Raw genomic sequence first — 115067 nt, forward strand, 5'->3', positions numbered from 1 at the left:
AGCTGGTTCGATGGCGAAACCTCGGCCAGTTCGGGCGAAGCGATCGACATCGACGGCAAGGGATGGACCGCCTCGATCGAAGCGGGCTATCCGCTTGCCCTCTCGGCCAACTGGACGCTCGAACCGCAGGCGCAGCTCTTGTGGCAGCAGGTGAAGCTCGACGACCGGGCGGACAGCTTTTCGACGATCGACTTCGCGACCGGCGATGTGCTGACCGGGCGGGCCGGACTGCGGCTGCAGGGCGGGTATGGCGGCTTCCAGCCCTATCTCCACGCCAGCCTGTGGCACGGCTTCTCGGGCGACCAGACGACGCGCTTCGGCACCGACCCGATCATCACCGATCTCGGCCGTACCGAGGCCGAGTTCGGCGCTGGCCTGATCGCGCGCCTTGGCGAAAACGTCGCGGTGCATGTGAAAGGCGATTACGGCTTCGACGCCGACGGACCGCGCAGCCGGCGCTATGGCGGCACGGTGGGGCTGACGATCCGCTGGTAAGCCTCAGACTGGCAGCAACGCCTTGAGCGGCGTTTCGGTGTCGGCGAGCTGCTCCGCCGTGGCGCGAAGTCCCGCAGTGACGATCATGCGGCCCTGGACATAGTCCTTGGTCGCGTTGACGCAGTCGATCGCGATCACCTTGCCCGCTTTGAGGTAAACGACCGAGAAGCTGCGGTTTGCGGGATCGCCGCGAAGCATCGCCTGATCGTGCCCGGTCGAGAGGCCCGCGGTCTGGAGCTTCAGGTCATACTGGTTCGACCAGAACCAGGGGATCGCATGATAGGGAGCCTCGTCGCCCACTATGCCCTTGGCGACGACATTCGCCTGATCGTTCGCGTTCTGCACCGATTCGAGCCGGATCTCGGCGCCTTCGGCAAAGTCGTTCACATGCGCGGCGCAATCGCCGATCGCATAAATATCGGGCAGGCTCGTCTTGCAGAGCCGGTCGACGCGCACCCCGTTGGCGCAATCGGCGCCCGCAGCGACCAACGGCTCGATGGCGGGCACGATGCCGATGCCGACGATGACCAGATCGGCGGGGACGATCTCGCCATCCGAAAGGCGCACGCCGGTGACATGACTCTCGCCCTCGATCGCATCGACGCAGACGCCGAGCCGCAGGTCGACGCCATGATCCCGATGCTCCTTCTCGTAGAAGCGCGACAGCTCTTCGCCCGCAACGCGTGCGAGAACGCGGTCGAGCGCTTCCAATAGCACGACCTTCTTACCCGCCTTGTTCAGTACCGCCGCCGCTTCGAGCCCAATATAGCCGCCACCGATGACCACGATCTGGCGCGCGGTTTCCGACGCCGCCTTCATCGCATCGGCGTCGGCGCGGGTGCGCACCCCCTGCACACCGGGAAGGTCGCCGCCGGGGATCGGCAGCATGCGCGGATGGCCGCCGGTCGCCCATACGAGCTTGCCATATCCGATCGTCCCGCCGTCGTCGGTCGTGACGCTATGCGCGGCGGGATCGACCGCGACGACCCGCTTGCCGAGCAGCATCGTCACCGCGCGCTCGTCCCAATATTTGGCGGGGCGCAGCTGGATACGCTCGAACTCTTTCTCGCCCGCGAAATATTCCTTCGACAGCGGGGGGCGCTCATAGGGAAGCTCGGGCTCCTCGCCGACGATCGCAATGCTGCCTTCGAACTTCTGCGTCCGCAGCATCATCGCGACCTGCGCGCCGCCATGCCCCGCACCAACTATCACCACGTCGAACCGCATCGCCTCTTTCTCCCGCTGCTCGTCGGCGCGGCTCTTGCACGCGCGGCGAAGCGAAGCAAGCCACGCCAGCCTCGCCATCGCGAAAGAAGAAGTTGAAGCTCAGCCCACTACGGCCAAGGTCGGCTGCCTGCGGTCCGCGCCGTAAATCGCCGTTACGGACTCTTCGACTTCGGATCGCAGGACAGCAACAACTTCGCCCAGCTTGGCCGCGATGATCGCAGCCTGCGCCGCCTCCAGCCCCGCAACCGCGACCTCGATTTGCATGTGCGACGGCAGGACGCGCATCGTCACACCGGTCGGCACGATCGCGCGCTGCGCAAAGAAATTGGCGACGCGCGGCAGCGATTGCGGATCAAGGATCGCGTCGACGCGAAAACGGTGCATCAGGCCGCCTCGCGCTGCGCGCCGGCGATGACCTCCTCGGCCATTTCGTCGGCGACGACTGCGGGCGAGCGGCCTTCGCGCGCCGCGCGATCGAGCAGATCCCCGACTCGCGGCGCGATTTGGGCGACACGCAGTTCGACGTCGCTTTCGTCCTCGCCAATATATTCGGCCGATACGTTGATGATGCCGCCCGCATTGACGACATAGTCGGGCGCATAGGCGATCCCGCGCTCCAGCAGCAGCCCTGCGATGTCAGGGGTCGCGAGCTGGTTGTTGGCAGCGCCGCAGACGAGCTTTGCCTTCAGCTTCGCGACGGTGTCGCGGTCGAGCGCGCCGCCGAGCGCGCAGGGCGCGAATATGTCGGCATCGACCGATGCGATCTCCGATACGTCGACCACCTTGGCGCCATGCACCGCCGCGAGCCGGTCGCGGCGCGCCGGGCTGACGTCGGCGATCACGAGCCGCGCGCCCGCCGCGGCAAGGCGGCGGCACAGGTCGGCGCCGACATTGCCGGTGCCCTGGACGGCGACGGTCAGCCCGTCGAGTTCCCGGCCCAGCGCGAACTCGGCCGCGACCTGCATCGATTCGAAAACACCTTTCGCGGTCCAGGGCGACGGATCGCCGCCCGCGCGCCCTGCCACCGAGGGCAAGCCCGCGACATGGCGCGAGACGGAGGCAACCTCCTGCATGTCCTCGACCGACGTCCCGACGTCTTCGGCGGTGACATAGAGTCCCCCCAGCGCCTCGACCGCGCGGCCGAAGGCGCGGAACAAGGCGACGCGGTCCCAGTCGCCCTCGGGCCGCCGCAGCACCGCCTTCGCCCCGCCCAGCGGCAAGCCGGCGAGCGCATTCTTGTAACTCATGCCCTCGGCCAGGCGCACCGCATCGGCGAGCGCGTGGCTCGTGTCGGGATAGGACCACAGCCGGCACCCCCCCGCGCCGGGCCCCAGTGCGGTCGAGTGAATCGCGATGAAGCCGTCGAGACCCGCTTCGAGATCATAAAGCCGCACGCATTCGAGCGGCGGGGCCAGGCGGGCAAGACGGACGACCATGAAACATACTCCTTGGATTGACGGTAGCTTGTCGCATTTTCACGCCGGGAAAACTTGATCGATTATCGGCCACCCTGAATGATTTTCGGATTTTCTTGCCGTCCAAATTGGGTTATTCGGTTGGAATGACCGATTTGGACCCGTTCGAGATAAAGATTCTCCGCGAACTGCAGCGCGACGCGAATCAAACGACGGCACAGATCGCCGAACGCGTGGGACTGTCGGTTTCGCCCTGCTGGCGCCGCATCGACCGCCTCGAACGCGACGGCTTCATCAGGAAGCGTGTCGCGATCGTCGACCGGCGCAAAGTGGGGCTCAACGCGCATGTCTTCGCGCAGGTGAAGCTCAATGCCCACGGCCGCGCCAATCTCGATGAATTCAGCGCGGCGATCCAGGGTTTTCCCGAGGTGCTCGACGCCTATGTGCTGATGGGCACGACCGATTTCATGCTGCGCATCGTCGCGCGCGACATCGACGCCTATGAGCGTTTCTTCTTCGACCAGCTTAGCAAATTGCCGGGAGTGCAGGAAATCAACTCGACAGTGGCGCTGTCCGAAATCAAGGCGACGACCGAACTGCCGTTGGGCCGGGATTGACCCCGGCCCGGCGGACGCGCAAAACCCTTATCCGCCACTTGTGCAAGGACGCTTGTTTTCATCCGAAGGCGCTGCTAGTGGCGCCCCTCGTTGCCGCTTTAGCTCAGTTGGTAGAGCACATCATTCGTAATGATGGGGTCAGGTGTTCGAGTCACCAAGCGGCACCACTACCTTCCCTAGGAAATCGCGAGACACACGGCCGAAAGGCATTTGAGCTGGGCGCCCGAATGGGTCCTGCTTGGGTGACTTTGCCCTACGAGAAGGCTGCTGATCTGCACAGGCATCCGATCAAGATACGAATCGGATTGAACTGCCCTAGACAGCGATTGGGCTTCAATGCGAAGTATGCCGGTATCAAATACGGGGGGTAGAAAAAATTGCAGGCTAATCCACGCACGATTGACGATCTGTTTAACGCGCAATCCCGCTATATCGTGCCGATGTTCCAGCGATTGTATGTCTGGAACGAGGACCCTCAGTGGAAAACCTTGTGGGAGGACATTGCCGAAAAGGCGTGCCTTCAGCTCAATGGCACGAAAACCAACGCTCACTACTTAGGTGCTCTCATCATCGAAGGCGTCAAACCGACGTCATCTAGAGAGGTAAAGCGCCTCCTCGTCATTGACGGCCAGCAGCGCCTCACCACCATCCAACTCCTGCTGTGTGCCTTCCGAGACTTCGCCCGCTCTAATGATTGGAAAACGCTCGATCGGACGACCAATCGTTACCTGGAGAACGCCGACGCAGATGTTATGGAGAAGCCTGAGGAAGAAGTCTTCAAGCTTTGGCCCACTCAGCTGAATCGTGAGATCTTTTCCGGCATCGTCACAGCTGGCAGCCGCGACGCGGTGGTCAAAAAATATCCTCTAGTGCGCCTTCCCCGGAAACGAAAACCTGAGCCGAGATCAAATCTCGTTGAGGGATATTTGTATTTCTACCAAGAGGTTACAAGTTGGATCGCCGAGGAGAAGACTAACCGCGAAGGCAAGTCCGGCGAAGACTGCGCCTTTGCGCTCCTCCAAGCCATCAAGCAGGACTTCTGCGTCGTGGAGATTTCGCTGTCAGACGGCGATGACAGTCAAGAAATCTTCTATTCGTTGAACTCGCAGGGACGTCCTCTTTCCCAGTCGGACCTTCTCCGTAGTCTAATTTTCATGCGGGCGGAAAAAGAGCACGCAGACCGCGACAAGTTGTTTGACGACTATTGGGGTAAGTTTGAAACCGCCTTCTGGAGCTTTGAAGTCAAGCGGGGCGGCCGGGCCTACTCGCGCTTGGACTTAGCGTTGCGGCACTTCCTGTCTGTGAAAAAGGCGGAGTTAATCGATGCCCGGCGCGTGAACGAAGAGTACAAGCGCTGGATTGGAGTCAGTCCGCGCCGATACGCTTCGGTAAGAGATGAACTCGAGGATTTCAGCCGATACGCAGACGTGTTCGAACAATGTGAAAGTGCCGTCGGTCAAAAGCTGAAGTGCAACGATATCTTTCGGGTTATACGAGATTTTGAAGTCTCAACCGCAATCCCCTTGCTCTTGTTCCTTCGCTTGGAAGCGGAACTGACGCCGGAGCAGTTGTCGGAATGCCTAGACGTAATGCAGTCGTACATAATTCGGCGCGCCTTCCTTGGGGAAGAAAACAAAGAATACAACAAGATGTTCTTGGAGGTAATTGGCGAAATATCCTCTCATCGGGGTGACGCGGTCCTGCCTGCGCTTCAACGAAAGCTGCTGCACGGCCGGGGAACTACGCGTGCATGGCCTTCCGACAAGCGGATAATTGAAGCGGCGCTGCGGAAACCGATATATAAAGACTTGAAGCAACCTGCCCTTCGCCTGATTTTCGAACGCCTTGAACTCGGCTTGCGCGGCAAGAAGAGCGAGGACGAGGAGATGGCCGATGGACTGCAGATCGAACACGTCATGCCGCAAACTTGGTGGACGAATTGGTTACTGAACGGTCAGGCAGTGAAACGAGACATCTCCAACTGGTGGCATACCCCCACGGAAGAGGAAAAGCCGCTGGTCGAACTGGCACGGGCGCGGTCTGCTGCAGTGCAGACATTTGGGAATCTGTCACTCCTAAACAAATACGCAAACCCGGCAGCCAGTAACGGCTCGTTCGATCTCAAACTTGCGGAGTATGGTCACTCGGTCCTGCGCCTCAACCGTTATTTCGATAAAGCTCAGCGATGGGACGAGGAGGCTATTAGGAAGCGTGGGCAGGAACTCGCCGAGCTATTTTGCAAGGTCTATCCTAGGCCCGCGACCGAGGGCGACGAAGTTAGTATTATCTGACTTGGCGTGGTCGCGTGAGTAAGAACATCGAAATATTGGGTCACGATCTGACATTGGCTTGCCACCGCCGCCGCGTCGGCTATGAAGTGCCAACAATTAACGAAAGATAACAGAAATGGAATCAATCGAAAGCAAAGAGATTCGTACAGAAGCGGTAGACTTTTCGTTTGGCGAACTGCTTAACCTTCATCGAGACGGAGAGATCGTGATCCAGCCTGAGTACCAACGCTTGTTCCGTTGGTCCAACGAGCAAAGGTCTCGTCTCATTGAATCGATTCTACTCCGGCTTCCGATCCCTCCAATTTTCCTCATCGAAAATGAAAATGGCGTTCTTGAGCTCATCGACGGCCTTCAAAGGACCAGCTCTGTTCTTCAATTTTTAGATCACGAGGTCATCAACGAACCGGAACTCGTGTTAGAGGGTTGCGACATACTCTCCGACATAAATGGAATGAAGTACGAAGAATTCAGCACTTCTGTTCGTTTAGGCTTAAAAAGGACCCCAATTCGCGCCGTAATTATTAAGAAGAGCGGCGATGAGTATGTAAAATATGAAATGTTCAAACGATTGAATACCGGTGGGTCGCTCCTTTCTCCACAGGAAATTCGCAACTGCTCCTCTAGAATGATCGCGGGAGGTGGCGATTTCTACGCGAAACTTCAGGCTCTAGCTAGCAGTGAAGATTTCAAGATGGCCACTTCTCGGGTTCCCGATCCCGATATCGAACAGCGGGCCGACGAAGAGCTCGTATTGAGATATTTTGCCGTCAGGCACTATCGGGATGCGTTTCGAGGAAATGTTCGAGAGTGGCTAGACAGCTTCATGGAAGACATTCTCTTTAAGCGCACCGACGCAATGGAAGATGCTGCTGACTTTGAGCAGTTTTTCAAGTTCATTGCCGAAAAACTAGGCGACACCGCATTTTCGCGCTCCAGAGAAGGCCAAGCATTCGGCCGACTAGCGCCAGCATACTTTGAGGCAGTCGTGGGTGCACTCGCTGGAAGCACCGCAAGCCTCGAAAAGATGCCTTCCGAAGATCTTAAGCAGCGCCTGAGCGACACCTTTGAAACCGCTGAATTCAAAGCTGCTAGCGGCCCAGGAGCAAATTCAAAGGGCAAGATGGAGACCCGCATCGACTTAGTAAAGCAAGCCTTGGTGGACGAATGACGCCCACCGCAGAGATAGAGCGGGATCTTGATTGGCGCGAAGCGGAACTTGCGGTTTTAAGACTCCTGATCACGAACAACGAAATCGGCGAGCGCGAAAAGTTCGTTCTATTCAGAGCCGCTTGGGCGCTTCTTTACGCGCATTATGAAGGTTTTTGCAAGTTTGCGCTAACGGTATACTATGATGCAATTAAAGTAGCCGGCAAATGTCACGGAGATCTTCCTTCAAAGATGCAAGCCCTCGCACTAGATAAAAAAGTGAAAGACCTTCGAAGTCTGCCGACAATAGACTTAATATCTAAAATGCGTTCTTTTGAAGTCGATCTAATGAAAGCTCCTGCCGACTTTCCAGACGTTAATACGGAATCAAATTTATGGCCAAAGACTTTAGAATCTCTTATTGAAGATGCTGATTTAATTGTTCCCACTCTTCAGCTCTACAATCGATCTTTGGCGACGCTGGTCAGCAGGAGAAACAAAATCGCTCATGGTGAGCGGGATATTATTCCAGAGCTTTCTTACTATATCGGTTTTGAAAATTCTGTTCTAAATTTGATGTACGATCTTGCACTCTCTATAGATGAAAAGTTAGGATCTATTTGATTTTGGAAACAGAATTATTATTGAAATTTACTGCAAAAACTTTTTCATTTTGTTTAGCAAATGCGCTCTCTGCTTTAATTCACACTCCCAAACAACCAAAACGCCCCAACCCTCTTCTAATAGCCGCTTTTGATTTTCTTCATCGCGAAAAACGTTTCTTTCTAATTTCTCAAACCAGTAACTTGTGTTGGATTTCGGCTTACGGCCGTCCAAACAAGTAGGCTCATCATGCTGATGCCAGAAGCATCCATGCACGAAGATCACCTTGCGCCTCCGGCGAAACACGAGGTCGGGCTTTCCCGGCAGGTCACGGGCATGCAATCGATACCGATACCCGTCGGCGTGCAGTAGCCGTCTGACGAGCATCTCGGGTTTCGTGTTTCGAGATTTGATGCGACTCATATTGACCGAGCGCCTAACCGCTGTCAGCTTATCAGCCATGGCGGAAAAACCGATCAATAAGGAGGGAACCGCCGCTGGCCGCAAGGTACTGGAACTTCTCAGGAAGTACCCTGACGGGCTCACCGCCGCCGAAATTCGGGCGCAGATTGGTGGCGACGTTGGCAACCAAGAGCAGTTGATGCGGCGGCTTAGGCATCTTCGGAAGCATTACGACATACCTTTCTCCATCGAAGGAGGCCGCAAAGCCTATCGCTACAAAGGCGAAAAGCAAAACGTTCACACGGATTCTGGCGCGATCTCGGGTAAGCAGCGCGCTCGAATCCTAAATCTTGCTAAGGGAAAATGTCAGATGTGCGGCCGGACGGTCGATGGCGACGACATCAAGCTTCAAGTTGACCATAGGATCCCGCAGACATGGGGCGGGCTGACCGTTGATGAGAATCTTTGGGCGATTTGCGTCCAATGCAACCACGGTAAACGAGACTTCTTCAAATCGTTCGATCCCGCCGAAATGGCCGAGCTGATTGCAATTGAATCTGTCCACGAGAGGATCGCTCGCTTCCTTAAAATGCACGAAGGCGAGTGGGTCGATTCCGACAAGATCGAAGACATCGCAAACGTTCGTGAACGGCAGGAAGATTGGCAGAAACGTCTTCGAGAACTCCGATATCCTGTCGTTGGCCTCGATATTGAGACCACTCGTTACACGACAGAACAGGGCTTTGTGCGAAGCAGATATAAGCTGGTAAAATGGGCAGACTTGCCTTCCAACCACCAGCAGTTAATCCGGGCGTGGGACAACAAAAAGAAGCGGCCCGAGATCAAGCTACAGCTAGGGATCGCCTGACGCTCACGGCCTCACGAAGCTGACTCGCAACGGCGGCCGCTACCGGCGGTGGAAAAGCATTGCCAACTTGCCGATAGGCGTTTGTTTTCTTCCCCGCGATCTTCCACTCTTTCGGGAAACCCTGGATAAGTGCGACCATTTCCACTGTTAAGCGTGGCATCCCTACGAAGTCATGGCCGGGAGCCTCCTCAGCGATAGTCCTCCCTTCAACGCCAAGCTTCGCCCAAGCTGCTCGCGCTCGCGTAGGCCCTAGATCGGGACCGCCATGCTTTTTGGAACCGCCCACCACCGTCGGTGCTATCTCGTCCGCTCGATCGCGCCAATCGGCAGCCCCGCGCCACCCGTTAGCAGCCATCAAGGGAAATAACGTCTGCCCGACAGTTTTTGGATTGTAGCGCTCCGTGCAAGGCCACTCGAAGTTACCCCAGAATTCTCGCTTCGTAGCTACGATGACGACGCGAGGTCGAAGTTGCGGGACGCCAAAATCGGACGCATTCAAGAGACGCCAATCGGCCTCGTAGCCGAGCTTGCGTAGCTGACTTTTCAAATGCGCCCGGTAATCTTCGAAGACTGCGTCTAAGAAGCCCCTGACGTTTTCAATCATGACTGCCTTTGGTTGGACAGCATCAATGATATCGAGCGCGTCGGGAAACAGGTTGCGCTCGTCTAACGCCCCAAGCTGCTTACCTGCGACGGAAAATGGAGGGCATGGCAACCCTCCTGCCACCAATTCCACACCTTTGAAATCGGTGGCGCGGTCCTTGAAAACCCGAAGATCGTCCTCGATTACTCGCCAATTGGGGCGATTTAAACGGAGTGTCTCACAGCAGTGCCGGTCAATTTCGACGAGCGCTTCATGCTCAAACCCTGCATTTTCGAGGCCAATGGCCTGGCCACCTGCGCCCGCGCAAAGCTCAAGTGAGTGCATCTGTGTTCCCCTAGAATGCAAGATTTGTTCTCGCTATGTTCTTAACGAATGCGAGTGCGTTTCGCAAGGCGTTAAATACCACCTCGATGGTTTCGTAAAGGGCCAACCCCCCGTGGTCGAGCCCGTTTTTCTACATTCGTTCATTTGCCGAGAACGCACAAAGCTTGAAGGCCTCGCCCCCCAGGGGCCGATTTCTAATAAGCTCTAGAGCCCCACCGCTCACGCGCAATTAGTAGTATCTTATATGAAGGCGCGAGATCTAAGTTCGTCTGTCTTTCAGCAGCAGGAGATGCGGCTCAATCCCGAGCGCATCAGCGATCCTGCCGAGCGCAGCCACAGACGGGTTCCGCGTACCTCTTTCGAGGTCGCTGACATAGCTGCGTTCCATCTCCGCCGCCGCCGCTAGCTGTTCCTGGGTCATGCCCTTCAGCTTGCGTTGGTGCCGGACATTGACGCCGAGAAGCCGAACCACATCCATGCGTCGATGTGGACGCTGAGCGCTTCTCGCGTCTGTATACCAAACGTGTCATTTTTAATAGCAACGGCCGGACTTCCAGCTAAAGCTGTGTCGTGCTGGCCCGATCCGCTTTGTCGATCGGCAACGGATCAATCATCGAAAGGCTAGATATGTCTGAACTTGAACTTCCTACGGTTCCGGCGCCCTCGTTGGCGTCCAAAGCTCTACGCCCTCTGCAATGGATCGTTTTCTCGTTGGTGCTCGTTCTGGCGCTGACAATCCTTTTGCTTCTAGAATATCGAAGCCTGCCGGGATTTCCCGAGACGGCGTTTTGGCTGTTGCTCGCCGCAGGGTTTTTGCTGGTGCTCTGGCACCTACCGAAGATCTTTTTCGGGCTGTCCCGAGGGTGGCGGATAGCCGCTTATGTTTGCATCATCCCCTTCCTGGCCTTTTGGGGGCAGGTCGGGTCGCAAGGCTATGCGGCCTATCACCGCACCCCAGAGGGCGCGAAGGTAAAGGCAAAACAAGTGGCTGAAGATGCGCGGTTGGCAAAGGACGAGGCTGAACGTGCCGAGAGCAAGCGCATCTTGGATGCGGCGGCGGTCACGCAGGCCAAGCTACAAAACTACAACGATCGTCTGGAAGACTGCTTTTCTAGCTTTGGTCATCGGCTCGCCGCGCTGGAAACCGAAGTGAAAGAGACGCTGCACAATCCCGGCGCCTTCGAACATATCGAAACCATTGCCATCGTCCCTGACGAACAAGGTAACAACGTAGGTATGCGATTTCGCGCTCAAAATGGATTTGGGGCGCTGCGAGCCGCCACCGTCAAAGCGCGCATCGACGCCAACGATTGCAGCGTCAAAGGTATCGGCGAGACCGTAGTAGCAGACTGACGCGGGTACTGTTGCCCCGCCGAACTAAATCAGAATCATCATAACCAAGGGCCTCGGAGGAATCCGGGGCCTTTTTCATATGGAGAACCCTACATGCTTATCATCACTGACCCGTCCGATGTGGACGACCCTTCCCTTCAACGTATCCTGCGGCAACGGTTCGAGCAGTTGGCTCAATACGGATGCCCGATCAGCGAGCTCGCCCACTTCCATGTTGTTCGGCCGGGTGACGACGTAGCCGAACTTCTGACCAATCCCGTCGATGGCAGCAATGATCCACCTTGGGAGTGGGTGGAGGCCCACGGCGGATGGTTCGAAGTCCCGGTCATCATGTCCGATGACGGCTTCGGCCACGTGTATTTTGTTCCGGACCTCGACGACATTGATCCCCGGTTGCTGATGCTGTGCCGCCGCGACGCCACAAAGAGGAATGATCTAAATCCGGAATAAATCACCCCGCTGCCTCTACCTCTAGAACCACAAAACGATGCGCGTCCTGGGATTTCCCATGGGCGCATTTTTTATGCCCAGAAGGAATTCACCCATGATCGATATGCCCGACCTTGACGCAATACTCGTCGCCCTCCGCGCACCGCTCGCGCCTGATCTCCACGATCTCATCGCCAGCCGTCTACATGACGCATTCGCCTGCGGGCTCGCCGACCTAACGCACATACTGGTAATCCAGCCGGAGGACACCGAAGCCCAAATTCTCGACGCGATTGGCTTTTCGCCCTTGGTGTCGAGGATGGACGGCAACCGGCTTCAACCAGACTGGGACTACATCGAACGTCACCCCGGATGGCATGAGCTCATTTACACCGTGGGTGACTCGGGGTTCGCCTTCCTTGTCTTCGTCGAGCGCGCTGACGGCGTTCTGCCAGAGCTGCTCGCGTTATGTGACGGGGCAAGCAGGTAATGCGCGCGATCGGAACGCTGCTCATACTCTGTGTCGCGCTGGCCGTCGTGAAGATGGCGGTAGTAGGACTACTAATGATAGGCATTAGTATATTGGTTTGGGCAGCCTGTCAGCACCCCCGCGAGACTTTCGGCCTCCTAGCTTACGTCGCGCTCATGGGGCTTGTCAGCGCGCAACCGTGGGTTTGGGTCGCAATCGTAGGCTTGGTGGCTGTCACAGCTCAATTCGCTGAGAAAGCCGATTGACGCCTAATGCGATGGGAGTACTAGCGGCTCTCTGACATCGGCAAACAGGTCATTTCGATTCGAAGACCTTCACCGTGTCGCCAACACTATCGCAATCAGCCTGAGACTTTCTCGGGCTTGGAGACTTGCGTGTGGGGCGACAGACTGGTTTGCCTCCCGCGTAAGTCGTCAATCTTCGGGCCACCATTGGCCTCCAAAGGACGATTTATGATAAATCTTTTTCCTAACGACGAAGACTTCGCTGTCGCAGAACGCGCGCTTGACGACGGCGAAGACAGCTACATCAGTAGCAACTATTTCCAACATTATGTGGCCCTTGTCGCAGTTTGCGTGCGGCGTGGGCACCGTCAGGTTGCGGACATTGTTGCGCGACTCTCGCCAATCGTGGGAGCGAAAAATGCCGTGCATATCCCATGGCTCATTGAAATCCTCTCCGGACCGGCATGCGACGTTCATCTATGGGACTGGGATGGCGATGAACCGGGCGGCCGCTTCTACGGCCCAAGCCTTGACCTAAAGGATGAGCTTCACAGTCCGCAGCCAATCAACGCATAGTCCGAGGTGGTCGCCGTGGTGCAGATAGCCCATGGCGGCTGCGCGCCGTTTAACCTCTACCTCGCCGCCGTTGCTTCAAGGAGTGTGACGGCGGCACTGGCAGCGCACCGCATCGGTCACGCGACTCGAAATTCGCGGCAATAACATTACGTGAAATAGCGTATTTGAGTAATAATAGACCTCATCTAACGCGGCTAGTAAGCCTTTGAAAATAGGCGTTTTTCAAACCCGTTGGATTCTCCCTATTATCACTCTCATAAGCGAAGGAAATTTTCCCTGACTTATACATCTTTGGACTCGGCCGGGACGGAGGCTCCCGCGCCGTCGCTACCGGCCGTTCGACTGCGGTTTCGTGTCACGCGCTTCTGCCCCGCGCAGATCGCCGTGACCTGGACGGAGCTCGTGGCCTATCTAAATGCCCTCTCAAGTGACGACGATGACGACTACCAAATACACGAACGCCAACCAGCGGACGGCGTGGGTGCGGAGGGCGGCGAATGAGTGCAGCCGATTTTCCGGACCAGCCCCCACTTGGTCATAACAAACTGCCCGCGACGATAGAAAATGTGGATCATCTGCTTCGGAGCGCCGACATCTCGGTCCGCTATAACGTCATCAAGAAGAAGGACGAGTTGTCGATCCCGGAACATCAAGGGACGTCCGACAATCTCGACAATGTGACGCTGACGAAAATCGTGAGCCTCGCTTCGAAGAACGGGATGCCAACCGGCTTGATCTCCGACTTGGTCCAGGCAATCGCTGACCGTAACGCCTACAACCCTGTCGCGGATTGGATCAAGTCGCAGCCGTGGGACGGCATCGATCGATTGCCCGCCATATTCGACACCGTGGTTGCAACCGACGACTACCCGGTCACGCTGAAGACCGTCTTGATGCGGAAGTGGCTGCTCAGCGCAGCCGCTGCCGTGCTCGTCCCGACGGGGTTCAAATGTCGGGGCGTGCTCACGCTTCAGGGAGCGCAAGGCATCGGCAAGACGTCATGGGTCAAATCGCTCGTGACGGATGCCAACCTTCGCGATGACGTGGTGAAACTCGATCATCACCTCGACGCTGGCAACAAGGACACCATCCTTGGCGCGATCACGAACTGGATCGTGGAAATAGGGGAGCTGGAAAGCTCCTTCCGAAAGGACATCGCGAGGCTGAAGGGGTTTTTGACCACCGACGCCGATCGGGTCCGGCGGCCTTATGGAAGGCGGGAATCGGAATACCCGCGCCGCACCGTATTCCTCGCTACCGTCAACGACGCCAACTTTCTGACGGACACCACCGGCAATAGTCGATGGTGGGTGATCCCGGTCCGTGAACTCAATTATGAGCACGGCGTCGATATGCAGCAGCTCTTCGCACAGCTTGCGATCGATCTCGACGCGGGCGCGCAATGGTGGCTGACAGAAGACGAAGAGATAATGCTCGAATCTCTGAACCGTCGCCATCAAACGGTCAGCGCGATTGCCGAAAAGCTGGCCGAGTATGTCGATCAGGACGACATAAGCGAGAAGCGGGTCGCAAATGTCACCACGACAGAGATGCTGGAGCTTATGGGCTACAAACAGCCCACAAATCCCCAGATGAAGGAATGCGCTGCCGCGCTGAGGGATCTTATCGGTGAATCGAAACGGATCAATGGGTTCAATCGATGGAGGGTGCCTCTGAAGGAACCTACGGCAGACGTGTGGCAACCGATCGACAAGCGCCAGATCACCGAAGAAAAATACTGACCTGACCCTCCCGAGGGGGTGGGAGGGGTAGCAAAAATGGGGAAAATGGACCGCAGACCAGCAATATAGCTGCACCAACAATCCCTATCTCTGCTGCCCCTGCTGCCCCCTCTAGGCAACCCCATGAAATCAAACACCGACTGCCGACCACCGAGGGTGGCGGGGACTGCACCTGTGACTCCCGCCTCCCCCAACTCTGCTGCTGTAGCCCCGCTGGCGACCGAAACGCGGTCCGCCGACCTCCAGCCCTGCGCTCGGCACGCGCCGCTCTTGCGGCTCCAGCCCGAACAACCAAAATCAAAGGAAATCATTATGCCAAAAACAAATCTGAGCGCCGCATTCGTGCGCGAGGCCACCTGTCCGGCCGGGAAGCGCAAGATCGACTACTACGACCAATCCATCACCGGCTTTGTTGCAGAGATTCGATCCTCTGGGGGCAAGACCTACTATCTCCGGTACCAAGACCCCCACGAACGCCAACGACAGCTTCGCATCGGGTCCGCCGCTGACATCACTTTCGATCAGGCCCGAAAGAAAGCGATCCAGCTTCGATCCCAAGTCGTCCTGGAAGGCGATCCCGCTGCCGAGAAAGAAGCCCGACGCGCCATTCCAACCTACGGTGAACTCGCCGTGCAACATCTCGCCTACGCGAAGAGCTACCAGAAGAGTTACAGCTCAACCGAGATCAACCTTCGCGTTCATATCCTGCCGCGCTGGTCGAAACTGAAGCTGACCGAAATCCACCAGAAGGATGTCGCGATCTGGCTGGCTCAAAAGGGCGGCGAGGGATTGGCACCCGCGACCGTAGAAAAGATCAGGGTGCTGTTTCATCGATCGTTCGAGCTGGCGCGACGGTGGAATGTCGTCGGCAGCGTAACCAACCCGGTGAAGGGTATTCCCCGGATGCGGATCGAAAATGCGCGCGAGCGGTATCTTTCCCGCGATGAAATTAGGCGCCTGTTGCGGGTCTGCGAAGCGTCAATCAACCCGCAGCTAAAATACATCGTGGCGTTGCTAATTTTGAGCGGTGCCCGAAAGTCGGAGCTGCTCTTCGCCAAGTGGGACCATATCGACGTCGAACGGCAGCTGTGGCTCATCCCGACATCGAAGAACGGGAAGCATCGTTATGTCCCGCTCTCGCAAGCCGCGTTGACCATCATCGACCAGTTGCCGAAGTTCGACAACTGCCCCTGGCTAATCCCGAACCCGGAAACCCGTCAGCCTTTCGTGTCCTTCAAGCATAGCTGGGAGACGGCACGTGACGCAGCGGGCCTCAAGGGGCTGCATGTCCATGACCTGCGCCACACAGCCGCCTCGTTGATGGCCGCTGCCTCTATTGACCTGTACACCATCGGAAAGGTGCTCGGTCATCAGAATATCGGCAGCTCGCAGAGGTACAGCCACTTGGCCAACGATAAACTGCTGGCAGCCGTCGAAGCGGGCGCAGCCAAAATGAAAGGCGTCCTTCTCCCGGCATTCTAACGGTCAGTCGCAAGGCGCGACAACGGTCCCACCCCTGCGGATCGCTTCATCGAACCCTCTCCCCCGTCCATGCCTAGCCCCAGCGGCCGCGCATGGACGGGGACTTTTCTCCTATATTTTTTTTTTGGATCAAGACCATGAATTCCGCCATAGACATCGCTATCCCTGATCTACCTATCACGCTCTCCCGAGACACACCGGCCGCTGAGGTCGACGAAATCTTTCAACGACTGCGGGAGCTAAAATCGAACCTTGGCAAGCCGACGAATGCCGACAATCGGCTGACAGCTATGATAGCCGCCTGCATCGACGAAGGCATCAACACCAGCCCGCGAATTTTCGGCACAGCCCGACAGCTTGGGTTCGATCTCGGTCACACCCGCCGCGTGCTTCGTTCCGGTATTGGCCATACCTGGAACCGCGCAGCGGACGATCGTTTCAGCAACCTGATATAGAGGCCGTCGTCCCGTCCCCCTTCGCGGCAGGCAAAATATCACAGGAATTCAGCCCAAATCGTCGGCAAAGCGTTGGCCGACCTGCCCCGAAACCACGCGCTACGACGAAAAGACTTGAAAACAAACTTTGGAAGGAACAAAAACGAATCACAAAGAACGATAACCAGAGGACGAAATGACAAATATTTTCGCAACTCCTGATAAGGTTTCAACCAAAACCAAGCTCTTTAATTGTGGGGTAGCCGCGCTGGAGCAGGACGGGTGGAAGGTGGAGCGGATACCCAAGGTCGGGAAGTCCAGCGTTCGCCGCATAGTGAGGCAGAACGAAAGCAAGGTCGTCACCATTCGGACGACGCAGGATACCTATATCGCCTTCCCTCGTAATGATGACGACACCGAATGGGTCACACTTTCGATGGTCGATATGGTCGTGGCCGTTTCGGTAGATGATGCCGAGAACCCGCGTTTCGCGAAGGTGCATTTCATTGACGGCGACGAAATGCGTGACAGGTTCAACCGCAGCTATGACGCACGGATAACGGCGGGACATACAATCGGAACCGGCCGGGGGATGTGGCTTGGGCTCTATGATCCCGAACAGCAAGATTTACCCAGCCATGTGGGCGCGGGCGCTGGCTTGGCCCATCCTGCTATCGCCACCTTCCCGTTGGACGAGGCAAGTGAAATACGAACCACACCGGCGGCAATCGAAACCAGCGTCTCCCCCGTCAATGGACCGCTTTCAATTTCTGAGGCGCGACGGCTGCTGGCAGAGACATTCGGGGTTGATCCGAGCAACGTCGAAATTACGATCAGGGTGTAGGCACCTCGAAATGCGGTTGATTGGCGGACTGGTTGAGGACGGTTTCGGCAAATCCGTCCGACCAAAGATCTTTCAGTGGGGGCCTAATTGGGGGCTCTATGACAGCGCATTTGGGAACCAAGTGGGTCGATTGAAAAGTGAGGCGGAAACAGGCAGCATAAGCCAAGGTTTACGGGCATTTTCGCCGACCCGTCATTAGCCTTCGTAATGATGGGGTCACAGGTTCGAGTCCTGTAAGCGCACCACTTCCATGGAAATGCGAAGACGGACGCCGCGCGACGCTCGCGGCGAACCGCCGGCTCGCGCGGCCGCTCAGCCGAAGCAAATATTCGCCAGATTCTCTTGAATTTCGCTCGAAGGGTGGCGGGCAACGCCCGCCACGCCGGTTACCGTCAAAAGCCGAATTCAGATTACTGCGGCGGAGGGTGCGCAACATCTGGCGGCGGCGGGTTCAGTGCCCAAGGTTTCGAGCGCGGGGCTGTCGCCATAGGTCGTCGCCTCGCCATCGGTGTAAAAGGCTTCCCACACCACCCCGTCGGGATCGGATATCCAGCTCTTTTCCGACTTGGCGTAGCAACAGGTCGTGCGGCCCTCTTCGAGCACGGGTCGTTCGGCTGCCTTGATCCGCCCATAGACTTCGCCGAGTTCACAGGGGCTTTCGACCTGGACGCCGAGATGCTGGATGCCGTTGCGCGCATGATTGCCCATCGAGATCGCGAAGTTCACGCGCGGATCGTCGAGCAGCCATTTGGCATAGTCGGGCTTCGTCACGGTCGGCTCGGCGCCGAACATAGAGCTGTAGAAGCGGATCGAAGTCGCAAGGTCCTGGACCCCGACATGGACATGCAGTGTTTTCATACGCTTTTCCTTTCGTCTGCCGTGGGTGCGCAGCCCTCGCCCTCGCACGCCGAGGCGGCGCAGCAATTTTCCATGAGGTAGGCGACCAGCGCATTCATCGCCGGATAGTTGGCGCGGTAGATGATCGTCCGATGCTGGCGCTCCTGCTCGATCAGCCCCGCGCCGCGCAATTGAGCGAGGTGGAAGGAGAGCGAACTATTGGGGACGCCGAGCGCCCCGGCGATCGCGCCCGCCGCCATCCCGTCCCCGCCGGCCTGCACGAGCAGCCGGAACAGCGCGAGCCGATACTCCTGCGCAAGAGCGCCCAAAGCGTCGATGACCGACCTCGAATCCATGGTCATTTCTTCATTTCCATATTTGCAGAAATGAAACGCAATGCGTGCCCTGTCAAGATCAATTCCATATTTCTCGAAATGAAACTCGTTCGGCCATCGCGGGCGATCAGCGAGGGTGGCAGGCGATGGATGTTGACGATTGTTAACGTATCGGATAATCCCGATGGATGAATAACGATTCGGCACTGTCGGCTCTGGCCGCGCTCGCCCATCCCACGCGCCTCAACGCGTTCCGCCTGCTTGTCCAGCACGAGCCGGACGGCCTTTCCACCGGCGAACTCGTCGATGCATCCGGCCTGTCGCAAAGCACCTTCTCGACGCATTTGGCGGTGCTCGCGAAAGCTGGGCTGGTGGCATCGGAGAAGCGCGGCCGACAGATCAACCAGCGTGCCAACATCGATACGCTGCGCGATCTGATGCTCTTCCTTGCCAAGGATTGCTGTCAGGGACGCGCCGAGCTTTGCGAGCCGCTGCTCGCCGAACTGGCATGCTGTTGAGCGGGTCGGAACGCGGAAACCCCTTTGATTACCCCAACTAATGTCAGCGCGCGCGGCGCAACCGCGATGAGGAGACGGTGATGGCCGACCAGACCTATAATGTGTTGTTCCTTTGCACCGGCAACAGTGCGCGCTCGATTCTTGCCGAGGCGCTGCTGAACCGAATGGGAGACGGACGCTTTCGCGCCTATAGCGCGGGCAGCTTCCCGAAAGGCGAAGTTCACTCGCAGGCGCGCTCGCTCCTCGCCGAACTCGGCTTCGATACGGTTGGCCTTCGCTCGAAAAGCCGGGACGAGTTCTCGGCACCTGGGGCGCCCACCTTCGATTTCATCTTCACCGTCTGCGACAATGCCGCCGGCGAGACCTGCCCTATCTGGCCGGGCAAACCGATGAGCGCGCACTGGGGGATCGAGGACCCTGCCGCGGTCGAAGGACCCGGCCAGCGCGAAGCCTTCGAACGGGCGCTCCATTATCTGTCAAACCGCATCTCGCTGTTCCTGGCGCTGCCGCACGACAGCATCGACGAAATGGCGATGGAGCGAAAGCTCAGGGAAATCGGCCGCACCGAAGGGTCGAGCGCGCTGGCGGAGTCCGCCGAATGACCACCGACATCACCATCTACCACAATCCCGAATGCGGAACGTCGCGCAACACGCTCGCGCTGATCCGCAACGCCGGCATCGAGCCGCATGTCGTCGAATATCTGAAAACGCCGCCGTCGCGCGCATTGCTTGAACAGCTTATCGGGCGCGCCGGCATCGCCCCGCGTGCGCTGCTGCGCGAAAAGGGAACGCCTTTCGCGGACCTCGGCCTCGGCGACGAGAGCCTCGACGACGACGCGCTCATCGACGCGATGATGGCGCATCCGATCCTGATCAACCGGCCGCTCGTCGTCTCGCTTCTCGGCGTGAAGCTCTGCCGCCCGTCCGAGGAGGTACTCGATCTTCTTCCGGAGCCGCAGCGCGGCGCCTTCGTCAAGGAAGACGGCGAACAGGTGATCGACGACGCCGGCAATCGCGTCGGCGCCCGAGGAGAGCATCGATGACGCAATCCAAGCGCGATCACCTGTCGTTCCTCGACCGCTATCTGACTCTGTGGATCTTCCTCGCGATGGCGCTGGGCGTGTTGCTCGGCTCGACCTTCGCCGGGCTTCCCGCCGCGATCGACAGCCTCTCGTGGGGCCCGACCAACATCCCGATCGCGATCGGCCTCGTCCTGATGATGTATCCGCCGCTGGCGCGCGTTCGCTATGATGAACTCCCGCGGGTGTTCGAGGACAAGAAGGTGCTCGCGATCTCGTTGATCCAGAACTGGGTCATCGGCCCCGTGCTGATGTTCGCGCTTGCCGTCATCTTTCTCTCGGACAAGCCCGAATATATGACGGGCCTGATCCTCATCGGTCTCGCGCGCTGCATTGCGATGGTGATCGTCTGGAACCAGCTCGCGAAGGGCGACAATCAATATGTCGCGGCGCTTGTCGCGTTCAACTCGATCTTCCAGATCCTGTTTTTCAGCGTCTATGCCTGGTTCTTCCTGGCCGTGCTGCCGCCGCTGTTCGGACTCGAAGGCAGCGTCATCGACGTGAGTTTCCGGACGGTTGCCGAGGCGGTGCTCATCTATCTCGGCATCCCGTTCCTCGCCGGCTTCCTGACCCGCAAGTGGCTCGCTGGCGCCAGGGGCAATGAGTGGTACGAGACGCGCTTCCTTCCGAAGATCGCGCCGATCACGCTTGTCGCACTGCTCTTTACGATCGTCGCGATGTTCAGCCTCAAGGGCGGCGAGATTGTCACCATTCCAGGCGATGTCGTGCGGATCGCGATACCGCTGACCATCTATTTTGTCGTCCAGTTCGTCGTCAGCTTCTGGATGGGGAAGCTGGCCGAAGCCGATTATCCGCGCACGACCGCGGTCGCCTTCACCGCTGCCGGCAACAACTTCGAACTCGCGATAGCGGTCGCGATCGCCGCCTTCGGACTCGCCTCGCCAGTGGCCTTTGCCGCTGTCATCGGGCCGCTCGTCGAGGTGCCCGTGCTCATCTTGCTGGTCAACGTCGCCTTCTGGTTCGGGCGGCGCTGGTTCCCCGCGACGACCCCAACGAAAGCCTGATCATGTCCTCTTCCCCATATTCCCGCCTGCGCACGCTTGCCGACCCCGACCACTTGCCGGCGCTGCGTCCCGAATATCTCCGGCCGCAGCCCGGCCTCGGGCTGGGCGCGCTCGATCCGCCGCCCCGCATCCTGCTGCTTTACGGGTCCTTGCGCGAACGCTCCTACTCCCGGCTCGTCACCGAGGAGACAGCACGCTTGCTCCAGCTTTTCGGCTGCGAAACGCGCATCTTCGATCCCTCGGACCTGCCGCTTCCCGACCAGATCGCCGACGACGACCATCCCGCGGTCGAGGAATTGCGCCAGCATTCGATATGGTCCGAAGGCCAGGTCTGGTGTAGCCCCGAGCGCCACGGCCAGATCACCGGCATCATGAAAGCGCAGGTCGATCACCTGCCGCTCGCCTATAAGGGCCTCCGCCCGACGCAGGGGCGCACGCTCGCGGTGATGCAGGTGTCGGCGGGCTCGCAATCGTTCAACAGCGTCAACACACTGCGTATTCTGGGTCGCTGGATGCGGATGATCACCATCCCCAACCAGTCAAGCGTGGCGAAGGCCTATGCCGAATTTGACGAAGCCGGCCGCATGCTGCCGTCGAGTTATTACGACCGGATCGTCGATGTCGCCGAGGAGCTGGTGCGCTTCACCGTGCTGACGCGCGGTCATGCCGACCAGTTGGTCGATCGCTATTCCGAGCGCAAGGATCGCGACGAACCCGTGATGACGTCGGCGGATTTGCTGGTCGCAGGGAACGCCTGAGTTCTTTTGCGCCACCCTCGAACGACCCGCCGGTGTTGGATTTTGCCGCACCAGCGGGCGCAATTAAACGCCGGCTGGCTGTTCCTTGTCGCCAAGTCCGGCCTCATCGGCTGTCAGCCGATCCACTCCGCCCTGCTGCGCTGAACTTCGATTATTTTGCACTTGCCCCTGTTGTCGTCCTGCACAGTCCAAGCGCTGCGTCTTTGCCCCGCCGGCCTCGAAGGCCGGGCCTGCGCAAAGCGTATCGTCGCCCGAGTGGGAGACCGCAAAACAGCCGTTGGAGAAGCGCAACCAACAAGGAAATGGCAGAATTCTGCCGCTATTCAAGGGTTCTTGGATATTATGAGAAGGGGAAAATGGTGCCCAGAAGAGGAAACTAAGAATACTCCTATGATTTTGATAAGAAAAATCAAAATATTACGAAAATACATGATGGCCCGTGTAATGACATCATAATTTCAGAGATGCAGTGATAAGATTACCTATTAACAACACGGCATCTCACTTAATCTTATATCTTCCACAGACGTTCCATACAATGCTTTTTTGAAAAACTGACCTGGTGACAATCTAGTATCTCTTCCGACAATGCCGTCGGAATCGGCGAGGCGCGAGCACGCGTGTCGACCGCGTTGATCTCCGGTCCACTCGGAGACGAACTGATCATGTCGAAGACGAAGTCGTGTCCGTTCCAAACCGGCGAAGAGTTGCTTGGGCTCACTTGGTTTCGCAACAGAGAGCGCGGCAGAGGCCTCGCACCAAAGCGCTGTGACAATGTTGAGCTCGAAAGCTATGCGTCGTTCCATCAACCAACGATGTGGTCGCAAGAGTTGACCAATAGCTCTCCGGAAGACCTGTACGGCACCATGATGAACGAAGCGCGTCTCTCGGCACCTTGGTCCCGGGTAGATCGTTTGACGACAGAAAGAGGATAGTCCGACATGCCGACCTGGACCGAAGAGCGATTGAACAGCGCGATCGATGAAAAGGAAATCGGATTCATCACGCTCGATACGAACATCTTCGATCAATATGGCTGCAATCTCGATTATTCGGTCTTCAGCGGGCTGGACCAATTCAGGGATACGCATGTGTCGGTCGTGTTTTCCGACATTATCGCGGGCGAGGTGCAGGCGCATATCGCAAAGGACGCGAGCGAGAAGGCAGCCGCGCTCCAGATCGCGCTCAATCAATATCGCAAGGCTTGGCGTCGCCCGGAGGACGGCCCAGCTCTCGCGCCGCTTGTCGATCTCGAGCAAAGCTCCACAGACTTTGCGAAGGGACAATGGGACGCGTTCATCGATGCCATCGGCGCCGAGATCCTCGAGGCCGAAGGCCGCGTGTCGTTCAACGAGTTGCTTGAGTGCTATTTTGCACCGCACGCCCCCTTTGCTGGGAAGGGCGACAAGAAGTCGGAGTTCCCCGACGCAATCGCACTGCTCGCGCTTGAAGATCGTGCCCGAAGGGCGAAGCGGACGCTACTCGCGGTCAGCGCCGACGGCGATTGGCAGCGCTTCGCCGAGACGTCCGACCATATCGTTGTCGTCGGCAACCTCCCAAAGGCGCTCAAGCAGTTCAATCCAGGTGGTAGATTGCACGTGCAGCGACTTGTCGCGCAATTGCTGCGCGGCAAGGCACCCGAGCTGAGCGCGCTGATCGACAGCGAAATCGACAGTTGGCTCGACGAGTGCGATTTCACGCCCGACGGCGAGTCAGAATTTCTGTTGGACGCGATGCCGAACAGCGCGGTGCGCGAAGGCTGGGAGGTGGTCGGGGAACCGGCTACGCTGTGGTTCGACAAAGATGAGCTCGTCTTTTCGCTCGATATCGACTGCAGCATAACCTTCAGCGCCGATTTCGACCTGCAGATACTAGACAGCGTCGACAAGGATTATGTGTCAATGGGCTCAACCGCGGCAAGCGTGACCGAGACGCGACGCATTAACCTCACCATCCTCTGTGCCGCCACCGAGGAGGAGCGCTACGAACCCTATGACAGCGAAGTGGCGCGGCGCCATATCCATGTCGATTTCGGACGTATCGAGCCCGACTGGTGGGACGATTGATCACCCGACTCACCCCGTCTTGGCATCCAGCACGGCGGCACAGCCATTCGATTTCTGTCCGACGCATGTAGTGGTCTTGCAGATTTTGCATTGAAGGGGTTATGATGGAAGCTTCGTATTTGGCCCCACTTTTGAGGTGATTGAGGCAAAAGCGGCCCTTTCCTACCTCTCAAAGCTTCCTCGCTAAGGGGAAGTCAGCTAGATTCAGACCCACCGCCGTACAAGTCGTCACGGACAAAAGCCGTCATAGGGCGGCGTCGGATAGAGCATTCGATTTCCGCGATCGATGTGACATGGCGCTGTCGGAAGGACACGCCAGCGCGCCGCACGGTGGGCCGTCATTTGAGCCATGTTCGGATGGCGATAATGGTTAGGCAATCCGTAGGATACGACTGCGTGACGCGCGCCCGCCGCCTGCGGTGGCGCAGATCCCTTTCCACCATGATGCGGCAACAGAAGGTGCGTCGTACCTGCTAACATCGCAGGATCGATAAAATCGTAGTCTGCGTCGCCGGTCAGAAGCACCGCATCGCCTTGGTGATCGTAACGGAGTTGGTAGCCGCTGTTGTTGCGATCTAAGGGGTCCGATGCGGTACCGCGTCGAAAGCAGAATCCACCGATCGCCAATGACCCGTCGACAAAGGTCAGCCTCGCGCCCAATTTTTTTTGAAAGAACGCCGTATTGGGCGAAACAGGCTGGTCAGGAGCAAACCAGTCATGTGCATGATAGGGACTGTGCCGGCGTCCCATGTCGAAATGATCAAAGTCCCAATGGGACAGAAAGATGAACCCGTCGCCGAGCGCAGGAGGCGTCATGCCGAGCGCGACGGAGCCTTTGTTGAACCAAAGGGGGGCGCCGACATCAAAAAGTGCAATTGGACGCTGCCCGCGCCGGATTAATACGGCCCCCGCTTGTCCAACGTCGAGTACGACGATGTTAATCTGCTCGCGCGGGTCTCCATCGATACGGCCAGAGATATCCGTAAGTTGAATCCGCTGATGCCGGCCTCGCTCCGAATTACTCGCTTCATGCAGAGATTTGACCAGAAAATCGTCCCTGTCGGGTCGGTAAGTCGATCCTGCGCGGCCGACCCGCCGGATAGTGCGTAACGATCGCTTGGGTCCGCGCCGATAATCTTCGGCCGCAATCATCTCCCAAGCAAGCGGTGCTTCACCTTCATCATCTAACTGGAACTCGACCCAGTCACCTTTCATTACATTGCCAGCGTTCAGGCGATCACTCCAAACATGGTCAGTGGTCATCGCGCGAACGAGAGCAAGCGCGGAAGGATCATCAATAGCTCGCGCGCTCGTTTCAAAGCGGTCCGCATCAACGCAATCGATCAGCAGCGATGAGCGGAGTCCGCCGCTTCCTTCTGCTTCGATCTTGTCCTCGATGATCCCGTAATAGCGCCGCGGATCGCGGCCCTTTTTTCCATCCATCTTTGTCATTAGCCATATTCATCATTGCAGACGCATCTCGATCTGAAGGCGATCTAGCGAATAGTCAGATGGAAGGCCATCGGTGCCATTTGGACCCAGGCAGCAATTGCGGCGTCAGGGCCGGCTTACCCGCCTCACCCGTCAGTCCAAGCTCAAAAGTAAGGAATCGCCCTTCGACTCTTCCGCGGCCGTCCTTGAAAACCGGTCGCGGCCATCTACATTCAGCTTGCTTCGCATGACGGCCCTTTGGCTGTCAGCCCCTGAAAAGGGGTCCCGCGCTCCACTGTGAGTTAGCCGGCGCGGCCCCTCGATGGGGCGCGCTGCCGCTCCTTCGAGGGTTTTCCAACCCGAAGGAGCTGTCATGAAAAAGAAGAAACCGTATTCGGCAGAGGAACGGGCACTTGCTCGCGAGATGTTTGAAGCCGCAAAGGCCGCGGGAACGCTGAAAGCACCGCCGGGTCTGTTCGCAATTGCATTGAGCAATGGACGCACAGATTCCGGAAGCTGCACCGTGACTGAAAATGACTATCTGCGGGACGCGCGTCGTCACCTCGCAGGGCCCGATACTTAAGAAAGAGCCGATGTTGCCTAACTGAAGGTGCGGACAGTGGCCGGGGTTGTACGTCAACCAGCGTCCGGCCCCGGCCACTGCCGCACCTCACATCCCGACAGTAAAACAAGCCCGCCAGACCGGCGCGAGACCTAGCAAGCGTGGACGAAGATGAAATTGCTCCACCGGTAGGACGTACGCCCCAGCGCGTCGTCGATCTCGATCCGATCGTGGCAGACTAGGTCTGCGGCTCCTGCAGCCGCCATGATAGCGGCGTCCGAATGGGCAGTGAATAGGTTTGACGGCTCGCTTGGCATTGGACGGCGAACATTGACCGCCAGACGCCCGCCCGGTGCCAGCAGCCGTGCCATCGTGCCGAAGCTAGGTCCAAGATCGCTCGGGGCGACAAGCATCAGGACAGCTGAGCAGAGGATCACATCATACTTGTCCGCCGCCTTGGCAAAACTGGTCAGGAACGGAAGTCGGTCGTCGACCCAGCGAATAGCCGGATCGCGCTTTTGCCCGATGTCTCGCAGACCCGACGATGGCTCCACAGCCGTGACATGCAGCCCGTGCGCCGCCAGTGCGCGCGCGTCACGGCCGCTACCAGCGCCGATATCGAGCGCTTGCCCCCCTGCCGGAAGATAGCGCGAGAGTAGCGGATGAACGGCGTCGAATGTCACAGAATCGTAGCGCGCAGCGAAGCCTGCGGCATCGCGATCATAATAATCCATCGCGTCGAGAGGATCGGACAAGACCATCTGTCAATCGCCGGTTTTCGCGTTGGGTGACTTGGTGAAATAGGCAGCGGGGTTGCAGGCTGCTACGAGCGATCCTGCGGCTGTCATGAAGAGAAGCGCAGAAAAGATCCCGACGATGATGTAGTTTCCGCCAACGAAGCGCTTCCCATCGTAACTACGAATATCTCGAAGCACACTTTGCATGATCCATCGCAGACGGATCAGCGCGCCGATCATCAGCAAATTTGCCAAGCAGGAGAATATGAGGAGCATGGACCGCGCTGAATTGCTGAGCGCGAAGCTCGCAACTGCGAACCACAAGCCACCGGTCAAACTCATGATAATAAGCGGCGACTGCCAAAGAAATCCGTTGAGCGAGCGGAAGTCTTCGCACCGCTGCTCATAAATCGCTTTTTGATCTCGGTCTTTCGCCGCTACATCCTCGGTCATGGATCATTCACTCCTCTTATATTTCTATAGCATGGCTCATCCGGCCATGCGCAGGGGGGCATCGCATTGACCCCCATTTATCTCGACGGCTTCGCTACGTTACCGCTCGCCCCGGAAGCCCGGTCCGCAATTCTGGAAGTCTGGGAAGCGCCAGGCAACGCCGGGTCTCCCAATCTTGCCGGCGAACGGGCGGCCCATATCATCGATACGGGTCGGGCCGATGTCGCCGCCCTCATCGGCGCGGCGCCCTCCGAGATCATCTTTACCTCGGGGGCGACCGAGGCCAATAATCTCGCACTTCTCGGGATTGCGCAGAAGGCAGTAACTTTCAGCCCGACCCGGCGGCGGATCATTGTTTCCGCCATCGAGCATAAAGCGGTGATCGAGCCTGCCCGCGCGCTTGCTGACCAAGGTTTTTCGGTGACTGTCGCGCCTGTCGACAAGTATGGCCGGCTCGATCTCCCCGCGTTTGAAGCGCTGCTCGACGACGATCTGCTTATCGCGTCGGTCATGTTGGTCAATAATGAGACCGGAGTGATCCAGCCCGTCGCGCAGGCTGCGGCGCTCGTCCATGCCGTCGGCGGGCTTATGCACAGCGACGCGGCGCAGGCCGCCGGCAAAGTCCCGATCGACGTGCTCGACCTCGATGTCGATTATCTCAGCCTGTCTGCCCATAAATGCTATGGGCCGATGGGGATTGGTGCTCTCTATGTTGCTGCCCCGGTGCCCAAGCCTTTGCCTTTGCTCCATGGCGGCGGACAGCAGGATGCCGTTCGGCCCGGCACCGAACCCGTCGCACTGATTGCTGGCTTTGGCGCCGCGGCGAAGGTCGCGCGCGAGCAGATCGATCACGATCACAGCCATGGCCAATCGCTCATCGCGTCCCTGATCGATGGGCTCGCCTCGCGCCAACTCCGCTTTCGTCGGATCACCGGCGACGCCGCCGTCGTGCCCGGTAGCGCGGCCCTCCAGCTTACGGATGTCGATGCCGACCAATTGTGTGCCACCGCCGCCGGCAACGTGTCGCTGTCGACCGGGTCGGCCTGCACGTCGGGGCAGATAAGACGTTCTCATGTCCTTGATGCAATTGACCTTTCTGAAAAAGACGCCGCTCAAGTCATCCGGATTTATTGCCACCGCTACCAAACCATTGACGAGATGGAACGCGCTGCCGAGCTCATTGCCGCCGCTGCGGAGCGATCTCGGCTTGCCGCTGGAGACGTTCGCCAGTAGCGTTCGAATATGCGGGGAAAGATAAGATTTGATTCGAGAGGGCAGTTTGCGGGTCATGAGACGTTTCCGCTCCGCCTCCTTTGGCTGAAAAAGGCATATGACGCCGTTGGCGATGGCGCCGATGCCAGAACATTTCAAGAACAAGACGCTATTGCACGTTTTGGTGTCGGCCGCAATATGGCGGCCTCGATGCGCTATTGGGCTCTAGCGACGGGCTTTTTCAGCGAAGAGGACCGGGTGATTGCGCCAACCCCGCTAGGCCGTTCCATTCTCGCCGATAACGGCTTTGATCCCTATCTCGAACAGGCTGCGACGATCTGGCTAGCTCACTGGCGAGTCGCGAGCACACCCGAGATGACGACGACCGCTTATTATGCCTTCAACCTGTTGAGCGCGATCGAATTCGACCCTGCGATGCTCGTCGAGGAATTGTTCGCACTTGTGGAGACCAATGGCTGGCGTGCGACGCGCGGGACGCTCAAGCGCGACGTTGAAGTATTTCTGCGCAGCTATGTCCGGCGCGGCGACAGCCTCAACGAGGACGCGGCCGAGCCATTGCTTGCCGAGCTTTCGCTCATTCGCGAAGCGCGACTGGGCGGCTGGTATGAATTTGTCCGCGGGCCAAAGCCGAGCCTTCACGACGCGATTTTCGCTTATGCCCTTGGCGATTATTGGGATCGCTCAGGCGGGGCAACGACCCTCACCGCCGAGCAGATCTGCTACGCTCCCGGATCGCCGGGACGGGCGTTCAAACTCGACGAAGACAATGTCGTCACGCGGTTAATGCGCCTCGATGATATGACGAATGGTGCTTGGCAATGGGTTGATACCGCGGGATTGCGACAAGTGCAGCGGATCGGCGATTTCGAGGCCATGTCGCTTCTCGCTCTCGCCTATCCTCGCGCCCATTTAGAAGCCGCGGCATGAAAAAGCTCGCCACAGCAGTTACGATCGACCGGCGGTTCGCGCGCTCTGCGAGGCTCGACGCCGACCTCAACGGCACGCCGCCGCTGGTCGGCTATGTTTTGCAGGCCAGCGTCGCCAAGGCGCTGAAGTTGCTCGGCGACAGCCAGTGCGACAGTCACCAGGGCGCCTACACCTGGACGGGCCCCTATGGCGGCGGCAAATCGAGCGCGGCTCTGCTTGTCGCCAATTTAGTTGCCGGCACAAAGGGCAATCGCAAGATCGCGCGGGATATTGCCGGCGACGCGCTGACGCGGCTTTATGTCGAAGCCTTTCCCGAGGCTGATGGGCGACGGAAGGTCGTAGCTGTCACCGGCAGCCGCACTCGTCTCCGCGAGGCGATCGTCGAAGCGGCGACGATTGCGCTCGACTGGAGTTCATCTCAGGCTGCCGAATATAGTGCGAGCGATGAGACGCTGATCAAGGCGTTGATCGCAGGCGGATCGCCTCCATCGAGCGGGACGCTGTTGATCCTCGACGAACTGGGCAAATTGCTCGAGCATGAAGCGCTTGAAGGCGGCGACGTGCATCTGCTTCAGGACCTTGCTGAGCATGCAACGCGCAGCAAGGGGCGTTTGGTCGTCATTGGCATTCTCCATCAATCGTTCGAACAATATGCCGCACGCGCGGCCCGCGACGCCCGACAGGAGTGGGCCAAAGTCCAAGGCCGCTTCCAGGATATCGCTTTCTTCTCGGGCCCCGACGAGACGGTGGCGCTCCTCGGTCGGGCTATTTCTGCCGACCATCCGCCTAGTGCCGCCGAACGCGCCGAACTCGTCGCCGAGGCTGTTGCCAAGCGCCGCCCGACCGAAATCGGCGCGTTGACGAAGGCCCTTGCCGACACCTGGCCGCTCAACCCGGTGAGCGCCCTGCTGCTTGGACCGATCTCGCGGGCGCGCTTCGCCCAGAATGAACGCAGTGTGTTCGGTTTTCTGAGCTCGGCCGAACCGTCGGGCTTTCAGGAATTTCTCGAGCACGCCGACGAAGGTAGCGGCACCTATGACCCGGCGATGCTATGGGATTATATGGCTGCCAATTTCGGCATGTCGCTCGCGGCGGGGAGCGACGGCAGCCGGTTCAGCCTAGCCTATGAGGCGATTGAACGCGCAAGCGCCAAAGGCCAGGGTCTGCATGTTGCGCTGACCAAGTCCGCCGCGATCATCGAATTCTTCCGCAACGGTTCGGGTCTGGCGCTTGCCGATGATTTCCTCCTGGCCTCGGTCCCCGAAGCATCGCCCAAGGCAGTTCGGGCCGCTATCAAAGATCTGATCGATTGGGCCATTCTCATCAACCAACCGCGCCTCGGCGGTTACGCGCTGTTTGCCGGCAGCGATTTCGACCTCGAAGAGGCGATCGGCCGAGCGGTGACGCCGGTTGATTCGCTCCAGCTGGAAGGCATACCGCAGCGCGTCGGCTATGGTTTCGCCACGGCAAAACGCCATTACTTTATCACCGGGGCGCTCCGCACCTTTGAGATCGCTTTGCAGGTCATTACACCTGACGACAATGCCGAGGGGCTCGCAGCACGCATTCTGGGCCGCGCGCCGCGCGGCAGCGGACTGATGCTGTTGTTGCTGGGTGACGGCAGCTTGTCCCGCCAAGCGATCGACGGCCTGACCAAAGCGACCGCGAAGGCGCTCAAAGACAGCGGCCGGGTCATTGCGCTCGGCAGTGCAAATGAAAGTTTCGCGCTTCGCACGGCTGCTTCCGAATTGATGGCCGTCGAGCGCGTGTTTCGCGATCATCCGCAACTCGAAGGAGATCGGATCGCTCGGCGCGAGATCGCCGCGCGGCAGTCGCGCTGTATCGACGAGCTCCATCGCAAACTCGAGTCAGCGCTCGAAGGCGCCAAATGGTTTCTCTCGCCCGCACCTAGCAAAGCGCATAGCGAGCCGCTCGCGGTCATTGCGAGCTTGCTCGCGGATGTCGGCTATTCAAAATCGCCGATGCTTAAGAGCGAATTGCTCCAGCGCGACAAGCCTTCGTCTAACGCCATGGCGGCACTGCGCGAACTGGCTCATGCGATGGTTGGCCGTCATGCCGAGCCGCAGCTTGGCATGACGCAATATCCTGCGGAACTCGGCCTCTATCTTACCGTTCTCAAACCGTTCGGCTTGCACCGCGAGATCGCGCCTGGGAAGTTCGACTTTGCCGGGCCCGATGACAGCCGCGAAGGGCAATCGCTGCGCGCCGCATGGGATTTGCTCGACCAGGCTGGTGATGAGCCGCTCGATGCGATTTATGCGCTTTGGGCCGCCCCGCCTTATGGCATCAAGGGCGGCGTCATGCCGGCTTTGGCGCTCGCGTACATGTTGGCGAACCGGGAGACGGTCGCCATATACATCGACGGCATCTATCAGACTGCGATAGACGATGTGGTCGTCGATCGGCTGCTTCAGAAGCCCGGCAGCTTCCGTCTGCGCCACATCGACCGGTCTGTGCGTGAAATGGCCTTTGTGAGCGGCCTCGCCAAACTGCTTACCGTCGGAGAGAGCAACGCGTCACTGCCCGTCGCCGCGGCGCTGTTCCGCCGTTTCGAAGCGCTGCCCAATTTTGCGAAACGCACCTTGCGGATCGAAGCCGATGCGCGCGCCGTACGCACCGTGGTCATGAAGTCTGACGATCCCGAGCGGCTGTTGTTCGACGATCTCCCAGCCGCATTGGGCGAACGCCTCTCTCCTGACACGGTATTCAGCGCCATATTGGCGGCCGAAGCCAGTTACCCCGCCTTGCTCGATGAGCTGCGCGTTGCGCTTGGCCGAGCGCTCGGTATCGACCCCCGCGATTTCGGTGGCATTGCCGATCGCGCCCAAGCGATCCGCGGGTTGACCAACGACTATAATTTCGATGCCTTTGCCGACCGCGCGGCCGCGATCGAGCAGGATACGGGCGACATCGAGAGCCTGGTCAGCGTTCTGCTGCATCGGCCCGCTCGCAATTGGTCCGATCGTGACCGCGAGGAGGCATTGACCGAGATTGCGCGCTACGGGCGGCGCTTCCGCGAGCTCGAAGCGCTGGCGGTGGTGCGAGACCGTCGTACGCGCAGCGAGGCCCTCGCACTGGTTGTCGGCCTGGACCCGCTGGCACCGCCTTTGATGCGCAGCTTCATTCTCAGTGACCAGGAGAAGGAGGCCGCGGCCGGCATGGCCGAAAAGCTCGTCGCAACGCTGCGCGCAGACAAAATGGGCGGCCGGCTTCAGCTGGCGGCGCTCGCGCGGGCGGTGGCGACGCTCGCCGCCGAAATTGACGAGGATGCGGAGGCAGCATGAAGAAGGAGCGCCATATTCTCGGTTTGTCGGGCGGCCGCGACAGCGCCGCGCTCGCCGTCTTTATGCGGCAGAACCGGCCGGAACTTCCGCTTGAGTATTTCTTCACCGATACCGGGAAAGAACTTCCCGAAGTCTATAGCTTCCTCGACAAGCTCGAAGGCTTCCTCGGCCGCCCGATCCAGCGCCTGAACCCCGATCGCGATTTTGATTTCTGGCTCGACGAATATGGAAATTTCCTGCCGTCGCCGCGCACGCGCTGGTGCACGCGCCAGCTAAAACTGCGACCGCTCGAACATTGGCTGCGAGGCGACCTCGATACGGGAACCACGGTCCACAGCTATGTCGCGATACGCGCCGACGAGCCGAGCCGGGAGGGCTATCAGGCAACCCATCCTAATATGCTTGTCCATTTTCCACTGCGCGAAGCCGGCATTGACCGGGCCGGCGTGTTGGAGATCCTAGATCTGAGCGATGTCGGCGAGCCGGAATATTATAAGTGGCGATCGCGCTCCGGATGTACATTCTGCTTCTATCAGCAGAAGATCGAATGGGTGCGGCTCTTTGAGCATCATCCCGAGCGGTTCGCAGAAGCCGTCGACTATGAGAAAACGGCATTGAAAGACGGCTCGCCGTTCACCTGGAGCCAGGGCGAAAGCCTCACCGAACTCATCGCACCCGCCCGCGTGGGGCAGATCAAGGCTGATTATGAGAAGCGGCGCGAGCGCTTGCGGCGGAACCGCCGGATCAATCCGCTATCTGCGAACAATGCTGAGACGGTCGACGACATCTATGGCATCGACGAGGCATCGAGCAGCTGTGTGATTTGCCACAAGTGATAACTATTCCATGTAGCAGGCGGCCAGAAAGGGTGGCTAATGATGCGGCAGGAACACGCTGACTGGCACGAGTTAACCCGCTCGATTCATCAAAATCGAGCGGCTAACGCACTTTATTACAAGCCAGTTTGTGTGATCGCGGCCATTGATTTGGCCGACGGTGGCGGCCTAGTTACCGACATGCTCCACTCTGAGCTGATTATTCGGCAATTCGAGCAGTATGTCAGGATCGTTTTCCCAAAACGGGCTTCGAAAGGTTGGTGGCCTCTTTGGTTCCTTGCGAACGATGGGCTCTGGAACTTCGCCAAGAAAGGGAAACCGCTATCTAAAGCCAATCTGGCTGTTCGCCCGACGACTAGAAATAAGACGCTAGAACGCTTTGATCGACAAGTGATTGCGCCGGAATATCGCGCTTTATGGGACACCGCTGATCATCGGAAAGTTCTGCGCGATCATATGCTTGCCATCATGAACCGTTACTCAGAGTGCAAGCCGTTAGTTCGGGCGCTCTTCGATCCAAATGTTATAGACGAGCCTGAAAAGTGGCCAGGCCAAGATGAGGTCGATGGATATATTCGCAGCCTCGACGGCCAGGGTGATCTTTTCGACAAAGACGAGCCCGACAGCAAGAAGAGCAAGGGACGTAGCGCCGCCGCGGTCCGGAAGGCGCTGACGGAGTTTGAAGTTTCGTCGCTACCCCCCGCCAGTGCAGTCGGACCGATCTTAGAGGTCACCGGGGTAGCGCCGATAGCGGCGAGCGCCCTTCCGCACCGCGAGGTGACGAAGTTGCAAGTGGCGCTATACATGGCGCTCCACCAAAAATGCTTACTACTCAATCAATTGGCGTCGAACTCGAACAGAGCCGCACATCTCTATCCAGCGCTGGGACAGATGATCGCCGCAACGCAAGTCGCCCCGGAAAATTCGAACGGCTACTTAATTTGGTCTCCTGGAAATAGCCTCCGTCGGCTGCTTGCTGCCGAACTGCGCGGTCGCGACGAGGCCGATCCGGATGACCCTTTGCTTACAGACCGCATGCAAGAGCTGTTGGCGGATGTGGTTGAGCAGTTCAACGTTTACGCGACGACCGACGGTCTTATTGCCCTGCTCGATCAAGCGAAGACCGGACCTGCCATTCGCTCTAATTTTTCGGGTCCGCTCGATGCCGGCAATGATTTGGTCGGTGCATTGCGCAAGGCTCCCGATATATTGACGGAGGAGACGACGCGGATACTCGAAGCGGCTACACAGAACGCGCAAAATGCCAAAGCAGTGTCGGGCTTTGACGCAGATCAAGCGGTTGCAAATGCTGTTGAAATCCAGCGCAACAGCGCCGGCAGCATTCTCCGTAACGCGGTGCTCGAACTTAAAAATTATGTCGGACGGGCGAAAGGCGCCACGAAGCTTGCGATCGATGGTGCGGTTAAGCAGCTGGGCGCAGAAATCATCAAGGCGCTTCCAATCGCCTCTTTCGTACATTCCACGAGAGACGCTTTCATCGCCTTATGGCAGGGAACGACGAGCTTCGATTCCGTCAACCATTTTGTGACGCTCGTTCGCGAGTTTTTCGCGCATTATCGTGGCTAGTTAATAGGGTATTTTGGCGACTGCAAACGACCGCACGGTCATTCGAGCTAGGGCCAGAGATAATCCCAAGTCAGGCTTGCGATATTTCGGTTGCGTTTGCTGATGATGTTCCGGGGCCACGCATCGACATCGCGCTGCCGGTCGAGCAGCGGTAAGCGGCGTGCAATCGCAGCGCTCTGGGCGGGTTCGTCCGCAATAGTGTCGCCAACCCGAAATCCGATTGCGCCGTTGAAGAGCCTGACCGTTCTCGGGCTGGCCAGCTGAACGCGAAACATATCCTCGATTTTCTCATATGTGACCGTTCTCTCCGGCCGCGCGCCTATGCTGAAGTTCTGTCGCTTGCGATGATGGCATCGACGGCCGCGTCGATATCGTCGTCCGACAAGAATGGCGCCTGCGCATAGATAATCGTCGGCTCGCCGCTTAGACGCGCGGCAAGATGGCCGAGACCTAGGAGTTGCTCGGCGCCCTTAACTCCCAACGCGATCTCCGAGGTACCCACGCTTGCTACCTTTAAAATGAGTCGATTGCCGAGATTATCACGCAGCTGCATCGGCATAACATTGGCATCCGGCCGCTGTGCTGCGAAGATCAGATGCATGCCGGCGGCACGGGCTTTGACACCGAGCCGCGACACGTAGGATGTGACGGAGGCCTTATATTCTTCAGTTAGCATCCATTCGGCAAACTCGTCATGGACGAGGAAGATATAGGGCAGCGGTTCGGTGACCGCAGACTTTGTATTATAAGCCCGGATGTCTCGCGCGCCGTGCGCGCGGAAGAGTTCGTAGCGACGCTCCATTTCCGCAACGAGTCCTTCCATCACCTCGATCGCGCGGGGCTGATCGACGATCACACCGCCTTGCAAATGGGGAAGGCGCTCGACGGCGGCGTAGTCGACGCCCATTTTCGGATCGATCAGATAGATGTGTGCGAGCGCGCTGGAGTTGGTGGCGGCGATATCCAGCAACATCGCCTGGATGAGCACCGATTTGCCAGACCCGGTGGCACCCGCGACGAGCGTGTGCGGCTCATGCTGCTGACCGCCGGCAAATGGGCCCCCTAAGTTCAAATAAAGGATATCGCCGTCCAGTTCCTTCAAACCCAGGACGAATGACGTGTTCACCCCCGCAGCATTGCGGTTGATTTCACGGCGACCCCAGACATCCCAGAGCGACACCAGCTGGCGCTGGGCTCGGGCGACGCCCACGACGATCTCGCCGGGAAGCGGCGACACCGAGATCAGACGCAGGCCATGTGTCGTGAGCAGCGCCGACTGGCGCGCCTCGATATCCTCGACGCGCAGCCGATCCGATCCCATAAAGCGAATCAAGGCCGCATTGGGGGTGAGCCGCGTTCCGACGACCTTCGCCTGAAGATTGTAGCCGAGCAGCGCGGATCGCAGCTTCTGAGCGGTCGCGTCGAGCCAAGTTCGAGCTTCGGCGCTTTCTTCCTGTGCGCGTTCGGCCCGCTTCTGGATGAGCGCGTCGATGCTCATTCCGGTTGATGCGCGAATTTCGGGGCCTGTGATTATATCCGAGACAGGCTCCGCTCCAGCGGCTGTGGCCTCCGGCCTAGAATTGACTGGCGGTGCGACGTCGAACGGCGCGACCCTATCACCCTGAGATGGCGCGACCGACCGGTCCGATAGACGGACCTCGTTCCGAGGCGCCTCCACAGAGATATCTTCTGCTACCGCTGCGGGCACTTCAACCGTGTCACTCACGCCGTGAGGCGCAGGCTCTTCGATAACGATTCCGGCTTCCGGATCACCTTCATCATCATCTTCATCATAATCATGGATGATCGGTTTCGCGCCCTGCCCCATGTCGGATTCGGCGCCGATCGCCTTGCTCCATTCCACCCGAGGCGCTGGGTCGCGAAACCCCGGCTGCTGCCAGCTGCGAATCTCGCCAAGCGCGTTGCGCGTCGCGGACAGCGAGGTGCCGGCCGCATATGCTTTAATCAGCTGCCGCACGCCTTCTCGCGTGAATATTTCCTGTAGCCCACCGGCAATGTCGGAAATAGCCTCCTGATCGCCCAAGTTGCTTCCATCCCCGGCGGGTCCAGAAATGAAGATGTGCGAGTAACCGCGCAGGTCAATGGGGACTGCACCCCGCCGAATTCCATCACGCACGCGCTCGAGCAGATTGGGCTGGCCAAGTGCAGCGGTGCCGTCGAGGAGAAGATCGGCAATGCGCGAGAGCCACAGGTCGCGGTCGAGGCGACCGGGATCTCCAAACAGCGCGTCATCAATCCGTGCCACGGTCTGGCGCAGTTGGCTGCGGGATTTTCGGGTGGCTTCCGCTGCGCCGGACTGGTCGACATATTTTGCCTCGGTCACGATAGCACGCAAGCACGGCTGCCCGTCTTCGCCGACACCAAGGCTAAGCCCCAGAATGTCCGCAATGCCTTCTTCTTTCTGGCCCAACCACTCGGCATAATCGTCGAGGAGGAACCAAGCGACGGCGGCATCCCCACCCATCTCTTCGGCGACCAACGCTCGGCTGAGCACGAGACCGACAAGCTCGCCGGCCGACACGCCCCGCTTTGCGGCGCGCAAGACGATGTCGCCGGAGATAGCGCTCGCATCATCGATCATCCGCTTAGCGAGCTCGGCGAGCTGCGCATCATCGAGGCCAAGTGAGAGTTCCGACAGGCGTCGCCGGACGAGTACATGAAGGATGCGTAGCTCCGACGTCGACGAGACGACCATGTTGCGGCCGTGCGTCCGCTGCCTGCGATAGCGGATCACGTTGATACCCTGTGCGGCGAGCTGACGTTTGTTGAGCAAATCGTCATAGGTCGCGACCCATTCAGCCAGGCCATGCACCTCATCGAACATGGTCTTCAGGCCGCCGTCCTGGAAAGAGATTTGGCGCGCCGGCAGATAATGTTCGTCGGCGCCGTGCGATTGGCGCCGGATGATATTGGCGACCGCATCGACATAGGCCCAACCGGCATCGGGCTGGCGCGGGCAGGTAAGATAGGTTGTGGCTTTCAACTCGTCTTCGGCGGTGACCCGGCGGTAAGACCAACGCGCCGGAACATGATCGAGAAGGCCGGGATTGTCGCCCGTTGCAGGTACGGGAAACCATTGTTCGCGGGCTTGGCGTGAAACGACATCATGGAGGAAAGCAACATCGATCTCGCGCGTACCCTTCGCGCTGCCCGACGCCCCGGCATCGAGCATGACTCCAATGCGAAGTTTCGACATGAAGTTGCGTGACGTTTCGCTGACCACCACCGCATCGGGATCCCCCTCGGAGCGTTCGAGCAATTCGGTGTAGACCCGTGACAGACGCGTTCGATCGCGGTGGCGGACAAGGACGTTGCAATGGACCTCGTCCTGATCCTGCACCGACCCCAGTGCGTTCACCGTAGCGAGCGGCAGTCCGGCCGCATCGCAATTGTAGAGCATGATGCTGAGGTTCGAACGCTCGTGCGGCTGGAGATCGAGATACCGTTCGAGCAGCTGGCGGATTTGCCGCGCTGCTTCGGCCGGATCGACGTCGGTCGTTGCCTCCGACGGATCGCGCACCGGTCGTTCGACCAAACTATAGTCGTTGACCGTGCTCGTCTCGGCAAGCAGCACCGGTTCACCGGCTTCATAGCCCACGGCGATTTCCGGATAGAGCGGATGGGCAAGTTCGTCGCGAAGATCGGCAAAGAATAGCCGCGAATCTCCGAAGTTCACATCGACATCGGAGAGAAGGTAGGCCGACAGTCCGGCGACAGAACGCATCTTCGCGGCGCTGCCGGCAAGGCGAAGCGGATGCCAAGGCGCGACAATGGCTGACGGAGGACCGCCGACCACGGTGATCGTGCCAATGCTGAGTACGGGCTCCCACAGGTCACGACGGCTGAGATCGCCGGGGGCGTATAAATTCAAGGCGCGCAAAAGCGCACAATAAGCGTTCGCCTGTGCGACTAGGATGGAAGAGGCATAGCCAGATGACTGAAGCGCGGCGAGCGCCTCTGCATAGATAGCTGCAAAGCTGTTCCAGGCCGCCTCTAGCGCCGCGAACCCGCCCGGATCAATTCGACCGTCGTCGCGCGCCGCCTTCAGCGCTTTAGGAAAAAGCTTCCCGATATCGTCGCCGACCGTGACGCGCGGAACGAGAGTGCCCGCGTCCTGACCGAACGCCGGCTGCATCGTCGCGACGTCGGACAGCGAGACTGATTGCAACGCGCCTTTGCGGCTGACCGGCAGGCGCGCAACGCTGCTGCGCGCGAACGGGCGCTTGAGCAGGCGGCCAATATCCTTGGGAAGCTCGAGCCCGATGACCCCGGGTTGGCCGATCCAAACGAGCTGCACGGTCGCCCGGTCGCGGCCGACGCTGAGCGCAACATCGAACTTTATCTGTATAGCGCCGCGCGCGGTCGATTCATTGCGGCGGTACTTTTTCTGCCGCGCTTTGGCGCGGTCGAGCAACTCCTCATAAGCGAATAGATGCGGGACGTCCCATTCGACCGACGGCCCAATCAGGTCGGGAAGACCACGGTAGCGCATCCCGAAAGACAAACCGACATCGGCATTCAGGTCGAGCCATTGGTTGCGACTGCGCCGTGCTGCCTTGATCTCCAGTTTGCGTTGGCCCCCGACGAGGTTGACCTGACCGAAAAGCCGCTCGATTGCGCGCAGCAAACCTTCCAGGAAGTCCGTGCACTCGATCGGACGACCAAAAACGAAGCGCTCCCATTTCACGCGCAACGCGCGGTCCTGCCCGAGATCGTCGCGGTGCGCCTCGAAGAATTCACGATCGTCGTCGCGCGTTTCCTTCAGCGAACGTCCTTTGAGCGTCGTCAGATAGTCTTGATCCGAAGAACTTAAGCGATCCGGGAGGGAGAAATCGAAGAAGTGGATCGTCTCTTGTGCGAGTGATGTTTTTCTGAGCTTGATGCCCGAGAAGAGCTGTAGGACGCTTTCCGCTTCCCATTCGAAGGCCGCGAGTTGCTCGGCCGCAGGCCCCCACCCCGCTGCCGTTTCAATAAAGGCCTCGATCGTTGCATGGACCTCGGCGGGAATATCGTCGCGCACCTCCTCGAAATGACTACGCAGTTCCTCCGCTTCAATGATCTGGCGATTGGGACGCTGCTTGACGAGCAAAGGCTTGCGATCGGAAACGAGCTTTTCGTAAAGCTTCTTCCACCGACGCGGCTGTTCGCGATCCTTATCGGCAAGGCCCATAAAATAGCCGCTGTCACGGGGTAGCCGAAGGGCGGGCAGTGCCCAGCCCAATGCTGCAGCGACGGGCACAGCTTCGCTGTTGATCCGCTCACGGGTCATCGCAACATAGGCGCCGATCTGATGAAGCGTCCAGTCGTCGGCGCTGTTCAGACCGCGGAGTGCCGCCTTCCAAGCATCCAGCTGGCCGTCCGCGAGGCCAAGGCCAACGGCTGCCGCATCGACCCACGGGCCCGGCTCTTCGGTCAGCTGCTTGGCCCCAATCAACGTAACGTCGCCGAGCGAGGCGCCCTGGTCGTCGTCGGTGTTGGCGATGAGCATCGCCGGCCGGTCGCACGGCAGATTTCGGACACGGACGGTCCGCTCGTCGGTGATCACCTCGTCAGGAAGTTCGAACGACCCCACCAGTGCGCGCGGTAAAGCGATCATCAGTTTCGCTGCTGCTACGGGATCCGCGAGCAACGACTTTGTTATCGCGGCCACCTGCTCGCCGGTCAGTCGGTCGAGTAGGTAGCGAGCCAGCTCATCGTCGCTGGTGAGTGCGTCCAGGCGTAAGCGGATGGAGGTGGCGCCCGCGGCGCCGATCAGGTCAGAAGGCGTCATGCGACTTGTGCTCGCTGGAAGGGATTTTCGACATAGGCGCAGCTGTCGGAGAGGCGCTTGAGCAATCCTAGGCTGGCGAGCCGTTCCTCAAGGCGATGCGCATTGTCGGAGAAGTCTTCCTGATCTGCCGTTCCGGAGTCGATAAAAAGTCGTGCCTGTGCGTCGCCAATGACAAACCCGTAGCGATCGTGCAGCAACACAAGAAAATCCTTGAACTCTAGTCGTTCATCGACACAGGCGACGACCAACGTTTTAAGCAACCGGTCGGTTGGCGCGTAGCGGACCCGGCGGCTCGAACGCCTTGATGAAAGACCGATTGCGCGGGCCCAAGTCATATGGATCTTACCGACATGCTGCTTGTGGCGCACCGTCGCACGCTCGACTAGGCCGTCCACAAAAGCCTGCGGCTCGGTCGACAGTTCATCGTCGTCGCCGTCAGGCCAGCCAAATTCTCGCTGCAAGATGTCCGTTGCAACATGCGTCGGATCTTCGGATGCAAGCGCCTCGGCCCAAGCGTCGGTCTCGGTTACGCGCCGCACGAAGCGCTCGATGGCCTGTTGCGGCAGCATATTGTTGGCCTGGTAACTATCGGCCGAAAGGTCACGGACCACAGATTTTTTTGGAGAGACGATCTCGCACACGAGGGTAATCGGCGGTCGGCCGAGCAACTCGCGGGCGCGCTCAAGCTGATAGAGAATGAGATTGAGCCCGGTCACCGTCACGAGATGCGGGATCGCATCATGCGCCGGGATGGGCAGGTTAAGAATCGCAAGCCAGTCCGCCCCCAAACGGTCGAATATGGGGTGGCTCGCACACGGCAGATAGGCGCCGGCCCGTTCAGCCTTCGCGAGTTGGCGTTCGCCCTGCAGCGCCTGCGCCATGCTATCATAAGGCGCAGGATTTTCGAGAAACCGCGTAACCAGCAGTGCTTGAAGCGCTTCGGCATGCGCGCTGCGCGCGAGCATCATGTAGAGCAGCTCACCGGTTCGAGCGAAGAAGCGGCGATCGTTCGACACGCTGCCGCTCGGCTTCACATTGGCGTCCTCATAGAGCGCATGTGGGCCAAACGGGAAAACGAACTTTGAACTCCACCTTTTGTTGCTGCTTCCCTCGATCGCCGAGCCTTGCAAAAAGCTGAGGACGGCAGCGAAGTCTTCGAAGCTTTCGAACCGATCCCGCAGATAGGCGAAATCGGGCCGGTCGAGCCCTCCCGCGGTCTCGGCCATTTTTTCGAGCCAAAGCGTCCAGGCCTGCTCGTCGGAGCGGGCTTCGGTCCGCACCGTCATGATGTGCGGGTTGTTGAAGACGAGGTTGCGCAGCCGCAGTTGGAGCTGCGGCTTGTAGGACAAGCTATTCAGCCGGTCTTCTCGAAGAGCTCGACCTTCCCGGTGCTCGGAGAGCAGGACAGTCAGAAATTCGAGAAAGGTAAGCCAGGGCGACTGTTCGTCATGAAGACGATGTCCCCAGATTGCTTCATCGATCCAGAATGCCGGACCGGCGCGATCTTCGAATTCTGAGGGGCGGGGGAGAATTTCCATAAATCAGGCCCGCACAATGACGCGGCGGGGTTGGGCACGCCCATCCGCATTGAGTTCGATGAACCGTAGGACCAACTCGCCATCGGTGGTAGCATCGTCCCCATCGAGCTTGCGCCGGTTCTCGGTTTCGCGAAGCAATCTGGCCTTGAAGGCGAGCAGGTCCTCGTGACATTCAAGCGAGAAGCTGCTCGGGAGCGCGCCCTCGGCGACCCGGCCGAGAAATTCGAAACGCGTCGGTGAAAGCGGTAGGAAGACGGACGGAATCTCCGTGCCGCGAACCAGCTTCACCGAAACGCCGAACTCTCCCTCGACCTTATCTGGGACGATGCTGACTTCCTCGCCGCCCGAGCGCGGCACCGAGATAAGTTCGTCAAGCAGGGGGCTACGTTTCGACTGCGAGTAGCTGCCCGAAGTCGCCAGCACGAGTTCGTCTTGATTCTGAACCAGCATGCCCGTGAAGATGCGGTTGAGCCCGCGCACCACCATGTTGAGTGCGGTGCGAGGTGCAGCCTGCCCCGCGGCAATCTTCTCCGCGACCTCAAGATAGAGCCCGGCATAACGAAAAACCGTGAGATCCCACAGATCGTAGTCGGCCGCTCTGGCGTCCGGCAGAGTGAAGAACAGGCGTTGCCGCTGCGCTCGCAGCGCGCTCAAAAAGGCATTCCGATCGCTGCCATCGGCGCCCTCGAGATAGCTGCGCTGCGCGCCGACATAGGCTGGGGTTGCGCCATAGACCGGATCGCTCAAGACGAGCGCGGCATAGTCGGTGGCACAGGCGGGGTCGTCCGCGCCATAGACAAGCAGATTATCCACCCGGTTGCTGGTCTCAGCACCGATACCGAACGCGTTCAATTTGCGAAAAAGTTCGGTTTTCTCAGCCTTGCTCGGGCGCAGATTTTCGCCGAAAATATTGCGATAGATGCTCGCGCGATCGGTTTGGCCCGAGGCCAAAATGGAGCCGACATCATTGCAACTCATCAGCCCGTCGCGCGCGTCGGGATGGCCGAGAATGGCGTTGGCGGCCAAGGCGAGAAGCTGGCGGATCGGGAAATGGCTGCCATTGCGTTCGCTAAGCTCGATAAGGGCGGCCAGCCGGCGCTTGAAAGGATCTTCCTCCCCATCGCCGATCAGACGGCGACGATTCTCGAAAATAGGACATGTGCCGTCGCTTTGCGCGCTGCAACTTTCACAGCCGGTCCAGCCTTCATGATTGGTGACTTCCTCGATGATCGCCATAGCCATCGCGGCCGCCGGCGAGCGGCTCAGGTCGGTCAGTTCCAGCTTGATGTCGGCGTCGCTATGCGCGCCAGTGACGAGCAGGTCCTCAATCACCTTATTTACCCGGATCAATTCAGCCGACGCGGGGGCGGATTTGAGCTTTTCGAGCAGCTGTCCATGATTGGCCGCGAAGAGGTAGAAGGTGGTCGTCGTGGGATCGGCGACATCGCGTGCGAAGGCGGACAGGAGGTCACCGCTCTCATCGTCACGTAGCTCGCTCAAATCCTTGACGATGACGAGCGTGCGGCCTTCGAGCGGCAGGTGCTGAATCTTGTCGCCTTCGTTCCAGGCTGCGGTATCGCCGCCCAATTCGGTCCAGACCTCGCGGCAATGGTAGGTTTTTCCGTCCCCTGCCGTGCCAGTGATGATGTGCGACACGGGCGCGTCGCCCCGAAACATCGCCACAAGCTGATCGCGGAGCGGCGCCGGAAGTTTGATCGGCCGGATCCGATGCCGACGCAGCGCACGCTGAATCGACTCATCATACATATTGTCGTTAGTCGGAATGGGTCCGTAATTTCGAAGAAAACGCACCCACGCCGCATTTGATAGAATCGCCGACAAGTCCCGCCCCTAAGTTTCTGTCATGTTCCGCGCAAAGGCAGAATTGGTCAACAACCTTCGCGAGTTATAGTCGTAGGGGAGCAATCGATTATTAAAATCGCAATCTGATGGAAGCGCCACGGGTCGCCGGCGTGGTCAAAGCAAGCGCCTGCTTTCGCGGAGGAATCCGCGCATCTCGAATGACGGACATCGGGCGCATTGCCGCCGAGATGCGCTACGGCGATTTTAGCTCCAAACCGCCACGCCGATGAGCGTCAAGAACGTACCGAACAGCAATCCGCCCGTCGCCGCCCAAGTGACCCACCAGTCCTGCTCGTCGTTCGAGCGCTTCTGCTTGATCATGCCCTCGACCCGGCCGAGCGTGCGCGCCAGCGTGTCGCATGCCTCCACGAGGATCTTGCGGTCATCGGCTCGGTAGGTCATCAATCCTTCGTGCATTTCGGTGGCGATCGTCAGCGGCGTGAGCTGCATCGACGGGCGTTCGTTGATGCTTTCCACGTACTTTTCCAACTGGCCAAGCCGCGTCTCCATGTCGCGGAGCGTTGGCGAGTAATCGGGGAGTTTGTCCTTGGCCGAAGTCAGGCCTTCGATCGCGGTGCGCTGAAGAGATATCTCACGGCGCAAATCTTCAAAGGCGGTGGCGGCATCGGCGGGCTGCCGGGCGGTGCGGGCTGGTTTCTGGGTCATGGACGCAGCCTACATCCCTATCCCCATCCCGCGTCCACGGCCTAGACTTAGCTGGAGATCCTGAGACAGCGTTTTCGTACTCATAATGTCCAGCCCGAGCTGGGCGCGACGATTCTGGAGCAGCGACTCGAGCTGCGGATCGCGGTGCAGGCTCTTTGCCATGTCGGAAAGATTGGCACGCGCGGCGTCGCGCGCAGCGTAAGTGGGCGCTTCTTTCACCCGTGCGCTCTCCTTCTTCCATGTCGCAACGAACAAATCGGCCCGCTTCTCGCTATCGCTGGCAAGCCGGACGCGATCGCGCGCCGCGCGTTCGGCCGCTGTTCGCTCGGCAGCGCGCACCGCGTCTCGACCATCCATCTCCGCCATCGCGCCTGCGGTCCGACCCTCCGCCGTTTCTTTGGTCAGCTGATAGCTTTTCCCGAAAGCCTCGCGCAGATCATTCGCGCTCCCTGGGCGCAGCGCATCGAGTTCCGCCCGGGCCGTGCGATAAGCATCGAGTTCGTGCGGCAGTTCCTTACCCCCGGCTCGCCGGACATCGACGATCTGCTTCGTGATGCCGGCAAAGCGCTCGACCGCTTTGTCGAGGGGTGAACGCGACGGCCCGGCTTCGAGCGTCCGGGCGCCGATGCGGACCTCGGCAAGCTTGACCGGGCGCTGCCGTTCGGGCGTCGCGGGGTTCGGCGCCTCGCGCGAGATAGTCAGCTTCAGCCCATCGAACATGTTGCGCTTGGGCTCCACCGCCTTGGCGGACGACGGCGTCCGATAGTCGCTTGCCATATCCTTTCCGCGCTCGCGCGAGGCGGCGCGCACGAGCTTGTTCCGGGTCGCAAAATCGTCGCGGCCATAATAGACATCGACATGCTCGCGATGCCTGGACAGCGCGACGTAAGTCGAGTGGCTGTCTACCCCCGGCGTCGCGAGCACCTGTACGCGGTCGACGGTCATGCCCTGCGCCTTATGGATCGTTGCGGCATAGCCATGATCGATATGGGCATAATCCTTGAGGTCGAACGCCACGCTACGCCCGTCGTCGAGCATCACCGCCATCCGCATCCGGTCGACATTCTGGACCGTGCCGAGAGTGCCGTTCTTCACGCCGATGCTCCGCTCATTCTTTAGGAACATCACACGGTCATTCTCGGCGAACATCCGCTCGCCGCGCTCGACGGCGATAGCAACCTCGGCGCCAAGCGCCCCGCTCGCTTTCAGCCGGTCGCGTACATCCCCGTTGAGCGCTCGCACCTCGTCATTGGTATGGGTGAGAATGATCCGGCTCGCATCGGGATAGTGCTGACGATCACGATCCCAGGCATCAACCAGTTTGGCGCGCGCTCCCTCGCGGGTTTCGGCTGCATGCACAAAGCCGGCCTCGGCATAGCGCCCGATCGCCGCGCCAGTACGCCCGGTCGCGAGCTCACGCGTCGCCTCGCGCTGCCAGCCCTCCTCCTGCCGGCGGATGTCCATGATCTCGACAGCGCCATGACGCTCGGCGACAGACCGGAATGCCGCACCCGCCTCAATCGCCTGAAGCTGCTGCGGATCGCCGACCAGGACGACCTTGGCGCCCTGACGCTCCGCTTCGGACAAAACGCGTTCGAGCTGCCGCGTCCCGACCATGCCCGCCTCGTCGATGACGAGGACATGCTTGTCGGTGAGATGCTCGCGATCATTGGCCCATTGATGCTCGAGGCTGGCGAGCGTCCGCGAGCCGATTCCCGAACCCTGCTCGAGGCCTTCCGCCGCGATGCCGGACAGTGCTGCGCCCTGCACCTGATAGCCCGCCGCCTCCCACGCCTCGCGGGCAACGCCGAGCATGGCGCTCTTCCCCGTCCCGGCATAGCCGATGACGTTGCTGACGCCGCGCGCGTTGGTGACATGTTCGAGGGCGCCGCGCTGTTCGGCGGAGAGATCGAGACCGCGCTCCAGCGCGCGGGACAAGGCAAGCTCGCGATGGCGGTCGGCAACGCCATGATGACGCCGCGCGTCGAGCGTCGCCGTCGCGCGTTCGAGCCGCTGTTCGGTCTCGATCATTGCGCTCGACGTGAACCGATCCTCTCCGCGTCCGTCCCGCCCGAGGCCGACTAGTGCGGGCGATGATTTGACCGCCGACATCACCGCATCGAACTGCTCCTTCCCGTCGCTGTGGCGGTGCAAGAACATGGCGAGGTCTCGGTTCGTGAAGGTCGCCTGGCGGTGCGTAATCGCGTCGAGCGCGATGCCGGGATCGGCGATGATCTTCGCACCGTTCGAGCTGGCGATGTCGATATGCTCGGCAAGCCTGTCTGCTTCGAGCCCCTCAGCCGCCATGCGTGATGCCGCGGGGCCGATCTTGTGCTGCGGTTCGAGGTCGATGCCCTGCGCTTCGAGCGTGCGATGATCGATGCGCGCGTCGATATCGAGCGATGCCAGGCGTTCGTTCACATGATCGGCCCACGCCTCGCGCCAATGGGTCAGCAGCTCGGTACGATTCCAGTCGCGCACCTTCGCGCCGAACTCGGCCGATCCGTCTTCGCCGATGCGGATCTCGCGCATTGTCAGCATGACATGGGCGTGCGGCTTGGCCAGCCCGTCGGAGCCGATATCCCAATGCACGTTGAGGTCGGCGATCATGCCGCGGTCGACGAACTCGCGTTGGACAAAGTCCCGCGCAAGCTCAATGCCCTGCTCCTCGGTCATCTCGCGCGGGATCGCGAACTCGATCTCGCGGGCAAGCTGGGCATCCTTGCGAAGCTCGGCCGCCTCGACATCATTCCAGAGCTGCTCGCGGTTCTGCCAGCGTTCGCCCGCCCCTTCGGGGAGCAACACCTCGCTATGAACGACGCCCGCCTTGTTCGAGAAGTCGTGGCTGCGACCAAGCCGCTCGTCATGCAGCCGATCGGCCGAACGATAGGCCGCGGCGGCGACCGCGCTGCTGCCGACTGCGCGCGAAATCACTTTTGCCGAGAAATGATAGATCGCCATGAGGGCGATCCATTTACAGCAAGAAGAGCACGTCGGCACGACGTATAAGCGCGCCCTCACACGATTTCATCGCGCTCGGGATCACAAAGTCTCGGGAGATTTCAGCTGCTTGAACGACAGGCCGACACGCCATAGCTGGTTCGTCCGACCCTCACAAACGGAAGGACAGACGATGCGTAAACCCCGCGATTTCGACACCGAACTCCAGGCGCTCGCTGACAAGGCGAAGGCGCTCAAGACGAAGAAGCAAGGTCAGCTCGGAGAACTGGTGATCGCAACCGCTGCCGACGCGCTGTCGATCGAACAGCTCGCGGGCGCATTGCTCGAAGCGGTCGGCGCGGAAGCCGCGCGGAAGGAGGCGTGGCGCAAGAGCGGCGCTGCCTTCTTTCGCGGCGACGGCGCCCGCGCTCGCGGCGGCGCTGGCCGCAACGCGGGCGGCGCATCGGCGATCGGTGCAAGCCCGCAATCGGCTTCAGGCGAAGCGGGCGCGGCATGACACGCGGGCGTGGCAGGTGACGCGCCGCGAGCGCACGCGCCAGCTGATCGAGCTCGGCGGGCTCGTCGCCAAGGCCGATCTGATCGAGCTCACCGGCGACGACCGCGCGGCCATTCTGGGTCTGCTCGTCGAGGCCGCCGCGACGTTGCGGGGCGAACGCCGCGAGGAGCAATTGCTGCTCTGGCAACGGCGCGGGCAGCGCGCGTTCGCGGACGGCGCAATCAGTGCTGAGTAAAGTGGGTCAACGACCAGTCATAGCCAAGCGCACGGACACGCGCTTCGAGCTCATCCAGCATTTCGACACCCGGCATTGCATCGCGGGTGAGCACCCACAGATAGCGTCCGGACGGCTCGCCGACGATCGACCATTGATAATCGTCCGAGTGGTCGAGCACCCAGTAATTGCCGTAGAAGGGACCGAAGAAGGACACCTTCAATTTGGCGTTCGTTGCCGCGTCCGCGATCTTGGCCTTGCCCACAGACTTGCTCAGCTTGCCCGCGGGGCCGCCCTTGCGGCCCTGATTGACGACGCGGACGCTGCCGTCGCGGTTCAGCGAATAATCCGCCGTCACGGCTTCGAGCCCTTCTTCGAAGGAAGCGTCGTATCGATATTGTTCGTACCAGCGCCCCATGTAGCGGCGAAGGTCGACCGCCTTTGCGGGCTCTGGCACGGAGAAGTTACCGACCGGGCCGGGACGCGGATAATATTTCCAGAGAAGATAGCCGATCGGCGCGGCAAGAGCGGTCGCCGCACCGGCGGCAAGAACGGGTTTCTTCATGGGGACTCCGTGGAAAAATGGTCCCCTATGTTACGCGCGGCCACAAGGTTCGTTGCCGCGCCGTTGGCGCGGCAACCGACACGCTACTTCGCCTTGGCGCGTCCGCGCACTATAGGCTTGCGGCCGCCGCCGCGGCCCTTGGTACCGAGACCGATCTGCTTCGCCAGCTCCCGGCGCTTCTCGGTATAGTTCGGCGCCGTCATCGGATAGTCCTTCGGCAGGTTCCACTTCGCGCGATACTCGTCGGGTGTCATGCCGAAATTGGTCATCAGATAGCGGCGCATCATGATGAGCTTTTTGCCGTCTTCGAGGCAGACGATATAGTCGGGCTTCACCGACGCGCGCACCGACACGGCGGGTTGCTGCGGTTCGGGTTCCGGTTCAGCGTTTGAGGACAGACCGGCGAGCGCCTCGTGCACCGAGCGGATGACGAGCGGGATATCCGATATCGCCACGCTGTTATTGCTGACATGCGCGGCGACAATATCGGCGGTTAGCGTGACCAGCGTTTCGGTGTCTTCCATAATATGACTCTCCTATTCAGCAGCGCGGTCCGCGCTGCCGAGCGCCGCGATGTGATCGCGGCAAATTTTCTCGACGAGGCCTTCGAGCACGGCGACGCGCTCGCCGATCCAAGTCAGTTCCTCGGCGCTGATCTTGTAGTGCGGTGAGTAACGCGCATTCACGTAAGCGAGCCGCAGAAGCTCGAAGCAGCGACGGCTGAACTTGTCGTCGCGAGGCCACGCTTCGACCAGCGCGGGCGCGATCTGCTCGCACTGAGAGCGCAGGAAATTGAGGCGATGTGACTTTGGGCTGTAGAGCGAAAGCACGAGCAAGGCGCAGTGGTAAAAACGCTCGGTCGCCTGATGATAGTTGAACGCGGCTTCGTTGAAATTCCCGCGCTCAACCAGAAACTTCGCTGAAGCAGCAAATGCTGTCGCGCTTTCGAACCACGTGTCGAAATGCTTCTCTGCCTCAATGCGCGCTTCGTCGGGCGGAAGATTGCGCGGCTGCGCAAACTCATATCCCTCGGCTTCATAAAGGCCGATACCCTGCTCAACGATATCGACAAAGAACGGCCGTCCGCGCTCGAGCTGCGCGTTCACATCCTTCAATGAGTGCACAATGAAGCTGACCGGCGCGGTGAGAGTCTTGTTGATCGTGACCTCGCGCATCAGCCGGTCTTCTGCCGCCGACCAATGCTCGAACTCGGTCAGCCGCTCATTGTTGACGACGACGAGGATATCATAGTCCGACTGATAGCCGCCGACCGGATCGTCGACCCAATCGCCGCGCGCATAGCTTCCGTAAAGCACGATCTTGAAGATGCGGCCTTTGCGGTTCCAGTCCTGTGTCCCGCGCGCATGCGCAATCTCGAATTCCTCGAACAGGATGCGCACGACGTCGGCAAGCTCGCGCTGCTTGGATTGCGGGAGATGATCAAGGCCGGTTCGCATTGTCACATCCTTAGAAAGGCGTTGGACCGGATGGCAAGCGCCATCCGGTCCAACGCCCCTACAGCCATGGCCAGACCAGATGCGGGAAGCGCGCATGAAGGCATCGCGACCAGAGACCAAAGGCACGAACGAAGTCGGCGCTGACCTGATCGACACTGATCCCGTACCGCGTCGCGAGTTCATCATGGGTTGCATCGTCGAACCGCTTCGACATGAAGATGTCGCCCTGCCGCGCGGTCATCTTGCTTAGCGCGATCACCATGCGGCGCTCGGCGTCCTCGACGGTGACTGTCGAAAGGTCACGGCGCCTCACTGATCGTCTCCCAAAGGGGTGAGCAGATAATCGCTCGCCTTGCTCGCCTGACTGGCTGCACGGAAGATAGCCTTGTCATCGCCGCGCAGCACTGACAGCCATGACGCGATATAATCGGAATGCCGAACGGTGGGCGCGATCCCGAGCGAGGCACATGTGAAGGCTGACGCCATCTCGGCGACGAGTTCCTCCTTGGCGTAACTTTCCGATCCGAACCCGCCTTTCTGATCGCGGTCCAAGCGGCTTGCATGTCCAGTCCAGTGGCCCAGTTCGTGCAGTGCGGTACGGTACCAGTTCACTGGCTCGTGGAACGCCGCCTGCGCCGGCACCTGCATAAAATCATGGCACGGGCTGTAGAATGCTTCCGCGCCCCCGATGTTGAAGCGCGCACCAGACGCGACAATCAGCGCGTCGGCCTCGGCAATGGCGAGCACCGGATCGGGGCTGACCATCGGCGCGATATAATCCTTGGGCAGTCCTTCGCACTGGTCGACATTGAACACGACAAAGCGCTTCAGGAACGCCACCTGCCGCGCCTCGCGATCCTCGCCGCGTGCCGCCTCGGCTTCTGCCTTCGGCGTGAACCGGTCGGCATAGCAAATCACGGTGCCTTTTTCCCCGCGCCGGACATTACCGCCTGCCGCCTCGGCCTGCCGGTAGGTCAGCCAGCGCTGCGACGCATAGCCTTTGGCGATGACCTCGGCCCACAAGATCAGCACATTGATCCCGCTATATTTGCGCGCCGTTCCGGCATTCTGCGGCATCGTGCAGCCGCACGCCGCGCTGTCCCATGGCTGCACCCATGGCAGCCGCCCGTCTTCAAGCTCCGCGATAATCCGGTTCGTGACCTCGCTGTAGAGGCTCGCCCGCTCGATCCTTTCCTTGCGCATATTCCTTCTCCTTCCCGCCAATCGCACCCCGGCCCGGAAGGGGGCGGAGGTGGGCGGCAGGAAGGAGCCGGCAGACCCGCATCATCGGGCGGGCTGCATCTGAAGGACCGGAACGAAGAGGAGGACCCGCAGGGTTGCGGCCCGGCCGGGCGGGGCTAGAGGCGAGTGACGCCCACCTCCGTCCCCGCCGCGCCGGGACAGACAACGCCGCCGCGCGAGCGGCGTCCGCTCGAACCATCAACTCAAAGGATCGAACAACGCCCGCGCCGAGTCGGCGCGGCCCTTCGCGGCGCGACTGTCTCAGACAGTCTCAATTCTCCAATCGGCGGCAAAAGAACCAGATTGGGGATAATTTATTGATCGTACTCCTTCGTACTCCTGACAGCTCTTTACGGCAGGATCATAGATACTGGAAGCAGCTGAGACCGGTCGCATCCTGGCGTGACTTGAATCGACGAGATGACTGCCTGATCTCTGTCGCAGGGGCTTCATCCACCTTCACATGATGGAGTGAACAATTATGACGTCTCAGCCTTCCGATCGCTTTCTTCGCCTCAATGATGTTCTCGACCGCACCGGCCTCAGCCGGGCGACGCTCTATCGGAAAATCCAGGCGGGAACCTTCCCGCCGCAATACAAGCTCGCCGTTCGCTGCTGCGGCTGGCGCGAATCCCATCTCAACATCTGGCTGCGAAACCCGATGAGCTTCACGCTCGATGACCTGCCGCGGAACGAAAATTGAGCGCCCAGTCACTGCAAAGCCCCGCGCCGCGGATGCGGCGCGGGGTGGAAGCCCGCCTCAGTCGGCGGGATTCCAGATGAGGGCGTAACCGTCCTCGCCGTCCTGGCCGGCGGCGCGGCCGAGGTTCGCATAGAGCCGGCGCGGACCGAACTCGGGTGCGGCGAGGCTCAGCGACACATAGGGTTCGCCCGATTGCTGCCCGGTGCGGATCCAACCGGCACCGATTTCGACGCCTTCGGACCAGACCCGAAAGTCGGGCTGGACGTCGCCGTTCTTAGAGCGGTTGGTCCGGATCTCGATCGCCGCGCGGATCGAGAGGGTTTTGAGTTGGCCCACGAAACCCGTTTCGATGGTGCCGTTCACAAAGCCGATAGCTGCCATTGGTCGTCTCCTTACATGTACCGCTGGACCATCCCTGCGGCATGGGCGGACCAGGGACCGGTGCAAGAGGCGAACCGCGAACCTGCAAGGGCCGCAGCGAAGCGGAGGAGTGCGCCGGCGTGATTATTTGAAGCGGAGCGGCCGCGAGGAGCGCGTGGAACACGCACGGGGAAATAATCGCGCCGCCGCACTTTCGCGGGGCGCCGCGCCGGTTCAGGTCACATCGCCCGTCGCCGGGATGGTCCTGCAGAACAGGTGGAGCGAGCCGCGCTATTGGCCTGAACGATCAAACGCCGAAACTTGAGTGAGAAAAACGATCCTCCAGCGCTCCGTCGTTGGCAGGAGAACGGCCGAGCACGAATAGGCAGTCCGCGCTCACATCGGCTCATTCCGCATGGTAAGAAAATCATGTCGATGGCATCCGATTTGGCGTTTTCGTACAATTCAGACGGCAGAGTCGACATTATCGGCCTCCGCAACTTCCGTCCGGGCTTGGCGATTAGCGACCCCGGCAAGTCAGGATGGTGGGGCGAAGGATGCAGCATCCTCGTATCGGCGGCGCGAAGGCAACTTCGCGTCGCCACTTTCTTTTTGCCGAACCGCGGGCCGTCGCCGCTTGCGGCGCCGGCCCGCGAAAAATCATGAGCGCCGCGTCGGCCGACAAGTCCGCCGCGTCAAATTGCGCCCGCAGGAAGTGAGGCGGGCGACCGAAGCCGCCCGCCCTCGTTTCATGCTGCCAAAGGCTGTTCGTCCTCGCCCTCGGGTTCGGGAGCAGCGGGAACCGCAAGCTCGTGCGCGACCCGCCGTGCCGATTTGACGCTGCCCACGCCACCGCGATCCGTATAGGCCGAAGGCGGGAACGCCATCCATTGCGGCACCCACGGCTCGGCCTTGGTCCGACCGTTCGTGCCTGCAAGGCAATCGGCGATGATCGCTTTCAGCGCCTTGCCCTTCTCACCGGCGTTCGCCGCCGCGACCTCCGGTCCCGCGATCTCGCCGGTGATGGCGAGCAGCACTTCGCGGTCGCGAAGCTGGTCGAAGAAGGCCGCGTCCGCCGACCAGTGCTGGCGCATGTCGGTGCCGAGATGGAGGCCGATCATTTCCACCGCCGCGCTTCCGGCCTGCAGCGTCTCGCCCATGACGATCGGGACGATCTCCAGTACCACCGGATCGGGCAATTCGAGCAGCCGCGCGAACAGCGGGGCAAAAGGGGGACGATGAAGCGGCCTACCCGTGACGGTGAGCGCTTCCGCGTCGAAGCCGAGCAGGTCGAGCACAGCGCGGCGCTTGAGGTCGAACGCCGCTTCCGCCGAGCAGCCCTCGATGCTCTCGGCAATATCTTCCTTCGGCGCACGCTGGGCCTCGACATCGATGCGCCAGCGGTCCGCGCCCGCGATGACATGCGCAAGCATTGCGCGTAGCGCCACCCCGCCATGGCTCGCCAGATCGGCGCGCACCGCCGCATGGCGATGAAGGTCGATATAGGCATTGAGCGGCCCCGACACCTCGGGGCGCACCGGCTTCGCGATAACCCCATTGCCCTCGCCGTCCGCGCCGCCGCCCGAAAGCCGCTTCGCTTCCTTGGTGGTGACGAACCCCTCGTGGAAGGTCACCTCGCCGCTTTCACGAACCTCGACATAGATACGGCCACCCTTGCGCTTGCCCGCATGGGCATGATCCCACGACCGGAACCAGTCGCCGCGCGCCATGACAACGACATCGGACCATCCAGCGTCCAGATACTCGGCCTTGCGCGCCTCGATGGCCGTCGTCTGCGCTGACCAGAAGGCATCGGCGTCGGCAAAGAAGCTGTCCTCGCCAAACAGGTCGGACACGATCGCTGCCTTCGCTTCTGCGACATCGAACAGCGCGTGCTTCACCGCGATAGCCGCGCCGCCGAACAGCCACGCCTTGAGTTGATGGCCGGTCGGGCAATAAGCGCTCTCCTCGTCGAACAGCGCCAGCCATGCCTTCTGCTGACTTTTCGATGCGAGGGTAAGATGACGCACGGTGCCAGTATCGATTTCGCCGCCGCGATAGAGGGTGCGGATGCGGGGGAGCAGATTGCCGAGCGCGAGGATACGATTCACCGCGCGCGGCTCGAACCCGAAGCTTCCGGCGACCTCCTCAACACTACGTCCCGCCTTCACAAGCGCGACGAACGCCTCCCACTGGCTGACCTCGTCGGGCTGCACCCGTGCGAGATTTTCGAGCATCGACGCTTCCAAGGCATCGGCATCGTCGCCGTCGTCGAGAATGGCGCAAGGAATAGGCCGAACCGCCCCACCCTCGCGCGCGACGGCGCCCACGGCGGTGAAGCGCCGACGCCCCGCCACGATCTCGTAATGGCCTTCGGCACAATTGGGTCGAACGAGCAACGGAACCAGCACCCCACGCGCTCGGATGCTCGGCATAAGGTCTGTGACGTCGGGGTCTTTCCCCTTCCCGCGCATGTTGGCGGCGGCGATGGACAGATTGCCCAGATCGATGAAATCCAGCTTCATGATGTTCTTCCTTCTCTCTTCAACCACACCCGGCCCCGGACGGCGGGGCGGGCGGCGAGAAAAGGCGACGGGACCGCGCCAAAGGACGGCGCGCACCCGAAGGGCTGCAACGAAGTGGAGGAGCCGGAACGAAGTGCAGGCTTGCGCGACGGCCGAGCGGACCCATAGCCGTTCGCCGAACGACACGCTGTCCGTGGCCGGCCCAGAACAACGCCGCCGTGCGGTCAGCGCGGCGCCAACATCGGAAAACAGACGCGCCCTTGGCGAAGCCGCAGGCGGGGCGGCGTGCGTGCGCAGATGTGCTTAGCCGTCGCCCCGCCAAGACCAGCGAGCCCAAGAGCGCTGCGCGGCCAACCGTGTAAACGCGCGACCTCTGGCGGCAGCTTGCCGCCGCCAGTGCGCGCTCATCTGAGGCCGCGCCCCGTCCAGCCCGAATGGATTCGTCGCGCTGCGCGCCGCAGCTACGGAAGCGATTCAAAATCCGAACGACGATGCTCCGCAACCATCGCACGTAACGCTTCGGGTGCGAGAACCTCGACTTTGTCGCCCCAGGCATAGAGGTGCCAGCACATTTCTAGGAGTCCGCAAGCGCGAAAGGATATGACAAGCGAGCCGTCTGACTCGGTCTGGGTCGTCTGGTCGGGATGGAAGACGAAACGCTGCGCCCGATGCGCGGCCTCTGGGCTGAACTTCCAGACGATGTCCTCAATTTCCTCTTCGTTCACATACGAACTGAATCCGCCCCGTGCATGGTTCGCGATGTCAAAATCATCGATCCAGGCAAAATTTTCGTTGGATTCTTGGACCTCCAATATGTCCTCGACCCGGTAGTGGCGGGGCCGGTTGTCCTTACGCTCCAAATCCTGAGCGACGAGATAGCGCCTCGTCCCAAGTAGAAGGCCGTGGGGGCCGAGCTTGCGCCAGCGTGGCTCGGTATCTCTCCAGCCCTTGTAGAGGATGTCGATCGCGTGCCGCGCTTTCAGTGCTGTCGCAATCTGATGCTCGACATCGGGCTCAACCACCGGTCGCGGACCTGGTCGTGCCGCTAGTCCAAGCGCCTGAAGCAATGCTTCCTCGTCGACTTCGATCCGAGCCCGAAGGCTCCTCGGGATAGCGGCCAAGACCTTCTCTTCAAGGCGCTTGAGCGCGTCGGCCTCGTTCGCCGCACCGTCATTGCGAAGCTTGTCGATCGCGCGGGCAAGGACGGCAAGTTCTTCCGGCGTCGGCGTCAGAAAAGCCACGACGGATTCTGTAGGCAGACGCCAATGCGCGAACTGCTCGTCATCGACCCAGCGATCAGTGTTTACAAAAACGTCGGTGAGCGCGACCGTCATTCGCTGCGCGCTACGGCGGTTGCACTCGAACATCTCTTCTATGTCCGACAAGGTTACTCCGACCCGACCTGACACGGCGATCGCCAAGCGCAACAGCTTAACGGCATTGGCATAGGACATGGCTCTCTCCCGAACATCATCAACGACACTTATGGAAACCATCCATGGTGGAGGTGACAGTTTTTGACGTCCCCTCCCGTTAGCAGGCATATCCATTTCGGCGAAAGAATCACGACCGTCGGGATATGGGAGCGAAACGGAGGGGAAGTTCATGCGACTGATCGATGGCGGGCTGCGACTTTCAGCCTCCGATCTTATGCGTTTCAAGGGCTGCAGGCACGCCACAGCGCTCGACCTCAGGCGAATCGAGAAGGGCGACATCACGCCTGGAACTGACAGCGAGGAAGCGCTGCTTCTTCAGCGCCAAGGAGACGCCCACGAAGCCGCTTTTCTCGTATCGCTGCGCGACGCAGGACGTGGCGTCACGGAAATCGCCAAAGACGGGATTTCTCTCGAAACGGCAGTTGAGCACACGCGCGCGGCAATGGCGGCGGGCGCCGAAGTGATCTTCCAAGGCGCATTTCTTGGCGATGCATGGGGCGGATATTCAGATTTTCTGGAGCGCGTCGATCGACCTTCGCAGTTAGGAAACTGGTCTTACGAGGTCGTCGACACAAAGCTTAAACGGTCGCCCGACCCCAAGCATGTCCTTCAGCTGGCGCTCTACTCCGACCTTCTCGCTGAAATGCAGGTCGCTCCGCCCGAACGCGCGCATCTTGAACTCGGAAACGGCGAGCGCTTCTCGATCCGGCTCGACGATGTGTCAGCCTACGCCCGTCAGGCGCGTCGCAGTTTTGAGAACTTTATTGCCGAACGGCCGCCAACTCGGCCCGAGCCGGTTACTGCCTGCGCTCAATGTCTGTGGAGCGACCATTGCAAGGCGGAATGGGATCGAACCGACAGTCTCGCGCTCGTTTCCGGTATCAGCCGCAGTCAACGCGACAAGCTGGAAGCGGCGGGCATCGCAACACTCGGCGCCCTCGCTGCGCACGAAGGACGAGTACCTCGGCTCGCTCCGGAAACACAAGATCGACTGCAGACCCAGGCGGCGCTGCAAGCCGCGCGCCGCGCTGGCGGATCGCCCGCCTTCTCATTGCGCCCTTATGAAGCAGGCCGGGGTTTCGCGCTGCTTCCCGAAGCTGATGACGGAGATATCTTCTACGACATTGAGGGCGACCCCTATCACCCCGGCGGCCTCGAATATCTCCACGGGCTGTGGTTGCACGATGAAGGAGAATGGTGCTTTCGCGCCTTTTGGGCGCACGATCGCGCTGCCGAGGGGGGCGTGGTAGAGGAATTGCTGGCATTTCTCTCGGAACACATGCGGCGCCACCCGCATGCCCATGTCTATCATTATGCCAATTACGAGATCGCTGCGCTGCGTCGGCTGACAACAATGCATCGTGTCGGCGAAGCGGCCATGGACCAGTTGCAGCGCGAACGACGTTTCGTGGATCTCTTCAAAGTCGTCTCCGGCGCTCTGATCGCATCAGAACCCGGCTATTCGATCAAGAATCTCGAAGCCTTCTATATGGAGGCCCGTGAGGGCGATGTCGCAACCGCAGGCGCAAGCGTCGTCTATTACGAGAAATGGCGCGACGGTGGGGACGACAGCTTGCTGGCGCAGATAGAGGAATATAATCGCACGGACTGCGTCTCGACACAGTTGCTGCGTGACTGGCTGGTCGAGGCAGTGCGACCTGCCGGCCTCTCCTGGCCGCTGCTCGCGCCTGACGCCCGTCCGGACGGTGGGCAGAGAATCGATGACGATGCAGCTGCAATGGCGGCGCGTTACGATGCCTTCGGTCCGGCGCGCGAGCGACTTGGCATCGAATCCGCCGACCTGCTCTTCGATATCAATTACTTTCATGAACGCGAGGACAAGCCCAAATATTGGGCTATCTTCGACAGATTGGCACAAGACAGCGAAGTGCTGGTCGATGACCTCGATTGCGTTTTTGGCCTCGAGGCGACCGGACCAGCGATCACCGTCAAGCAGTCGACCGAGCGCGATTATTTCTTTCCACCGCAAGAGACGAAGCTTCGGGCGGGCAAGCGTCCCTGCATCAAGCCCGCGACCCTCCCCGAAAGCGTCTTGCTCGTCGCTATCGACCCCGAGGCCGGGACAGCGACGCTTCGACGTGGCAAGAAGTCGGGCGACCTCCCCGATCGGCTCGACCTTCTGCCCGAGCGCCCTCTTAAGAACAGTGTCATGCGCGACGCAATCGCTGCTGTGTCCGACGGACTGATCGCGAACGACGGTCGCCACCGTGCGATCGAGCATCTTCTCACCCGAACAACGCCGCAATTTCATGATGGCCCCCGCACCGCGATAATTCCCGAAGGTGGCGACCTCGTCATCGAAACGAGCAGAGCGATTGCGGCCATGGACGAAACGACGCTCGCCATTCAAGGCCCGCCCGGGACGGGAAAGACCTTCGTCAGCGCGTGGGCTATCGTCGACCTGATCGCCGCAGGCAAACGGATCGCAATTTCATCGCAAAGCCATAAGGCGATCGAGAATCTTCTCACGGCGATCGCCGAGCGCGCCGAAGCTCTAGGGCAACGACCACTGCTCGTGCACAAGGCAGGCGATGATGACGATGAAGGTCAGCATCATCCGCTGATCACAATCGTCTCGGACAATGATGCGCCCGAGATCGCCGCAGCCGATGTCGTCGGAGGAACGGCTTGGCACTTTGCCCGCTATGGCACGCCGGCTTACGACTATCTCTTTATCGACGAAGCTGGGCAGGTTTCGTTCGCCAACGTGGTCGCGATGTCGCGCGCCGCGCGCAACATCGTTTTGGTAGGCGATCCAATGCAGCTGCCTCAACCAATTCAAGGCGCGCATCCTGGACGGAGCGGCGAATCGGCGCTCGAATATCTTCTTGATGGGGCCCGCATCGTCCCTGCCACTCACGGCATTTTCATGCCGGAGAGCCGCCGCATGCACCCTGCCGTCTGCACCTTCATCTCGAAGGCAGTCTATGAAGATCGACTCGGAAGCCACTCGAGCACCGCTTGCCAGTCGATCAGCAGGCCAGGAGAAACACCCGTCCTGGGCGCCCGTTTCAGTCCAGTGAGACATGAGGGCTGTTCGCAGGTTTGCGCGGAAGAGATTACAGCGATAGCGACGAAAATAGAGGATCTCGTCGGCAGCAACTATGTCGACCGCGAGGGTGTCAGCCGCCCGCTTGCCAGGGAGGATTTCCTTGTCGTCGCTCCCTATAACGCGCAGGTAAATGCGCTGAAATCGGCACTACCGGACATTCGGATCGGCACCGTCGACAAGTTCCAGGGCCAAGAAGCGCCTGTATGTCTCATCTCGATGACCACATCGAGCGCCGACGAGCTGCCTCGCGACATCGCCTTCCTTTTCTCGCTCAACCGGATCAATGTCGCGGTTTCCCGCGCACAGGTTTTGGCGGTGCTCTTCGCAAGCCCGCGCCTCCTTGATGTACCTTGCCGAACGATCCGCGATATGGCCCTCGTCAACACGCTTTGTCTCCTAGCCGAGCATAGTGCCTCATTGGACGCACCTTTGCCCAAATAGGGGCGACCATTTTTGTCACCCCCCTGATCCATGGTGAACTCGTCAGGATCGAATCGGAGGATGACAGCATGAAATTTGGGAACTCTCAGGACATCGGGCGCCATATCGTCGACATCGACGGTTGCCTGAAGGCCACTGATCTCGGGTCGCTCGGCCCCAGTGACATCATTGCGCTGCACGGCGGCTTACCCGCCGATGCGTTGATTGCGCTCGAAATCTACGACGAAGTCGTCCCGCTGGGCGCAGGTGATCGGGTGGCGCTTAACGAAAGCAGTGTTGCCTTTTTCCGCAGCTTTCCCTGCGGACAGGCCATGGCTCGTCATCCGGGTCGCCTGCGCAACGACGCTGGCTTGCGGGGCGCACCCAGGCTCGCAGCCTGAGCCTGCCTGCTTCTTCCTCAATTTTGCCGATTTGGCGCCTCTCCAGAAAGTAAAGGACGATAGATGAACTTCCTCCAGTTCGACCTTGGCCAGCGCCGCGCCGGCGAGATCGTGGAAGTCACGCTGACCAGTGGCGCCAACGTGCGGCTGATGAGCAGCTCTGACTTTTCCAATTATCGCAATGGCCGACGGCACCGCTATATCGGGGGCCTCGCGCGTCAGTCACCGCTTCGGTTGCAGATTCCGAACGGTGGTCGCTGGTATGTGGCGGTGGACATGCAGGGTCTTCGGGGCAGCACGCGCGCTTCGGTCCGCACCCTGCCGGGCACTTTGCCCGAAATTCGCGAAGCCCCCCTGTCCTCGGTGCCGAGTCTCGTTCGCGAGCAACCGCCGGCGCTTGCAGATGGAGACGAAGCCTATGACGTTTTCATCTCCCACGCGTCTGAAGACAAAGACAGCATCGTTCGCGCGCTCGCCGAAGCACTGATAAGTCGCGGCCTCAAGGTTTGGTACGATGAGTTCACGCTCCGCATCGGCGATAGCCTTCGCCAGAAGATCGACAAGGGACTCTCGCGGAGCCGTGTTGGGCTCGTCGTCCTTTCTCCGGCTTTTGTAGCCAAGGGGTGGACCAATTACGAACTCGACGGAATCGTCACGCGCACAGTTTCGGGTGAACAGATTCTCCTGCCCATCTGGCACGACATCACCAAGCAAGCAGTGATCGATTTTAGCCCCTCGCTGGCCGACAAGGTTGCGCGGAGCACCGCCACGCACACCGTGGACGATATTGCGACCGAAATCGCCGAATTGCTCACAGAATCACGATGACGGCGGACGACGGCAGCGGACGCCCCACAAAATTGCGTCAGTCTTTCGGCTGAGCGCTCACCTACCCAAGGCTTCGAACCGCCCTATCGGGTTACAAAGGAGGAAATATGAGCAAGACACTCAAGCCAGGTCAGACGGCACCGCGTTCCGGCCAGTATGAGCAGGTCGGTCCGCGCGGCGGCGGCACTGGCAAGGAGCGTACCGTTACGCGCGGCGAACCCATGCCGCCGACGCCCAAGCCTGGAATGGGCTATCGTCTGGTCGACAAGACCAAGCATTAGCCCCAGCCGCGAAATCGAGGCGAACGGGGACTGGACGAGATCCTAACCGTAACCAGCGCTTGGAAACGAGGATAGCAAGCGCTGGCGAAGTTCATATCCGGCCTGATCCAGGACATTCAGACCTCGACTCGCAAGCACCCTTGGAGCGGCTCGCCGAGCCGCTCCTTTTTACTGGTCCAGAATATTTTTCGCTGAATCCTGAGGCGCCAATCTTGCCGTCAGATGTTCGCGTCAGAGCCTAAATCTCGCTAGATTTGCCAAGCCTCATTGAGCACTACCGCTGCCAAAGCCGATTTGTCGTGGGGAAAAAATCGGCCATAATGCTTCGCGACGATTTCTGGGCTATCCTGAATGGCGTAGCCCGCCTGCTCGTATGAGCCGGTCTTCTTCAGAACGTGCGTCGCCAGCACGTCACGCACATTGTGCGGGCCATGAGGGAGCAAGCCCTTTATCGCGCCTTGGCCGGTATAAGGATTAAAGATGCCATAGCGCTGGATCGCGAGGCGCCACGCATCGTAGAATCCGACCTGACTATATGCAGCATCTTTCGTGGTCAGCTTGGCCGATTTCACAAAGAAGGTCTTCGGATCGTCGGCGCCGCCGAGCAATATCTGCCGGTCGCGCCGGAGATACAGATCGATGAACTCGTAGAGCCGCCCGAGATCGGGCAAGAGCAATCGATAAGGCTTCCGGCCGAAAAAGGACGATGACGCATTTTTGAACGCGACGGCGGGAATGAAGACTTCCCAGCCGCCCGATAGATCATTCCATCGAAGCTCCCCGCATTTCAGCTTCTCGAGTTGCTTCTCGCTGCTGTGCCGCCCGCCCCGAACACAGAATCGAAGCTGGCGAAGATTCTTCTGACGAAGACCGAGATGCAAGCCAAAGCGCAGCATGAGAAAGGCGCGCGCCGCCTCGGCAGCGGCTTTTGGATGACGCCGCGCACTCGGCATCCGCACCAATATTTCCTCGGTGATCTTGCGATATTCGCCGACTGGGCTCTCAGCCTCGAGGATGGGCAATATCGGTTCGAACGGATCGCGATGGACCTTGGCTACGCGTTGAACATCCTTCTTCCGGTTCAGGGCATAGATGATGAAGCGGTCGCAGACCGCATCCCAATCCTTACAAGCTTCGTCGATCTCATCCGCCGAAATCAGGTCATCGACCGGTCGCAGCGCGTCCGCAAGGTCTGGATGCTGCCGCATCCAACCCGTCTTTTCGCGCGCAAGCGAGAGCGCGAAGTCGAGCATATTGACCTCCCAACTCGTATAGAACCCGCGGCGCTCCTCGCGCCAGTGGAGATACCAGTCCCAGACCGACGGGAAGAGCAGCATCGCGAGGCACAGGCGATCGGCGGGGACGCCAAAGCCGCGAACATCGCCATGCGGCGGCGAGCAAATAGCGCCGAACATAAGTCCGACATGTTCCAATTTCTGCGACGCCGTTTCCTCCCCCCACATACCCTGGCGAAGCAGGCCCGATGGCGCGAGCGTGGACGTTTTGAACGCAATGAGACTGTGGACTTCATCCCGAAGATGAAGTGGCGCATCACGGCAGCCAGCCATGTTCCCGTCGGTCGCGCCGGCATGGACCGAAGAATTGTCCGAGAATCGGAGCGAGAAGCGCTGCTGCGTCGCTTCCCGCTGGAAGCGGCGATACTCTGTCGCGCCCTCGATAATGACGGAACGCACCCACGCCAGTATTTCCTCACGCTCGCGTTTGGGCCGCTTGGAGAAATCGCCCGGAAGGTGCCAGGCGAGTTTCCGCCGCTCAGAAGCCGTTAGCGCCGCAATGGCGGGCCGCGCGGTGGCACGCCCAGTCCGATCGAGTTTCGCCTGAAAGTAGCCCTCGGGGAGGCGGTAGCGACGCTCTATTCTGCTCAGGACCGCGAGGCTTTCGATTGTGCCCGGCGCCTTTACGCCGGTCGCCCACGTCTGGATCGTCTTGCGATCGGTCTTGTCGCCCGGGCCGATAATGGCGCGGTGGAGATGATTGCAGCTGTCGCCGTGCCGGCGCATGTGCAACGCAAGCGCTTCGGGAAAGGAGGGTGGATCGACCCATTCTTCTCCCGATACTTCGGGGAATTCGACAATCGCCTTCGGTTTCGGGCCGCGCTTCTTTTTCGGATGGCCAGCGAGGTCCGCGCTCTCGGCTATGGGAGCGAGCAGCGGGCGTTCCGCCAAAATGGTGGGCACTTTCAATAAACTCCTGCATTGGGTGTGGGGCGGCGCCCGATGGCAGAAGCTTCCTTTCAAATGGCAAACGGCTGGATCGCTCTCACAATCGCTGCGGATTGCAGCGCCCAAACACCCTCGGCAGTTCGCCGCCGGGAAACTGCGCTACGACGCTTGTCTTCGCGCCGACACGCTGGTAGAGGCGCCCCTCGTTGCCGCTTTAGCTCAGTTGGTAGAGCACATCATTCGTAATGATGGGGTCACAGGTTCGAGTCCTGTAAGCGGCACCATCGACCCCATAATTCAATGACTTAGGCCGGATTTCTTTTTCCTGAAGCCGTTGTTTACGGTCGTTTGGCGCCGCCTGAATCAGGACTATACCCTCCTCATCTCCACATAGGAGAGTAGCTCGCGTAAGCCGCGCTCGGTCCTACCAAGATCGATCGGTCGTCCGCCCAGATCCATATTCTCGGTTTGAAGCCAGGCCATGGCGGACCGGTCATCGCCAATCAGCACAGCCAGTTCCTGAAACAGCCGCACGAGATATTGACCGGCCCGGAAGGCCGGGTCCGGTCGAGCAAGTCGGAATGTCCCGGCACGCAGGTCCGCTGCGCGACTGCCCGCGATGCCGAGCATCTCTCCAAGCAAGTCGTCATCGATGCTCCAGAGCGCAGCAACGCGCGCCACAGCCTCGGACAATACGCGGCTCTGCGCTTCCGGTGATGCCTCCATCATCTCATCTTTCCGCTCCACGGTCAGTCCTCCAGCAAGGCAGAGATCGCAGCTTCGTCATCGCTGCGCAGCGCATCCAGATAGTCGCTCCACCATTGATGCATCCGCACGCGCTCTTCCCAATAGGGCGTTCGGTTATAGATGCGGCGGATCTGATTGCCGTCGGCGTGCGCGAGTGATCGCTCGATGGCATCGGGATTCCACTTGCCGCACTGGTTGAGAAGCGAAGAGGCGGTCGCGCGAAAGCCGTGAGACGTCAAATCCCGCGGCCCATAGCCCATTCGGCGGTAGGCCGCATTCATCGTATTCTCGCTGAGCGGTCGCTTCCATGTGTGGAACGCCGGAAAGACATAATCCTCGCCGCCGACATAGGGCCGCAGCTCTTCCAACAGGGCGACCACCTGCCGCGACAGCGGGACATAGTGGGGCCGCCGCATCTTCATGCGCTCCGGCGGGACAGTCCAGACGGCCTTCTCGAAATCGAACTCGGCCCAGCGCGCGAGCCGAAGCTCGCCGGGCCTCGCCATGACGTGCGGCAATATCTTGCAGGCGAGCAAGGTGATCGGATAGCCCGAATATCCGTCCAGCGCGCGAAGGAACCCGCCGACCTCTTCCGGCTCGACGAGCGCGGCGTGGTGCTTCGGCCTCGGTGCAATCAGCGCACCGCGCAGAAGCGTTGTCGGATCGGAGTCCGCGCGCCCCGAGGCCGCAGCATAGCGGAACACACGGCTCGCAAAGGAACGGCAGCGACGCGCCGTCTCGAAGTGCCCCTGCGCCTCGATCTTCTTGAGCACGGCAAAGAGATCGACGGCCTGCAGGTCCGCGATGGGCGTGCCGGCGATCGGCCGAAGCTTTTCGAGAAGCCACTTCGTTTTCTCGATCGTTGCTTCGCTCCGGCCTTCCTTGGTGACCATCTCGATATATTCCTCGGCGAGATCGCCGAAACAATTCGAGGCCTTGAACTTGCCGACGAGCTTGTGACGCTTCCGCTCCGCGAGCGGATCGGTGCCCTCATGGATTTTCAGCTTGGCCTCGTCGCGCTTGCGCCGGGCTTCGGCGAGGCCAACATCCGGATAGGCGCCAAGCGCAATGCGCTTCTGCTTTCCATGCATCGTGTATTTGAAACGCCAAAGGCGCGCACCGGTCGGGTGCACCTCGATATAGAGGCTATGGGCATCGGAGACTTTGTAGACGCGATCCCGCGGCTTGAGGGACCTGATTTGAACATCGCTAAGAGGCACGGCTCAACTCCTTTAAAAGGGTTAGGACCGGCACCAATCACAGCGCTCGAGGCGAACGGGCCATCGAGCAAAACTCACTCCAGAAAAGACGGGCCATTATGGCTTTTTTGATGGCCCGTTTTGGGGTGAGATTGTGTGAGACACCCTCGGACAATTCGGAACAAAACCCACGGAAAACTAACATATTTCCGGGATTTTGTCGATTGCCCTGAGAAGGGTAAATGGTGCCCAGAAGAGGACTCGAACCTCCACGACCTTGCGATCGCCAGCACCTGAAGCTGGTGCGTCTACCAATTCCGCCATCTGGGCACGGGGTAGGAGCGGGCGCTTAGCGGCGCGGCCATCGGCTTGTCAACCGCGTCGCGGGGGCCGACGTGCATTTTATCGCAAAGCCGTGGGTTTTGCGTCATAATGCCGCCGTCGCCCCTTGCCCCCCTCCCCGCTTCGCGGCATGGGGAAGCCCCTCGGCGCACCCCACGCCATCCAGAGAATCGATACAGGCGGATGCAAATGCAGAAACTCGACGGGCAATTGATCACGGTGCTGGGCGGCGGCGGCTTCCTTGGCCGTTATGTCGTGCAGCGGCTGCTCGCGCGCGGTGCCCGTGTCCGCGTCGCACAGCGCGCCCCCCGCGCCGCGACCTTCCTGAAGCCGCTCGGCGGGCTCGGCCAGACGCAGTTCGTCGCATGCGACGTGCGCAACCCCGCGAGCGTCGCGCGCGCCGTGCAGGGCAGCGACGCGGTGATCAACCTCGTCGGCGCCTTCGGCGACATGCAGGCCGTGCAGGCCGACGGCGCGGGCCATGTCGCGGCGGCGGCCAAGGCGGCGGGCGCCGCTGCGCTCGTCCATATCTCGGCGATCGGCGCCGACCGCGAAAGCGCCTCGGCCTATGGCCGCAGCAAGGGCGATGGCGAAGCCGCGGTGCGCGCGGCCTTTGCCGAGGCCGCGATCCTGCGCCCCTCGATCGTCTTCGGCCGCGAGGACCATTTCATCAACCGCTTCGCAACGATGATGCGCGTGGCACCCATCGTCCCGGTGATCGCCCCGCGAGCGAAATTCCAGCCGATTTACGTCGGCGACGTCGCCGACGCGGTCGTCGCGGCGCTGAGCGGCGACGCCGCAGGCAAGACCTATGAGCTTGGCGGGCCGCAGCAGTTCACCATGGCCGAACTGCTCCGCTGGATCGCGGGTGCGACCGGCCGCTCGCCCTTGTTCGTCGATGTGCCCGACTTCGTCGCCTCGGCGCTCGCCAGCGGCCTCGGCTGGGCGCCCGGCGCACCGATCACCAAGGACCAATGGCTGATGCTCCAGCATGACAATATCGTCGCCGATGGGGCGGCCGGCCTTGCGCAGCTCGGCATCACGCCGACATCGCTGGGGTCGGTTGCCGACGGCTGGCTCGTCCAATATCGCCGCCACGGCCGCTTCGCCGAGCTCGCCTCGCGATAATGGGTATCTGGCTGACCGCAATCATCCTCGGCATCGTCGAGGGTCTGACCGAGTTTTTGCCCGTCTCCTCGACGGGGCATCTGATCCTTGCGACCGAGCTGCTCGGCTATGACGCCGCGCGCTGGGCGATTTTCAACATCGCCATCCAGCCCGGCGCGATCCTCGCGATCGTCGTGCTGTACCGCAAGCTGTTCTGGGACATGTTCACCGGTTTCTTCCGGCGCGACCCGGTCGCGATCGCCTTCGTGCGCAACCTGCTGCTCGCTTTCTTCCCGGCGGTCGTCCTCGGGCTGGCCTTCGGCGATTATATCGAGCTGCTGCTGGAAAATGCCGTGGTGGTCGCCTGGGCATTGATCATCGGCGGCTTTGCGATCCTGCTCGTCGAGCGCTTCGCCAAGACCCGCGATGTCGGCGGCGTCGCCAATCTATCCGCGCGGCAGTCGGTCCTCGTCGGGCTCGTCCAGTGCATCGCGATGATACCGGGCGTGAGCCGCTCGGGCGCAACGATCCTTGGCGCGATGTCGTTCGGCGTCGACCGCAAGACCGCGGCCGAATTCAGCTTCTTCCTCGCGCTCCCGACGCTCACCGGCGCGACCGTGCTCCAGCTGTTCAAGCATCGCGACGCGATCACCTCGAACGACCTCGGCCTGATTGCGGTCGGATCGCTCGTCTCGTTCGTCGTCGCCTGGGCGGTGATCAAGGCCTTCCTCGCCGTTGTCACGCGTTATGGCTTTGCGCCCTTCGCCTGGTACCGAATCGTCGTCGGGGTCGCGGCGCTGATCTGGCTTGGCATGAGATAGGTCCGTAACGGGACTAATTGACGAAAGATAATTGCGCAGACCTGTTGGGAAGCAAATTTGCCTCTCGATTTAGGTTGGTAATATTGTCCTATCATGCAATTCGCCCGTGACAGGGCTTTGGTAGCCATGCAAATCCCCGGCCAACGAAGGGGATATTGCATGGCTTCCGAACGCATGCTCCAGTTTGTGGGGCGTGAACAATCCTATCCGGACAAGCGCTCGCCCGAGGAACGCGCGCGCGACTTCCACGAGATCGCCGAGCGCTACGCGGCGCCCGACGCCGACGCGCAGGCGGCGCGCTGCTCGCAATGCGGCGTGCCCTATTGCTCGGTGCACTGTCCGCTCCACAATCATATTCCCGACTGGCTGCGCCTGACCGCCGAGGGGCGGCTGCGCGAGGCCTATGAGCTTTCGAACGCGACCTCGACGATGCCCGAGATCTGCGGCCGCATCTGCCCGCAGGATCGCCTTTGCGAGGGCAATTGCGTGATCGAGTTTTCGGGGCATGGCGCAGTGACGATCGGCAGCGTCGAGAAATATATCACCGACACCGCCTGGGCCGAGGGCTGGGTCGAGCCGCTGCACCCCGGCGCCGCGACCGGCCAGTCGGTCGGCGTCATCGGCGCGGGCCCGGCGGGGCTGACGGCGGCCGAATATCTGCGTGTCGCGGGGCATGAAGTGCATGTCTATGACCGCCACGACCGCGCGGGCGGCCTCCTCACCTATGGCATTCCCGGTTTCAAGCTGGAGAAGGATGTCGTGATGCGCCGCATCGAGCGGCTCGAGCAAGGCGGCATCCAGTTCCATCTGGGCTTCGCGGTCGGCGAGGATGCGACGCTCGACGCGCTGCGCCAGAAGCATGACGCGATCCTGATCGCGACCGGCGTGTACAAAGCGCGCGAGATCAACGTCCCGGGCAACGAGGCCGCAGGCGTGATCGCGGCGCTCGACTATCTGATCGCGTCGAACCGCAAGAGCTTTGGCGACGAGGTTCCGGCGTTCGACGACGGCCGCCTCGACGCCAAGGGCAAGCATGTCGTCGTCATCGGCGGCGGCGACACCGCGATGGACTGCGTCCGCACCGCGGTGCGGCAGGGGGCAAAATCGGTGAAATGCCTCTATCGCCGCGACCGCGAGAATATGCCGGGGTCGCAGCGCGAGGTGACCAACGCCGAGGAGGAAGGCGTCGACTTCGTCTGGCTCTCGGCCCCCGAAAGCTTCACCGCGGACAAGCATGTCAAGCAAGTCGCGGTCGCGGGAATGCGCCTCGGCGCGCCCGACGCGAGCGGCCGCCGCAGCCCCGAGGCCGATCCGGGCCGCAAGTTCGACGTTCCCGCCGACATGGTGATCAAGGCATTGGGCTTCGATCCCGAGGAACTGCCGCACCTGTTCGGCGCGCCCGACCTGTCGGTCACGCGCTGGGGCACGCTGCGCGTCGATCATCAGACGATGATGACCAGCCTGCCGGGTGTCTTTGCAGCGGGCGACATCGTGCGCGGGGCGAGCCTGGTCGTCTGGGGCATTCGCGACGGCCGCGATGTCAGCGAACAGATGGCAAAGTGGTTGAAGGCGAAGGCGAAAAGCGAAAAGAAGGCGGCATGACCAACAGGGGAAGGAATTTCATGATGCCGTCGTTCAAATCGATCCTGCTTGCCGGTGCCGTTGCGATGCTGCCGCTGGGCGCGCCCGTCCATGCCGCGCCGGAAGAGGCGCCGGTTGCGGAGGTCGTCGCGGCACCCGCCGAGGATGAAACCGCCGCGCCGTTCGACAGCGAGGCCGCCGCCGCCGAGGCAAAGGCCAAGATGCAGAAGGAAATGGATGAGGCGATCGCGCTCATCGAAAAGATGTTCGACACGAGCGACCTGCCGCCGATCGACCCCGCGCGCCTGACGCTCGCGCAGCGGACGACCGCCGCGCTGATCCCGAACGGCAGCATCGAGAAGATGGTCGACAATCTTTACGGCAAGATGTTCAAGACGATCATGGGCGAGTTCGGCGGTCAGTCCGACCTGCTGCTCTCGATCAAGACCGGTGTCGAAACCGAACAGATCGCCGCGCTCGACGAAGCGACCAAAGGCAAGGTCGCCGATATGTTCGACCCGCACCGCAAGGAGCGCGACGAGCAGATCACACGGGTGATCAAGCCGCTGATCAGCGAGGCGCTCGCCGACATGGAACCGCCGATGCGCGACGGCCTCGCCAAGGCCTATGCGCGCAAGTTCACCGGCGCGCAGCTTGCCGACCTCAACGCTTTCCTCGCGACGCCGACGGGCAATCTCTATGCCGGCGAATGGATGGCGCTGCAGGCCGATCCCGAAGTGATGGTCGCGGTTATCAAGGCCGTTCCGCCGCTGGTCACCAAATTCATCGACCGCGCACCCGAGATCGAGAAGGATCTGAAGGAACTGCCGAAGGAAAAGCAGCTTTCCGACTTCGACGACAAGCAGCTCGGCACGCTCGCCAAGCTGATGAAAGTCGATGTGAGCGTGCTGAAGGAACAGCGCGACATGTGGGCCAGCGACACGATGGAGGCGACCGACGCGGTCGCGGTCGATGCGGCCGACGATTATGCGGTCGATGCCGCGGCAGATGCAGCCGACGCGGGAAGCTACGCCGCCGATGCGGCGGCAGCGGCGGTCGACGATCCCGCCTATGACCGCAGCAATTGGTCGGCGGCGGACCTGAAACGTGTCGAGGACCTCGAGCTCGCATATGAGAATGCTTCGATCGCCGCGCAGCAGGCCGCCGAGGAAGCGGCCGAGAATGCGCGCAAGAAGCTGCCCGATTAAGAACATTCCGTCAGGACGAAGATGATGACCCACTACCCCACCCCCGATCACGCGCGGCTTGCAGCCGAAGGCATGTATCGCCCGGACATGGAATCCGACGCCTGCGGCGTCGGCATGGTCGCGGCGACCGACGGCAAGGCCTCGCGCCGCGTCGTCGAGGCGGCGATCGAAGCCTTGCGGGCGGTCTGGCACCGCGGCGCGGTCGATGCCGACGGCAAGACCGGGGATGGGGCGGGCATCCATGTCGACCTGCCCGTCCGCTTCTTCGACGATGCGATCGCGGCGTCGGGGCACAAGGTGCTTCCGAACCGCCTCGCCGTCGGCATGATCTTCCTGCCGCGCACCGACCTCAATGCCCAGGAGGAATGCCGCACGATCGTCGAGGCCGAGATCATCGACGCGGGCTTCACCATCTATGGCTGGCGCCAGGTGCCCGTCGACGTCTCGGTCATCGGCGACAAGGCGCAGCGCACGCGCCCCGAGATCGAACAGATCATGATCGCCGGACCGCTGCCCGAGGAACAGTCGATCGATGAGTTCGAAAAGCAGCTTTACCTCGTCCGCCGCCGCATCGAGAAAAAGGTGATCGCGGCGCAGGTTGCCGATTTCTATATCTGCAGCCTGTCGGCGCGCTCGATCATCTACAAGGGGCTGTTCCTCGCCGAGAGCCTCGCCGATTTCTATCCCGACCTCACGAACAAGCTGTTCGAAAGCCGCGTCGCGATCTTCCACCAGCGCTATTCGACCAACACCTTCCCGCAATGGTGGCTCGCGCAGCCGTTCCGTTGCCTCGCGCACAATGGCGAGATCAACACGATCCGCGGCAACAAGAACTGGATGAAGAGCCACGAGATCAAGATGGCGAGCCTCGCCTTTGGCGAGCATAGCGAAGACATCAAGCCGGTGATCCCCGCGGGCGCATCGGACACCGCCGCGCTCGACGCGGTGTTCGAGGCGCTGTGTCGCGCCGGCCGCGATGCGCCGACCGCCAAACTGATCCTCGTTCCCGAAGCGTGGACGAACGAAAACGACGTTCCCGACAACCATCGCGCGATGTATAGCTATCTCGCCAGCGTCATGGAGCCGTGGGACGGCCCCGCCGCGCTCGCAATGACCGACGGCCGCTGGGCGGTCGCGGGCATGGACCGCAACGCGCTCCGCCCGTTGCGCTACACGCTGACCGCCGACAATCTGCTCGTCGTCGGTTCCGAAAGCGGCATGGTCCTGCTGCCCGAAGCGAGCGTGCGCAAGAAAGGCCGCCTTGGCCCGGGCCAGATGATCGCGGTCGATCTCGACCAGGGCACGCTTTATGAAGATCTCGCGATCAAGGACAAGATCGCCGACGCGCAGGATTATCCCTCGCGCGTCAAGGGCTTCCGCACGATGAGCGACCTGCCCAAGGGCGGCAAGTCGACGCTGCCGCAATGGGATCGCCAGGAACTGCTCCGCCGTCAGGTTGCGGCGGGGCTGACCATGGAGGATATGGAGCTGATCCTGTCGCCGATGGTCGAGGATGCGAAGGAAGCGATCGGGTCGATGGGCGACGATACGCCGCTTGCGGTCATCTCCGACAAGCCGCGCCATGTCGCGCAATTCTTCCGCCAGAATTTCAGCCAGGTCACCAACCCGCCGATCGACAGTCTGCGCGAACGGCATGTGATGAGCCTGAAGACGCGCTTCGCGAACCTCGCGAACATCCTCGACGAGAAAGGTCAGAGCGATCACGTTCTCGTGATCGACAGCCCCGTGCTCGTCGGCGACGACTGGGATCGCCTCCGCGCCTATTTCGGCGATGCCGTCGCCGACATCGACTGCACCTTTGCCGCAGGTGGCGACGCATCGACGCTGCGCGAGGCGATCGCGCGCGTCCGCCGCGAAGCCGAGGACGCGGTGCGCGCGGGGCGCAGCGAACTCTTCCTGACCGACCAGAATATCGGTGAGGGCCGCGTCGGCGTGGCGATGGTGCTCGCCGCCGCCGCCGTCCACACGCATCTCGTGCGCAAGGGACTGCGCAGCTACGCGTCGATCAACGTGCGTTCGGCCGAGGTGCTCGACACGCATGCGTTCGCCGTGCTCGTCGGCGTTGGCGCGACGACAGTCCACGCCTATCTCGCCGAAGCCGCGATCGCCGATCGCCAGTCGCGCGGCCTGTTCGGCGCGTTGACGCTCGACGAATGCCGCCAGCGTTTCCGCAAGGCGATCGACGACGGCCTGCTCAAGATTCTCGCCAAGATGGGGATCGCGGTGATCTCCTCCTATCGCGGCGGCTATAATTTCGAGGCGGTCGGACTGTCGCGCGCGCTCGTCAACGACCTCTTTCCGGGGATGCCGGCAAAGATTTCGGGCGAAGGCTATCAGTCGCTGTTCATCAACGCGACCGACAAGCATTGCGCCGCGTTCGACAGCCGCGTCACCACCCTGCCCATCGGTGGCTTCTACCGCCAGCGCGCGGGGGGCGAGGCGCATGCCTATTCGGCGCAGCTGATGCACCTGCTGCAGACCGCGGTCGCGACCGACAGTTATTCGACCTATCTGCAATTCGCGCGCGGGGTGGCCGATCTGCCGCCGATTTACCTCCGCGATCTGATGGAGTTCAACTATCCGGCGCAGGGCGTCGCGCTCGACAGCGTCGAGGCGATCACCGAAATCCGCAAGCGCTTCGTCACGCCCGGCATGTCCCTGGGCGCGCTGTCACCCGAGGCGCACGAGACGCTGGCGATCGCGATGAACCGCATCGGGGCGAAGGCCGTATCGGGCGAAGGCGGCGAGGCGAGCGAACGCTACAAACCCTATGCCAATGGCGACAACGCCAACAGCAACATCAAGCAGATCGCGAGCGGCCGCTTCGGCGTCACCGCCGAATATCTCGGCGCGTGCGACGAGATCGAGATCAAGGTCGCACAGGGCGCCAAGCCCGGCGAAGGCGGTCAGCTTCCTGGCTTCAAGGTTACCGAGTTCATCGCACGGCTGCGCCACGCGACGCCGGGCGTGACACTCATCTCGCCGCCGCCGCACCACGACATCTATTCGATCGAGGATCTGGCGCAGCTCATCTACGACCTCAAGCAGATCAATCCGAAGGCGCGCGTTTGCGTGAAGCTCGTCAGTTCGGCGGGCATCGGGACCGTCGCTGCGGGGGTCGCCAAGGCCCACGCCGATGTGATCCTCGTCGCGGGCAACACCGGCGGCACTGGCGCCTCGCCCCAGACCAGCGTCAAATATGCCGGCACGCCGTGGGAGATGGGCCTGAGCGAAGTCAATCAGGTGCTGACGCTCAACGGCCTGCGCCACCGCATCCGTCTCCGCACCGACGGCGGGCTCAAGACCGGGCGCGATATCGTGATCGCGGCGATTCTCGGCGCCGAAGAATTCGGCATCGGCACGCTCAGCCTCGTCGCCATGGGCTGCATCATGGTGCGCCAGTGCCATTCGAACACCTGCCCGGTCGGCGTCTGCACGCAGGATGAGAAACTACGCCAGAAATTCACCGGCTCGCCCGAGAAGGTGATCAACCTGATGACCTTCATCGCCGAGGAAGTGCGCGAGATCCTCGCCAAGCTGGGGGTCACGAGCCTCGACGAGGTGATCGGCCGCACCGAGCTGCTGCGCCAGGTCAGCCGCGGCGCCGAGCATCTCGACGACCTCGACCTCAACCCGATCCTCGCCAAGGTCGACGCGCCCGACGACCAGCGCCGGTCGCAGGGACCGAACTTCCGCAACGCGGTGCCCGACAGTCTCGACGCGCAGATATTGGGCGACGCGAAGCCGCTGTTCGAGCGCGGCGAACGCATGCAGCTCACCTATAACGTCCGCAACACGCACCGCGCCGTCGGCACGCGCCTGTCGGCCGAGGTCACCGCGCGCTTCGGGATGAAGGGGCTCGCCGACAATCATGTTCAGGTGCGCCTCCGCGGCACGGCCGGCCAATCGCTCGGCGCCTTCCTGTGTCAGGGAATCACGCTCGAAGTGTTCGGCGACGCGAACGACTATGTCGGCAAGGGCCTGTCGGGCGGCCGCATCATCGTGCGCCCCACGGTGTCGAGCCCGCTGGTCAGCCAGCATAACAGCATCGTCGGCAACACCGTGCTCTATGGCGCGACCGCGGGCACGCTGCTCGCGGCGGGCCAGGCAGGCGAGCGCTTTGCGGTCCGCAACTCGGGCGCGAAGGTCGTCGTCGAAGGCTGCGGCGCCAACGGCTGCGAATATATGACCGGGGGCACTGCGGTGATCCTCGGTCCCGTGGGATCGAACTTCGGCGCGGGCATGACCGGCGGCATGGCCTTCATCCTCGACACCGACGATCAGTTCGAACGCCGCGCCAATCCCGAATCGATCGTCTGGCAGCGGCTCGCGAGCATCCATTGGGAGACGGTGCTCAAGGATCTGGTCGAGGAGCATGGCAAGGCGACGGGCAGCAAATGGTCGGCCGAAGTCCTCGCCGACTGGGACCGCTGGCGGGGCCGTTTCTGGCAGGTATGCCCCAAGGAAATGCTCAGCCGCCTGACCCATTCGCTGAACGAGGAAGAGGTCGAGGTCGTCGCGGCAGAGTAAACAAATCCTCCCTGTGGCGAAGCCATGGGGAGGATATTTATCGCGCCAGCATCGCAACTTGTCTCAAGCGTCTCTTACGTTCACGCCAGCGAAAGCGTATGGCCTGTAAGGACACCCCACGCTGATCCCCCTCGTCCTTTGAAAGGATGGAGCCATGACCCGTATTGCCCTGATCGCCCTCCCCCTGTTCGCGTGCGCCGCGCCATTGCCCGCGGCCGCCAGCGAAATGAACGATACCGTCGCGACGCTGAACGATCCGGTGGCGCAGGACCGGATGGCCGAAACGATCACCGCGATGGTCGGCGCGCTGATGCAGATGCAGGTCGGCCCGCTCGCGAAAGCCGTTGCGCAGATCGACCCCGAATCCGACGCCGCCTATATTCCGCCCGATGCGACGCTCGGCGAAGTGACGGGGCGCGATCCCTATTATGCCGAACGCATGGGCGACGACGTCCGCGCGACCACGCGCATGGCAGGTCATGCCGCATCGGCTATCGCGGCTTATGCCCCCGTCCTCAAGGATATGGCGCGCGACCTTGCCGCCCAGTGGGAACGCGAACGCGAAGCGGCGCGCCGCTGACGCTTAATCCACGATCGACCGCCCGCCGCACGCCATAGCCGTTGCGCGGGCTGCCCCGCTGCCGCTATGCCGGAGCCATGTGGCAACTCTATCAATTCCCGCTCTGTCCCTTTTCGCGCAAGGTTCGTCTTTTGCTGGGCGAAAAGGGCGTCGGATATGAATTGGTGCGCGAATCGCCGTGGGAACGCCGCGACGAATTCATCGACCTGAATCCGGCCGGCCGCACCCCGGTGATGGTCGATCAGGCGCGCGGGCAGGTGCTGATGGACAGCATGGCGATCGCCGAATATTTCGAGGAAACCGTCGAAGGCAAGGCGATGATCAACGGCACCGCCGCCAACCGCGCCGAGATCCGCCGGCTGACCGCCTGGTTCGACCATGATTTTTATTATGAAGTCACCGGACCCTTGCTCTTCGAACGGATGCAGAAGCGCATCGTCCACCGCCAGCCGCCCGACGGCGGCGCGCTGCGCGAGGCGATGAAGGCGGCGAACAACCATCTCGATTATGTCGACTATCTCATCGACCACCGCACCTGGCTCGCCGGCGCGACGATGAGCCTCGCCGACCTGACCGCCGCCGCGCATATCTCGGTCGCCGATTATCTCGGCGGCATCGACTGGACGGGGCACGAACAGACCAAGGGCTGGTATTCGGGGTTGAAGTCGCGCCCCAGTTTCCGCCCGCTGCTGGCCGAACGGATGGAGATCGTGACGCCGCCGAAATATTATGAGGATGTCGATTTTTAGGGCAGACGGACCCCAAAAATCCGTTCGTGCTGAGCTTGTCGAAGCACCGCCCTTCCTTCCTTTGGACGTGAAAAGAAAGAACGGCCCTTCGGCAAGCTCAGGGCAAGCGGTTTTGAGGCGCTAGCACCCCTTGTATTTCCAGTTCCGGTCCTTGCCCTCGGCAACCTGCGCGACGATCGTTTCAATGCGCTTCACCCGCGTTTCCTCGCGCTTCGCCTCGAGCACCCATTCGATATAATCGCGCCGCTTGCCCGGCGAGAAGACATCCCAATGGCCCTGCGCAGCGGCATCGGCCTTGAGCGCCGCGCCGAGATCATCCGGCAAATCAAGCGCCGGCCTGGGCTTCGGTGGCGGGCGCTTCGGTTTCCCTTCGCCACAGAGCGCCGCGGCTTTCGCAATATAGGCCGCCATCATCTTGTCGGCGGGCAGGTCGGCCAGCGACGCCAGCCGCCCCATGCTGCCCATAGCGCCGGTATCGCGCGGCGATCCCGTGACTTCCTCGTCGCGCCAGAAACCGAAGGTCGCATGTTCCTTGAACGCCGCCATGCCCGCCAGATTCTGCCCATTCAGCACGAAATGCGGCACGCCCCATTTCAGCGTTTCCTCAGCGCCCGGGGCATGGGTGTGCACGAGCTCGCGCAGATGGTTCAGGATCGGCTGCGCGAAGGGCTGCCGCTTCGCGATATAGGCATCGACGCGCGGGTCGCGGCTCACCCCGCGTGTCTCGCCGCGACCAGATAGTTGAGCGCCTCGCTGCCGCCGAGCTTGAAGCCCTTGGCCGCGGACGGCGACAGGCCGGTGCGGTCGACGACCTCGATCCCCGCGCCTTCGAGCAGCTTCGTCAGTTCCTCGGGCTTCAGGAACTGATCCCAGTCGTGCGTCCCGCGCGGCACCGCGCCGACGCGCTCGGCGGCTTCGACGAGCAGAAGCTTCGACAGCATCGTGCGGTTCGGGGTCGAGAGGATCATCAGCCCGCCGGGCGCAAGCCGCGCCGCAAGCTCGCCAATGAACGCGGCGGGATCGGTAACATGCTCGACAACTTCCATCGAAGTCACGAGGTCGAACTTTGCCGGGGGAAGCGCAGCGAGTTCGCCCGCAAAATAGTCGATCGGGAGCCCCTGCCCAGCCGAATGCTCGCGCGCCGCCGCGATATTCTCCGGCGCCGCATCGACGCCCGTGACCCTTGCGCCCATGCGCGCGAGCGGTTCGGCGAGCAGCCCCGCACCGCATCCGACATCGATCGCGCTCCGCCCCGCGAGCGCGTGACGTTCGCGCGCATCGACATGCCAATGCGCATCGATCCGGTCGCGAATATAGGCCAGCCGCACCGGATTGAGCTTGTGCAGCATGGCCGACGATCCGTGCGGGTCCCACCAGTCGGCGGCGAGCGCTCCGAAATGGGCGGCTTCGTGCGGGTTGATCGTCGCGGCACTCATGCCCGCGATGTGGCACCGTGCCTCACGCCATGCAAGAAATTCTATCGCGTGCGCGTGTTCGCGCGCTTGCCATCGCCCTCCCCCTTCCGTAACGACGCGGGCGCCGCGGAAATGCTTGGAAAAGTTGCGGCTGAAACCAGATCAGGAAAGCGGGGCGACATGGCGCGGATCGTGATGAAATTCGGGGGCACGTCGATGGCGGGCACCGAGCGGATTCGCACCGTGGCGAAACTTGTCGCCCGCGAAGTGGCGAATGGCAACGAAGTCGCGGTCGTCGTCTCCGCCATGGCGGGCGAGACCGACCGGCTCGTCAATTTCTGCCGCGAGGCGAACCCGCGCTACGACCCCGCCGAATATGACGTCGTCGTCGCGGCGGGCGAGCAAGTGACCTCGGGCCTGCTCGCGCTCACGCTGCAGGCGATGGGTGTCCCCGCGCGCAGCTGGCTCGGCTGGCAGCTGCCGATCCGCACCGAGGAGGCGCACGCCCGCGCGCGCATCGTCGACATCGACACCGGCGCGCTGACCGCCGCGATGGCACGCGGCGAGGTCGCGGTGATCCCCGGTTTCCAGGGCATGATGGACGACGGCCGCCTCGCGACGCTCGGCCGTGGCGGGTCGGACACCAGCGCGGTCGCCGTGGCGGCGGCGGTGAAGGCCGACCGCTGCGACATCTACACCGACGTCGACGGCGTCTACACCACCGACCCGCGCATCGTCGCGCGCGCGCGCAAGCTCGACTATGTCACCTATGAGGAAATGCTCGAGCTCGCGAGCGTCGGCGCCAAGGTGCTCCAGACGCGCTCGGTCGGGCTCGCGATGAAGATGGGCGTGCGCGTGCAGGTCCTATCGAGCTTCGTCGAGGGCGACGAGGCTCCAAAAAAAGGCACGATGATCGTCAGCGACGAGGAAATAGAGGAACATCAGATGGAACGGCAGCTGATCACCGGCATCGCCCACGACAAGAATGAAGCGAAGATCATCGTCACGCGCGTCCCCGACAAGCCCGGTGCGGTCGCCAACATCTTCGGCCCGCTCGCCGCGGCGGGGATCAACGTCGATATGATCATCCAGAATGTCGGCCGCGAAAAGGGCGAGACCGACGTGACCTTCACCGTTCCCGCCACCGACCTGCTGCGTTCGATCGACCTGCTCGAAGGTGCGAAGGACAAGATCGGCTTCAACCGCATCATCAGCGACGACAAGGTCGCGAAGATCAGTGTCGTCGGCGTGGGCATGAAAAGTCACGCCGGGGTCGCGAGCACGATGTTCCGTGCGCTTGCGGACCGGGGTATCAACATCCAGGCGATCTCGACCAGCGAGATCAAGGTCAGCGTTCTGATCGACGAGGACGAAACCGAACTCGCGGTGCGCGTGCTGCACACCGCTTACGGGCTCGACGCCGACTGACCCTATTCGGCAGCGAGCGGCTTCAGCTCGCTGCCCGCGCGGCGGCGCAGCCGTGCCTGCGTGATGACATGCACCACCGCGATGTGGATTGCGAACAGGCCGAATTTCGACGCCAGCGGGAAAATCCCGATGAACAGCGGCCACCATTGGGTGAAGAACAGCGCGATGACGAGATTGAGCCCCGCGCTTGTGAACATCAGCGCCGCCCAGATCATGCCGAAACGGTCCATCACGTCACCGACGATCGCCAGTTGCTCGGGCGGGATGTAACGGTTGAGCCACCCCTTGCGCAGCATCACGGTGCCGACGATCAGATAGACGATCGTCGGCTTCGCCATCACGAAGCGCGGATCGCCGGTGAAAAGCGTCGCCGCCGCCGTGAAGAGCACCGAGGCAAGGCTGATCCACTGCAGCGCCGCGACCTTGTGCCCACGCGCGAGTTCATAGCCGACGACCGCGATCGCCACGATCGAGCCGGCGACCGTGGCGGCGACGATTCCGGCACCCACGGCCAGCAAAACCGCAAAAACGATGATGCCGAGCGAGTCGAACAGCATCGGGCCGATGGCGTAAAACAGCGTCCGCATGGTGCATCCTCTTTTTCCGCGAATCAATGTTGTCGTCGTAAACATTGCCCATCGCGAACCATGCAGTCAAGGCTAAATTTACATTGTTAACATTGCCCGCGATGAAAGGTGCCACACGAACGGCCGCCTGCGGCCGGAGGTTGCCGATGGAGATGTGTGCCCCGGCGAAGGCCGGGGTCCAGAAAGAGGACGCTAACCCGGCATATTCCCGCACTGGGGCCCGGCTTTCGCCGGGGTTCCCCCGTCCCCCGGGCAGGACCACCGCGCGGCGGCATGGGCCGCGCCTTGGCCTATCGCCTGCGTGAGCGGCCACAGGTCGCCAGCTTCGCCGCCGCATGGGACGCGAGGTCGCGATGGGCCGCACGCATCAGTTCAGCATCGCAAAAAGAATGACCCGCCCCCAGGCCCATGTCCCCGGGGGCGGGTCGCGACCCGTCGTCAACGGCCACCGCGGCCCGTGCGGCATGATGCACGAGCAGCGGGGCCAAAGATCAGGCGAGGTCGAAACGGTCGGCGTTCATCACCTTGGTCCAGGCCTTGACGAAGTCCTTGACGAACTTTTCCTCATGACCCGTCTCGGCATAGACTTCGGCGACTGCGCGCAGTTCCGAGTTCGAACCGAAGATCAGGTCGGCACGCGTTGCGCGCCAGGTCTCGCCGCCACCCTTGCGGTCGGTCGCGACATATTCCTGGTCGTCCGATCCATCGACGGCCTTCCACACATTGGTCATGTCGAGCAGGTTGACGAAGAAGTCGTTGGTCAGCTGGCCCGATCGCTTGGTGAAGTGACCATGCCCGCGCTCGCCGTGATTGGCGCCGAGGACGCGGAGCCCCCCGACCAGCACCGTCATCTCGGGCACCGAGAGCCCGAGCAGCGACGCGCGGTCGAGCATCATTTCCTCGGTCTTAACCGCCAGCTTCTTCTTGCCCAGATAGTTGCGGAACGCGTCGGCTTCGGGTTCCATCACCGCAAAGCTGTCGGCGTCGGTCTGCTCTGCGGTCGCGTCGCCGCGACCGCCGGTGAAGGGCACGGGCACGTTGAAGCCCGCATCCTTGATCGCCTTTTCCAGACCGACGACCCCGCCAAGCACGATCGCGTCGGCCATCGACATATTGCCGCGCAGCCCGTCGAGCGTATCGAGCACCTTCGCCAGCATCGCGGGCTCGTTGACCTCCCAGTCCTTCTGCGGCGCCAGCCGCACGCGCGCGCCATTGGCGCCGCCGCGGAAGTCGGACTTGCGATAGGTGCTGGCCGAGGCCCACGCGGTCTTGACCAGCTGGCTGACGGTCAGGCCGCTCGCGGCGATCTTGTCCTTCACCGCCTTGACGTCGGCATCGGACGGCATCGTGCCGGCAGGAACCGGATCCTGCCAGATCAGGTCTTCGGCGGGGACTTCGGGGCCGAGGTAACGGATCTTGGGCCCCATGTCGCGGTGGGTCAGCTTGAACCAGGCGCGCGCGAAAGCCTCCTTGAACGCTTCATGATCGGTCCGGAACTTCTCGCTGATCTTGCGGAACTCCGGATCGACCTTCAGAGCCATGTCGGCGGTGGTCATCATCGTCGGAACCTTCTTGGACGAGTCCCAGGCGGCGGGCGCCATATCCTCTTCCTTCTGGTTGATCGGCTGCCACTGCTGCGCGCCGGCGGGCGATTTCACCAGCTCATAGTCATAGTCGAGCAGCAGGCGGAAATAATTCTCGCTCCATGTCGTCGGCGTGTTCACCCACGCGCCTTCGAGCCCGCTGGTGACCGTATGCTCTCCGATGCCGCCGCTTTCATGACCGCTGACCCACCCGAAGCCCTGCGCGACGAGATCGCCGCCCGCGGGGGCCTTACCTAGCAACGACGCGTCGCCATTGCCGTGCGCCTTGCCAAAGGTGTGGCCGCCCGCGGTCAGCGCGACGGTCTCCTCATGGTCCATCGCCATGCGGTGAAAGGTTTCCTTGATGTCGCGCGCCGACTGGAGCGGATCGGGGTTGCCGCCCGGTCCTTCGGGATTGACGTAAATCAGGCCCATCTGGATTGCCGCAAGCGGACCCTCGATCTCGTGCATGCCATGTTCGGGAGCGATGCGCGTCTGCACCCCCTCGTTGACCCATTTGTCTTCGCTGCCCCAATAAATGTCGCGCTCGGGCTCGAACACGTCGGCGCGGCCGCCACCGAAGCCGAAGACCGGACCACCCATGCTTTCGATCGCGACATTGCCGGTCAGGATGAACAGGTCGGCCCAGCTGATCTTGTTGCCGTATTTCTGCTTGATCGGCCAAAGCAGGCGGCGCGCCTTGTCGAGGTTGCCGTTGTCGGGCCAGCTGTCGAGCGGCGCGAAGCGCTGCTGCCCGCTGTTGGCGCCGCCGCGGCCGTCGGCGGTGCGATAGGTTCCGGCGGCGTGCCACGCCATGCGGATGAAGAAGGGGCCGTAATGCCCGTAGTCGGCCGGCCACCAGGGCTGGCTGTCGGTCATCAGCGCGGTGAGGTCCGCCTTCAGCGCCTGATAGTCGAGCGACTTGAACGCCGCGGCATAGTCGAAATCCTCGCCCATCGGGTTCGACGGGCCATTGGGGTTCAGGATCTCGGTCGCCAGCATCTCGGGCCACCAGTCCTTGTTGGTGCGGCCGAGCAGCGCGCGGACGCCGCCGGGCTGGTGGACCGGGCAGCCGCCGGCGGGATCGATGGGGGTGGGGTCGTTCATGCAGTCTCTCCTCTTTTGATTATGCGTTGATGACCGGACGGGATGACGGGCGCGTGACGCGGCGGCGGAAACGGTGGTTTCCGAGGGCCGCTGAAGGACGGTCGGCGCGGGCAGGCGTCGAGTCGATGGCGTCATCCTTTCGTTCTGACCCGACGACGATAGGCCCACGCGTCCAATCGACCTAAACGAATAAGCTGAATATAGTCATCGAATGAACCGATCAGGCGGACATCCGGTTGCCGGAACGCCGGGCGCCCGTCCCGCGCCAGCCACGCCCCGGCTCCAAGGTGGAACATCTGGCACTGCCGGGGGGTTGATCGGATGTCGCGGCATGATGGCATGGCGCGGCAAAAGGAGATGGAAAGTGGCTAACACCCCCAACCAGCAGAACGAGAAAAACCCGCAGGCTGACCGCGACGAAGAACAGCGCCGCCAGCAGCAACAGCAGGGTGGCCAGGATCGCCAGCAGGACGGTCAGCGTTCCGATCAGGATCGCAACAAGAACCCGCAGCAGCGCTGATTTTCTCAGGCTGCATGAGAAAGGGCGACCCTGCGGGGCCGCCCTTTTCATTTGCCGGCAGGACAAAGATCAGAAGCCCGCCTTGGCCGTCGCGCCCCAAGTCCGGGGATCGCCCGGCAGGCCAGTGATCAAACCGGTATTGCCCGGACCGACACTCAGCTGCTCGAGGTAATCCCGGCCGAAAGCGTTGCGCACCCAGCCAAAGATGTCGAACCCGACCTCCGTCCGGAACCCGGCGCGAAAGTTCGAAAGCGAATAGCCATCAATCCAGGTGTAAGCCGACGGCGACGGGTTCGACGACCAGTCCGAACGATAGCTGCCGTCGTAACCCAGATAAAATTGACCATCCTTGCCGAAAAGACTGGATTCGGCGTTCGCCTCGGCGCCAAAGGAAATGGCCCATTTCGACACGCCCGGCAGGCGCTGCCCTGAAATGTCGCAGTTCGGCGGACTGCTGGTCCCACCGGACAGCTCGGGCGGGCAAGGCGCATCGACGAAGCGTTCATATTCGGCATCGGTGTAGGCGCCATTGGCATAGGCCCGAAACCGCTCGCTCGGCCGGACCGAGAAATCGAATTCGGCGCCTTGGGTGCGCACCTTGCCCGCATTGGCGAGATAGCCGCGCAGCACCCCGAGCTGGCCGTTGTTCACATTGGCCTGGAAATTCTTGATGTCGGTGCGAAAGGCCGTGAGGTTCAGGGTGATGCGCCGGTCCCAGAATTCGGACTTCGCCCCGGCCTCATAATGATTGACCGATTCGGGCTTCACCGTTGCGGCGGCGAGGATCGGGTTTCCGTCGGCGCCGTTGGGCACGCCATTCTGGTTGATCCCGCCCGATTTGAACGTCTTCGCATAGGTCGCATAGAAAAGCAGGTCGTCCGCCGCCTTCCACGTCGCGGTGAGGTCGTAGCTGAAGTTCCAGTCGCTGAACGACGGCGCATATTCCTGCGGTGTAAATACGCCGAGCCGCGCGACCGATACCGGATCGGTCAGGCCCGCCGTCACCGGCGAACCGTCGCCGGCAAAGACGAGGCGGCGATAATAGCCGTCCTTCTTGTCATAGTTCAGCCGGACGCCGGGCTGGATCGTGAACTGGTCGGTGACCTTCCAGCTCATTTGGCCGAACAGGGCCGCGCTGGTGTTCTTGAGATACTGCGCGTTGATGGCGGCCAGGCCGTCGAGCACCGAAGGATCGTTCGACAGGGCGCTCGTCGGATTGAGCGTCCAGCGGCTCGACGCCGGACCGTGGGCCTCTGTACCCTGCGTGTCGATGCGCTGGTAATAATAAAAGCCGCCGACGACGAAATCGACGCGATCGCCGGTGTAATTATAGCGCAATTCCTGCGTGTACTGGTCCTGCTGCGACGGATTCTGCGACTTGGTGACGATCGGCAGACCGGTGAAGTCGCGATCGTTTTCGGGCTGCCAGTCCCAATAGCGCCACGCCGTGACCGACGTCAGCGTGCCTGGCCCGACATCCCATTTGATGCGCAGCGAGGCGCCGCCGATCTCGTTGCCCGCATTCAGGCTGGCATCGAGATCGGTGAGCCGGTCATAGGGATTGTCGCTGGGAAACGCATAGCCCTGTGCCGCGGCGAGAGCGGCGAACTGGCGGTTCAGCGGCCGCTGCGTCGCGCCGGTGCGAACGAAGACCGAGCCGCAGCACACCGCTTCCTGCCGGTTCCAGTCGCCGGCGAGCGTGATGTCGAGATTGCCGGCCGGCCGCCAGAGCAATTGCCCGCGAATGCCGATATTGTCCTGGCTCTGGATATAACGGTCGGTGACGACGTTATGAATCGTGCCGCGGCGGCTGGTCGACGAGATCGCGACGCGCGCAGCGAGCGTATCGGACAAGGGACCCGAAATCGCGGCCTTCGCCTGCTTGAAATTCAGGTTGCCGATGCTGACCTCGGCCTTGCCCTCGAAATCGAAGCTCGGCTGGTTGGTGGTGATGTTGATCGCGCCGGCGGTGGTATTCTTGCCATAGAGCGTACCCTGCGGCCCGCGCAGCACCTCGATCTGCGCAACATCGAGGAAATCGAAGGTCGAAGAGGCGACGCGCGAATAATAGACGTCGTCGACATAGATGCCGACACCCTGTTCGATCCCGTCGTTGGTGAGCCCGAACGGCGCGCCGATGCCGCGGATATTGACCGCGGTATTGCGCGGGTTCGACGAATAGAATTGCAGCGTCGGCGTGAGCTGCGTCAACCGGCCGACGTTGAAGCTGCCCGTATTGTCGATCTGTTCGCCCGCGACGACCGAGATGGCGATCGGCACGTCCTGTGCGGTTTCGCTGCGACGGCGCGCGGTGACGACGATCTCGCCGCCGTAGCTGCCGCCCTCGACCTGCGCGGCGGTGTCATCGGCAGCGAGATCGCCGGTGGTTTCCGCGGCGGCGGGGGTCGCCAACAACAAGGAAAGCGTAAAGAGGCTGGCCGGTACGCGCCGGCGGTTGGACGGATATTTTGCGGTCATGACAATTTCCTGTTGCAAGAAAATTGCCACATCCGGCGGTCCGGTCTGCGGCATTGAAGTGGGGAATATCCCCGTCGGGAGTGGTCTAATTCAGTTGGGGTAGCGGTGCCGTTCGGTCACATCGACCTGCACCAACCGCCCTTCATGCACGGTCAGCTGGATCGCGCCGAACTTCAGCTTGTCGAGCGCGTCGAGCACCGTCTGGATGGCGCGGCGCGGCGGTTGAGAGCCGCTTTTCGCGGCCTCCTCGGTCGAACTCATCGATATTCCTTTCCCGTCTGGATTCGCCGGACAAGAATATCCCAAGTGATTTAGTTGACAATAATCGTTTTGCTTTTTGCGCCGAAAGGTTCGGTTGTCGCGCCCAACGGATTCACGCGTGCGACGGGCCGACGGGCGCGACGACGCCAGGGATTGCGCGCGAGTCCCCATGCTGGCAAAGGCAGCCTCAATGAGCAAAATGAACGAACTGATGGCGCGCGGGACCGAACTTCTCGGCAGCGACCATGCCATCCTCTGCGGCGCGATGAGCTGGGTCTCCGAGCGCCGTCTGGTCAGCGCGATCAGCAATGCCGGAGGCTTTGGCGTGATCGCGTGCGGCGCGATGACGCCCGAACTGCTCGACGCCGAAATCGCGGCGACCAAGCTACTCGCGACGCGCAATTTCGGCGTCAACCTGATCACCATGCACCCACAGCTGTTCGACCTGATCGACGTGTGCGCCAAGCATGGCGTCGGCCATGTCGTGCTCGCGGGCGGCCTGCCGCCCAAGGGCAGCCTGGAGGCGATCAAGGCCTCGGGCGCGAAGGTGATCTGTTTCGCTCCGACGCTGGCGCTCGCCAAGAAGCTTGTGCGTTCAGGCGTCGACGCCCTGGTGATCGAGGGGATGGAGGCGGGCGGCCATATCGGCCCGGTGTCGACGAGCGTGCTCGCACAGGAGATCCTGCCCACGCTCGCCGACGAAGTCCCGATCTTCGTCGCCGGCGGCATCGGCCGCGGCGAGGCGATCGCCGCCTATCTGGAGATGGGCGCGTCGGGCGTCCAGCTCGGTACGCGCTTCGTCTGCGCGACCGAGAGCATCGCGCATCCCAATTTCAAAAAGGCTTTCCTGCGCGCCTCGGCGCGCGAGGCGGTCGCGAGCGTCCAGATCGACCCGCGCCTGCCAGTCATTCCGGTCCGCGCGCTCAAGAATGCCGGGACCGAAGCCTTCACCGCAAAGCAGCGCGAAGTCGCGAACAAGCTCGACAAGGGCGAGGTCGACATGGCCGAAGCCCAACTCGAGATCGAGCATTATTGGGCGGGCGCGCTGCGCCGCGCCGTGATCGACGGCGACGTCGAAAATGGTTCGTTAATGGCAGGGCAATCTGTCGGTATGGTATCCGAAGAAGAGAGCGCGGCAGCAATTGTCGCATCTCTGGTGCAACAGGCCGAAGCCGCGTTGCACGCTCGGGGTTGATGCCGCATGGCGATGCGGTTGGGGAGTGGTCATGAATTTGTCGCGTAAGATCATCGTAGCCGGCCTGCTGGCGAGTGTTGCCGCCTGTGCGCCGAAACCGCCCCCCCCGCCGCCGCCTCCCCCGCCGCCGCCGGTCGTCGTCACCATCCCGCCGCGGCCGCTGCCGCCGGGCAATGCTTCGCTGACGCAGATCCTTCCGGGCCGCGGGATCGACGGACGCTTCGTCACCGCGAACAGCGGCGTGACGGGCGACCGTGCCTTCTGGCAGCTCAAGATCGGGCTCAACGTCGCCGCGATCGGTTGCCGCGGTATCGAGGAATCGACGCTGGTTTCCGCCTATAACAATATCATCAAGGCGCACGGCAAGGTGATCAAGTCGACCGAGAAGTCGGTGATCAAGGATCTCGGGAAGGAAAACAAGAACAACGGCATCGCGCCGCGCGACCGCCTGTCGACGCAATTGTTCAACTATTTCGCCCAGCCCCCCGCGCAGCGGAACTTCTGCGCGCGGGCAAACGAGATCGCCCAGATCGTCTCGACGACGCCCACCGACCAGCTTGTCGAACAGGCGCCCGCGCACCTCGCGCGGCTCGACGAGCCGTTCAAGGAATTTTACGAAGCCTATGCCCAATATCAGGCCGATGTGATCGCGTGGGACGCGAAATATGCGCCGCCGCCGGCCATCATGACGGCGCCCGCACCGGCCACGCCGGTCGGCCCGGCGATCACGACCGGCACCACGCCGGGGGCGCTGGCGACGATGCCCGCGGATCCGGCCGAGAGTCGCTGACGGAATTTCGGGCCGCATAGGAATAGATCGGACAATCGCGCGCGAGGTATTGGCGCACGCCGCATCCTTCTGATAGCAGGATGGCGATGACCAACGCCCCGCCCCCGCCCTCGTCGGCCGCCCAGTCGGCGCGCACCATATTGACCCGGCTGCACGAGGTGATGGCATCACGCGTCAATGCGCAGGGCAAGCTCAACCAGGTCGTCGGCATCATCGGCGAATGCCTCGACAGCGAGGTGTGCTCGATCTACCTGCTGCGCGACGGCGCGCTCGAACTTTACGCGACGCGCGGGCTGAAGCAGGAGGCCGTGCACGTCACGCGCCTCGGCCTCGGCGAAGGGCTGGTGGGCACGATCGCCGAGCATATCGAGACGCTGAACCTCGACGAAGCGGCGGCGCATCCCGACTTTTCCTATCGCCCCGAAACGGGCGAGGAACTGTTCCACAGCTTTGCCGGTGTCCCGATCATCCGCCGCGAGCGCGCAGTGGGCGTCCTCTGCGTCCAGCACGCCGATCCGCGCCGTTATGCCGATATCGAGATCGAGACGCTGCAGACGGTCGCGATGGTGCTGTCCGAACTGATCGCCAACGCTGATCTGGTCGATACCGCCGCGCGCACCGATGCCGCCGCGGCGGATCAGTCGGCGCAGCGGCTGAACGGGCAGAAGCTGGTCGACGGGATGGGCGCCGGGGTCGCGGTGTTCCACCAGCCGCGCATCACGATCGAGCACACGGTCGCCGACGACACCGAAGCCGAACGCCACCGCGTCTATGCCGCCTTCGACAAGATGCGCGAGCAGATCGACCGCATGGCGAGCAGCGCCGACTTCGGCGTCGGCGGCGAGCATGAAGAGGTCATCGAGACCTACAAGATGTTCGCCTATGACGAAGGGTGGTCGCGACGGATCAACGAGGCGATCGACAGCGGGCTGACCGCAGAGGCGGCGATCGAGCGCGTCCAGCAGCGCACCCGGATGCGGATGCGGCAGATCGACGATCCCCTGCTGCGCGACCGCATGCACGATCTCGAGGACCTGTCGAACCGGCTGATCCGGATCGTGTCGGGGCAGATGGGCACCGCGGCGCAGATGGGCCTGCGCCAGGATTCGATCCTGATCGCGCGCAACCTCGGCCCCGCCGAGCTGCTCGAATATGACCGCCGTCGCCTGAAAGGCGTCGTGCTCGAGGAAGGGTCGCTGACCGCGCACGTCATCATCGTCGCGCGCGCGATGGGTGTGCCGGTGATCGGCCGCGTCAGCGATGTTCGCACGTCGATCCGCGAAGGCGACCTGTTGCTGCTCGACGCATCGGCCGGCCAGTTGCATGTCCGGCCGACGCAGGCGGTGCAGGATGCGTTCGACGCAAAGTTGGAGATTTCACACAAGCGCCGCGCGAACCTTGCCTCGTTGCGCGACCTGCCCGCGGTCACCAAGGATGGTGTGCCGATCGAACTGATGATCAATGCGGGCCTGCGCGAAGACGTCGCGGCGCTCGACTTGACCGGCGCGCGGGGCATCGGGTTGTTCCGCACCGAATTCCAGTTCCTCGTTTCGGCGACCCTGCCGTCGCGCGACCGCCAGCAGCGACTATACCGCGACGTGCTCGACGCAGCCGGCGACCGGCCGGTGATCTTCCGCACGGTCGACATCGGCGGCGACAAGGCGCTGCCCTATATGAACGTAGGCGACAGCGCGCAGGAGGAAAATCCGGCGATGGGCTGGCGCGCGCTGCGCCTCGCGCTCGAGCGCGAAGGACTGCTCAAGGTTCAGGCCCGGGCGCTGATGGAAGCGGCGGCGGGACGGACGCTCAACGTGATGTTCCCGATGGTGTCCGAGCCGTGGGAATATGAAGCGGCGCGCGACCTGTTCGTCGGCCAGCGCGCGTGGCTCGCGCAGCATAACAAGAAATTGCCGGCAGCCATCCGTTATGGCGCCATGCTGGAAGTGCCCGGCCTCGTCGAAACGCTCGACCTGATGCTGCCGCACCTCGATTTCCTGTCGGTCGGGACCAACGACCTGACCCAATTCCTGTTCGCGGCCGACCGGGCACATCCGCGGCTCGCCGAGCGCTATGACTGGTTGTCGCCGACGGTGATGCGCTACCTCGCTCGCGTCGTGCGGGTCGTCTCGGGAACGAAGGTCGCGCTGGGCGTGTGCGGCGAGATGGGCGGACGGCCGCTGGAAGCGATGGCGCTGCTCGGCGTCGGCATCGAGCGGCTGTCGATCACCCCGGCCGGCGTCGGGCCCGTCAAGGCGATGATCCGCTCGCTCGATCTCGGCGCGCTGCGCGCCGACATGCCGGCGATCCTCGCACGGCCCGCCGCCAACCCGCGCGGCCAGTATCAGGACTGGGCAGAGCGTCATCAGGTCGATCTGGGCGATTGATCACGCTTCAGCGCCGAAATTAACCTTTCGACAGGGATGTTTTGGTTAATACACTCTTGCGCCCATTGGGGAGGCTGGAGAAGATGATGCAGTTGGTCAAACGTTCCTACGCCGGGGTCATGCACAAAATCGCCGACCTCGGCCCGATGGAAAGGCTTGCCGAGGAAGCGCAGCAGAGCGACGAATATGGCTGGTTGCGCTGGGCCGCTTCGCTGCTCGCTATCCACGACATCGAACGCATGATCGCGCTCGGTCTGCCCTGGTGGAATGTCGCCGCGACACGCGACGTTGCGCAGTTCCTTCGCACGCGTCCGAATGCACGGGTTTTCGAATATGGCGCGGGCGCGAGCACCATCTGGCTCGCCCGCCACGCCGCGCACGTCACCTCCGTTGAGCATCATGCCGAATGGCACCACCGGCTGAGCAGGGAAGTCGCGCGCTTCCAGAATATCGCGTTGCACCACTGCGAGCTCGACGGCGACGCCTATATCGGCGCAATCGACGAAACGGGGGCGCCGTTCGACCTGATCGTCGTCGATGGACGTCGCCGCACCGAATGTCTCGCGCGAGCAATCCCGCATCTAGCGCCGGGCGGCATCATCCTGCTCGATGACAGCGGCCGCAGTCGCTATCGCCGCGCCATCGAAAATTGCGGGCTGAAAGAGCGCCGCCATTTTGGCCGCTCCTATTGTGTCCCCTATCCCGATTTTACCAGCATCCTTCATGCCTGACATCGCCGCGCCGCGGCGCCGGCCGTCGTTCGAACGGATCGGGCGATGGGTTGGCGGCCTAGCGCTCGCGGCCAGCATCGCCTTCATCGGCGAGCGACTGTGGCGGCTCGACTGGTCGACACTCCAGCCGCACGCTTCGTGGAGCTTCGCGGGCGCGATGCTCGGCGCCGCGCTGCTCTTCGCCGCCGCCGACCGCGCACTGGCGCTGGGATGGACCGCACTCGTCGATCCCGAACGGGTCCATCCGCCGCGCGCTATGGCGCGCATCTATGCGCGCGGCGTGTTGATGAAATATCTGCCGGGGTCGGTGTTCCAATATGTGAGCCGCCAGGTTGAAGGCGCGAAGACCGGAATCGAACATAAACTGCTCGCCAAGTCGGTTGCTATCGAGGTCGGCCTGCATCTGGTCAGCAGCATGTCGGTCGCCGCCGCCTGCCTGGCCTTCGATCGCTGGCCTGTAACGGCGGTCATGGCAGCGCTCATCGTCATCGGCGCATCGCTTTCCATGCGCCGGCCGCTACTGACCGCGCTGGCCTTCCAGATCATCGCCTTCGGCGCTTTTGCCGCGGCTGCCGCGTTGATCGGCGCTGCGGTTCTGCCAGCCGGCGCGACCCTCGCGCATTTCGCCGCGCTGTTCCTGCTGGCGTGGCTGGCGGGATTTGTCGTGCCTGTCGCACCGGGCGGCATCGGCGTTCGCGAAGCAGCGCTGCTGGCGCTGGCAGGCACCAGCCTGCCAGCGGCGGCTTTGATGGCGGCAACGCTGGCGCTGCGCGCATCGTCGATCGCCGGCGACCTTGGATATGGCCTTGTGACGCTGGGACGCCGCGACCGGGGTTGAAAGGCGTTTGCCGGGCGCGCGGCAAATACCACGACGGCAACGCAATTCAGAACAGCATGAAAAGGGGACCGCCCTCGTCGAGCTGCGCCGGAACCTTGATGCCCTGCCCCCAGATCAGCCGGGCGCCCGAAGCACCGGTCGATGCCCGATGGACGCCGCGGTCGAGGTGGACGAATTGACCGGGCGCGAACACGCGATCGCCGATCGTGATGCTCGCATCGCCCACCGTGTAGGAACCAGGCACCCGGATCGTGAAGCGATGATCGGTCGAGCGGGATGGAATATTCTCGCCGGCGATCCAGAACGGGCCCCACAGATGCACGAACGTATCGCGGATCGCGGCGAGATCGCCGGGAAGGAAAGAGGGCACCGGGCCTTTGCCGTTCAACGCATCCTCGAACATATGGTCGTCGTTCACCACTAGCGGGACCGGCTTGGACGCCATGGTTTCCTCGAGGCTCGGAAAGCCGCCGCGAAGATATTGGTCGATGCCCCAGGGCGTCATGAACACATTGGCCTTGGGAAATCGCCCCAGCATCGCGCAACTGTCGAAGTAGGAGACGCCGTTCGGGAACATGGCGTCGGCGACGCGCAGCATCTGGCGCTGGCGTTCGATCGGGTTCGGCGGTTCCTTGTAAAGGACGAAGCCGCCACCGAGCAGCAGCAGCGCGGCGACCGCGATCGCGCGGTAGCGCGCAACCAGCACCGCGAACACCACGCCGCAAGCGACCGTGACCGGCGGCAGCATATAGACGTAAAAATAGGGCGCGGTGTTGTGATAGAAGAACAGCGTCAGGATCGGCAGGTAAAAGCCGGTCAACGCCAGCTTTTCGGCTTTGGGCAGCGCCGCGTTCCAGACGACGAGCGGAAACGCCAATATGGCGAGCGCCAGAACGACCGAAAGCTGCACGCCCTTCACCAGCGATTGCCAATAGGTCACATAACCAAAGTGGAACATCTTGCCGCCGGCGCGCGAGACGACCTTCATCGCCTCGACGTCGCTGTTGCCGGCCAGGCTGCTGGCGTGCGCGAGATAGATCAGCGCGAATGCACCGAGCGCGGCGCCGCCGAGCGCGGTGAAGCGGAGGAGCAGGCGCCGCTTGTCCGCCGCCTCCGACCAAAGGAGGCAAGCGACGCCCAGAAACACCGGTGCATAGAGGATCGTCTTGATCGTCAGCATCGCCGACAGGCCGGCAAGCAGGCCGACGACAAGAATCGGACCGGCGGTCAGGCGAAACCGCAGCAATATCCAGGTTGCGGTCATGAGCATCGCAGCGGCGGGCGCATCGAAACGGAAGGAGGTGCCGTGCTGAAGCACATATCCGGCGGTCAGATATGCCAGCGCGCAGAGCATGGCGGGCACCCGCGCCACGAAACGCGACGCAGCGCCGAAGATCGCCGCCGCGACGATGATCTCGCACAGGAACATGAAGAGCCGGATCGTGATGATATGGTCGACGCCGACACCCGGCAGATCGACCGCCCACACGAAGGCGCGCGTGTAGAGCGTCTGCAGCGGTTCGGTCAGCGTGCCTTGCGCAAGCTTTTGCACCTGGCTGTAATGATAGAATTCGTCCCAGTTGATCGCGCGCGTGAGCGCGAGATAAAGATGCGCCGCAAGCGCCAGCACGATCCCCGCCATCGGCCAGAAAAGCGAGCCGGCGTCGGGAAATTTTCCGACGCGGACGTCCAGCGCCGGTATCGCCTTCGGCGCCCCGCGATGCCTTTTCAGCGGTTCGCCACCACGATGGCCCCCGGCTTCCCCCTGCTGGTCCATGGTCCCTTCAATACTCCGTAAAGATGGGCCCGCTCGGCCAGGCAAAAGCCGGTCGGTCCAGATCGTCGCCCCAACGCAGGGTCACATCGACGCCGCGTGGCCCCGCGACGCTGTGCATTCCCCTCGCCAGCGTGACCAGGCTGCCGGCGGGATGATGTTTCCCGTCAATATCGATGCTCCCGCCCTCGACGGTATAGCGTCCGGGAACCGCGATCTCGACCGCAATCGGCCGTTCACCCGGCGCGATGACCTTTCCGGCAACGAACAGCCGTCCCCAATGCGGAATATAATTCTCGCGCAGAATCCTGTCGTCTTCGGGAAGAAAGCGGCCGTCGAAAGACGTGTCGTGGAAAAGACCCCGCAGAACCACATTATTGGCCAGAAGCATCGGGACGGGCTCGGCCTTCAGCGCCGCGCTGTAAATCGGTTCGCCCGCCCGATAGTAATTTTCCAGTCCCCATCCGCTGGCGAAGTGATTCACCGCGCGCGGGAAATTTCCCGCCATTCCGCTGTTGTCGATATAGGTGACGGGCGCGGGAAATATGGTCTGAATGCCGGTCAGGATCGCCCGCTGGCGGGGCAGCACGTCGCGATCCTGCCCGAACGACAGCAGCAGCGCGCCGGCGAGCGGAAGGAAAGCCACGGCAACGACGCCGTAACGCTGCCGGAGCCAGCCCACCACGGGCGCGACGGCAACAACGGCGGGGGGCAGGATGAAGGCGAAGTGATAGGGGAAGGCATTGCGATAGACGGCGACCGTCGCGAGCGGCGCCAGAAGGGAGAGCAAGAGAATGCGCTCCGTCCAGCCGCGGCCGGGCCAACAGGCGTAAAGGACCGTAGCGAGAATGGCGACCGACAGCAGCGGCGCAAAGACGATCTGCAACAGGAGCCAGGCCCCTTGCGGAAAGACACCCCCCGAAAACATCCGGTCGATCGAAGCGCGACCAAGATCACCGACGTCGCGCAAAACGCCGACCGGCCCGGTCGCCGGCAGATGGGGTGCCAGCCAGAGCAGCGTCACGCCTGCCAGCGCGACCAGCATCGCCGCGCTCGCCAACACCCGGCGATGACCGGGCTTCTCCAGCCGGAACAGCAGGACGCCCAGAAAGGCGGGCGCGTAAAGCACCGCTTTGATCGTGGAAAAGAAGGCCAGTCCGACAAGAAGCAGGATCAGCGCGATTTCCCTGCCGCGCAGCGGGCGGCAGAGGGTCAGCCACAATGCCCCCATCAGCAGGGCGGCCGCGATCATGTCGGCCCGCAGCGCGAAGGCGTGCAGGAACACATAGCCGCCGGTCGCGTATATCAACCCGCAAAGCAGCGCCGTTTCGCGGTCGGTAAAGCGGCTCGCCATTCCCGCGATCGCCGCGATCGTCGCGATTTCGAAAGGAAGGATGAGAAGCCGGATCAGCTGGATATGGTCGATATTATCCCCGGGGAGCGCGGGAACCCAGAAAAACAGCGCGACAAATGGCGCCTGCAGCCATGGCGCCGGACGCCCGAGCAGATGCTGGTGGATCTGGCTGAAATGGAAAAATTCGTCCCAGTTCACGCTTTTGGCATAAACGAGCTCGACCTGAAGCAGCAGCACCAGAGCCAGCATCGTGCACAGGATCTGCACCGCCGTCGGGCGAAGCAATCGCGTCGCGATATCTCGCCGCTGCGCCACCGATGCCATAGTCAGCGTTCGGCCCGGCGCTTCCCGTGAGCCTCGTCGGCAACCGGATCGGCAGCGCCTCCGTTCGCGGCGTCCAGATGCGCCTCGATCTTGTGAAGGCGGATAAGCCCGGCTTCGATCAGCTTGCGGTTCGCGGCGATCAGGTCGGCGAGCAGGCCCATCACCGCAACCATCGCGCCAAGCACCAGCAACGCGCCGCCGATCACCAGCGACTGGACATGCCCGTCGCCCCCGCCCTGCAGGAAAAAGATCAGGAAACGCACGATCGGAACAACACCCACGAACGCGATTGCCAGCCCGAGCCCGACGAAGGCACGTAGCGGGTTATAGGTCGTATAGGCGCGCGCCATCGTGATACCGGTGTTGACGATGAAGCGCGGGATCGATTTGAACAGGCGCGACGGGCGCAGCGTTGCATTGGTGCGGATCGGCACGCTGAGGATCGACAGGCGCTTGCGCCCGGCCTGGATCAGCATGTCGGTCGTGTAGCTGAATTCGGTCGTGATATTGATGCGCTGTGCCGCCTCGCGGCTGATCGCGCGAAATCCGCTGACCGCGTCCGAAACCTGCACGTTGGCGAGGCGCTGGACCATCGCGCTGCCCAGCGCCTGCAACCGGCGTTTGACCGGGCCGAAATGTTCATTGTCGCCGACGCCACGGTCGCCGACGACGATATCGGCGCGCCCGTCGATGATCGGCGCGACAATCTTGGCGATATCTTCGCCGACATATTGGCCATCGGCGTCGGTGTTGACGATGATATCGGCACCGGCGGCAAGCGCTGCGTCGATGCCCGAGCGGAACGCCGCGGCGAGCCCGCGATTGGTGCGGTGGCGCACGACATGGTGCACGCCCCACATGCGGGCGACCTGCGCCGTATTGTCGCTGCTGCCATCGTCGATGACGAGGATTTCGATCGTGTCGATGCCGTCGATCTTGCGGGGCAAGGCCGCAAGGGTAGCCGGAAGGTCTTCGGCCTCGTTCAGGCAGGGAATCTGGATGACCAGCTTCATCGCGCGAACTGCCGCCGGATCCCCATCGACCCCGATCGGCCCGCAGCCGATTTTCCGCACCCGCCCTGATCCATGGAAGTTCCCCAAAATCCGTGTCTCTGCGGCCTAGGCGCTTGTGGTTAACATCCCGCTAATGCTTACCCCTCGCGTCATTGCCGAGGTCGATATGTTTATGATATGTTCTTTCTCGATTCTACAAGGAGAGAGCGATGACCGACAAAGCCCCCCGCGCCAGCGGCCAATGCCATTGCGGCGAAATCCGCTATTCGATGAGCACCGCGGTGCAGCACCATGCGCTGTGCCATTGCAGCGATTGCCGCCGCCATTCGGGCGCGCCGCTCGTCGGCTGGGCGCTCGTCGGCAACGACGAGATCGAAATCAGCGGGACGGCCAGCATCTACGCCTCATCCGAACATGGCCGCCGGCATTTCTGCGGCAATTGCGGCACCGGGCTTTTCTACACCAATGAGGCGATCTTTCCGGGCCAGATCGACGTGCAGAGCGCGACGCTCGACGACCCCGACCTGATCCCGGCGCAGGCGCAGATCCAGACCGCCGAACGCATCGGCTGGATGGAGAAGCTGAACGACCTTCCCGCCTTCGAACGCTATCCGCCTTTCGAATAGCGGCGGTCATTATCGTCGGCGGCGACGACCGACGCCACGAGTTTCGCGATGTCGAGCCGGCCCGTGCCGTCATCATAGCCCTGGCGGACGATCACGAGTTCGCGCGACGGGATGATCACGACATATTGGCCGCGATTGCCGAAACCGCCAAAGGCGTCGGCCGGCACGCCTTCGGACCGGTCGAGCAGCCAGAAACCCGCGCCATAGCGAAACGCGCCGTCGGGCTGCGGTCCGCTCGGCGTGGTAACGAAACGGCGCCAGTCGGCGGGAAGCAGGCGCTCGCCCCGCCACATCCCGTCATTCTGATAGAGCAGCCCGAGCCGCGCGAGATCGCGCGCGGTGGTCCATACCTGACTCGACAATATATAATCGCCGTCCTTGTCATGCTCGGCGAAGGTGCGCGTCATGCCGAGCCGATCGAAGAAAGCCGCGGGGTCGAGCGGCGTCCCCGCCCTTTCGAGCGCGGCCTTCAGCGAAAGCGTCGCGAGCAACGTATCGTTGTTGGCGTAGCGATAACGCGTGTTCGGCGGATTGAGCAGCGGCCATTGGGTGATCCACTGGCGTACCGAGGCGCCGCCCATATAGATGGCGTCGCTGCGGTTTCCGGCAGTGTCGCTGGTGAGGCCGCTCGCCATCCGCATCAGCTGTTCGGTGGTGATCGCGGCGCGCGGGTCGCCCGGTGACTGCCATTCGGCGATCGACGCGGGCTGGGTCACATCGATCCGGCGCTGATGCACGGCATGGCCGATCAGCGTCGCCGCCATCGACTTGGCGACCGAGAAGGTGCGCTGCGCGGTGTGCATGTCGTGCCCGCCCCAATAGCGTTCGAGCGCGATGCGTCCGTTCTTGACGATCAGCAACGAACTGGTGCGGCCGCCGAATGCCTCCATATTCATCGTCGCGCGCTCGAAACTGCTCATCCCCTTGGCAATCGGCCAAGTCGCGCCCTTGTCGCCCATCGGCCAGGGCTGGGCATCGAGGTTGGGGCGCCGTTTGGCGGGGTCCACCGTCGTCGCGGACTGCGCGCCGATCGGCAGCGTGACACAGCCTTCGCGCCCGTTCCATTCGGCGATGCGCGGCGGCATGTCGGCGCGATAGGTCACGCGGACCGTTTTGGCGCGCTCGTCGACATCGGCCTTGAGCGCGCGGACATCGGCCTCGATCTCGGGATAGATGCCGGTGAGTTCGTCGCGCTCGATCGCCGCGAGCGGTTTGCCTGCGCCGTTCCAAAGCGACGAACAAACAAACGCCGCGCGATAGCCCGCCGCCCAGGCGCGGTGCAGCTCGGCATCGGGCTTCGGCGCCTGCGCCGCTGCGGGCGCAGCGCTCGCGAGAAGGAGGACGCCGAGCAGGCGCAGCATATCAGGGCCGGTCGCCGAACGCCTGCCGCTGCGCCCTTCTGGCGCGATCCCACCATGCGCGGCGCAAGACATTGGCGACCCGCTCGGGATCGTTCGACCCGAACCGGACGAGCAGCGCGTGCCAGCCTTCATAATGCGCGGTCTGCCAGAAGGTGTCGGGATCGGTTTCAAGCAGGATTTCCTTTTCATCGGGCTTGCACATCACGGCGAAACTGCCGCGTTCGCGCCCCGGCGAGGCGAGCGCCTTGCCATTGAGCTTGGGACAGGGGGTGCCGTAAAAGGACAGCATCTCGACATCGGGAAGCGCGCACGCGAAAGCGACCACATCATCCCAGCTGTCGAATGTCAGCGCCATATCGCCGTTGTCGCTCAGTCTTCCAATGTCCCGGCGGTGACCTCTATGTCGCGCCCCAGGGGCTGCATGGGCTGGAAGCGCACGCGCGTCAACATCAGGCGGTCGCCCTGGATATCGAGGTCGAACAATGCGTTGCCGCCGCGCGGGCAGCAATCGCCGTCCCCCTCGCGCGCGACGGGGGCCGATGCGGTCATGTCGTCGAAGGCGAATTCAGCGGGGCCGCGCAGCCAATAACCCGTCGGCAGCATCTTGCCGCCCTGTTCCGACCAGTCGGACAGATCGACGCGGCGCCATCCCGGCTCGGCAGTCTCGCTCATGAAGAGCGCATCGGCATTGCCGCCGCCGCTGCCCGCAGGTGTGCCGCCGACGTAGATCAGCTGACGCTGGTCGTTATCGACGACCAGATCGGGCGCCCCGATCGATCCCGAGCTTTCGGCGAAGCCCGCGAGGGACGCCTTGCCCGCCTTGTCCTGTGCAACGAGAACCAGCATCCGCCTTTGGGCGCCGTCGCGCGGTGCGAGCAGCATCTTCTGCCACAACAATGCGGTGCCGCGACCCGCGGGATTGATCCGCCCGCTCGCCTCGACGGTGCACTTCCCGCCGAAATCATAAAGGCATCGCTGCGCGATACCGGTGACGCGAGCGCGCGTCAGCGCGATCTTCGCCTCCACCTGCGCGGTGGTACAGCTGGTTTCGATAGTACCGCCCGGGCAGGACAGGATCGGTGTCGCTGCGGCGGCAAGGACAAGCGCCAATGCCATGATGAATACCCCAGTGCCGGCGCGACCCGAGCTGGGCAAAAACTACACCCTTGCGCCTCGTGGAGCAAGGGTGACGTCATTCCTTCACGCGGCGCCGTTCGTCCCACCAAGCGATGCGCTCGGCGATACGCTTTTCAAAGCCGCGATCTACGGGGCGGTAGAAGTCGACCGGCGCCATGCCGTCGGGCCAGTAATTGTCGCCGGAGAAGCCGTCGGGCGCATCATGATCGTAACTGTAGCCAGCGCCATAACCCAGATCTTTCATGAGCTTGGTCGGGGCGTTGAGGATATTCGCGGGGGGCGCGAGGCTGCCCGTTTCGCGCGCGGCCGCCCACGCCGCCTTCTGCGCGGCATAGGCGGCGTTCGACTTGGGCGCGGTGGCGAGGTAGAGGCATGCCTGCACGATCGCGAGTTCGCCCTCGGGCGAACCGAGGAACTGATAGGCATCCTTCGCGGCCAAGCATTGCACAAGCGCCTGCGGGTCGGCGAGGCCGATATCCTCGCTCGCGAAACGGGTGAGTCGCCGCAGCAGGTAGAGCGGCTCCTCGCCCGCGACGAGCATCCGCGCGAGCCAGTAGAGCGCCGCCTGCGGATCCGAACCGCGCAGCGCCTTGTGGAGCGCCGAGATCAGATTGTAGTGGCCGTCGCGATCCTTGTCATAGACCGGCATCCGGCGGTGGAGGAATTGTGCCAGCTCGCCCGGATCGAGCGGTTTTTCGATCGTCACCGAAAACAGCGTTTCGACCTGGTTGAGCAGGAAGCGGCCGTCGCCGTCGGCGCTGGCGATCAGCGCCGCGCGGGCTTCGTCGGTCACGGGCAGCCGCTGGCCGATCTCTGCCTCGGCGCGCTCGATCAGCGTTCCGAGCGCGGCTTCGCCAAGGCGGTTCAGCACCAGCACCTGCGCGCGGCTGAGCAGCGCGGCGTTGAGCGCGAAGCTGGGATTTTCGGTCGTCGCGCCGACAAGCACCACGGTGCCACGTTCGACATAGGGCAGGAAGCCGTCCTGCTGCGCACGATTGAAGCGGTGGATCTCGTCGACGAACAGCAGCGTGCGCTTGCCCGCCGCCGCCATCTTCTCGGCATCGGCAAAGGCCTGTCGCAAGTCCGCAACCCCCGAGAAGACGGCGGATAAAGGCGCGAACCGCATGCCGACCGCCTCGGCGAGCAGGCGCGCGATCGTCGTCTTGCCCGTGCCCGGCGGGCCCCAGAGGATAATCGAGGACAATTGTCCGGCGGCGACCATCCGGCCGATCGCGCCTTCGGGGCCGGTCAGATGCTCCTGCCCCACAACCTCGGCGAGCGTGCGCGGGCGCAGCCGTTCGGCGAGCGGCGCAGGACCGCTCGCGCCGCTTTCGCGCTGATCCGGTGCCTCACCGCCGAACAGATCCCCGGCCATCGGACGATCAGTCCCGGCGCCGCTGTTTCTGGCGGATCAGGCGGATATAGGTATCGGCGACCGCCTGGTTTATCGCGTCCCATTGATAGGCTCCGCTTTCGCGCACCGCCGCCGCGCCATGTTCGGCGCGCAGCCGCGTATCGCGGCAATATTGTTGGAGATGGTCGGCAAAGCCGGTGATCGATCCGGGGGCGACGAGATAGCCCGTCTGTCCATGCTTGACGATGCTCGCGCTGCCCGTGGCCCGCGCGGCGACGACGGGCAGCCCGCACGCCATGGCTTCGAGCGTCACATTTCCGAAGGTTTCGGTGACCGACGGATTGAAGAAGATGTCGCACGATGCGAGCGCGTGGGCGAGATCCTCGCCGCCCTGGAACCCGACGAAATTGGCATCCGGCAGGCGCGATTCGAACCATTCGCGGGCCGGCCCCTCGCCGATCACGACGACCTTGTGCGGTACGCCTCGCCGCTGAAGCACGTCGATGGCGTCGGCAAAGACGTCCAGCCCCTTTTCCATCACGAGCCGGCCGAGAAAGGCGATCGCGGGAACATCGTCGTCTATGCCGAGCGACCGGCGCCAAGCCATGTCGCGCCGGCCGGGGTTGAAGACCCCCTGCTCGACCCCGCGCGTCCAGATGCCGATGTCAAAATTCATCCGCTGGTCGCGCAGCACCTGCGCAAAGCTTTCCGACGGCGCGATCAGCGCGTCGCACTTGCGATACAGCTTGCGCAGCCACGCGACGACGACGGGTTCGAGGAACGACAGATTGTAATAGCGGAAATAGGTCTCGAAGCGCGTGTGCACCGAGCAGGCGACCGGAAGCCGCCGTCGCCGCGCCCACGCCGCAGCCTGCCGCGACACGCGATCGGGGCTGGAGATATGGACGATATTCGGGCCAAAGGCCGCGATATCCTCGCGGACCCGCGACGAGAAATTCAAGGGAATCCGGTATTCGCTGCGTCCCGGAATCGCCATCGACGGCACGCTGACAAGGTCCCCCGTCGGTTCGAAATCGGGGTTGGCGACGGTCGGCGAATAGACGCGCACCGCCGCGCCATGCGCCAGCAGAAAGCCGACCAGGCGATTGAGCGCCTTGTTCGCACCATCGGTGGTCATGTTGTAATTGCCGCTGAACAGGGCGATGCGAAGGTCGGAAACTTCCATCCGGTCGCGCCTAGTCCTTTAGCCGCGCATTGGCAATTGCGTCAGAACTCCTCGGTCCGTTCCGACGGCGCCTCCAGGTCGATTTCGACGGGCGGATGGAGGCGCAGCCGGTGGACGCGGCGTTCGTCGGCCTCGGTCACTGCGATCCGCCAGCCGCTCGGGTGGACGAGGATCTCGCCAACCTCGGGCACATGCCCCGCGAGCACCGCGGCAAGTCCGCCCAGCGTGTCGACATCCTCGTCAACCTCGGCGAGGCGGGGGTCGATCGCTTCGCCGACATCGTCGAGTTCGGCGCGCGCGTCGGCATCCCAGCAGCCATTTTCGCCGGGCGCGAACAACGCGGTCGGCTCGTCGTCATGCTCGTCCTCGATCTCGCCGACGATTTCCTCGACCAGATCCTCGATCGTCAGCAGGCCTTCGGTGCCCGAATATTCGTCGATGACAATCGCCAGATGGGTGCGTTTGGCGCGCATTTCGGCGAGCAGGTCGAGCACGCCCATCGATTGCGGTACATAGAGCGGCTGGCGGATGAGGTCGAGAAGCGGCGGCGGCGCGCGCCCCTCGGCGAGCACCGCGAACACATCCTTGACGTGGATCATGCCGACGACCTCGTCGAGGTTTTCGCGATAGATCGGCAGCCGGCTGTGCCCGGCCTCGGCGAACATCGCGACGACTTCGGTGAAACTCGCGCTTTCGGGAATGGCGATGATGTCGGCGCGCGGCACCGCGACATCGTCGACGGTCTGTTCGCCGAAGTGGAGCAGGTTGCGCAGCATCTTGCGCTCGATCGGCGACAGGTCGCCGACGATATTGCTGCCGCGCCGGTCCTCGCGCTCCTCCTCGGCCTCGTCGATGACCTCTTCGATCTGCTCACGCAGCGACGGTTCCTTGTCACCGCCGAACAGCAGGTTTCTCAGTCCGGACAGCAGTCCGGACCTGCTACTGTCCTCTTCCGATCGGTTCGAAGATCCCTGGTCGTCGGGCATGTGCGAAGCGTTTCCCTGTTAATCCTGATCCGCATATGGATTGGCGATGCCCAGCGATGCAAGGGCTTTCACTTCCAGCGCCTCCATCGCGGCGGCCGCAGCGTCGTCCATATGGTCGTATCCGACAAGATGGAGCGTGCCGTGGATGATCAGGTGCGTCGCATGATCGGCGAGCGAAATCCCCTTCTCCTCGGCCTCGCGCAGACAGGTTTCGCGCGCCAGCACGATGTCGCCAAGCAGGATTTCGCCGTCGTCGCTGTTGGCGAGGCTTTCGAGCAGATCGTCCTGAACTTGCGGAAAGGACAGCACATTGGTCGGCTTGTCCTTCCCCCGGAAGTCGCGGTTGAGCGCGTGCACCTCGGCATCGTCGGTAAGGCGTATCGCGATCTCGACCAGCGGTGCGGCGTGGGCGAGCGAAGCGAAGGGCGTCAGCGCCAGCGCGGCCGCTGCGGCCTCCGCAGCGCGCGCGTCCCAATCGAGGGCATCGGGCCACGGGGCCGCGCTATGGGTTTCGACCGAAAGCATGGTCCGGCAACTACCGGCATGGACCGGCGTTGCACAGCGTTAATGCATGTGCCGCAGCTTGTCGGGATTGCGCATCACATAAATGCCCGCGATCTTGCCGTCCTCGATCTCGAGCGCGGTGGTCTGAAGCTCGCCGTCGGCCTCTCGCGTGACGAAGCCCGGCAGACCGTTGATCATGCCGATGTGAACGAGCGTCGAGCCATATTTGCCGAACAGGACCGCAAGGCTGCGGTGCAATTTCATCACCACGTCATAACCCATGATCGGCCCCGTCGCCGCGGGCCGCTTGCCGCCGCCGTCGGCCCACATGCCGACATCGGCCGCGAGAAGCGCGCCGAGCGCACTCATGTCCCCGCTGCGCGACGCCGCGAAAAAGGCATTGGCGATCTGCATCCCCTGTTCCTTTTCGAGCTTGTAGCGCGGCCGTGCGTCGCGGACATGGGTGCGGGCGCGCGCGGCGAGCTGGCGCGTCGCCGCGGGGTCGCGGTCGATCGTCCTCGCGACTTCCTCGAACTCGACGCCGAAGACGTCGTGGAGAAGAAACGCCGCGCGTTCGAGCGGGGAGAGCCGTTCGAGCGCGAGCATCAGCGGGAGGGTGACATCGTCTTCCTCCTCTTCCTCGACCAGCGGATCGGGGAGCCATGGGCCGATGTAGGTCTCGCGCTGCGCACGCGCCGACTTGATCTGGTCGAGGCAGAGCCGCGTCACGGTGCGGCGGAGGAAGGCCGCAGGCTCGCGCACCGCGTCGCGATCGGTGCCGAGCCAGCGGATGAACGCGTCCTGCACCACATCCTCCGCATCGGCAACCGAACCGAGCATCCGGTAGGCGACGCGGGTGAGCAGCGGGCGCAGCGGGTCGAAACTCGCCGCCGCCGCCGCCGCGGTGCCGTTCCGGATACCCTCGGCGGTCATCAGGCGGCCTTCGCCGGCGCGCCGCCCTCGTACCAGAGGTCGAAGCCGACCGCGATCCGGTTCCAGCCATTGATGACATTGATCATCACGGTCAGGTTCATCTGTTCCTCCGCGGTGAAATGCTCGTCGAGCGCTTCGCGAGCCTCTTTCTGTGTGTGCCCTTGCGAAAGGCGGGTCAAGGCGTCGGTCCACGCCAGCGCGGCGCGTTCGCGGGGCGTGAAGACCGGCGCCTCCTGCCACGCCGCGAGCAGGTAGATGCGCTGCTCGGTTTCGCCCTTCGCACGGGCTTCGATCGTGTGCATGTTGATGCAGTTGGCGCAGCCGTTGAGGATCGACGAACGGATCTTCACCAGCTCGATCAGGCTCGACTCAAGGCTGTTCTGCGCCGCGAGGCTGACCGCCATCCACTGCTTCATGAGCTGCGGCGAGGCGGCAAAGGGGTCGGTTACCTTGGACATATCGTGTCTCCTTCAGGGGGTGTACCGACATGACGAGACAGGCGCGTCCGATGTGACATGCGACGCTAAAAATTTTCCGCCTGATCCATTTTCGCGTCATCGCGAGCGCGGCGAAAGAACCAGCAGCAGCCTTGCACCGTTGTGGATTGCCGCGTGCCGTCGCTCCTTGCAATGACGCTTTGAAATGTCGCAGGCTTGTCATAGCATCCCCCGTCTTTTCGAGATGGAGGGGAATGATCATGAAGTTTCTGGGTGGTTTCGGCGAACAGACTTATGCGCTGCTGCGCATCGTCGCGGGCCTGTTGTTCCTCGCGCACGGCGTGCAGAAATTCTTCAATTTCCCTGCCGCCTTCCCGATGCCGCTGAATCCGATGCTCTATGCGGCCGGCGCGATCGAGCTGGTCGCGGGCGCGCTGATCGTCATCGGCCTGTTCACCCGCCCCGCCGCCTTCCTCGCCAGCGGCATGGCGGCGGTGGGTTATTGGGTCGCGCACGGCAGCAAGGGCCTTTATCCGATCGCCAACGGCGGAGAGACGATCGCGCTCTACTGCTTCATCTTCCTGTTCATTGCGACGCGCGGCGCGGGGATCTGGAGTGTCGACGGGGCGAAGAAATAGGGCGTTGCGCTATTATCTCGACGCCGAGTTCAACGGGTTCGGCGGCGCGCTGATCTCGATCGCGCTGGTTCCCGAAAGCGAGGGTGCCCTATCCTTCTACGGCGCGGTCGAATGCCGCGACCCGACGCCCTGGGTTGCGGAGCATGTCCTGCCGAAGCTCGACATCGCGCCGATCTCCTATGCCGAGCTGCAATGGGCGTTCGCCGATTATCTGGCGGCGGACCCAGAGCCGGTGCTGGTCGCCGACTGGCCCGAGGACATCGTCCATGCTGCGCGCCTGATCGTCACCGACGACGGGCGGCGGCTGATCGTCTCGGCGGTGCGCTTCGAGCTGGCCGAAGTGGTGAGTTTCTCGACTGCGGAGCTGAGCCATGTCCCGCATAACGCGTGGCACGATGCGGTGGCGCTCCGCACCTTTTGCATGGCGCGGCGACATGGCTCGGGCTGATCGGCATCGACCGCTTTTTTGGCCGCTGGCGACCAATAGCTGCCGTCAGATATCTCCAAGCCCGTTCGCATCGAGCGAAGTCGAGATGTCCATCGGACTAGGCGTCGCGTCGATGGGTGTCTCGACTTCGCTAGACACGAACGGAAAGAGAGGCGGGAACTCCCCACCCCAAAAGCGGCCTCTCGTCCCGGTCCCCCCAAAAAAACAGAGGGCGGACCTGCGCACCGCCCCCAGTTCGGGCTTCACATGGTGAAGGTCTTCACAGCTTGCGCGTATTCGCCTCGATCAGCTTCTTTGCCGCGGCGATCGCGTTCGCCGACGTCAGTTTATTTTCCTGAATCTCGTCGGCGATTTCGAGCAGGCGGCCGCTGATCACGGTGCCGGTGTCGGCCTTTTCGTCGATCGCGATGCCGCCTTTTGTCGCAGCCACGCGGTCCCATTCGGAGCGCACCGCAGCCCAATAATCCTTGGTCGCGGTCCAATAATCGTCGGCCGCCTTCACGTCATACTGGTCATATTTGATATAGGTGTTGAGGACATATTCCTGAACGATCGGCACGAGCTTGCCGTCCTTCGTCCCCATCTTGATATTGTCCTGCCAGTGGACCCAGCCATCGGGCGACGGCTGGTGGCGGTTGATCGAGAGGTAGCGGTCGTAGACCGGATTGCGCACGGCGTCGCGGCGGGCGAGCGGGCGCCACGTCCAGCTCGAGCGCCAACGGCGAATTCCGCCCTGCGTTTCGAACTGGCCCCAGCCGGCGTAACGCGGGCTGTCGTCGACCTGATAGACGGTCTGCGACCAGCGGCCGGTGCGCATCCGTTCGGGGACGTCTTCCCACGCCCAGGTGTTGCGATCCGAATAGGCGAGGATCTTCGCGGGCTCATATTCCCAATCCTGCCGCCAATGCTTGATGACGAAGCTCTTGTCGTCGTCGCCGGTGATGACGAGCATGTGCTGGAGTATGATCTTGCGCCCCGTGTCCTCGATCACGCGCACGACCTCGTTGCCGCCTGAGCGCTTGGGTTCGAGGACTTCATAATCGGGATCCCAGCGCGTCGATTCCTGCATGTTGAAGCTGACGCGGTAATTGCCCGCCATCGCGAGAATGTCGGCGCGGTCCTGTTCGAAATTGGCGGCGGCGGCCTCGGCGGCGATCGGCGGGTGCGCGGAGGCGACGACGGGCAGCGCGGCGGTGAGCAGCAACAGGCCGGCGGCGAACTTGCGACAGGATTTCATCGGTGCAGTCCTTCTTTCAGAAGCGGAAGCTGAGCGACACGCTCGCGTTGCGGCCGGGCTGGGTATAGGCGTCGGTGACGGTCGAAGTGGACGCGAGCCCGCGCACGTCGCTCCACCACGCATATTTCTCGTCAAGGATATTGAAGACGCCGGCGCGCAGCGTCAGCCCCTGCGCGACCCGCACGAAGGCGGTCGCGTCGAGGATGGTGAAGCCGTCGGGTCGGAAGCATTCGGGGGTGCAAAGCCCCTCGGTCCGCGACGCTTCCTTGCGCGCGCTGTGCGTCATGATCAACTGGCCGCCGAACCGGCCCGCAGGCTCGCGATAGCCGACGCCCGCGACGAGCTTGAGCGGATCGACCGTCGACAGCGGCACGCGCGTGCCGTCGGGCAAAATCTCGTTGCCCTTCGCATAGGATAGGGCGAGCGTCGTATACAGGCCGGACGACGCTCGCCCCTCGAACCGCGCTTCGGCGCCTTTGACGCGGGCGCGGTCGAGATTGACGAATTGATAGACGGCGGGATCGGCCGGCGTGAAGCTGCCGCTCACCACTTCCTGGCTGATGAAATCCTTGTAACGCGCTGAAAAGGCGGTGACGTCGAGGCTGACCTGGTCGCTGGAAAAGCGGATGCCGCCCTCGAAACTTTCGCTGCGTTCAGGGCCGAGATCGGGGTTCGGCGCCGAAGTGTAGCCGAAGGCCAGGTTTTCGAAGAACTGGTTGACCTGCCCCGGCTCGGGCGCCTTGAAGCCGGTCGCATAATTGGCGAACAGACGCACCGTGTCGGTGATTTTCCACACCGCGCCGACCTTGGGCGACAGGCGCGAACCGTCCTGCCCCGCGCCGCTGAACGCCGGAAGCAACGGGTCGTCATCGGGCGACAGATCGTACCAGTCGAAGCGTAGCGCGGGATAGAGGATCAGCCGTCCGTCGGCGATGCTGATTTCGTCGCCCGCGAACAAACCCCCGCGCGTGAAATCGGTGCTCGGGAAGGCGCGCGTCGGAAAGACTTCGCCGGCGGGCGGGATGGTGCCCTCGCGCAGCCCGCGCTGGCGCGTCTTGCTGACGTCGCCGCCGAAGACAAGGCGATGCGCGATCGTGCCGGTCGCAAAGTCGGCGCGCGCATCGGCCGAGGCGCCGATCACGCGGTTTTCGAACGTATTGAGCCGCGTGCGGTCGGCGAGCGGCGTGCGATCCTCTTCGGTATATTGATTGTCTTCGCCGTCCTGCCAGTAAAGCGCGACGCGGGCGAAATCGATCGTGCCCTCGCCTTCCCAGCTCCAGTCGAGCGATACACGCTTGCGTTCGCCGCTGTCGAAACCTTCGAGCCGTTCGACCGACGCGCTGAGGCCTGTGAGGCCGTTGGTGTAGAGGTGCGTGTCGAGATATTCGCCGGTCAGGCGCAGCTTGTGGCCGTTCGCGGGGTCGTAGACGATACGGGCAAGCGCGGCGTTCGAGCGGCCGTCCTGCGGATTGGGTTCGGTGCGCAGCGCGCCCGTTCCGCCGACCTCGCCCTTGTTGTCCAATTCCCGCCAGTCGCGGCGGGTATAAGCCGCCATGACCGACCAGTCGCCGCTGCGCCCCGCGAGGATCGCCGTTTCGCTGAACTCCTCGTCGGCGCTGCTGTAGCCGGCGCGCAGTAGCCCGCCGACATTCTTGCCGGCCTCGATGAAATCGACGGGATCGGCGGTGATGAAGCTGACCGCGCCAGCAAGCCCGTCGCTGCCATAGAGCGCCGACGAGGGACCGCGCAGGATTTCGACCGACTTGATAAGGCCGAGGTCGACATAGTCGCCGCGCCCCGACGCCTGCGCGCCGAAGCTGAAACCGTCGGGGACGCGCACGCCGTCGACCTGGATCAGCACGCGGTTCCCGCCAATCCCGCGGATGTTGAAGCTGTCGTTACCGGCGCGTCCGATCGCACCCAACGCGGCGCCGAAACGCGCGGGCTGGCGCTGGACGCTGACGCCGGGCTCGAAGCGGACGAGGTCGCGGATGTCGGTGACCAGTTCGTCGGCGATCTGCTCGTCGCTCTTGACGCTGACGGTGACGGGCAGGTCTTCGGCCTTAACCGCGGTGCGCGTCGCGGTCACGACGATCTGACTCTTGCGGAGCGCCCAATATTCGCCGTCATTGTCCTGAGCAAAGGCCGGTGCGGCGGTCGCGGCGAGCGCGAAGCCCAAAGCGCTTCCTGCGACCAGGCGGGATACAGACGGCGAACGAGAGCTATACAATTTTCTTCCCCTGACTGTATTGCGATTGCTTCGCAATAGCTGCTCGCTAGGCGCGTCAGCTCAGGAGGTCAACATGCTATTGATAATCGTTTGCCAGAATACCGAGAGTATCGCGCCATCATGCGAGCGCAGCGAAGCAATCCAGAGCAGCTGCCTCGCCCTGAATGGTTTCGCTGCGTTCGCAATGACGCTTCAGATAGGGCTAGGATCCCGGCCCTTCATACGCCTCGACAATCCGCCCGACGATCGGGTGGCGCACCACGTCGGCGCTGGTGAAGCGGCTGACGTTGATGCCCTCGAGCCCCTCGAGCCGCGCGACCGCGTCGGCAAGACCCGAGGTTGCGGGGATCGGCAGGTCGACCTGCTTGGGGTCGCCGCAGATCACCATGCGGCTGTTCATGCCGAAGCGCGTCAGGAACATCTTCATCTGCGGGATCGTCGTGTTCTGCGCCTCGTCGAGGATGATGAAGGCGTCCGCAAGCGTGCGGCCGCGCATGAAGGCGAGCGGCGCGATTTCGATCTCCCCCGACGCAATGCGGCGCTCGACTTGCTCCGCCGGGAGGCAATCGTGGAGCGCGTCGTAGAGCGGTCGCAGATAGGGATCGACCTTTTCCTTCATGTCGCCGGGCAGGAAGCCGAGTTTCTCGCCCGCCTCGACCGCGGGGCGCGAGAGGATGAGGCGCTGAACGCTGCCGGTGATGAGCTGCGCCACCGCCTGCGCCACCGCGAGATAGGTCTTGCCGGTGCCCGCCGGGCCGAGCGCGAAAATCACATCCTCGCGCGCAAGCGCCTGCATATAGGGAATCTGTGACGGCGCGCGGGGCACGATCGTCTTCTTGCGCGTACGGATCATCACCGGCGGCGCTTCGTTCGCATCGTGGCGGATGATGCCGTCGAGCGTCGGCTGCGCCGACATCGCGATTACGCCGTCGACCATGCCGGCATCAACCTCCTGCCCCTTTTCGATGCGGTCATAAAGGTCGGTGAGCACGTCGCGTGCGCGCGCCGCCGCTTCGGCCTCGCCCTCGATCTGCACGCGATTGCCGCGCGCCGAGATATAGACGCCAAGCCGGTTTTCGATCGCGACGAGATTGCGGTCGAACTCACCGAAGAGGATGCCCAAAAGCTGCGTTCGCTCGAATTCCGCCGTCAATCGGACGCGGTCGCCGGGTTCGGCGGGGGCGGAGGCGGTCAGCGGGCGTTTGGACACGTGGGCAAGGCTCCTTCGATCGAGAACCGGACTGTAAACCCGCAAAGACGGGAGTCCATCACCTGCAGGTTCGGAATGTGACGGAAGCAGACGGAGTGTGTCTTCGCGGAGACAGTTTCCGCCAGCCGCACTAGGCGATCGCTTCCATCAGCGGCTCGGCGCCGAGGCTGTTCGGCCCGGCCGAGGTAATCCGCACGTCGATCATGTCGCCGATTGCGAGGCCCGGCGCAGTGACGTGCACCGACTGGAGCCACGGCGACTTGCCTATGAGCTGGCCTTCGAGCTTGCCCTTGCGTTCGAGGAGCAGGCGCGTCGTGCGGCCAACCGTCGCGGCGTTGAATGCCTGTTGCTGCTCGTTGAGCAAGGCCTGCAGCCGCTGGAGACGGTCGTTCATCGTCGCTTCGGAAATCTGGCCGTCCATCGTCGCCGCGGGCGTGCCGGGGCGGCGCGAATATTTGAAGCTGTACGCCATCGCGTAGTTCGTCGCGCGGACGATATCGAGCGTGGCCTGAAAATCTTCCTCGCTCTCGCCGGGGAAGCCGACGATGAAGTCGCCCGAGATCGCGATGTCGGGGCGTGCCGCGCGAACACGCTCGATGACGCGAAGGTAGCTTTCCACGCTGTGGCTGCGGTTCATCGCCGCGAGGATGCGGTCGCTGCCCGCCTGCACCGGCAGGTGGAGGAAGGGCATCAGCTTGTCGACCTCGCCATGCGCCGCGATCAGCCCGTCGGTCATGTCGTTGGGATGGCTGGTCGTATAGCGGATGCGCTCGAGCCCGTCTTCGCGCGCGAGTTCGCGGATCAGGCCGTCGAGGCCGATCGCCCGGCCCCGGTCATCCTCGCCATCCCATGCGTTGACATTCTGGCCGAGCAGCGTGATTTCGCGTACCCCGCCTGCCACCAGCGCGCGCGCCTCGGCAATCAGGTCGCCGAAGGGCCGGCTGATCTCGGCCCCGCGCGTGTACGGCACGACGCAGTAAGTGCAGAATTTGTCGCAACCTTCCTGCACGGTCAGGAAGGCGGTCGGGCGCTGGCCGCCGGCGCGTTTGGGGAGCGCGCCGAACTTGCTTTCGAGCGGCATGTCGAGGTCGATCGCCTTTTCGCCCTTTTCGGCACGCGCGATCAACTCGGGCAGGCGATGATAGGCCTGCGGGCCGACGACGACATCGACGCTCGGCGCGCGACGCGCGATCTCGGCGCCCTCGGCCTGCGCGACGCAGCCCGCGACCGCGATCGTCGGCGTGCTCCCGTCCTCGCGCTTCAGCCGGCCGATGTCCGAATAGACTTTCTCTGCCGCTTTCTCTCGGATGTGGCAGGTGTTGAGCACGACAAGATCGGCGTCGGCGCCGTCGGCGGCCGGGACATAGCCTTGCGCGCCCAGCATCTCGGCCATGCGCTCGCCGTCATAGACGTTCATCTGGCAGCCGAAGGATTTGACGTGAAAGGTTTTGCCGGAATTCTGGGATGAGTCGGATTTCATCGGCGCGCTATAGGCGATGGAGGGTCACGGCGGAAGGGCGCGCGACCTCGGCCATCCGCGCCGTGATCGCCGCGCGAGCGGCCTCCGCCAATATCTTGCGATCGCTCTCGACGATGTCGGGCAGCGGATCGAGATAATGGATAGTGAGATGAACCGGGCGCTTGCGCGCGAGCAGCCGCTTGAAATTATCGAGCCCCGATTCAGGGTCGAGCCAGGCGATATCGTTCGCCTCATCGCCATAGTCGAGCAATACCGGCTGGACGCGCAGTTTCGGCGGCGTCGGGATCACCGCCTGGAACAAGGAGGCACGGAAGGGCAGCAGGCCGTCGCCTGGCCCCGTCGTGCCTTCAGGGAACAGTGTAACGGGACGCCCGCGTGCGAGCGCATTGCGCAGGTCGTTCGCCTGATTGTGAATCTCGCGCCGCGCCTCGCGCTGGACATAGACCGTGTGGTTCTGGTCGGCGAGCCAGCCGACGAGCGGCGCGGAGCCGATTTCCGCCTTCGAAACGAAGGCAGAGCGCGCGGCACCGCCGAGCGCAAGAATGTCGAGCCAGCTGACATGGTTGGAAACGAAAAGCACATCGCGCCGGAGCCGCGTGCCCGTCGTGCGGATGCGCAGCCCCGCGATCCATCCGACGGCATTGAGGAAGGCCATGACCATCGGCGACGGACGGCCGACCGCGCGGTAGAGAAGATGCGGGACGATCAGAAAAAGGAGCGTCAGCACCATCAGGGCGAGACGGGCGACCGTCCGCCAGGTGATCGAGGTTCGATCAGTCGCGCTTGCGATCGATGGCGACACCATAAAGCTCCATGCGGTGGTCGACGAGGCGGAATCCCAGCCGTTCGGCGATCACCTTTTGCAACGCTTCGAGTTCGGGATCGACGAATTCGATCACATTGCCTGTTTCGACGTCGATCAGATGGTCGTGATGCGCCTCGGGCGCGGCTTCGTAGCGCGAGCGTCCGTCGCCGAAATCGTGACGGTCGAGGATGCCCGCCTCTTCGAACAGGCGGACGGTGCGGTAAACGGTCGCGATCGAGATGCCGCTGTCGATCTTCGACGCGCGCTCATACAGCGTTTCGACGTCGGGATGATCCTCCGAATCCGAGATGACGCGCGCGATGATGCGGCGCTGTTCGGTGATGCGCAGGCCCTTTTCGTGGCACAGGGCTTCGAGATCGATATTACCGGACATGCTTGCCTTTCCTGCAGATGCAGCCGCGTCTGTATTTGTTGCAAACTGTATAGGGACGCCCCGCGAATAGGACAAGGGCGGCGCCCGACGGGCGCCGCCCTTCCCTGCTCCGGGCGGAGCGATTTATCGCGAGTATCAGGCCTTGGCCTTGCGCTTGCGCCCGCCGCCACGGCCCTTGGTGCCGAGGCCGATTTCCTTTGCCAGCGCGCGGCGCTTTTCGGCATAGTTGGGCGCGACCATCGGATAGTCGGCAGGCAGGCCCCATTTGGCGCGATAGTCGTCGGGGGTCATGCCGTAATGCGTCATCAGGTGACGGCGGAGCATCTTCAACTTCTTGCCGTCCTCCAGACAGACGATGTAATCGGGTTTGACCGAAGTGCGGATCGAGACCGCCGGCACCAGCTTTTCCTCGACGACCGGCTCGGCCCCGAGGCCCGACAGCGCGGCGTGGACATTATTGATCAAAATGGAGAGATCTGAAATCGCGACGCTGTTGTTGCTGACATGCGCCGCGACAATATCGGCGGTCAGCGTAACGAGCATCTCATTGGTGTCGGCTTGATCGGACATGAGACTATTCCTTGTTTTCGATTACCCAGAAGCATAGCGGCGAATATTGGATTTTTTCTTTCGCCGCACGGTTTAGTGCCACTTTGGATGTAATTCCGCAATCACCGATCAGCCGGTTTGGCTTGTCCCCGCCGACTGGCGCATTGTAATTGCATCGCGAAGCTTGCCGTCATGGCCGCGATAATAGGCAGGCCGCCGCCCGCACTCCGTAAAACCTGTGCGCTCATAAAGATGAATCGCGCCATTGTCGGCCCGCATTTCAAGGAAATAGTCTTCGGCGCCCTGTTCGCCGGCCCAGGCACGCCAGTCGTCGATCAATAATCGGCCGATCCCGCGACCGCGAAACTGCGGATCGACCGCGAGCAACAAGAGCTCGCTTTCCGGGCCGGCGATCCTTGCGGCGGAAAATCCGCACGCATGGTCCCCGTCCCAGGCCAGGCACACGCGCGCCGACGGCAGCGCGAACAGGGTCAAAAGCTGCGCGCCGGTCCATGCCTCGCCATAGGCGGGCTCGAACGCGGCATCCATCACGCGCATCACCGCGGCGAGATCGCCGACGCGGGCGGTGGCGAGACGAATAGCGGTCGTCATGCCGGCGGCGCCA

At 62.2% G+C, this 115067-nt stretch carries 104 protein-coding genes and 4 tRNA genes (2 of these 108 running past the window's edge); 53 read left to right on the forward strand and 55 right to left on the reverse strand.

Features of this window, described 5'->3' with window-relative positions; translation table 11 throughout:
- Positions 1–495, forward strand: partial view of an autotransporter outer membrane beta-barrel domain-containing protein gene (locus HDC29_RS16850; RefSeq protein ID WP_179499455.1) — the end only. 2301 nt of this gene lie to the left of the window's left edge; the window shows 495 of its 2796 coding nt (coding positions 2302–2796); its start codon lies beyond the left edge, outside the window; it ends in the stop codon at positions 493–495.
- Positions 496–498: 3 nt separating this feature from the next.
- Here HDC29_RS16850 and HDC29_RS16855 read toward each other — a convergent pair whose 3' ends face one another.
- The 3 genes from HDC29_RS16855 to HDC29_RS16865 all read right to left on the reverse strand — a co-directional run bounded on the left by HDC29_RS16855 (position 499) and on the right by HDC29_RS16865 (position 3158).
- Positions 499–1722 (reverse strand): NAD(P)/FAD-dependent oxidoreductase, encoded by a 1224-nt coding sequence (locus HDC29_RS16855; protein ID WP_179499456.1) that lies wholly within the window; start codon positions 1720–1722, stop codon positions 499–501.
- 99 nt (positions 1723–1821) lie between these two features.
- Positions 1822–2106 (reverse strand): hypothetical protein, encoded by a 285-nt coding sequence (locus tag HDC29_RS16860; RefSeq protein ID WP_179499457.1) that lies wholly within the window; start codon positions 2104–2106, stop codon positions 1822–1824.
- Complete coding sequence (locus HDC29_RS16865; protein WP_179499458.1) at positions 2106–3158, reverse strand: Glu/Leu/Phe/Val dehydrogenase; 1053 nt, start codon at positions 3156–3158, stop codon at positions 2106–2108. The genes HDC29_RS16860 and HDC29_RS16865 overlap by 1 nt, the downstream gene beginning before the upstream one ends.
- A gap of 125 nt (positions 3159–3283) precedes the next feature.
- On the opposite strand from HDC29_RS16865, the gene HDC29_RS16870 reads away from it, so the two are divergent.
- The 5 genes from HDC29_RS16870 (at position 3284) to HDC29_RS16890 (ending at position 7815) form a co-directional block, all read left to right on the forward strand.
- The gene (locus HDC29_RS16870; protein ID WP_179499459.1) at positions 3284–3754 is read left to right on the forward strand and encodes an Lrp/AsnC family transcriptional regulator; all 471 of its coding nucleotides are present in this window, start codon (positions 3284–3286) and stop codon (positions 3752–3754) included.
- 92 nt (positions 3755–3846) lie between these two features.
- A tRNA-Thr gene (locus HDC29_RS16875) sits at positions 3847–3921 on the forward strand.
- A gap of 210 nt (positions 3922–4131) precedes the next feature.
- Entirely contained in the window at positions 4132–6045 is a 1914-nt protein-coding gene (locus HDC29_RS16880) for a DUF262 domain-containing protein (protein ID WP_179499460.1), read from the forward strand.
- A 115-nt stretch (positions 6046–6160) separates the two neighbouring features.
- A complete protein-coding gene (locus HDC29_RS16885) occupies positions 6161–7213 on the forward strand; it encodes a DUF262 domain-containing protein (RefSeq protein ID WP_179499461.1) in 1053 nt (350 codons plus the stop codon).
- On the forward strand, positions 7210–7815 hold the full coding sequence (locus tag HDC29_RS16890; RefSeq protein ID WP_179499462.1) for an MAE_28990/MAE_18760 family HEPN-like nuclease: 606 nt from the start codon (positions 7210–7212) through the stop codon (positions 7813–7815). The genes HDC29_RS16885 and HDC29_RS16890 overlap by 4 nt, the downstream gene beginning before the upstream one ends.
- Before the next feature lie 27 nt (positions 7816–7842).
- Here HDC29_RS16890 and HDC29_RS16895 read toward each other — a convergent pair whose 3' ends face one another.
- Positions 7843–8256: a very short patch repair endonuclease gene (locus tag HDC29_RS16895; protein WP_179499463.1), complete on the reverse strand. Its 414-nt coding sequence runs from the start codon at positions 8254–8256 to the stop codon at positions 7843–7845.
- On the opposite strand from HDC29_RS16895, the gene HDC29_RS16900 reads away from it, so the two are divergent.
- Positions 8255–9064, forward strand: coding sequence for an HNH endonuclease (locus tag HDC29_RS16900; protein ID WP_179499464.1), 810 nt, complete (start codon positions 8255–8257; stop codon positions 9062–9064). The two genes, HDC29_RS16895 and HDC29_RS16900, sit on opposite strands and share 2 nt — an antisense overlap.
- Here the strand turns inward: HDC29_RS16900 and HDC29_RS16905 are convergent.
- Positions 9039–9992 (reverse strand): DNA cytosine methyltransferase, encoded by a 954-nt coding sequence (locus tag HDC29_RS16905; protein ID WP_179499465.1) that lies wholly within the window; start codon positions 9990–9992, stop codon positions 9039–9041. The two genes, HDC29_RS16900 and HDC29_RS16905, sit on opposite strands and share 26 nt — an antisense overlap.
- Positions 9993–10251: 259 nt before the next feature.
- Positions 10252–10470, reverse strand: a complete 219-nt coding sequence (locus HDC29_RS16910; RefSeq protein WP_179499466.1) for a helix-turn-helix domain-containing protein — start codon at positions 10468–10470, stop codon at positions 10252–10254.
- Positions 10471–10619: 149 nt separating this feature from the next.
- Between HDC29_RS16910 and HDC29_RS16915 the strand changes: the two genes are divergently transcribed.
- From HDC29_RS16915 to HDC29_RS16955, 9 genes are all read left to right on the forward strand, one after another.
- On the forward strand, positions 10620–11345 hold the full coding sequence (locus HDC29_RS16915) for a hypothetical protein (RefSeq protein ID WP_179499467.1): 726 nt from the start codon (positions 10620–10622) through the stop codon (positions 11343–11345).
- Positions 11346–11438: 93 nt separating this feature from the next.
- Positions 11439–11795 (forward strand): hypothetical protein, encoded by a 357-nt coding sequence (locus HDC29_RS16920; protein WP_179499468.1) that lies wholly within the window; start codon positions 11439–11441, stop codon positions 11793–11795.
- Positions 11796–11889: 94 nt separating this feature from the next.
- The gene (locus HDC29_RS16925) at positions 11890–12264 is read left to right on the forward strand and encodes a hypothetical protein (protein ID WP_179499469.1); all 375 of its coding nucleotides are present in this window, start codon (positions 11890–11892) and stop codon (positions 12262–12264) included.
- Positions 12265–12716: 452 nt separating this feature from the next.
- On the forward strand, positions 12717–13064 hold the full coding sequence (locus HDC29_RS16930; protein ID WP_179499470.1) for a hypothetical protein: 348 nt from the start codon (positions 12717–12719) through the stop codon (positions 13062–13064).
- A 497-nt stretch (positions 13065–13561) separates the two neighbouring features.
- Positions 13562–14806, forward strand: a complete 1245-nt coding sequence (locus tag HDC29_RS16935; RefSeq protein ID WP_179499471.1) for a VapE domain-containing protein — start codon at positions 13562–13564, stop codon at positions 14804–14806.
- A gap of 123 nt (positions 14807–14929) precedes the next feature.
- Positions 14930–16288 (forward strand): site-specific integrase, encoded by a 1359-nt coding sequence (locus tag HDC29_RS16940; protein ID WP_179499472.1) that lies wholly within the window; start codon positions 14930–14932, stop codon positions 16286–16288.
- A gap of 137 nt (positions 16289–16425) precedes the next feature.
- Positions 16426–16743: a hypothetical protein gene (locus HDC29_RS16945; protein ID WP_179499473.1), complete on the forward strand. Its 318-nt coding sequence runs from the start codon at positions 16426–16428 to the stop codon at positions 16741–16743.
- 175 nt (positions 16744–16918) lie between these two features.
- Positions 16919–17566 (forward strand): hypothetical protein, encoded by a 648-nt coding sequence (locus tag HDC29_RS16950; RefSeq protein WP_179499474.1) that lies wholly within the window; start codon positions 16919–16921, stop codon positions 17564–17566.
- A gap of 104 nt (positions 17567–17670) precedes the next feature.
- Positions 17671–17811 (forward strand) — tRNA-OTHER (locus HDC29_RS16955).
- 160 nt (positions 17812–17971) lie between these two features.
- Here HDC29_RS16955 and HDC29_RS16960 read toward each other — a convergent pair.
- Positions 17972–18424, reverse strand: a complete 453-nt coding sequence (locus HDC29_RS16960) for an ArsI/CadI family heavy metal resistance metalloenzyme (RefSeq protein WP_179499475.1) — start codon at positions 18422–18424, stop codon at positions 17972–17974.
- Positions 18421–18759, reverse strand: coding sequence for a helix-turn-helix transcriptional regulator (locus tag HDC29_RS16965; protein WP_179499610.1), 339 nt, complete (start codon positions 18757–18759; stop codon positions 18421–18423). Before HDC29_RS16965 ends, HDC29_RS16960 begins: the two co-directional genes overlap by 4 nt.
- A 167-nt stretch (positions 18760–18926) precedes the next feature.
- Between HDC29_RS16965 and HDC29_RS16970 the strand changes: the two genes are divergently transcribed.
- From HDC29_RS16970 to HDC29_RS16995, 6 genes are all read left to right on the forward strand, one after another.
- Positions 18927–19256, forward strand: coding sequence for a helix-turn-helix transcriptional regulator (locus HDC29_RS16970; RefSeq protein ID WP_179499476.1), 330 nt, complete (start codon positions 18927–18929; stop codon positions 19254–19256).
- Between the two features lie 77 nt (positions 19257–19333).
- Entirely contained in the window at positions 19334–19858 is a 525-nt protein-coding gene (locus HDC29_RS16975; protein ID WP_326914357.1) for an arsenate reductase ArsC, read from the forward strand.
- Positions 19855–20301, forward strand: coding sequence for an arsenate reductase (glutaredoxin) (gene arsC, locus HDC29_RS16980; protein ID WP_179499478.1), 447 nt, complete (start codon positions 19855–19857; stop codon positions 20299–20301). The genes HDC29_RS16975 and arsC overlap by 4 nt, the downstream gene beginning before the upstream one ends.
- Complete coding sequence (arsB, locus tag HDC29_RS16985; RefSeq protein WP_179499479.1) at positions 20298–21362, forward strand: ACR3 family arsenite efflux transporter; 1065 nt, start codon at positions 20298–20300, stop codon at positions 21360–21362. The genes arsC and arsB overlap by 4 nt, the downstream gene beginning before the upstream one ends.
- A gap of 2 nt (positions 21363–21364) precedes the next feature.
- Positions 21365–22120 carry an arsenical resistance protein ArsH gene (arsH, locus tag HDC29_RS16990; protein ID WP_179499480.1) on the forward strand — a complete coding sequence of 252 codons (756 nt, stop codon included), beginning with the start codon at positions 21365–21367 and terminating at the stop codon, positions 22118–22120.
- A gap of 941 nt (positions 22121–23061) precedes the next feature.
- On the forward strand, positions 23062–24186 hold the full coding sequence (locus HDC29_RS16995; protein WP_179499481.1) for a PIN domain-containing protein: 1125 nt from the start codon (positions 23062–23064) through the stop codon (positions 24184–24186).
- A 228-nt stretch (positions 24187–24414) separates the two neighbouring features.
- On the opposite strand, the gene HDC29_RS17000 is transcribed toward HDC29_RS16995, so the two are convergent.
- Positions 24415–25638 (reverse strand): hypothetical protein, encoded by a 1224-nt coding sequence (locus HDC29_RS17000; RefSeq protein ID WP_179499482.1) that lies wholly within the window; start codon positions 25636–25638, stop codon positions 24415–24417.
- Positions 25639–25990: 352 nt separating this feature from the next.
- Between HDC29_RS17000 and HDC29_RS17005 the strand changes: the two genes are divergently transcribed.
- Positions 25991–26200: a hypothetical protein gene (locus tag HDC29_RS17005; RefSeq protein ID WP_179499483.1), complete on the forward strand. Its 210-nt coding sequence runs from the start codon at positions 25991–25993 to the stop codon at positions 26198–26200.
- A 131-nt stretch (positions 26201–26331) separates the two neighbouring features.
- Here HDC29_RS17005 and HDC29_RS17010 read toward each other — a convergent pair whose 3' ends face one another.
- Together HDC29_RS17010 and HDC29_RS17015 are read right to left on the reverse strand one after the other, a co-directional pair.
- The gene (locus HDC29_RS17010; RefSeq protein WP_179499484.1) at positions 26332–26934 is read right to left on the reverse strand and encodes a bifunctional 2-polyprenyl-6-hydroxyphenol methylase/3-demethylubiquinol 3-O-methyltransferase UbiG; all 603 of its coding nucleotides are present in this window, start codon (positions 26932–26934) and stop codon (positions 26332–26334) included.
- Positions 26935–26943: 9 nt separating this feature from the next.
- Positions 26944–27369: a hypothetical protein gene (locus HDC29_RS17015; protein ID WP_179499485.1), complete on the reverse strand. Its 426-nt coding sequence runs from the start codon at positions 27367–27369 to the stop codon at positions 26944–26946.
- A gap of 66 nt (positions 27370–27435) precedes the next feature.
- Between HDC29_RS17015 and HDC29_RS17020 the strand changes: the two genes are divergently transcribed.
- The 5 genes from HDC29_RS17020 (at position 27436) to HDC29_RS17040 (ending at position 35257) form a co-directional block, all read left to right on the forward strand.
- The gene (locus HDC29_RS17020; protein WP_179499486.1) at positions 27436–28602 is read left to right on the forward strand and encodes a cysteine desulfurase family protein; all 1167 of its coding nucleotides are present in this window, start codon (positions 27436–27438) and stop codon (positions 28600–28602) included.
- A gap of 9 nt (positions 28603–28611) precedes the next feature.
- Entirely contained in the window at positions 28612–29529 is a 918-nt protein-coding gene (locus HDC29_RS17025; protein ID WP_179499487.1) for a DUF4007 family protein, read from the forward strand.
- 503 nt (positions 29530–30032) lie between these two features.
- Complete coding sequence (locus HDC29_RS17030; protein ID WP_218844703.1) at positions 30033–32834, forward strand: hypothetical protein; 2802 nt, start codon at positions 30033–30035, stop codon at positions 32832–32834.
- Positions 32831–33670, forward strand: a complete 840-nt coding sequence (locus tag HDC29_RS17035; protein WP_179499489.1) for a phosphoadenosine phosphosulfate reductase family protein — start codon at positions 32831–32833, stop codon at positions 33668–33670. Before HDC29_RS17030 ends, HDC29_RS17035 begins: the two co-directional genes overlap by 4 nt.
- A gap of 39 nt (positions 33671–33709) precedes the next feature.
- Positions 33710–35257 (forward strand): hypothetical protein, encoded by a 1548-nt coding sequence (locus HDC29_RS17040; protein WP_179499490.1) that lies wholly within the window; start codon positions 33710–33712, stop codon positions 35255–35257.
- Between the two features lie 319 nt (positions 35258–35576).
- On the opposite strand, the gene HDC29_RS17045 is transcribed toward HDC29_RS17040, so the two are convergent.
- The 5 genes from HDC29_RS17045 to traA form a co-directional block, all read right to left on the reverse strand.
- Positions 35577–41048 (reverse strand): FtsK/SpoIIIE domain-containing protein, encoded by a 5472-nt coding sequence (locus tag HDC29_RS17045; RefSeq protein ID WP_179499491.1) that lies wholly within the window; start codon positions 41046–41048, stop codon positions 35577–35579.
- Positions 41045–42586: a hypothetical protein gene (locus HDC29_RS17050; RefSeq protein ID WP_179499492.1), complete on the reverse strand. Its 1542-nt coding sequence runs from the start codon at positions 42584–42586 to the stop codon at positions 41045–41047. Before HDC29_RS17050 ends, HDC29_RS17045 begins: the two co-directional genes overlap by 4 nt.
- A gap of 3 nt (positions 42587–42589) precedes the next feature.
- Positions 42590–44428 carry a hypothetical protein gene (locus tag HDC29_RS17055; RefSeq protein WP_257018350.1) on the reverse strand — a complete coding sequence of 613 codons (1839 nt, stop codon included), beginning with the start codon at positions 44426–44428 and terminating at the stop codon, positions 42590–42592.
- A 225-nt stretch (positions 44429–44653) separates the two neighbouring features.
- On the reverse strand, positions 44654–45115 hold the full coding sequence (locus HDC29_RS17060; protein WP_179499493.1) for a hypothetical protein: 462 nt from the start codon (positions 45113–45115) through the stop codon (positions 44654–44656).
- Between the two features lie 9 nt (positions 45116–45124).
- Positions 45125–48076, reverse strand: coding sequence for a Ti-type conjugative transfer relaxase TraA (gene traA / locus HDC29_RS17065; RefSeq protein ID WP_179499494.1), 2952 nt, complete (start codon positions 48074–48076; stop codon positions 45125–45127).
- A 172-nt stretch (positions 48077–48248) separates the two neighbouring features.
- On the opposite strand from traA, the gene HDC29_RS17070 reads away from it, so the two are divergent.
- Both HDC29_RS17070 and HDC29_RS17075 read left to right on the forward strand, forming a co-directional pair.
- Positions 48249–48572 (forward strand): conjugal transfer protein TraD, encoded by a 324-nt coding sequence (locus HDC29_RS17070; RefSeq protein WP_179499495.1) that lies wholly within the window; start codon positions 48249–48251, stop codon positions 48570–48572.
- Between the two features lie 16 nt (positions 48573–48588).
- Positions 48589–48807 carry a conjugal transfer protein TraD gene (locus tag HDC29_RS17075; protein ID WP_373562828.1) on the forward strand — a complete coding sequence of 73 codons (219 nt, stop codon included), beginning with the start codon at positions 48589–48591 and terminating at the stop codon, positions 48805–48807.
- On the opposite strand, the gene HDC29_RS17080 is transcribed toward HDC29_RS17075, so the two are convergent.
- From HDC29_RS17080 to HDC29_RS17100, 5 genes are all read right to left on the reverse strand, one after another.
- Positions 48794–49351: a lipocalin family protein gene (locus HDC29_RS17080; RefSeq protein ID WP_179499497.1), complete on the reverse strand. Its 558-nt coding sequence runs from the start codon at positions 49349–49351 to the stop codon at positions 48794–48796. The two genes, HDC29_RS17075 and HDC29_RS17080, sit on opposite strands and share 14 nt — an antisense overlap.
- 83 nt (positions 49352–49434) lie before the next feature.
- Complete coding sequence (locus HDC29_RS17085) at positions 49435–49875, reverse strand: MucR family transcriptional regulator (protein ID WP_179499498.1); 441 nt, start codon at positions 49873–49875, stop codon at positions 49435–49437.
- 12 nt (positions 49876–49887) lie between these two features.
- Entirely contained in the window at positions 49888–50808 is a 921-nt protein-coding gene (locus HDC29_RS17090) for a nucleotidyltransferase and HEPN domain-containing protein (RefSeq protein ID WP_179499499.1), read from the reverse strand.
- 58 nt (positions 50809–50866) lie between these two features.
- Positions 50867–51121, reverse strand: a complete 255-nt coding sequence (locus HDC29_RS17095; protein ID WP_179499500.1) for a sigma-70 family RNA polymerase sigma factor — start codon at positions 51119–51121, stop codon at positions 50867–50869.
- On the reverse strand, positions 51118–52011 hold the full coding sequence (locus HDC29_RS17100) for an ArdC family protein (RefSeq protein ID WP_179499501.1): 894 nt from the start codon (positions 52009–52011) through the stop codon (positions 51118–51120). The genes HDC29_RS17095 and HDC29_RS17100 overlap by 4 nt, the downstream gene beginning before the upstream one ends.
- A 520-nt stretch (positions 52012–52531) precedes the next feature.
- Between HDC29_RS17100 and HDC29_RS17105 the strand changes: the two genes are divergently transcribed.
- Positions 52532–52753 (forward strand): AlpA family transcriptional regulator, encoded by a 222-nt coding sequence (locus HDC29_RS17105; protein WP_179499502.1) that lies wholly within the window; start codon positions 52532–52534, stop codon positions 52751–52753.
- A 57-nt stretch (positions 52754–52810) separates the two neighbouring features.
- On the opposite strand, the gene HDC29_RS17110 is transcribed toward HDC29_RS17105, so the two are convergent.
- The 3 genes from HDC29_RS17110 to HDC29_RS17120 all read right to left on the reverse strand — a co-directional run bounded on the left by HDC29_RS17110 (position 52811) and on the right by HDC29_RS17120 (position 57092).
- Positions 52811–53134 (reverse strand): DUF736 family protein, encoded by a 324-nt coding sequence (locus tag HDC29_RS17110; RefSeq protein WP_179499503.1) that lies wholly within the window; start codon positions 53132–53134, stop codon positions 52811–52813.
- A gap of 728 nt (positions 53135–53862) precedes the next feature.
- On the reverse strand, positions 53863–55638 hold the full coding sequence (locus HDC29_RS17115; protein ID WP_179499504.1) for a ParB/RepB/Spo0J family partition protein: 1776 nt from the start codon (positions 55636–55638) through the stop codon (positions 53863–53865).
- 461 nt (positions 55639–56099) lie between these two features.
- Entirely contained in the window at positions 56100–57092 is a 993-nt protein-coding gene (locus HDC29_RS17120; RefSeq protein ID WP_179499505.1) for a YafY family protein, read from the reverse strand.
- 151 nt (positions 57093–57243) lie between these two features.
- Between HDC29_RS17120 and HDC29_RS17125 the strand changes: the two genes are divergently transcribed.
- The 4 genes from HDC29_RS17125 (at position 57244) to HDC29_RS17140 (ending at position 62077) form a co-directional block, all read left to right on the forward strand.
- Positions 57244–60588, forward strand: coding sequence for a TM0106 family RecB-like putative nuclease (locus HDC29_RS17125; RefSeq protein ID WP_179499506.1), 3345 nt, complete (start codon positions 57244–57246; stop codon positions 60586–60588).
- Positions 60589–60656: 68 nt separating this feature from the next.
- Positions 60657–60968, forward strand: a complete 312-nt coding sequence (locus tag HDC29_RS17130) for a hypothetical protein (RefSeq protein WP_179499507.1) — start codon at positions 60657–60659, stop codon at positions 60966–60968.
- A 63-nt stretch (positions 60969–61031) separates the two neighbouring features.
- The gene (locus HDC29_RS17135) at positions 61032–61796 is read left to right on the forward strand and encodes a DUF1883 domain-containing protein (RefSeq protein WP_179499508.1); all 765 of its coding nucleotides are present in this window, start codon (positions 61032–61034) and stop codon (positions 61794–61796) included.
- Between the two features lie 107 nt (positions 61797–61903).
- On the forward strand, positions 61904–62077 hold the full coding sequence (locus HDC29_RS17140; RefSeq protein ID WP_171008617.1) for a hypothetical protein: 174 nt from the start codon (positions 61904–61906) through the stop codon (positions 62075–62077).
- Between the two features lie 248 nt (positions 62078–62325).
- Here the strand turns inward: HDC29_RS17140 and HDC29_RS17145 are convergent, their stop codons facing one another.
- Positions 62326–64335, reverse strand: coding sequence for a hypothetical protein (locus tag HDC29_RS17145; RefSeq protein WP_257018351.1), 2010 nt, complete (start codon positions 64333–64335; stop codon positions 62326–62328).
- A 133-nt stretch (positions 64336–64468) separates the two neighbouring features.
- On the opposite strand from HDC29_RS17145, the gene HDC29_RS17150 reads away from it, so the two are divergent.
- A tRNA-Thr gene (locus HDC29_RS17150) sits at positions 64469–64544 on the forward strand.
- 85 nt (positions 64545–64629) lie between these two features.
- Here HDC29_RS17150 and HDC29_RS17155 read toward each other — a convergent pair.
- The 3 genes from HDC29_RS17155 to HDC29_RS17165 form a co-directional block, all read right to left on the reverse strand.
- On the reverse strand, positions 64630–65007 hold the full coding sequence (locus HDC29_RS17155; protein WP_373562829.1) for an MbcA/ParS/Xre antitoxin family protein: 378 nt from the start codon (positions 65005–65007) through the stop codon (positions 64630–64632).
- Positions 65008–65009: 2 nt separating this feature from the next.
- Positions 65010–66227, reverse strand: coding sequence for an integrase arm-type DNA-binding domain-containing protein (locus HDC29_RS17160; RefSeq protein ID WP_179499509.1), 1218 nt, complete (start codon positions 66225–66227; stop codon positions 65010–65012).
- A gap of 222 nt (positions 66228–66449) precedes the next feature.
- Positions 66450–66536, reverse strand: a tRNA-Leu gene (locus tag HDC29_RS17165).
- A 201-nt stretch (positions 66537–66737) separates the two neighbouring features.
- Between HDC29_RS17165 and HDC29_RS17170 the strand changes: the two genes are divergently transcribed.
- From HDC29_RS17170 to HDC29_RS17200, 7 genes are all read left to right on the forward strand, one after another.
- Complete coding sequence (locus HDC29_RS17170; RefSeq protein ID WP_179499510.1) at positions 66738–67676, forward strand: complex I NDUFA9 subunit family protein; 939 nt, start codon at positions 66738–66740, stop codon at positions 67674–67676.
- Positions 67676–68476 (forward strand): undecaprenyl-diphosphate phosphatase, encoded by an 801-nt coding sequence (locus HDC29_RS17175; protein WP_179499511.1) that lies wholly within the window; start codon positions 67676–67678, stop codon positions 68474–68476. Before HDC29_RS17170 ends, HDC29_RS17175 begins: the two co-directional genes overlap by 1 nt.
- Before the next feature lie 159 nt (positions 68477–68635).
- Positions 68636–70078 (forward strand): NAD(P)-dependent oxidoreductase, encoded by a 1443-nt coding sequence (locus tag HDC29_RS17180; protein WP_179499512.1) that lies wholly within the window; start codon positions 68636–68638, stop codon positions 70076–70078.
- Positions 70075–71265: a DUF2059 domain-containing protein gene (locus tag HDC29_RS17185; RefSeq protein ID WP_179499513.1), complete on the forward strand. Its 1191-nt coding sequence runs from the start codon at positions 70075–70077 to the stop codon at positions 71263–71265. The genes HDC29_RS17180 and HDC29_RS17185 overlap by 4 nt, the downstream gene beginning before the upstream one ends.
- A 21-nt stretch (positions 71266–71286) precedes the next feature.
- Positions 71287–75816 carry a glutamate synthase large subunit gene (gltB, locus tag HDC29_RS17190; RefSeq protein WP_179499514.1) on the forward strand — a complete coding sequence of 1510 codons (4530 nt, stop codon included), beginning with the start codon at positions 71287–71289 and terminating at the stop codon, positions 75814–75816.
- Between the two features lie 154 nt (positions 75817–75970).
- A complete protein-coding gene (locus HDC29_RS17195) occupies positions 75971–76396 on the forward strand; it encodes a hypothetical protein (RefSeq protein WP_179499515.1) in 426 nt (141 codons plus the stop codon).
- A gap of 77 nt (positions 76397–76473) precedes the next feature.
- On the forward strand, positions 76474–77145 hold the full coding sequence (locus HDC29_RS17200) for a glutathione S-transferase family protein (protein ID WP_137754256.1): 672 nt from the start codon (positions 76474–76476) through the stop codon (positions 77143–77145).
- A 120-nt stretch (positions 77146–77265) separates the two neighbouring features.
- Here HDC29_RS17200 and HDC29_RS17205 read toward each other — a convergent pair whose 3' ends face one another.
- Both HDC29_RS17205 and ubiG read right to left on the reverse strand, forming a co-directional pair.
- On the reverse strand, positions 77266–77859 hold the full coding sequence (locus HDC29_RS17205; protein WP_179499516.1) for a YdeI/OmpD-associated family protein: 594 nt from the start codon (positions 77857–77859) through the stop codon (positions 77266–77268).
- Positions 77856–78581, reverse strand: a complete 726-nt coding sequence (gene ubiG, locus HDC29_RS17210) for a bifunctional 2-polyprenyl-6-hydroxyphenol methylase/3-demethylubiquinol 3-O-methyltransferase UbiG (RefSeq protein WP_179499517.1) — start codon at positions 78579–78581, stop codon at positions 77856–77858. Before ubiG ends, HDC29_RS17205 begins: the two co-directional genes overlap by 4 nt.
- 159 nt (positions 78582–78740) lie before the next feature.
- Between ubiG and HDC29_RS17215 the strand changes: the two genes are divergently transcribed.
- Positions 78741–79988 (forward strand): aspartate kinase, encoded by a 1248-nt coding sequence (locus HDC29_RS17215; RefSeq protein WP_179499518.1) that lies wholly within the window; start codon positions 78741–78743, stop codon positions 79986–79988.
- A gap of 2 nt (positions 79989–79990) precedes the next feature.
- On the opposite strand, the gene HDC29_RS17220 is transcribed toward HDC29_RS17215, so the two are convergent.
- Together HDC29_RS17220 and katG are read right to left on the reverse strand one after the other, a co-directional pair.
- The gene (locus HDC29_RS17220) at positions 79991–80575 is read right to left on the reverse strand and encodes an inner membrane-spanning protein YciB (RefSeq protein ID WP_179499519.1); all 585 of its coding nucleotides are present in this window, start codon (positions 80573–80575) and stop codon (positions 79991–79993) included.
- Positions 80576–81066: 491 nt separating this feature from the next.
- The gene (katG, locus tag HDC29_RS17225; RefSeq protein ID WP_179499520.1) at positions 81067–83265 is read right to left on the reverse strand and encodes a catalase/peroxidase HPI; all 2199 of its coding nucleotides are present in this window, start codon (positions 83263–83265) and stop codon (positions 81067–81069) included.
- 364 nt (positions 83266–83629) lie between these two features.
- On the opposite strand from katG, the gene HDC29_RS17230 reads away from it, so the two are divergent.
- Positions 83630–83785, forward strand: coding sequence for a hypothetical protein (locus HDC29_RS17230; RefSeq protein WP_179499521.1), 156 nt, complete (start codon positions 83630–83632; stop codon positions 83783–83785).
- A gap of 69 nt (positions 83786–83854) precedes the next feature.
- Here the strand turns inward: HDC29_RS17230 and HDC29_RS17235 are convergent, their stop codons facing one another.
- Positions 83855–86263 carry a TonB-dependent receptor gene (locus tag HDC29_RS17235; RefSeq protein ID WP_179499522.1) on the reverse strand — a complete coding sequence of 803 codons (2409 nt, stop codon included), beginning with the start codon at positions 86261–86263 and terminating at the stop codon, positions 83855–83857.
- Between the two features lie 90 nt (positions 86264–86353).
- Positions 86354–86524: a YezD family protein gene (locus HDC29_RS17240; protein ID WP_179499523.1), complete on the reverse strand. Its 171-nt coding sequence runs from the start codon at positions 86522–86524 to the stop codon at positions 86354–86356.
- A gap of 190 nt (positions 86525–86714) precedes the next feature.
- Here HDC29_RS17240 and HDC29_RS17245 point away from each other — a divergent pair, with 190 nt between their 5' ends.
- The 5 genes from HDC29_RS17245 to HDC29_RS17265 all read left to right on the forward strand — a co-directional run bounded on the left by HDC29_RS17245 (position 86715) and on the right by HDC29_RS17265 (position 92462).
- On the forward strand, positions 86715–87719 hold the full coding sequence (locus HDC29_RS17245; RefSeq protein ID WP_179499524.1) for a nitronate monooxygenase family protein: 1005 nt from the start codon (positions 86715–86717) through the stop codon (positions 87717–87719).
- Positions 87720–87750: 31 nt separating this feature from the next.
- Positions 87751–88509 carry a hypothetical protein gene (locus HDC29_RS17250; RefSeq protein ID WP_179499525.1) on the forward strand — a complete coding sequence of 253 codons (759 nt, stop codon included), beginning with the start codon at positions 87751–87753 and terminating at the stop codon, positions 88507–88509.
- Positions 88510–88595: 86 nt separating this feature from the next.
- Positions 88596–90893: a phosphoenolpyruvate--protein phosphotransferase gene (gene ptsP / locus HDC29_RS17255; RefSeq protein WP_179499526.1), complete on the forward strand. Its 2298-nt coding sequence runs from the start codon at positions 88596–88598 to the stop codon at positions 90891–90893.
- An 83-nt stretch (positions 90894–90976) separates the two neighbouring features.
- On the forward strand, positions 90977–91624 hold the full coding sequence (locus HDC29_RS17260) for a class I SAM-dependent methyltransferase (protein ID WP_179499527.1): 648 nt from the start codon (positions 90977–90979) through the stop codon (positions 91622–91624).
- Complete coding sequence (locus tag HDC29_RS17265) at positions 91617–92462, forward strand: hypothetical protein (RefSeq protein ID WP_179499528.1); 846 nt, start codon at positions 91617–91619, stop codon at positions 92460–92462. The genes HDC29_RS17260 and HDC29_RS17265 overlap by 8 nt, the downstream gene beginning before the upstream one ends.
- Positions 92463–92508: 46 nt before the next feature.
- On the opposite strand, the gene HDC29_RS17270 is transcribed toward HDC29_RS17265, so the two are convergent.
- The 3 genes from HDC29_RS17270 to HDC29_RS17280 are packed head-to-tail and all read right to left on the reverse strand — an operon-like array spanning position 92509 to position 96987.
- Positions 92509–94239 (reverse strand): hypothetical protein, encoded by a 1731-nt coding sequence (locus HDC29_RS17270; protein ID WP_179499529.1) that lies wholly within the window; start codon positions 94237–94239, stop codon positions 92509–92511.
- Between the two features lie 7 nt (positions 94240–94246).
- Positions 94247–95875, reverse strand: coding sequence for a glycosyltransferase family 39 protein (locus tag HDC29_RS17275; RefSeq protein WP_179499530.1), 1629 nt, complete (start codon positions 95873–95875; stop codon positions 94247–94249).
- A 41-nt stretch (positions 95876–95916) separates the two neighbouring features.
- Positions 95917–96987 carry a glycosyltransferase family 2 protein gene (locus HDC29_RS17280; RefSeq protein ID WP_326914347.1) on the reverse strand — a complete coding sequence of 357 codons (1071 nt, stop codon included), beginning with the start codon at positions 96985–96987 and terminating at the stop codon, positions 95917–95919.
- A 149-nt stretch (positions 96988–97136) separates the two neighbouring features.
- Between HDC29_RS17280 and HDC29_RS17285 the strand changes: the two genes are divergently transcribed.
- A complete protein-coding gene (locus HDC29_RS17285) occupies positions 97137–97553 on the forward strand; it encodes a GFA family protein (RefSeq protein WP_179499531.1) in 417 nt (138 codons plus the stop codon).
- Here HDC29_RS17285 and HDC29_RS17290 read toward each other — a convergent pair.
- The 9 genes from HDC29_RS17290 to HDC29_RS17330 form a co-directional block, all read right to left on the reverse strand.
- Entirely contained in the window at positions 97535–98914 is a 1380-nt protein-coding gene (locus tag HDC29_RS17290) for a serine hydrolase (RefSeq protein WP_179499532.1), read from the reverse strand. The genes HDC29_RS17285 and HDC29_RS17290 overlap by 19 nt on opposite strands.
- Before the next feature lies 1 nt (position 98915).
- Complete coding sequence (locus HDC29_RS17295) at positions 98916–99269, reverse strand: MmcQ/YjbR family DNA-binding protein (RefSeq protein ID WP_257018352.1); 354 nt, start codon at positions 99267–99269, stop codon at positions 98916–98918.
- Between the two features lie 14 nt (positions 99270–99283).
- On the reverse strand, positions 99284–100030 hold the full coding sequence (locus tag HDC29_RS17300; protein ID WP_179499533.1) for a hypothetical protein: 747 nt from the start codon (positions 100028–100030) through the stop codon (positions 99284–99286).
- Between the two features lie 76 nt (positions 100031–100106).
- Entirely contained in the window at positions 100107–101426 is a 1320-nt protein-coding gene (locus HDC29_RS17305; RefSeq protein WP_257018353.1) for a replication-associated recombination protein A, read from the reverse strand.
- A 7-nt stretch (positions 101427–101433) separates the two neighbouring features.
- On the reverse strand, positions 101434–102591 hold the full coding sequence (locus tag HDC29_RS17310; RefSeq protein WP_179499534.1) for a glycosyltransferase family 1 protein: 1158 nt from the start codon (positions 102589–102591) through the stop codon (positions 101434–101436).
- 41 nt (positions 102592–102632) lie between these two features.
- Entirely contained in the window at positions 102633–103577 is a 945-nt protein-coding gene (locus HDC29_RS17315) for a hemolysin family protein (protein WP_179499535.1), read from the reverse strand.
- 18 nt (positions 103578–103595) lie between these two features.
- Positions 103596–104102: an rRNA maturation RNase YbeY gene (gene ybeY, locus HDC29_RS17320; protein WP_179499536.1), complete on the reverse strand. Its 507-nt coding sequence runs from the start codon at positions 104100–104102 to the stop codon at positions 103596–103598.
- A gap of 39 nt (positions 104103–104141) precedes the next feature.
- Complete coding sequence (locus tag HDC29_RS17325; RefSeq protein ID WP_179499537.1) at positions 104142–105014, reverse strand: sigma-70 family RNA polymerase sigma factor; 873 nt, start codon at positions 105012–105014, stop codon at positions 104142–104144.
- Positions 105014–105472: a carboxymuconolactone decarboxylase family protein gene (locus HDC29_RS17330; RefSeq protein WP_179499538.1), complete on the reverse strand. Its 459-nt coding sequence runs from the start codon at positions 105470–105472 to the stop codon at positions 105014–105016. The genes HDC29_RS17325 and HDC29_RS17330 overlap by 1 nt, the downstream gene beginning before the upstream one ends.
- A 233-nt stretch (positions 105473–105705) precedes the next feature.
- Here HDC29_RS17330 and HDC29_RS17335 point away from each other — a divergent pair, with 233 nt between their 5' ends.
- Complete coding sequence (locus HDC29_RS17335; RefSeq protein ID WP_373562830.1) at positions 105706–106089, forward strand: DoxX family protein; 384 nt, start codon at positions 105706–105708, stop codon at positions 106087–106089.
- A 4-nt stretch (positions 106090–106093) separates the two neighbouring features.
- Positions 106094–106537, forward strand: coding sequence for a hypothetical protein (locus tag HDC29_RS17340; protein WP_179499539.1), 444 nt, complete (start codon positions 106094–106096; stop codon positions 106535–106537).
- 259 nt (positions 106538–106796) lie between these two features.
- Here HDC29_RS17340 and HDC29_RS17345 read toward each other — a convergent pair whose 3' ends face one another.
- The 9 genes from HDC29_RS17345 to tsaB form a co-directional block, all read right to left on the reverse strand.
- The gene (locus tag HDC29_RS17345; protein WP_179499540.1) at positions 106797–107774 is read right to left on the reverse strand and encodes a DUF6607 family protein; all 978 of its coding nucleotides are present in this window, start codon (positions 107772–107774) and stop codon (positions 106797–106799) included.
- 16 nt (positions 107775–107790) lie between these two features.
- The gene (locus HDC29_RS17350; protein ID WP_257018354.1) at positions 107791–109953 is read right to left on the reverse strand and encodes a TonB-dependent hemoglobin/transferrin/lactoferrin family receptor; all 2163 of its coding nucleotides are present in this window, start codon (positions 109951–109953) and stop codon (positions 107791–107793) included.
- 253 nt (positions 109954–110206) lie between these two features.
- Positions 110207–111214 (reverse strand): PhoH family protein, encoded by a 1008-nt coding sequence (locus HDC29_RS17355; RefSeq protein ID WP_179499541.1) that lies wholly within the window; start codon positions 111212–111214, stop codon positions 110207–110209.
- A gap of 130 nt (positions 111215–111344) precedes the next feature.
- Positions 111345–112694, reverse strand: coding sequence for a tRNA (N6-isopentenyl adenosine(37)-C2)-methylthiotransferase MiaB (gene miaB, locus HDC29_RS17360; RefSeq protein WP_179499542.1), 1350 nt, complete (start codon positions 112692–112694; stop codon positions 111345–111347).
- Between the two features lie 7 nt (positions 112695–112701).
- Positions 112702–113499 (reverse strand): 1-acyl-sn-glycerol-3-phosphate acyltransferase, encoded by a 798-nt coding sequence (locus tag HDC29_RS17365; protein WP_218844706.1) that lies wholly within the window; start codon positions 113497–113499, stop codon positions 112702–112704.
- Positions 113468–113893: a Fur family transcriptional regulator gene (locus tag HDC29_RS17370; protein ID WP_037555319.1), complete on the reverse strand. Its 426-nt coding sequence runs from the start codon at positions 113891–113893 to the stop codon at positions 113468–113470. The genes HDC29_RS17365 and HDC29_RS17370 overlap by 32 nt, the downstream gene beginning before the upstream one ends.
- A gap of 135 nt (positions 113894–114028) precedes the next feature.
- The gene (locus HDC29_RS17375; protein ID WP_179499543.1) at positions 114029–114463 is read right to left on the reverse strand and encodes a MucR family transcriptional regulator; all 435 of its coding nucleotides are present in this window, start codon (positions 114461–114463) and stop codon (positions 114029–114031) included.
- A gap of 108 nt (positions 114464–114571) precedes the next feature.
- Positions 114572–115054: a GNAT family N-acetyltransferase gene (locus tag HDC29_RS17380; protein WP_257018355.1), complete on the reverse strand. Its 483-nt coding sequence runs from the start codon at positions 115052–115054 to the stop codon at positions 114572–114574.
- Positions 115051–115067 carry the final stretch of a tRNA (adenosine(37)-N6)-threonylcarbamoyltransferase complex dimerization subunit type 1 TsaB gene (gene tsaB / locus HDC29_RS17385; protein ID WP_179499544.1) on the reverse strand. The gene runs 604 nt beyond the window's last position, so the window shows 17 of its 621 coding nt (coding positions 605–621); the start codon falls outside the window, past its right edge — the gene reads right to left on this strand; it ends in the stop codon at positions 115051–115053. The genes HDC29_RS17380 and tsaB overlap by 4 nt, the downstream gene beginning before the upstream one ends.

It is taken from the genome of Sphingopyxis sp. JAI108 (assembly GCF_013410105.1).
Lineage (GTDB): Bacteria > Pseudomonadota > Alphaproteobacteria > Sphingomonadales > Sphingomonadaceae > Sphingopyxis > Sphingopyxis chilensis.

Bases quoted from the DNA above. Each gene is read 5' to 3' on its own strand.
- HDC29_RS17185 (WP_179499513.1), top strand. From the start codon at position 70,075: ATGACCAACAGGGGAAGGAATTTCATGATGCCGTCGTTCAAATCGATC.
- HDC29_RS16890 (WP_179499462.1), top strand. From the start codon at position 7,210: ATGACGCCCACCGCAGAGATAGAGCGGGATCTTGATTGGCGCGAAGCG.
- HDC29_RS16935 (WP_179499471.1), top strand. From the start codon at position 13,562: ATGAGTGCAGCCGATTTTCCGGACCAGCCCCCACTTGGTCATAACAAA.
- HDC29_RS17260 (WP_179499527.1), top strand. From the start codon at position 90,977: ATGATGCAGTTGGTCAAACGTTCCTACGCCGGGGTCATGCACAAAATC.
- HDC29_RS17025 (WP_179499487.1), top strand. From the start codon at position 28,612: ATGCGGGGAAAGATAAGATTTGATTCGAGAGGGCAGTTTGCGGGTCAT.
- HDC29_RS17035 (WP_179499489.1), top strand. From the start codon at position 32,831: ATGAAGAAGGAGCGCCATATTCTCGGTTTGTCGGGCGGCCGCGACAGC.
- HDC29_RS17050 (WP_179499492.1), bottom strand. From the start codon at position 42,586: ATGGAAATTCTCCCCCGCCCCTCAGAATTCGAAGATCGCGCCGGTCCG.
- HDC29_RS17250 (WP_179499525.1), top strand. From the start codon at position 87,751: ATGAATTTGTCGCGTAAGATCATCGTAGCCGGCCTGCTGGCGAGTGTT.
- HDC29_RS17005 (WP_179499483.1), top strand. From the start codon at position 25,991: ATGAAAAAGAAGAAACCGTATTCGGCAGAGGAACGGGCACTTGCTCGC.
- HDC29_RS17045 (WP_179499491.1), bottom strand. From the start codon at position 41,048: ATGACGCCTTCTGACCTGATCGGCGCCGCGGGCGCCACCTCCATCCGC.
- HDC29_RS17085 (WP_179499498.1), bottom strand. From the start codon at position 49,875: ATGGAAGACACCGAAACGCTGGTCACGCTAACCGCCGATATTGTCGCC.
- HDC29_RS17300 (WP_179499533.1), bottom strand. From the start codon at position 100,030: ATGGCATTGGCGCTTGTCCTTGCCGCCGCAGCGACACCGATCCTGTCC.
- HDC29_RS16915 (WP_179499467.1), top strand. From the start codon at position 10,620: ATGTCTGAACTTGAACTTCCTACGGTTCCGGCGCCCTCGTTGGCGTCC.
- HDC29_RS17130 (WP_179499507.1), top strand. From the start codon at position 60,657: ATGAAATTTGGGAACTCTCAGGACATCGGGCGCCATATCGTCGACATC.
- HDC29_RS17015 (WP_179499485.1), bottom strand. From the start codon at position 27,369: ATGACCGAGGATGTAGCGGCGAAAGACCGAGATCAAAAAGCGATTTAT.
- HDC29_RS16930 (WP_179499470.1), top strand. From the start codon at position 12,717: ATGATAAATCTTTTTCCTAACGACGAAGACTTCGCTGTCGCAGAACGC.
- HDC29_RS17270 (WP_179499529.1), bottom strand. From the start codon at position 94,239: ATGGACCAGCAGGGGGAAGCCGGGGGCCATCGTGGTGGCGAACCGCTG.
- HDC29_RS16940 (WP_179499472.1), top strand. From the start codon at position 14,930: ATGAAATCAAACACCGACTGCCGACCACCGAGGGTGGCGGGGACTGCA.
- ybeY (WP_179499536.1), bottom strand. From the start codon at position 104,102: ATGCTTTCGGTCGAAACCCATAGCGCGGCCCCGTGGCCCGATGCCCTC.
- HDC29_RS17100 (WP_179499501.1), bottom strand. From the start codon at position 52,011: ATGCGCAAGGAAAGGATCGAGCGGGCGAGCCTCTACAGCGAGGTCACG.
- HDC29_RS17135 (WP_179499508.1), top strand. From the start codon at position 61,032: ATGAACTTCCTCCAGTTCGACCTTGGCCAGCGCCGCGCCGGCGAGATC.
- HDC29_RS16895 (WP_179499463.1), bottom strand. From the start codon at position 8,256: ATGGCTGATAAGCTGACAGCGGTTAGGCGCTCGGTCAATATGAGTCGC.
- HDC29_RS17375 (WP_179499543.1), bottom strand. From the start codon at position 114,463: ATGTCCGATCAAGCCGACACCAATGAGATGCTCGTTACGCTGACCGCC.
- HDC29_RS17200 (WP_137754256.1), top strand. From the start codon at position 76,474: ATGTGGCAACTCTATCAATTCCCGCTCTGTCCCTTTTCGCGCAAGGTT.
- HDC29_RS16970 (WP_179499476.1), top strand. From the start codon at position 18,927: ATGAATAACGATTCGGCACTGTCGGCTCTGGCCGCGCTCGCCCATCCC.
- HDC29_RS17215 (WP_179499518.1), top strand. From the start codon at position 78,741: ATGGCGCGGATCGTGATGAAATTCGGGGGCACGTCGATGGCGGGCACC.
- HDC29_RS16920 (WP_179499468.1), top strand. From the start codon at position 11,439: ATGCTTATCATCACTGACCCGTCCGATGTGGACGACCCTTCCCTTCAA.
- HDC29_RS17070 (WP_179499495.1), top strand. From the start codon at position 48,249: ATGCGTAAACCCCGCGATTTCGACACCGAACTCCAGGCGCTCGCTGAC.
- HDC29_RS16965 (WP_179499610.1), bottom strand. From the start codon at position 18,759: ATGGATTCGAGGTCGGTCATCGACGCTTTGGGCGCTCTTGCGCAGGAG.
- arsB (WP_179499479.1), top strand. From the start codon at position 20,298: ATGACGCAATCCAAGCGCGATCACCTGTCGTTCCTCGACCGCTATCTG.
- HDC29_RS16900 (WP_179499464.1), top strand. From the start codon at position 8,255: ATGGCGGAAAAACCGATCAATAAGGAGGGAACCGCCGCTGGCCGCAAG.
- HDC29_RS16870 (WP_179499459.1), top strand. From the start codon at position 3,284: ATGACCGATTTGGACCCGTTCGAGATAAAGATTCTCCGCGAACTGCAG.
- HDC29_RS17060 (WP_179499493.1), bottom strand. From the start codon at position 45,115: ATGACCCAGAAACCAGCCCGCACCGCCCGGCAGCCCGCCGATGCCGCC.
- HDC29_RS17330 (WP_179499538.1), bottom strand. From the start codon at position 105,472: ATGTCCAAGGTAACCGACCCCTTTGCCGCCTCGCCGCAGCTCATGAAG.
- traA (WP_179499494.1), bottom strand. From the start codon at position 48,076: ATGGCGATCTATCATTTCTCGGCAAAAGTGATTTCGCGCGCAGTCGGC.
- HDC29_RS17380 (WP_257018355.1), bottom strand. From the start codon at position 115,054: ATGACGACCGCTATTCGTCTCGCCACCGCCCGCGTCGGCGATCTCGCC.
- HDC29_RS17235 (WP_179499522.1), bottom strand. From the start codon at position 86,263: ATGACCGCAAAATATCCGTCCAACCGCCGGCGCGTACCGGCCAGCCTC.
- HDC29_RS16865 (WP_179499458.1), bottom strand. From the start codon at position 3,158: ATGGTCGTCCGTCTTGCCCGCCTGGCCCCGCCGCTCGAATGCGTGCGG.
- HDC29_RS16910 (WP_179499466.1), bottom strand. From the start codon at position 10,470: ATGGATGTGGTTCGGCTTCTCGGCGTCAATGTCCGGCACCAACGCAAG.
- HDC29_RS17090 (WP_179499499.1), bottom strand. From the start codon at position 50,808: ATGCGAACCGGCCTTGATCATCTCCCGCAATCCAAGCAGCGCGAGCTT.
- HDC29_RS17105 (WP_179499502.1), top strand. From the start codon at position 52,532: ATGACGTCTCAGCCTTCCGATCGCTTTCTTCGCCTCAATGATGTTCTC.
- HDC29_RS16855 (WP_179499456.1), bottom strand. From the start codon at position 1,722: ATGCGGTTCGACGTGGTGATAGTTGGTGCGGGGCATGGCGGCGCGCAG.
- HDC29_RS17345 (WP_179499540.1), bottom strand. From the start codon at position 107,774: ATGAAATCCTGTCGCAAGTTCGCCGCCGGCCTGTTGCTGCTCACCGCC.
- HDC29_RS17310 (WP_179499534.1), bottom strand. From the start codon at position 102,591: ATGGAAGTTTCCGACCTTCGCATCGCCCTGTTCAGCGGCAATTACAAC.
- HDC29_RS17370 (WP_037555319.1), bottom strand. From the start codon at position 113,893: ATGTCCGGTAATATCGATCTCGAAGCCCTGTGCCACGAAAAGGGCCTG.
- arsH (WP_179499480.1), top strand. From the start codon at position 21,365: ATGTCCTCTTCCCCATATTCCCGCCTGCGCACGCTTGCCGACCCCGAC.
- HDC29_RS16945 (WP_179499473.1), top strand. From the start codon at position 16,426: ATGAATTCCGCCATAGACATCGCTATCCCTGATCTACCTATCACGCTC.
- HDC29_RS16960 (WP_179499475.1), bottom strand. From the start codon at position 18,424: ATGAAAACACTGCATGTCCATGTCGGGGTCCAGGACCTTGCGACTTCG.
- HDC29_RS17295 (WP_257018352.1), bottom strand. From the start codon at position 99,269: ATGGCGCTGACATTCGACAGCTGGGATGATGTGGTCGCTTTCGCGTGC.
- HDC29_RS17365 (WP_218844706.1), bottom strand. From the start codon at position 113,499: ATGGTGTCGCCATCGATCGCAAGCGCGACTGATCGAACCTCGATCACC.
- HDC29_RS17195 (WP_179499515.1), top strand. From the start codon at position 75,971: ATGACCCGTATTGCCCTGATCGCCCTCCCCCTGTTCGCGTGCGCCGCG.
- HDC29_RS16995 (WP_179499481.1), top strand. From the start codon at position 23,062: ATGCCGACCTGGACCGAAGAGCGATTGAACAGCGCGATCGATGAAAAG.
- HDC29_RS17220 (WP_179499519.1), bottom strand. From the start codon at position 80,575: ATGCGGACGCTGTTTTACGCCATCGGCCCGATGCTGTTCGACTCGCTC.
- gltB (WP_179499514.1), top strand. From the start codon at position 71,287: ATGATGACCCACTACCCCACCCCCGATCACGCGCGGCTTGCAGCCGAA.
- HDC29_RS17240 (WP_179499523.1), bottom strand. From the start codon at position 86,524: ATGAGTTCGACCGAGGAGGCCGCGAAAAGCGGCTCTCAACCGCCGCGC.
- HDC29_RS17125 (WP_179499506.1), top strand. From the start codon at position 57,244: ATGCGACTGATCGATGGCGGGCTGCGACTTTCAGCCTCCGATCTTATG.
- HDC29_RS17315 (WP_179499535.1), bottom strand. From the start codon at position 103,577: ATGCCCGACGACCAGGGATCTTCGAACCGATCGGAAGAGGACAGTAGC.
- HDC29_RS16860 (WP_179499457.1), bottom strand. From the start codon at position 2,106: ATGCACCGTTTTCGCGTCGACGCGATCCTTGATCCGCAATCGCTGCCG.
- HDC29_RS17335 (WP_373562830.1), top strand. From the start codon at position 105,706: ATGATCATGAAGTTTCTGGGTGGTTTCGGCGAACAGACTTATGCGCTG.
- HDC29_RS17080 (WP_179499497.1), bottom strand. From the start codon at position 49,351: ATGAAGAAACCCGTTCTTGCCGCCGGTGCGGCGACCGCTCTTGCCGCG.
- HDC29_RS17285 (WP_179499531.1), top strand. From the start codon at position 97,137: ATGACCGACAAAGCCCCCCGCGCCAGCGGCCAATGCCATTGCGGCGAA.
- ptsP (WP_179499526.1), top strand. From the start codon at position 88,596: ATGACCAACGCCCCGCCCCCGCCCTCGTCGGCCGCCCAGTCGGCGCGC.
- HDC29_RS17305 (WP_257018353.1), bottom strand. From the start codon at position 101,426: ATGGCCGGGGATCTGTTCGGCGGTGAGGCACCGGATCAGCGCGAAAGC.
- HDC29_RS17040 (WP_179499490.1), top strand. From the start codon at position 33,710: ATGATGCGGCAGGAACACGCTGACTGGCACGAGTTAACCCGCTCGATT.
- HDC29_RS17115 (WP_179499504.1), bottom strand. From the start codon at position 55,638: ATGAAGCTGGATTTCATCGATCTGGGCAATCTGTCCATCGCCGCCGCC.
- arsC (WP_179499478.1), top strand. From the start codon at position 19,855: ATGACCACCGACATCACCATCTACCACAATCCCGAATGCGGAACGTCG.
- HDC29_RS17170 (WP_179499510.1), top strand. From the start codon at position 66,738: ATGCAGAAACTCGACGGGCAATTGATCACGGTGCTGGGCGGCGGCGGC.
- ubiG (WP_179499517.1), bottom strand. From the start codon at position 78,581: ATGAGTGCCGCGACGATCAACCCGCACGAAGCCGCCCATTTCGGAGCG.
- HDC29_RS16885 (WP_179499461.1), top strand. From the start codon at position 6,161: ATGGAATCAATCGAAAGCAAAGAGATTCGTACAGAAGCGGTAGACTTT.
- HDC29_RS17140 (WP_171008617.1), top strand. From the start codon at position 61,904: ATGAGCAAGACACTCAAGCCAGGTCAGACGGCACCGCGTTCCGGCCAG.
- HDC29_RS17175 (WP_179499511.1), top strand. From the start codon at position 67,676: ATGGGTATCTGGCTGACCGCAATCATCCTCGGCATCGTCGAGGGTCTG.
- HDC29_RS17245 (WP_179499524.1), top strand. From the start codon at position 86,715: ATGAGCAAAATGAACGAACTGATGGCGCGCGGGACCGAACTTCTCGGC.
- HDC29_RS17180 (WP_179499512.1), top strand. From the start codon at position 68,636: ATGGCTTCCGAACGCATGCTCCAGTTTGTGGGGCGTGAACAATCCTAT.
- katG (WP_179499520.1), bottom strand. From the start codon at position 83,265: ATGAACGACCCCACCCCCATCGATCCCGCCGGCGGCTGCCCGGTCCAC.
- HDC29_RS17120 (WP_179499505.1), bottom strand. From the start codon at position 57,092: ATGTCCTATGCCAATGCCGTTAAGCTGTTGCGCTTGGCGATCGCCGTG.
- HDC29_RS16950 (WP_179499474.1), top strand. From the start codon at position 16,919: ATGACAAATATTTTCGCAACTCCTGATAAGGTTTCAACCAAAACCAAG.
- HDC29_RS16905 (WP_179499465.1), bottom strand. From the start codon at position 9,992: ATGCACTCACTTGAGCTTTGCGCGGGCGCAGGTGGCCAGGCCATTGGC.
- miaB (WP_179499542.1), bottom strand. From the start codon at position 112,694: ATGAAATCCGACTCATCCCAGAATTCCGGCAAAACCTTTCACGTCAAA.
- HDC29_RS17290 (WP_179499532.1), bottom strand. From the start codon at position 98,914: ATGCTGCGCCTGCTCGGCGTCCTCCTTCTCGCGAGCGCTGCGCCCGCA.
- HDC29_RS16925 (WP_179499469.1), top strand. From the start codon at position 11,890: ATGATCGATATGCCCGACCTTGACGCAATACTCGTCGCCCTCCGCGCA.
- HDC29_RS17110 (WP_179499503.1), bottom strand. From the start codon at position 53,134: ATGGCAGCTATCGGCTTTGTGAACGGCACCATCGAAACGGGTTTCGTG.
- HDC29_RS17325 (WP_179499537.1), bottom strand. From the start codon at position 105,014: ATGACCGCCGAGGGTATCCGGAACGGCACCGCGGCGGCGGCGGCGGCG.
- HDC29_RS17000 (WP_179499482.1), bottom strand. From the start codon at position 25,638: ATGACAAAGATGGATGGAAAAAAGGGCCGCGATCCGCGGCGCTATTAC.
- HDC29_RS17265 (WP_179499528.1), top strand. From the start codon at position 91,617: ATGCCTGACATCGCCGCGCCGCGGCGCCGGCCGTCGTTCGAACGGATC.